Here is a 111,243-nt window from a genome sequence, read left to right as displayed (position 1 = left end):
TCGGTAGCGGCCAGAGTTGTAGATCACGATGAGGTCGATGCCAGCGGCCTCTTCGCACTTGGCGGAGATGCCGGTGCCGGCACCGCCCCCGATGATGGGCACACGGCGGCGGACCATGTCCTGGAACTTCGCCATCAGGGCTTGGCGTTCGAAGCGCGGCATGAATATCTCCTTGAAATGGAATCCGGGGTTGTCTGGGTGAACGGTCAGGAGCCGTCGCGTGGGCGCGTGCGCAACGCCGCCACCGCGCCGGCAATGCCGCTGCGGAACGAGAGCACACAGACCATGAAGATCACGCCGGTGACCAGCGTGACCCAGCCGCCAAACGCGTCGAGGTAGTACTGCAGGCCCACCACCAGCGCTGCGCCGATGGCGGGGCCGAAGACCGTGTGCATGCCGCCGAGCAGGGCCATCAGCACCACGTCGCCCGAGAGGTGCCAGTGCACGTCGGACAGCGCGGCGAGCTGGAACACCAGCGCCTTCATGGATCCCGCCAGGCCCGAGAGCGCGGCCGAGAGCACGAACAGCATGAGCTTGTAGCGCTCCACCGGGTAGCCGAGCGAGCGGGCGCGCGGCTCGTGTTCGCGGATGGCTACCACCACGTGGCCGAAGGGCGAGCGCACCACGCGGTGGATGAGCCACAGGCCTGCCAGCGTCACGAACAGCACCAGGTGGTACATGGCGAAGTCGCTTCGCAGGTCGATGAAGCCCAGCAGCGTGCCGCGCGGAATCTGCTGCATGCCGTCTTCCGCGCCAGTGAAGGGCAGTTGCAGGAAGATGAAATACACCATCTGCGCCAGCGCCAGCGTGATCATGGCGAGGTAGATGCCCTGGCGGTGGATGGCCAGGCCACCCACCACGGCACCCAGCACGGCCGCTGCGGCGGTGCCCATGAGCAAGGCCAGTTCGGGCGGCAGGCCCCAGTGCTTGGCAGCCAGGCCGGTGACGTAGGCCGCGCTGCCGAAGAAGGCCGCATGGCCGAAGGACATCATGCCGCCGAAGCCCAGCAGCAGGCTGTAGGCGCAGGCGAACAGCGCCATGCACAGCAGCTTCATCACGAACACCGGGTAGACCACCTGCGGCGCCCACGGCACCACCAGCAGCGCCAACACCACCACGGCCATGAAGACCTTCTGCCAGGTCGGCATCGTCGTGTTCATGCTGCACCTTCTTTCCCGAACAAGCCTCGGGGGCGAAACAAAAGCACCAGCGCCATCACCACGAAGATCACCGTGGTGGAGGCTTCGGAATAGAACACCTTGGTGAGCCCTTCGATCACCCCGATGCCCAGGGCGGTGACGATGGAGCCCAGCACCGAGCCCATGCCACCGATGACCACGATGGCGAAGACGATGATGACCAGGTTGGAACCCATGCCCGAGTTCACATGCAGGATGGGTGCGGCCAGCACGCCGGTGAACGCCGCCAGCGCAATGCCACCGGCGTAGGTGAAGGTCAGCAGAAGCGGCACATTGACGCCGAACGATTGCGTGAGCTGCGGCTTCTCGGTGGCGGCGCGCAGGCGTGCGCCCAGCGAGGTTCGCTCGATCAACCACCAAGTGACGAAACACGCCGCCAGCGCAGCAAAGATGACCCAGGCACGGTAGATGGGCAGCACCATGAAGCCGAGATTGAACACACCCTTGAGGTTCTCGGGCACGGGATACGGCTGGCCCGAGGTGCCAAACGCCACGCGGAAACCGCCTTCGAGCACCAGCACCAGGCCGAAGGTGAGCAGCAGGCCGTAGATCGGGTCCAGGCCGTACAGGCGGCGCAGCAGGCCACGTTCGAACACACCCCCCAGCGTGCCCACGATCAGTGGCACCAGCACGAGCGCCGCCCAGTAACCCAGGCCTGCGTAGCGCTGCAGCATCCAGGCGCCGAACGCGCCCACCATGAAGAACGCGCCGTGCGCGAAATTGACGATGCGCAGCAGGCCGAAGATGACCGCCAGCCCCAGGCTGAGCACGGCGTAGAAGCAACCGTTGACCAGGCCCAGCATGAGCTGCCCCGCCAGCACGGGCAGGGGAAGACCGAATACCTCAAACATCTCGTGTCCCTATGATGCGCAAGCCATGCCGTCCAAACATCCCGATCTCTCCCGTGAAACCCTGGTGCTGGGTGATGACACCGCGCAGACGGTGGTGCGTGCCGAACAATGCGATGCGCTGGCCGCGCGCCACATTGCCCATGTGTCGGTGCTGGACGCTGCCGCGCCCTACACCGTGGTGCGAACGAACCTGAGCGGTGCATTCATGCAGGTGTGCCTCGGCGGCGAGGGCCAGACGCTGCTGGACGGTCGCTGGTACACCCACAAGCCCGGCAGCGTGACCTTTGCGCCCGCGCACGTGCTGCACGCTTTCCATTGCGTGCCGGGCAAGCGCTGGCAACTGGCCTGGGTGCGCTTCAAACCCGACTCGGTGCGCTCGGTGGATGGCGCCATGGCGCCCACCATGACCGCGTTCGACGGCCGCGTGCTGCAGAACGCCATCCTGGGCCTGTCTGCCGAGATGGAAGGCGCGGCCGACCCTGGCACCTGTGTGGTGTGGGTCGACGTGATCGAGCGTTACGTGGCGCGCATTCTTGAACCCTTGCAGCGCGAACCGCGCCTGGTGCCGGTGTGGAACGCGGTGAAGAACGACCTGGCGCGCGACTGGACGCTGGCCGATCTGGCCGCACTGGCCAACACCAGTGAGGAGCATCTGCGACGCCTGTGCCAGAAGAACCTGGGCCGCAGTCCCGGCAAGCAGCTCGCCACGCTGCGCATTGCGCACGCCGCGCACCTGCTGGCCACCACCACCGAGAAGATCGAGGCCATTGCGCACGGCGTGGGCTATGTGAACCCCTTCGCGTTCTCCAACACCTTCAAGCGGTTGACGGGGTTTCGTCCCTCTGACTACAGGATGCGGCATCTCTAGACCCCTATCCGGGCGGTGATGGCTTCGAAGTTGCGCAGCAGCGTGGCCGCATCGAACGTGTCGGTGATGCGGCCCGACTCCATCAGGCAGTGCCGGTCGGCCAGTTCGGCGGCAAAGTGCACGTTCTGCTCCACCAGCACGATGGTGTAGCCGCGGCCTTTCAGCTGGCGGATCAGTTCACCGATGCGGTCGACGATGACGGGGGCGAGGCCCTCGGTGGGCTCATCGAGCAACAGCACGCGCGCCCCGGTTCGCAGGATGCGCGCAATCGCCAGCATCTGCTGCTCACCACCCGAGAGGTGCGTGCCCGCCGAGCCCGCGCGCTGCGCCAGGTTGGGGAACAGCTCGAACAGTTCGGCCTCGCTCATGCCGCCTTCGGCCACCACGGGCGGCAGGCGCAGGTTTTCGCGCACGGTGAGCGATGCGTAGATGCCCCGATCGTCCGGGCAGAAGGCGATGCCCATCCGCCCGATGTGGTGCGGCGCCAGGCCAATGAGTTCCTTGCCCTTGAAGCGGATGGACCCCTGGCGCTTGTCCATCATGCCCATGATGGACTTCAGCAGCGTGGACTTGCCCGCGCCGTTGCGGCCCAGCAGCGTGATCAGCTCGCCTTCGCGAACCTCCAGGCTGGCACCGTGCAGGGCCTGGCTGGGGCCGTACCAGGCGCGCAGGTCTTGTACCTGAAGCAGGGAGTCAGCCATGGTGGGACTCCCCCGCCACGGCGTTGTGTTTGCGTTGTCCTGCGTGGCCATGGCCCAGGTAGGCCTCCACCACGCGCGGGTCTTTCGATACGGTGGCGTAGTCGCCCTCGGCCAGTACCTCGCCGCGCGCCAGCACGGTGATGCGGTCGCACAGGTCGGCCACCACCGACAGGTTGTGCTCCACCATGAGCACGGTGCGCCCGCGCGCCGCCTGGCGAATGAGCGCGGCGGCCTGGGCGATGTCTTCAGCACCCATGCCCGCCATGGGTTCGTCCAGCAGCAGCACACGGGGCTCCAGCGCCAGCGTGGTGGCCAGCTCCAGCGCGCGCTTGCGGCCGTAGGGCAGCTCGCCGGCCAGGTGGTCGGCCCACTCGGCCAGGCCGGCCTCGGCCAGCAGTTCGCGGGTGCGTTCGTCGTAGGTCGCCAGCGCCTTGTCGCTGCGCCACCAGTCCATGGAATGCCCCCGGCGGCGCTGCACCGCCAGGCGCACGTTTTCAAACACGCTCAACTGCCCGAACACCGCCGAGATCTGGAACGAACGCACCAGCCCCAGGCGCGCCACCGCATCGGCCGGCGTGCGCGTGATGTCGTTGCCCTGGAAGCGGATGCGCCCGGCGGTCGCGTCGATGAAACGGGTGAGCAGGTTGAAGCAGGTCGTCTTGCCGGCGCCGTTGGGACCGATCAGCGCATGGATGCTGCCCTCCTGCACCGACAGGCTCACGTTGGAGACCGCGTGAAACCCGTGGAAGGTGCGGGAGAGCCCCTGCGTTTCGAGGATGAAAGACATGTGAGTACCAGACAGTCGAGGGCCGCAGCGCACGGCCGCTCCGAAGCGGCCGGCCGCCCCCCAGTGGGGGGTATGCGGCTACACGCAGTGAGCAAGCAACGGGGGGCGTCTATTTACTTCTTGACCAGGTAGCAGGTGCTTTGCGATAGCGGCATGAACGCCTGGTCCGCCGGAATCGTCTTCACGGCCTTCAGGTAATCCCACGGACCCTTGGACTCGGCCGGCGTCTTCACCTGCCAGAGGTACATGTCGTGCACCATGCGGCCGTCTTCGCGGATCTTGCCGGCCTTGGTGAACATGTCGCTGATGGGCATCTCGCGCATCTTGGCCGACACCGCATCCGGGTCGTCCGTGCCCGCAGCCTGCACGGCTTTCAGGTAGTGCATGGTCGACGAGTAGTCACCCGCGTGGGCCATGTTCGGCATCTGGCCGCCCACGCGCTGCTGGAAACGGCGTGCGAACGCGCGCGATTCGTCGTTCATGTCCCAGTACCAGGCGTTGGTGAGCTGCAGGCCCTGCGCCGTGGGCAGGCCGAGGGCGTGCACGTCCTGGATCCACAGCAGCAGCGCGGCCAGCTTCTGGTTCTTGGTGAGGCCGAACTCATTGGCCGCCTTGATGGCGTTGATGGTGTCGTTGCCGGTGGAAGCCAGGCCGATGATCTTGGCCTTGGATGCCTGTGCCTGCAGCACGTACGAAGAGAAGTCGGTGGTGCCCAGCGGGTGGCGCGCGGCGCCCACCACACGACCCTTGGCGTTGCGCACCACGTCGCCCACCTGCTGCTCCAGGCCGATGCCGAAAGCGAAGTCCACGGTGAGGAAGAACCAGGTGTCTCCCCCACCTTCCACGACCGCCTTGCCCGTGCCGTTGGCCAGCGAATAGGCGTCGTAGGCATAGTGCACCGTGTAGGGGGAGCACTGTGCGTTGGTCACGCCCACGTTGGACGCGTTGTTCACGATGGCGTGGCGCTTCTTCTCCTTGGCCACACCGGCCACCGCCAGGGCCACGCCCGAGTTGGCCAGGTCGTTGATCATGTCCACGCCGCCGTCGTACCACTCACGCGCCTTGGCCGCGCCCACGTCCGCCTTGTTCTGGTGGTCGGCAAAGACCACCTCGATGTCCTTGCCGAACATCTTGCCGCCGAAGTCTTCCACGGCCATCTTCACAGCCTCGACCGCGCCCTTGCCCGAGATGTCGGCGTACACGCCGGAAATGTCCGTCAACACGCCGATGCGCAGCACGTCGTTGGAAAGTCTGCCTTGCTGTTGCGCTTGCGCCTGAGCCACGCCCACGCTGGCCGCGGCGACAACCGTTGCGGCTGCCCACAGTTTCAGTTCCATGCTTTTTGTCTCCTGATTGGTTGTAGCCCCGAACCGGGTGTTCGAGTGGGGCCAATGCTAGGAGAGCAGGAAAAGGGAAACCATGGGCGGGAGGCACAGGGGGATACTTGAAAACCACATCTCGCGCATCGGATCGTCCCCGCTGGTCTTTGTCGGGGATATACATTCCAGACACATTGCTTGCGCAGAATGTCCGTTCCGGCACTGACCCGCCCTCCAGGGGCGGTTGGCTTCCAGCACCCCCTCCCCGCCTCGCGCCGAATTCCATGCCACAGACTCCCGTTTCAGCCGATGTTCCGCGCCAGCCAGGCTCTGCGCTCCAGACGAGGTCTTCCCTGACCATGGAACGTGACCGCGCCTTGCGCTGGTCCTGGATGCTCATCGGGGCGGCCACCGCCCTCGCACTGGCCGGCTGCGGTGAGAAGAAAGCGCCCGCCGCTGCCCCGGCCGCAGCCTCGGTCGGCTACCTCGCGGTGGTGCTGCAGACGCAGGGCCTCGACACCGAGCTGAGCGGGCGCACCCGCGCATCACAGAGCGCGGAAGTGCGGCCGCAGGTCTCGGGCATTCTCCAGAAGCGCCTGTTCACCGAGGGCGCCACGGTCAAGGCCGGCCAGCCGCTCTACCAGATCGATGCGCGCACCCTGCAGGCGACGACGCAGAGCGCCGAGGCGGCGCTGGCCAGGGCGCGTGCAACCGCGCAGACGGCGCGCACCAACGCCGAACGCAATGCCGAGCTGGTGAAGATCGACGCGATCAGCCGCCAGGTGTTCGACGAAAGCCAGGCCCAGGTCGCCCAGTCGGCGGCCGACGTGGCCGTGGCGCAGGCCGCTCTGGAGAGCGCCCGCATCAACCTGCAGTACAGCCGCATCCTGGCGCCCATCAGCGGGCAGACCGACCTGTCGGCGGTGCTGCCAGGCTCGCTGGTCACCGCCAACCAGACCCAGGCGCTCACCACCATCAGCCAGCTCGATCCCATCCTCGTCGACATCACGCAGTCCAGCGCCGAATTGCTCGAGCTGCGGCGGCAGTGGCAGGCCGGCGCGTTCGGCAAGGTCGAGCCGCGCGGCGCCCCGGTGCGCCTGGCGCTGGAGGACGGCAGCCTGTACCCGCAAACCGGAACCCTGCAGTTCACGGGCGCCTCCGTGAGCCAGACCACCGGGGCCATCACGTTGCGTGCGGTGTTTCCCAATCCGGACCAGGTGCTGATGCCTGGCATGTACGTGAGGGCACGCCTGTCCACCGGCGAGTCCAGCGAGGCCATCGTGCTGCCGCAGCAGGCGGTGCAGCGCGATCCGGCCGGCAAGCCCAGCGTGCAGGTCATCAACACCGACAACAAGATCGAGAAGCGACCGATCCGGCTGGGCCAGGCCCTGGGCACCCGGTGGCTGGTGCTTGAGGGCCTGAAGGCCGGCGAACGCGTGATGGTGGACGGTTTCCAGAAGGCCCGCGTCGGCCAGGTGGTGACGCCGGTTGCCATGCGCATGGAAGGCAACCGCGTGGTGGAGGTCAGCCCGGCCTCACCGCCCAGCGGACAGGCGCCCGCCTCCGCCCCACCCAAGCCCTGAGCACGCCATGGCCTACTTCTTCATCCACCGCCCGGTCTTCGCCTGGGTGCTGTCCATCGTGATCATGCTCGCGGGGGCGCTGTCGATCTTCACGCTCCCGCTGGAACAGTACCCGGACATCGCACCGCCTCGCGTGTCGATCAACGCCACCTACACGGGCGCCTCGGCCGAGACCGTGGCCGACTCGGTGACGCAGGTGATCGAGCAGCAGCTCAAGGGCATCGACAACGTGCTCTACATGAGCTCGACCAGCGATTCGGCCGGCCGCTCGCGCACGCAACTCACGTTCGCACCCGGCACCGACATCGACGTGGCCCAGGTGCAGGTGCAGAACAAGCTGCAGACCGCGATGAACCGGTTGCCCGAGGCGGTCAAGAGCCGGGGCGTGTTCGTGAACAAGGGTGGGCAGGACAACCTGATGACCTACGTGTTCACCTCGCCCGATCCCTCGGTGACCCAGGTGGCGATCGGCGACTACATCACCAGCAACGTGGTCGACGTGATCTCGCGCATCGATGGCGTGGGCGACGTGAACGTGTTCGGCACCAGCTACGCGATGCGCATCTGGATGGACCCGGGCAAGCTGGAGCAGTTCGCGCTGATGCCGTCGGACATCGTCGCCGCGCTGAACGCGCAGAACGCCCAGGTGTCTGCCGGCCAACTGGGTGCGCTGCCGGCGGTGAAGGACCAGATGCTCAACGCCACCATCACGGCGCGCACCAAGCTCAAGACCGTGGACGAGTTTCGCGGCGTCGTGCTCAAGGCGGCTGCCGACGGCTCGCTGGTCACCGTGGGCGATGTGGCCCGCGTGGAGCTGGATGCCGACAACCTGACGGTGAAATCCCGTCTGAACAACCAGCCGGGTGCCGGCCTGGGCGTGGTGCTGGCCGACGGCGCAAACGCCATGGCCGTGGCCACAGCCGTCAACGCCAAGATGGCCGAGCTGGCGCCCTTCTTCCCCGACGGTATCACCGGCGTGATCAGCTCGGACTCCACGCCCTATGTGCGAGCCTCCATCAAGGAAGTGGCCATCACGCTGGCCGAGGCCATGCTGCTGGTGGTGATCGTGATGTACGTGTTCCTGCAGAACCTTCGCGCCACGCTGATCCCGGCGATTGCGGTGCCGGTGGTGCTGCTGGGCACCTTCGGCGTGCTGTCGGTGATGGGCTATTCCATCAACATGCTGACCATGTTCGCCATGGTGCTGGCCATCGGCCTGCTGGTGGACGATGCCATCGTGGTGGTGGAGAACGTGGAGCGGGTGATGCACCAGGAGGGCCTGCCCGCGAAGGAGGCGACGATCAAGTCCATGGCCGAGATCACGCCGGCGCTGGTCGGCATCGGCCTCACGCTCTCGGCCGTGTTCATCCCCATGGCGTTCTTCTCCGGGTCGGTGGGTGTGATCTACCGGCAGTTCTCCGTGGCCATCGTATCGGCCATGGCCTTCTCAGTGCTGGTCGCACTCACGCTCACGCCGGCCCTCTGCGCCACCATCCTCAAACCCACCCAGCACCTGCACGAGGGCGCGCCGGTCCGCCGGGGTCTGCTGGGCTGGGCAGATCGCTTCTTCCGCGGCTTCAACAAGGGCTTCGACCGCAACGCCGCGCGCTACCAGGGCATCGTCGGCAAGCTGCTGGTGCGCAGCAAGCGCGTGCTGCTGGTGTTCGCCCTGCTCATCGGCGGCGTGGTGTTCCTGTTTCAGAAGCTGCCCACCTCCTTCCTGCCGATCGAGGACCAGGGCTTCATCACGGCCAGCGTGACCATGCCCGCCGGCTCGTCCGACGCGCAGCTCGAAGTCGTGCTGCAGGACATCACCCGCTATTTCATGGCCCAGCCCGATGTGCTGCGCGTCAACTCGCTCGCCGGCAACAGCGGCAACCAGAGCGCGGGCACGATTTTCGTGCGCCTCAAGCCCTGGGACGAGCGCCCGAATGTCGAACAGGGCGCCGATGCCATCGCGCGCAAGGCCACGCGCGATCTCTCCCGCATCCGCTCGGCGCGCATCTTCGTGTCCCTGCCGCCCGCGGTGCGGGGCCTGGGATCGGACGCCGGCGTGAACTTCATGCTCAAGGACATCAACGGCCTGGGCAACGACGCGCTTCGCGCGGCCAAGGACCGCGTGATCGAGCTGGCCGGCCAGCGCCCCGAACTGACCAACATGCGCACCACCGACTTCGACGTGACCTCCGAACTCAAGGTGGTGATCGACGACCGCAAGGCCGCTGCGCTGGGCCTGGCCACCAGCGACATCAACAACGTGCTCTCCAGCGCGGTCGGCGGCACCTACGTGAACGACTTCGTGCACAACGGCCGCGTCAAGCGCGTGTATGTGCAGGGCGATGCGCCGTTCCGCATGCTGCCGCAGGACATCGGCCAGTGGACGGTGCGCAACCGAACGGGCGAGATGGTGCCGCTCTCGGCTTTCACCTCCACCACCTGGACCAGCAGCGCGCCGCAGCTGCTGCGCTACAACGGCTCCCCGTCGATGGAGATGGTCGCGAACACCGCTGCCGGCGTGAGTTCGGGCGACGCGATGCGCGCGGTCGAAGCGATCATGGCCCAGATGCCCGTGGGCATCGGCTACGAATGGACGGGCGCTTCCCTGCAGGAGCGCCAGTCCGGCGCGCAGGCGCCGCTGCTCTACGCCATTTCCATCCTGTTCGTGTTCCTCTGTCTGGCGGCGCTCTACGAAAGCTGGAGCGTGCCGTTCTCCGTCATTCTGGCGGTGCCACTGGGCGTGGTCGGTGCCCTGCTTGCCACCTATTTCAGGGGCATGTCCAACGACGTGTACTTCCAGGTCGGCCTGCTCACCACGGTGGGGCTGGCGTCGAAGAACGCGATCCTGATCGTGGAGTTCGCGGTGCAGCTCATGGACCAGGGCAGAAGCCTGTTCGACGCCACGCTGGAGGCCGTGCGGCGCCGGCTGCGACCCATCCTGATGACCTCGCTGGCCTTCGGCTTCGGTGTGCTGCCGCTGGCGCTGGGCAGTGGCCCCGGCGCTGCCAGCCGGCAGGCCATCGGCACGGCTGTGCTCGGCGGCACCGTGCTCTCCACCCTGCTGGGGCTCTTCTTCGTGCCGGTCTTTTTCCTGCTGGTGCGCGGCTGGGTGCTCCGGGGAAGGTCGAAAAAGGAGGCCGCCGCCGGGCCCGGCCACGCGCCCGCGCTGTCGCCGCAAGGAGAGTCCTGATGCGCCGAGCAAACACCGCCTTGCGGCGCAGCCTCATCCCAGGCGGCATGAGCCTGCTGTTGGCGGCCTGCGTGCAGTTGCCACCGGCGATGCCCGACGTGCAGGGCGTGGTGCCGCCCACGCTGGGCCAGCCCATGGCCGTTGCCGATGCCAGCCCGGTGGCGGTGCAGACCGCCGCGCGGCTGGCGTGGGTCCAGCACCCGGGCCTGCGCCAGTCGATCGGCCAGGCGCTTACGCACAACCGCGACCTGCGCGTGGCCTTGTCCAACATCGAACGGGCGCGCGCGCAATACGGCATCACCAGTGCGGCGCAATTGCCCACGGTGGCCGCTGCCGCGCAGGGCAGCCGCAGTCGCACCTCGGCGGACCTCTCCAGCACGGGCGCGGCCGTTACCTCCACCCAGTACAGCGCGCAACTCGCCGTCACCAGTTTCGAACTCGACCTGTGGGGCCGTGTGCGCAACCTCAACGATGCGGCGTTGCAGCAGTTCCTTCAATCCGAAGCCAACCAGATCAACGTGCGCATCACGCTGGTGGCCGATGTCACCTACGCCTGGCTCAACCTGGCCGCCAACCAGGCGCGCCTGGCCCTCGCCCGCGACACCCTGGCCAGCCGGGAAAAGGCCTACGAGCTCACCCAGCGCATCCAGCAACTGGGCGGCACGTCCGGTCTGGTGCTGGCGCAGAACCGCATCACGGTTGAAACGGCCCGCGGCGATGTCGCCGCCTTCAGCGCCCAGGTGGCCAAGGACCGCAACGCCCTGGAGGCCCTGGTGGGCAGCGGCCTGGATCCCGCCTGGCTGCCCACCGCCGACACCCTGCGCGGCGACCCGGCCACGGCACCTGCGGCCCTGATGGTGCTGCCCGCGGAACTGCCATCGAGCCTGCTGCTCGAGCGCCCCGACGTGCGCATCTCGGAATACAACCTGCAGGCCCTGTCGGCCAACGTGGCGGCGGCGCGCGCGGCGCTGTTCCCCACCATCAGCCTGAGCACCAGCATTGGACTGGGCAGCCGGGAACTGGACAGCCTGTTCGGCAGCGGCAACAGCACCTGGAGCTTCGTGCCCCAGATCCGCTGGCCGATCTTCGACGGTGGTGGTGCGCGCGCGGCCGTGGATGTGGCGCAGGCCAACCGCGACATCGCCATTTCCCAGTACGAAAAGGCCATCCAGACCGCCTTCCGCGAGGTCTCGGACGCGCTCGCCGAACGCGCGCAGTGGCAGGAGCGCCTCTCGGCCCAGCAGGCCGTGGTGGATGCCAACGCACGGGCGTTCGAGCTGTCCGAGGCGCGCTTCACCTCCGGCGTGGACAACTACCTCACGGTGCTCGATGCGCAGCGCAGCCTGTACGCGGCCCAGCAGGCGCTGATCGGCCTGCGACAGTCCGAGCAGGCCAACCGCGTGGCGCTGTGGAAGGTGATGGGCGGGCAACTCACGCCACCGGCCGCACCCGGTTCATAAGCTCCGCAAGGCGTTTCACGAACCGGATCCGGGGTTTCGTCGCATCGGGATGTCCAGCGCCGGTCGCGCCATGCACAGTCCGGCCTCGAACTTCCCCTGCCACCCATCCACCCCAGGAAACGCCACCATGCTGCTGCAACTCGTCGTCAACCATCCCCAGGCCGTGGTCCCGATCCTGCGTGGTACGCCGGTTTGGGTCTGGGGCACTTTTTCGGGTCTGCTCGCGCTGGGCGCCAGCCAGTTGCGCGACCGCACGGCCAGCATGGCGCGGGTGTCGCTGATGCCGTTGGCGATGACCGCCTTGTCGGTGTGGGGCACCTTTTCTGCGCTGGCTCGATCGCCCCATCTGGCCATGGCCATCCTGGTCTGGCTCGTTGCCGCGGTCCTCGCGTTCGCCCTGGCTGCGCGCGGCCGACCGGTTGGCCACTACGATGCCGCGCGGCGGTTGTATGCGCTGCCAGGCAGCGTGGTCCCCCTGCTGCTGATCGTGGGCATTTTCCTGGTGAAGTACGTGGTGGGGGTGGACCTTGCCATGGCGCCGCAACTGGTCCAGAACGCACCGTACGTGCTCTGCATCGCGGCGCTGTACGGTGCGTTCACGGGTGTTTTCATCGGCCGCGCCTCACGCCTGTGGCGCCTTGCGCGTCGGCCTGCCCTGGCGGTGTAACGGTTTCGGCCGTGGTCAGTGCAAGCCTTTGCTCTCCACCACCGCTCTCAACTCGGCCGTCGCATCGGCCATCTGCCCGATGCGACGCTGCATGTCCTGGTGAAGCGCGCGCATCAGGCGCCCCAGGCTGATCCGCAGCTGCGCCATGTCTTCGTCGTCGGCAGTGCGTTCGACCGACACGAACTTTTCCAGCTCCACCAGGGCGTTGAGCGTGGTGGAAAGCGATGCGGCGTGGCTGTCTGCCCGGGCGGCGAGCAGGAGGATGCGGGGGTGAATCGACGCGGTGACCATGTGAGTCTCCCTGGAAACTGGGGTGTGCAACCACCGCCGCCACCGGTGCGATGCGCAACGGTGGCGGCGGCCCGAACGGGTTGGTCTACCGGGTGCTCCCTGCGGATTCCGGCGGGCCTCGCGGCCCCCCGCCCGAGCCGCCAAAAAGGGGGCACGAGCGAAGAAGCCGCAGACTCTGCGGATCAGAAACCCTGCGGCTTTCGCTGCAGGGAGCACTAGCGGGAGACCAATCCCGATCACGCCTTTTTCGCGTGACCGGCGCAGTATAGCGACGGGGTCTCGGTTTCCGGGGAGCGTTCTGGCTCGTGGTCAGCAACAATACCAGTACCCCCTATCCGTATTGATCACCCCATGGACATCAAGGAAGACGATCTCACCGGTCCGGAAATTCTGGATCTGCTCAACGAGCACCTGCGGAACATGTACGAGTGGTCGCCACCCGAGAGCGTGCATGCGCTGGATGTGTCCCGACTCAGAAGCCCCGACATCACGTTCTGGACAGCGTGGCAGAACGGACTGCTGATGGGTTGTGGCGCGCTGAAGGCGATGGGGCCGACCCAGGGTGAAGTGAAGTCGATGAGGACACCCACCGCGCGGCGTGGCCAGGGCGCGGGCCGCCGGATGCTGGAGCACATCGTGGCCGTGGCCCACAGTCGCGGCTACGAAGGCCTGAGCCTGGAAACCGGCAGCCAGTCCGGGTTCGAAGCCGCGCGCACGCTCTACGAAAGCTTCGGCTTCGAGCGCTGCGGGCCATTCGGCGACTACGTCGAGGACCCCAACAGCGTGTTCATGCGTTTGCGCCTGCGCTGAGCACGAAGTTTGGCCTGCAGGGCGCGTGGCCTGGGGCCGGGATTCAGAAAACGCGTCATCGCGATGCGAAAGTGTCCCTGTCCAACGCCACCCGCTGCCTGGTTGCCCTCGCCTCGTCTTCATCCAGAAACCGCGTAGAAGGCAGCCTATGAACAACCGCATCCAGATCGATGAGGCCGGCACGGATACCAGCCTGAATCCAGCGCACGTCGTTGGGAGCCCCTCGGGTGTACTTCGAGATCGCTGCGTCGTTCGCATCCAGAAAGAACGCCTTGATGCCATTCCTCGAGATCAGCCTCATCCGGTCTTCCCATCCATCTGGCAGCGTCAGCAGCCTGGGTGAGACGGGGTCGATGAAGGCGTCGTTTTGAAGCTGGTCGCCTCCCCGCGCGCGCATGTCGGGCACCGCACTGGCATGCGCGATGAGTTCCGCTCCCTGAGCCTGGAAATAGCTGTTGCCCAGCCAGCGGTGGTCCTGGCCTCCGGTGTTGATGACCCAGCGGATGGGTTGGTCCGCGAGGCGGCGGGCCGCCTGATCGATGTCGCGGGCGCTGAGGTGGGTCGCTCCACTGTCGATCAGCACGGCGCCACCAGGCGTGAGCACCAGGCCGATGTTGGCATTCAGGGCTTCATTCAGGGGCGTGCGCCCGCCGATGTCGCCCACGTGGACGTAGACGCCTTCGGTCAGTTTTTCAAAGCGAACTTCAACCGCCCCCGAAGTAATGTGCAGAAAGGCGATGAGCATGGCGACGAAGGTTTTTGACATGGCTCGGGGTTGGAGGTGCATTCAGGGCAGGTCGCGTTTGGGTACCACGGGCATACCGGCCTCACGCCAGCCTTCAATGCCGCCACGCAGGTAGCGCGCATCGACGCCAGACGCGCGCAGATGCAGTGCGGTGTCGCGGCTGACCTCGTGGCCGTGGACGCAGTAAACCGTGACGGGGCGATCGCGGGGAATGGAGGCCGCCCATTGCGCCACGGCGGCGGGGTCGTGCCAGGTGGCGCCGGGCAACTGGGTCGTTGCTTGCTCGAAGGCGCCGACGCGCCGCACGTCCAGCACCAGGCTGCCCGCCACATCGGCGTGTTCCACCACCAGCGCCTCGTTGGCGGGTTCAAGGGTATGGGTTTCCATGAAGATGGCCTCAGCGCAGTAGGGTAAAAGCCAGCCCGACCGCCGCGCATGCGCCGAGCAAGGGAAGCACGCCGACCTTGAAGCGGAACAGCGCCACCGCAGCGGCCAACGTGATCGCAGCCGAGACGGCATCGAACGCACCATCGAAGCCTTGCGGCCACCACACGTGGTATGCAAAGAAGAGAGCGAGGTTGAGGATGACGCCGACCACAGCGGCGGTGATGGCGGACAACGGTGCGGTGAAGCCGAGCTTGCCGTGGGTGGCTTCCACCAGCGGGCCCCCCGCGAGGATGAGCACGAAGGACGGCAGGAAGGTGAAGAAGGTGACCACGGTGGCGGCGATCACTGCGCCGAGGAACAAGGCGTCCGGCCCCAGCACGGCGTGGTTCCAGCCGCCCACATAGCCCACGAAGGCCACCACCATGATCAGCGGGCCGGGTGTGGTTTCACCCAGGGCCAGGCCATCGATCATCTGCGGGCCGCTGAGCCACTGGAAGGTTTCCACAGCGCCCTGGTACACGTAGGGCAGCACCGCGTAGGCACCGCCGAAGGTCAGCAGCGCGGCCTTGGTGAAGAACCAGCCCATCTGGGTCAGGGTGGCTTCCCAACCCTGCCAGGCCACCAGCACACCCATGGCCAGCAGCCAGAGCGCGAGCCCCACGGCCAGCACCCGCGCCAGCCGGCCATACGAGAAACGCGCGTGCGTCGGGGTGGGCGTGTCGTCGTCGATCAGCGCAGGGCCATAGCCCTTGACGGCACTGTGCCCACCACCCAATGTGAACACCTGTGGCCAGCGCCTGGACCCCAGCCAGCCGATGAGCCCGGCGGCCGCCACGATGGCAGGAAACGGCGTGTCGAACGCGAAGATGGCGACGAAGGAAGCGGCAGCAATGCCCCACATCCAGGCGTTCCTGAGCGCTCGCGTGCCGATGCGGTGGGCCGCGTGCAGCACCAGCGCGGTGACAGCGGGCTTGATGCCGTAGAACAGGCCCGCGACCACGGGCACATCGCCAAAGGCCAGGTAAATCCACGACAGCGCGATGAGGATGAACAGGGACGGCAACACGAACAAGGCGCCCGCCACGATGCCACCCCAGCTGCGGTGCATCAGCCAGCCGATGTAGGTGGCAAGCTGCTGCGCCTCGGGGCCGGGCAACAGCATGCAGTAATTGAGCGCGTGCAGGAAACGGTTCTCGCTGATCCAGCGACGGCGCTCGACCAGCTCGGTGTGCATGATCGCGATCTGCCCGGCCGGCCCACCGAAACTGATGAAGCCGAGCTTGAGCCAGAAGCGCAGCGCCTCGGCGAAAGACACGGGGTCGGGTCGGTTCATGGTCGTGCCGGCTGAGCGGGGTTGGCGAACAGGGCGTCGAACACGGTGCAGGCCGCGTCCAGCAAGGTGCCGTCCTCGAGGTGCAAGGCGCGCAGCCCGGCCAGCACGGCCTCGAGGCCGCTGGCTTCGGGCGTTGGCATGCCACCTGCGTCCAGGAAATGCACGGCCGCGCCCAATCGACTGAGGCGGGTGTCCTGCTCCAGCCCGAAACTGGCCAGCAACACCTCGAACGTGACGCGCGCGCCGACGTGGCTGAAACGCGCTCCGTCGAAATCGAAGCCCACTGCACCACGAGGGAGGGCCTTGACCTCGTCCAGCCAGATGAACTGCGCCTGCGGATCGATGAAACGTCGAATCAGCCAGGCGCTCGCGAGCCGGTCCACCCAGGGTCGAGCGCGGGTGGCCCAGCGTCTTCCCTGGAATTTGCGTGCGTCCAGCCTGGGGATACCGTGGTCAGCCACCGCGCGCGGCTCGCTGTGCGAGAAGCGCGCGTCCAGCGCCGCCCGCGCATCGACCAGCGCCGCATCGGCCTGCAGCGTGGCTTCGCCGGGGTAGTAGTCAATGGATTGAATGTCGCGCTGCGCCTGTTCGATGGCGCGCCACTGGCGCCGCGCTTCCGTTTCACCGGCGGCTGGCAAAACGGCCAGCCACTCGTCCAGCGTGTTGCGCCATTGCGCATAGGCCGCGCTGCGATCGAACAGGGCCAGCACCTCGTCGCGTTGGGCATCGTCGATGGGTGTCAGCCACATCACTTGGGCCGCGCCGCCGTGCTGGCGCACCTCGTCGACCACAGGCTGAAAGCTTTCCTGCTGCTCCTGCGGAAGCAGGTAGGCACCATCTCGCAAGAGCGGGCAGCCCAATGCCTTGAGCGCGCGCCAGACGCGCAGCCGAACCGCCGTGGGCTGGGTGGGCAGGGTGAGAAACAGGACGGACCACATGATTTGAAATATAGCCTACAAATCTTGCAGCAACTATTTCAACAAATCAAACAGGGTCATGCGCTTCGATAGACTTGCCCGCAACCGGATCCCGGCGAAACATGCCTTCACCATCGACCACCGCGTTGCGGCATCACCACCACTTCCATCATGGCAATGGGGCGGCCGAGCGTGGCACACGGGCGGTAATGTGGATCACCGCCGCAGCGATGCTGGTCGAGATCGTCACGGGCTGGTGGTTCAACTCCATGGCCTTGCTGGCCGACGGCTGGCACATGAGCTCGCATTTCGTCGCTCTCGGTGTGAGCGCCCTGGCGTATGCCGCCTCCCGGCGCTACGCCGAGGACCACCGCTTTGCCTTCGGCACCTGGAAGATCGAAGTGCTGGGCGGATTTGCCAGCGCCCTTTTCCTCTTGGGCGTGGCGGCATTCATGGTGGTGGCGTCGGTGGAACGGATTCTTCAACCTCAGACCATCCGCTACCAGGAAGCCCTGGCCGTGGCCGTGTTGGGTCTGCTGGTTAATGTGGTGTGCGCGCTGATCCTGGGCAAGGCACATCACCATGACCACGGTCACAGCCACGGAACACAGGGTCACCATGACGCGCCCGCACACGACGACCTGAATCTGCGGGCCGCCTACCTGCATGTGGTGGCCGACGCGACCACTTCAGTGCTGGCGATTGCGGCGCTGGTGGGCGGATGGTGGCTGGGCTGGTCCTGGCTGGACCCGGTGATGGGCATCGTGGGCGCAGGTCTGGTGGCCTACTGGGCCAGGGGCCTGATCGTCGAGACCAGCAAGGTGTTGCTCGACCGGGAAATGGACCACCCGGTGGTGGAGGAGATTCGCGAAGTGGTCGAAGGGGCCGGACCGAAGGGTACTGTGACACTCACAGACCTGCACGTCTGGCGCGTGGGCCGTGAGGCCTATGCCTGCGCCATCGTGGTGGTCACCACCCTGCCCGATCTCACGCCCGCCCGCTTGCGCGACTTGCTGGGTGTGCATGAAGAAGTGGTCCATGCCACGATCGAAATTCACCTCGAACCCGAACCTGATCCCGCCAGGCTATGAAGTCAGTGCCCCGCAGTGGGCCAGTGAGGGTGCTGGTCATCGACCACAAAGGCGTGCGCATGACGCATTCGGCCGCCGGTACCCACGGTCCCCTGGATGTGAAGGTGCCCGGCTGGCAGATCCGGATGGTCGTGCTCGATCACATCCGGGTCTTCGGCTGGCCAAACCCGCGACGCGAAACAGGCGCCCAGTGCACCTGCAACGCCCAGCACCGCGAAGGTCGCCGGCATGCCGTAGCGAACGCCGGCCCAACCTGCCAGGGGATAGAACAACAACCAGCAGGCATGCGACAAAGCGAACTGCGCCGCAAACAACGCTGGGCGATCCTCCGGATTGGACGACCGCCGCAGCAACCGCCCGGCGGGCGTCTGGGCAGTCGAGTAGCCCAGACCGAGCACGAACCACAGGGCCATGAGGGAGGCTTGCCCCACCACCACCCAGCGGCCCATGAGCAGCCCCATAACCATCAAGCCAACGCCGCCGAGCATCGCCGTGCGATCGGGCAGCTTCTCCAGCAGTTGTGGCAACGCCAGTGCAGCCACCAAGGAGCCAGCGCCGAAACTGCCCAACGCCAGAGCGACCGCGCTCTGGCTCAGTCCCATGCCGGCCTGAACGATGACCACCGTGTTGACGAACACCATGGAGCCCGCCGCCGCCACGGCCGCGCTGACGGCCAGCAGTCCGCGCAGACGCGGCGTGGCCAGGTAGATGCGCAGCCCGCGCGTCGTTCGCTCGTAGATACAGCGACGCTGCGGCGCCGGATGCGCGGGCAACGTCACCGAGACCACCAGCGCCGCAGAGGCCAGGAAGCCCACCACCGTGCCCGCAAACAGATCGTAAAAACCGATCACCTTGAGCAGGGCGGCCGCCAGCATGGGACTGACCAAACTCTCCAGGTCGTAGGCCAGCCGGGAAAGCGACAGGGCCTTGGTGTATTCCTTCTCCTGCGGCAGCACATCTGGAATGGTGGCCTGAAAGGTAGGTGTAAAGGCGGCTGAGGCCGACTGCAGCACAAAGATCAGCACGTACACCTCCCAGATCTGGGAAACGAACGGCAGCAACAGCGCCACGGCCGCGCGAACCAGATCCAGAGCGACCAGCATGGTGCGCCGGGGCAGGCGATCCGCAAACGCCGCAGCCACCGGCGCCACACCCACGTACGCGATCATCTTGATGGCAAGCGCTGTGCCCAGCACCATGCCCGCGTTGTCCCCGGCCAGCTCGAAAGCCAGCAAGCCCAGCGCGATCGTGGCCAGCCCGGTCCCGATCAAGGCAATCACCTGCGCAGCGAACAGGTGGCGGTAGGTGCGGTGGCCAAGGATGTCCAGCATGGCGTCCTGCCTGATTAAAGGTAGCGGCTGATCTCCCTGAACTCGTCCAGCGAATGCCGATGCCCCTTGACGGCAGGACCCACGAGGTCTTCAAGACAGTGATCGATGTGGTCCTGAATAAGCGCCTTTTTGGCCTGTTGAATGGCTTTTTCCACCGCCTGCAGTTGCTGCGCAATGTCCAGACATTCCCGCCCCTGCACGACCATTTCGATGGTGCTGGTCAGGTGTCCGCTGGCTCGACGAAGGCGCTTGATGATGGCCGGATGGGAAGCGTGTGTGTGCGGTTGTTTCATGTTTGATCGTATCCCCTCGGGGGGGTTACTATATCGCCCTTGCTCACATCGAACACCAACCTCTGCATGAGCCCTCGTTTTGCTTGCTTGCTGCGCCCCGACCGGGTGGCGATGGGCATACGTTGGCTGGTGCTGATGGTGATCCTTTTCGGAGCCCTCATCTCGTCGGTGGGCAGCATGAACTCCCATGGCATCGCGGCCATCGCGGCAGCGGTCCATGCAGATCCCGTGTTCCAGGACGACACGCACGATCACGCGCACAGTGATGCTCACGAAGATGACGACGGTGATCTGGTGTTGGGGCATGGTGCAAGCTCCGATCATCCCCACCATGGGGCCGACCACTCGCACGACAAAGCCCATGCGCTGCCTGCTGCATGGCGAGCCGCCACACCGCCGCTTCCGGTCTGGTTCGGGGACGTGGGACCATGGATCGAAAGCGTGCAGGCTTCCAGGCTTGAACGCCCTCCCATGGGCTGAGTCCGCCCGCTTGCTCTCGCGCGGCTTCGCGCCGCGCTTCCTTTTTTTTCAGACCATCGGAGTCTCCATGCACAGCCATGTTCACGACTGGCTGCCGCGTTCGCCATGGGCGATCGGGCATCCTCGTCTCTTCTTGCTCTTTGCCCTCTTCATCTGCCTGCTGCTGGGCACGGTGGAGGCCTTTGCCCACGCAGTCACCGAAGGTGACAAGGGCTACATCCAGGAAATCTCGGGGGTGAACCTGCTGCCCTTTGTGTACCTGGGTGCCAAACACATGATGACGGGCTACGACCACATCCTGTTCCTGTTCGGCGTGATCTTCTTTCTCTACCGCATCAAACACATCGGCATCTATGTGAGCTTGTTTGCACTGGGTCACTCCACCACCATGATCCTGGGCGTGTACTTCAACGTCGGGATCAACAGCTACCTGATCGACGCGATCATCGGTTTGTCCGTCGTCTACAAGGCACTGGACAACATCGGCGCGTTCCAGCGCTGGCTCGGGTTCCAGCCCAACACCAAGGTGGCCACGCTGGTGTTCGGCTTGTTCCACGGCTTTGGCCTGGCCACCAAGATCATCGAGTACGAGATCTCGCCCGACGGGCTGGTGCCCAACCTGCTGGCCTTCAACGTAGGTGTGGAAATCGGGCAGTTGCTGGCCCTGGCGGTCATCCTGATCGGCATGAGCTACTGGCGCCGCACGCCAAGCTTCCTTCGCCACGCCTACACAGCCAACGTCGCCATGATGAGCGCGGGCTTCATTCTGGTAGGCATGCAGCTCACCGGCTATTTCGTGTCGTGAACACCCAAGGAACATTCAACATGTACAACAGCGATACCCCCTTGCGCGCCGAGCTGCCTTCTTCAAAACAGCTCTTTCGCTCCACCATCCTCGCCGCCGTCTCTGCGCTGGTGCTGCTGGTCACCGTCGTCCTTCCTGCCGAGTACGGCATCGATCCCACCGGCATCGGTCGCGTTCTGCGCATGACCGAGATGGGCGACATCAAGCAACAGCTGGCGGCGGAGGCTGCGGCCGATGCAGCTGCAACCACTGCAGCACCACCGCAGGCAACGCCAGGCGCGGCCGCGACCACAGCGGTGCAACCCGCAGCGCCCGCTCAGGTAGCGCCCGTGCCACAGGTTGCATGGCGCGACGAAATGCCCTTCACGCTGACACCAGGAGAAGGCACGGAAATCAAGCTGAAGATGGCCGAGGGCGCCAAAGCGCAGTACGCGTGGATCGTCGAAGGGGGCGCGGTCAACTTCGACACCCACGGTGACGCGCCGGGCAAGTCGATCAGCTACGAAAAAGGTCGCGGAGTGGCTTCTGATGAAGGAGTGCTGGAGGCCGCATTCACGGGCAATCACGGCTGGTACTGGCGAAACAGGGGTCAGGCGAACGTGAAGGTCGTTTTGCGCACGAGCGGCGACTACACCGACATCAAACGGATGAAGTAACCGAGAAGCGCTGCGAAATTGGTCGCAGCGCTTGCTCACCTGATTGGTGCCGGCATGTTCTGACAACTCGTTGCCAAGTACTCCACCAACCACTTCATCTGGCCGGCATCGAATTCGTTGGCGCCACCCAGAACCATCGTTCCGCGCAAAGCTGCGGAACCCGGTGCTTGAGCAAACACCATGTGGGAACGCTCGCCGCCTGCCACCACCACGCGAGTCTGCAAGCGGGGCCCCGAGGTGGGCAGCGTTATTTCGCCGCCGTCGAGTCCTCGAGATCGCACGCGCAGCCTGCAGACGTCATCCAGTTCGTAGCGCCAGTGGTGTTCGAGGTAACTATGTTGGCCAATGGTGTTCATGGCGCTCAGCGTGGCGTCTGTGCTCATTCCGTAGGTCAGCACCAACGCCCCGTCTTCGGTTGGGTAGCCGTCCGCGCAGGCGGCCAGCCACACCGCAGTGCCGGCCAGCAGCGCCACGCGCAGCGCTTTCCATCGCCTCATGTGGGGTGCTGCACCTCTTCGGTGCCCTCGGCCACGTCCTTTGGCAAGGGGGTGGCCAGCACCTTGTCGATGGAGCGGCCGTCCATGTCCACGATCTCCAGGCGCCAGCTCTCCCACATCACCATGTCGGTCACCTTGGGCAGGCGGCCGGTGAGCAGCATCATCATGCCGCTGAGGGTGTGGTAGCGGCCGCGCTCTTCGTCGGGCACGGTGATCAGTCCCAGCCGATCCTTGAGTTCGGGCACCGGGATGTGACCATCGAGCAGCCAGCTGCCGTCCTCGCGCTGCATGGCCCAGGAGGTTTCCGGGTCCTTGGGGCTGAACTCGCCGGTGATGGCTTCGATCAGGTCCTGCAAGGTGACGATGCCCTGCACTTCGCCGTACTCGTCGATGACGAAGGCCATGTGCACGTCGGACTGGCGGAAGTTGTCGAGCAGCTCCATGCCGGTGATGGTTTCGGGCACGTACAGCGGGTCCTGCAGCGGCTGGGCGGTCAGCTCGCGGGATTCGCCACGCAGTGCCTGCGAAAGCCACTTGCGGGCGTTGACCACGCCCACCACCTGGTTCATGTTCCCGCGCACCACGGGAAAGCGGGCATGGTCCGAAGACTCCACGCGGGCCATGTTGACCTCGAACGGCTGGTCCAGGTCGAGCGTCACCACGTCGCTGCGCGGCACCATCAGCGAACCGATCTGCCGGTCGTCGAGGCGGAACACGTTGCGCACCATGGTGTGCTCGTGCGATTCGATCACGCCCGCCGTGGTCCCTTCGGCCAGCATGGCGTGGATCTCTTCCTCGGTGACCGAGTTGCCGTTGCTCTCCTTCACGCCCAGCAGCTTGAGCAGTGCGCGGGTGGAGACCGAGAGCAGCAGCACGAAGGGCTTGGTGGCCACCGCCAGCCAGTCGACGGGACGTGCCACCAGGCGCGCCAGCGTCTCCGGGTAGGACTGGCCGAGGCGCTTGGGCACCAGTTCCCCCACCACGATGGAGAAGTAGGTGATGAGCACGACGACCAGGCCGGTGGCGGCGTAGGCGTTGTAGGGCTCTGCCACGCCCAGGCCGGCCAGCCACAGGGCGAATGGCGCCGCCAGCGCGGCCTCGCCGACGATCCCGTTGAGCACACCGATGGAGGTGATGCCGATCTGGATGGTGGAAAGAAAACGGGTGGGGTCTTCGCCCAGCTTCACGGCGGCGGCTGCGGACTTGTCGCCTTCGTCGATGAGTTTCTGCAGACGCACCTTGCGGGCGGAAACCAGCGCCAACTCTGACATGGCAAACAAGCCATTGAGCAGAATCAGCGCGAACAGTATGGCAATTTCCATGGTGGGGCTTCGTGCTCCCGGGTCACTCGTCGCGACCGCCAGCCAGCCCCAGCAGGGACAGCAGGGCCTGGAACACGTTGAACAGGCTCAGGTACACACCCAGCGTGGCGGTGATGTAGTTGGTTTCCTCGCCGTCCTGCACACGCTTGAGGTCGTACAGGATGAAGGCCGAGAAGATGCCGATGGCCAGCACGGAAAGCGTGATCATCAGCGCGCCGGACTGGATGAACACGTTGGCGATGCCCGCCACCAGCAACATGATCATGCCGATGAACAGGAATTTGCCCATGTTGGTGAGGTCGCGCTTGACGATGCTGGAGAGCGAGGCCATGCCGAAGAAGATGGCGGCCGTGCCGCCGAACGCCGTCATGATCAGGCTCGAACCGTTGGAAAAGCCCAGCACCATGGCCAGCAGGCGCGAGAGCATGAGGCCCATGAAGAAGGTGAAGGCCAGCAGCACCGGCACGCCGGCGGCCGAGTTCTTGGTTTTCTCGATGGCGAACATGAAGCCGAAGGCGCCGCCAAGGAAAACGATCAGACCCATGAAGCCGGTGAGCCCGGCGGTGATGCCCGTGGCCACGCCCACCCAGGCGCCTAGCACGGTGGGCAGCATGGACAGGGCCAGCAGCCAGTAGGTGTTGCGAAGCACGCGGTTGCGGGCGGTGGTGTCCAGCGTGGACGAGGGATTCGCGTAGGTATTGAGTGGCGTGTTCATGTGAAGTGTCTGATGGTTGAGTGAATGAAGAAAAGAAAAGAAGACAAGAAGATCAGCGCGCAGCCGCAGCCTTCTGCCGTTTGGCGCGCGCGCGGATGTTGAGCCCCTCGACCACGAGCGAGAACGCCATGGCGGCGTAGATGTAGCCCTTGGGCACTTCCTGGTCGAAGGCTTCGGCGGTGAGCGCCATGCCCACCATGACCAGGAATGCCAGGGCCAGCACCTTCACCGATGGGTGGCGGTCGACGAATTCGCCGATGGGCTTGGCGGCGATCAGCATCACGCCCACGGAAATGACCACGGCGGCCACCATCACGCTGATGTGGTCGACCATGCCCACGGCAGTGATCACCGAGTCGAGCGAGAACACGATGTCGATGATGGCGATCTGGCCGATGATTCCCCAGAACAGACGGGATCCTGTGGCGCGCAGCATTTCGTCGTCGGTGGGTGCGGTGGCGTGGCGTTCCCCCACCTCGACCTCGACGAAGATTTCGTGCGACGCCTTGTACAGCAGGAACAGGCCGCCGAACAGGAGCACGATGTCCCGGCCGCTGATGCCCTGACCCAACACCGTGAAAAGGTCTGCCGTGAGACCCATGATCCAGCTCAAGGTGAACAGCAGCAGCAGCCGCGAGACCATGGCGAAGCCAATGCCCAGCCTTCGCGCCTTGTCGCGCAGGTGGGGCGGCAGGCGGCTCACCAGGATGGAGATGAAGATGATGTTGTCGATGCCCAGAACGATTTCCAGGGCGGTCAGCATCGCAAAAGCGATCCAGACATTGGGGTCGGAAAGGAGTTCCATCATGGTGGAGAAGGCCGGTTTTTGTGCCAGTGAGAGGCACGGAAGACGGTGAGCACCGTCGGAAGCGGGCCCGGCGACATGGCCGGGCAAGCCCTCAGGCGAGGGCGATGAAGCTTCGGGGAGGGCGCTGTGGCCCGTCCAGCGCGGGTGGTGTCCACTCGATGATCAGGTGATCACGAGGGAGATCCCAGGGTGTGGCGACGGTCATTTCACCGATCGCCACGTCAAGGCATTCGGGCAACTCGGGAATCTCGTCCAGCAGGCCATGCACGGCATCGAGTGCGGACATGGTGCCCTTCACCGTCATGTCGAGCGAAGCCTTTGACGCCTCGACCACCACGCCGGCGGTGTTGGGCGAGGATTCCAGCGCGTCGGTGTTGGCGAACGTGAATGCGCTGACGCTGCAGAAGAACTGCAAGGCAAACAGGGCGAGGAGCCAGCGGCGCATGGTGGTGGGATTCTAGCGCTCACCGGGGAGCGTCACCATTCATTCGATCGTCTGCAACACCCGCGCGAGTTCGTGAATGTCCGCTGGCTTGAGCAGGTGGTGGTCGAAACCCGCGGCCATGATGCGCTCCTTGTCGTTCGCCTGGCCCCAGCCCGTGAGCGCGACCAGCACCGCACCCGCCAGGGAATGGGTGGCGCGGATACGGCTGGCCAGTTCGTACCCGTCCATCACGGGCATGCCGATGTCGATGAAGGCGATGGTGGGCGGGTTGGCCGACATGGCTGCTAGCGCTTCACGACCGCCATAGGCCACCGAGGTACTGGCCCCCATCAGGCCGAGCAGGTGCGCCAGCGAGTCGGCGGCGTCGCGGTTGTCGTCCACCACGAAGATGCGGTGGCCACCGGCCACGTCGTGCGTGACAGCGGGCGAAGCGGGTTCGGTTGCTGCCGCGATGGCAGGGGCCAGAGGGAGCTCCACCGTCATGGTGGTGCCGGAACCGGCTCCCCCGCTGGTGGCGTGCACTCGGCCACCGTGCAACTCCACCAGGCTGCGCACCAGCGTGAGCCCGATGCCCAGGCCACCCTGCGCGGCGCGCGATGTGCCGCTGACCTGGACAAACATGTCGAACACGTTGTCCAGCATGTGCGGCGGGATGCCGATGCCGGAATCCGTCACCTGCACCTGCACGGTGCTGTCGTCCGCTCTCATGGCGACCAGGATGCGTCCATTGGGTGGGGTGTACTTGGACGCGTTGTTGAGCAGGTTGGCGAACACCTGGGTCAGGCGGACCACATCGCCATGCACGGTGCACGGCGCGCACTGCAGGTCCAGCATCAGTTCCTGCCCCGCCGCCACAAACAGCGGCTTGCTCACCTCCACCGCGTCCAGCACCACACGATCCAGGGCCACGGTCGCCGGCTGAAGTTCAATCTTGCCGCGCGTGATGCGCGAGACCTCCATGAGATCGTCGATGAGCCGCACCATGTGGGTGAGCTGCCGCTCCATCATGGCGTAGAGCGATTGAGCCTTTTCCGGGCTGGGCCCCATTTTCGAAAGAATGGTCAGGCCGGTGCGCAGAGGAGCGAGCGGGTTGCGCAGTTCGTGTGCCAGCGTGGCGAGAAATTCCGTCTTGCGCTGGTCCGCCTCGTGCAAGCCTTCGAGCGTGGCGCGCAGCTGGTGTTGCCGTTTCCTGGCGGCCAGTGCCGTTCTCACCGAACTCACCAGTGAAGAAGCGCGCATGGGCCGCTCGAGCACGGTGAGGTTGGCCAGTTGCTCTACAGCTTCGGTGATGGCGATCGAATCCACGCCCGAACGGGCCACGACGATGACCGGCAGATCGGACCAGGGAGGTTGCGCCCTCAAGGCGAGCATGACGCGCCCGAAGCCCAGATCGGCGAGCACCTCTTCGGCGATCACCACGGCACCGGCGCCTGCCGTCATTTCGGCCGCCAGAGCCGCGGCGTCTGCACACGATTCCGCCGAAATGCCCGACCGCGCGAGCAAGCGGGTGACCATGACGGCATCCTTCGCCGTGACCATCTTGAGCAGAACGCGCAGCTCGGTGTTCTGCTCTTCGGCGTCAGTCATGGGGCGTTCGTGCCTTCGGGGCTACCGGCGTTGGTCAAAGGAATGGGCACGCCGGTGAGAATGCCGCGGAACTGCCGCAAAGGTGGACCCACTGAAATCCCGTTGGGATCGATGCGGAAGCCGCGGATGCTGCGCTCGTGTTCGCCGCTGCGCTTCTTCACCATCGAGATCGCTTGCCGCACCTCGCCTTCTGCCTCGTAATAGCGCATGAGCACCACGGCATCGGCCAGGTAACTCGCGTCCACGGGCGAACTCATCTGGGTGCCGATGAGGCCGTGCTGGGCACCGATCAGGATGGTCGCCACGTCGGACTGGCCCAGGAAGGTCAGCAGTTCATGCAGTTGCACGACCAGGAAGCGTTCGTCCGGCATGGCGTTGAGATAGCCGTTCAGGCTGTCGATGATCACCACCCTGGCCCCATGCTGCGTGACGGCCTGGCGGATCTCGTGCACGAATTCACCCGGGGAGAGTTCGGCTGGATCGACCTGGCGCACCCGGATCCGGCCCGATTCGATGTGCTTGTCCAGCGGCAGGCCCATGCCTCTCGAACGGGAGCGCAAGGTGCCAATGCTTTCATCAAAGATGAACAACGCGGCGCTTTCTCCACGCTCGGCCGCGGCCACCGCAAACTGCGCGGCCACGCTGGATTTACCGGTACCTGGCGCCCCGACCAGCAAGGTGCTGGTTCCACGCTCGATGCCACCCCCCAGCAATTCGTCGAGCTCTTTCAGGCCACTGGGAAGCTTGAGGTGCTTCACCGCTTCCACATGTTCCGCCGCCACCAGGCGGGGGAACACGACAAGGCCGCCCTTGACGATCTTGTAGTCGTGGTAGCCGCCCCGGAAGGACTGCCCCCGGTACTTGAGCACGATGAGCCGGTTTCGTGTGCTGCCGTAGTCTGGGTGGATCTGCTCCAGCCTCACCACCGCGTGCGAAATGCTCTGCACCTGCAGGTCATGTTCCGTCGCTGTCATGTCGTCCAGCAGCAGCACAGTGCAGTTGCGCCCGGCAAAGAACTGCTTGAGCGCCAGAATCTGGCGGCGGTAGCGCAGCGAATTGCCGGCCAGCAGGCGCAGTTCCGAAAGAGAATCGAACACCACCCGGGTCGGGTTGCTGCGGTTCACCTCTTCGAGAATGCGAGCGGTGGTCTCGCCGAGCTCGACCTCGGAAGGATGGAAGATGGTGTACTGCTCGTCGGGCGATAGCGCATCCTGGCCCGGCAGCATCTCCCTGACGTCAATGCCGTCCAGGGTCCAGCCATGCGACTCCGCCACACCCTGGAGCTCTTCAGCGGTTTCCGAAAGGGTGATGTACAGCACGCGCTCACCCCTGCGCACCCCTTCGGACAGGAATTGCATGGCGAGGGTGGTCTTGCCGGAGCCGGGGTTGCCTTCCACGAGGTACAGACGCCCTCGGGTCAGGCCTCCGCCCAGGACATCATCCAGGCCGGGCACGCCGGTCTTGTGTAGGTGGGTCAGGGTTTCGGTGCTCATTCGTATCCTGATGCGTCAAGGTTCGTTGTTATTGCCATCACGCCAGGAATTCTCCCGTGCGGATCACGGCCCTCTTGTAGGACAAGTGCCCATCCAGCATTTCCAGCCGCTGCATTCAGAAGACTTGTCTAACCCGATTGCTGCAGCTTTTTCCAGCGTGGCTTGCTGTTCTCTTCGGTCGTCTTGGCACGCGGCGTGCCCTGTGTTGGTTCACCGCCAATTGCAACCTGGGAGTTCGTCATGTCCACCACCTCCACGCCGCAGAAGCCGAAGTCCGGAAAAAAAAGCACGCCCAAAGCACCGCGCCGCCAGCCCGTCCGCATGCCGGCCCAGCACCTCGGGCCGACCGACCAGGAGTCGGACCTGGATCTCCAGCCCCGTTTCATGGCCCCGGACTACCAGGGAAGCCAGAAACTGCAAGGCCAGACGGCGCTGATCACGGGTGGCGATTCCGGCATTGGCCGCGCCGTGGCCATTCTGTACGCCCGCGAAGGCGCGGACGTGGCAATCACTTACCTCTCGTCCGAAGACGACGCGGAGGACACCCGCCGCTGCGTGGAGGCCGAGGGGCGGCAGTGCCTGGTGCTGCAGGGCGACGTGAAAGACGCAGCCTGGTGCGAGCAGGCGGTGGCCGAAACCATGAAAGCCTTTGGCCGCCTGGATGTGCTGGTGAACAACGCCGCGTTCCAGAAGCATGAAGCGTCCATCGAGGACATTGACGACGACCGTTTGCGGGAAACCTGGGACACGAACCTGGGGGGCTACTTCCGCATGACCCGGGCGGCCTTGCCACACCTGCAGGAAGGCGCCTGCATCATCAACACCGGTTCGGTCACCGGCTTGCGGGGCAGTGCAGAACTGCTCGACTACGCGGCCACCAAAGGCGCCATCCACGCCTTCACCAAGTCGCTGGCCAGCAACCTGCTGGAGCGTGGCATTCGCGTGAACGCAGTGGCCCCCGGCCCCGTGTGGACTCCCCTGAATCCCAAGGATCTGCCCGCCAGCAAGGTGGCCGAGTTCGGACAGAAAACCGACTTCAAGCGCGCCGCCCAGCCCGAAGAACTGTCACCGGCTTATGTGTTCCTGGCTTCACCCTGCTGCTCGAGCTACATCACCGGCGTCGTGCTCCCTGTGACGGGCAGCGTGGACGCGATCTGATCGGCTCAAAAAAACCGGGGGCGGGCCAGAAGCCCGCCCTCGGTTTGAAACAACATCAGGCGGCTTCAGCTGTTGCCGCCATCCTTGTTCGACTTGCTCGGCGTCGTGGTCCCGCCTTCGTTCTTGCCACCGGCTTGCGGGCTGCGGCTGGAACGCCAGGTGGAGAACTCGTCCGAGAACTTCTTGAAGCGATCCTCGCGCCATTGCTGGTAGTCGTCGTCCAGCGCCCTCATCTGCTCGCGGCGCCACTGGCTGTAGTCGGGATCGAACTGGTCGCGCTGCTGCTGGTCGTAGCCCTGCTGACCGCCATAGCCGTAGCCATAGCCGCCGTAGCCACCCTGGTAGCCCACGCTGCGGCGCTCGTCATCGAACCCGCCGCTGAAACGACCTTGCCGGTCGCGGTCGTACTGGTCGCGCGAATCCTGGTCGTAGCGTTGCTCGCTGTCGCGCATGCCGTACTGGCTGTAGCGGTTGTCCTGACCATGGCGCTGATTCTGGCTACCACGCCCGCCCCAGGGGCTGGGCGATTCGTCGTCCCGGTAGGCACCCAGGTTGTCTTGCCGCCGGCGCCAGTCGTCGTCGCTGCTGCCCAGTTGCGCATGGTCGCGCCCGCGTCCGAAGTCGCCCTGGGGCTGGCGCGAAGACTCGTTCCAGCCGTACTGGCGGCCGGTGGGGCTGTAGCCCTCTTGCTGCCCGCCGCCTTGCTGGCGATTGCGTTTGTCGTGTTGGCCCATCAGAAATCTCCTTGCAATGGTGAATGGATGCAGACACTGCCGCCACATCGACGTGGCTGCCGCAGCATCTGCTTCCATGTGGCAAGGCGCGTACCCGATGGACACCAGCGACCCTGTCCGTCACCCTCACAACCTGGAGAAATCCGGCTTGCGCCGTTCCATGAACGCACCAAACGCCTCGCGCGCGGCAGGCTCGCGCAGCATGCGGCCAAAGCTCGCACCTTCCTCGTCCATCACGGCGAGCACCTGCGGAGCCTGGTTCTTCTTCATGAGGCGCTTGGTTTCCACCAGCGAACTGATGGGTTTGGCGGCGAGCTTGCGTGCCACGGTCTGCGCGTAGCCGGCGGCTTCGGTCGGCGGCAGCACGCGGTTGACCAGGCCGACTTCGAGGGCGGCCTCGGCCATGAAGGGTTCGCCCAGCAGCAGCGCCTCGGCGGCGCGGTGGTAGCCCAGCATCTGCGGCACCAGCAGGCTGGACGCGGCCTCGGGGCACAGGCCGAGGTTGACGAAGGGCATGGAGAAGGCGGCGTTGTCGCCGGCGTACACCAGGTCGCAATGGAACAGCAAGGTGGTGCCGATGCCCACGGCCGGGCCACACACGGCGGCAATCAGCGGCTTGGGAAACTCGGCGATGCCGCGCAGGAAGCGGAACACCGGCGAGTCGCGCCCGGCGGGTGGGTTGTTGAGGAAATCGGCGATGTCGTTGCCGGCGGAAAAGATGGTCTCGCTGCCCTGGATCAACACACAGCGCGCGCTGGCGTCGTCGCGCGCGGCCTGCAGGGCGTCTGCCATGGCGCCGTACATGGCGGCGGTGATGGAGTTCTTCTTGTCGGGACGGTTGAAGGTGATGGTGCAGACGCCGGCTTCGGTGTGGACGAGGATGTCGCTCATGGGTGCCTCGGGTTGTGCAGGGATGGGACCCGGAAATTACCACGAACGGGCGTGCTTTTTTCAGGCGATGGCCCTCTACACTTGCCAACTCATGCGGCTCCGATCCACCTCTTTCCTCGTCCAAAGCCTGGCCTGTGCGATGGCCTTGCTGCTGCTGGCAGCGCCCGCGCTGGCGCAGGCGCCTTCATCCACCACAGGGGCCGAACGTCCCCGCATCGGCCTGGTGCTCTCGGGCGGCGGTGCTCGCGGCTTCGCGCACGTGGGCGTCATCAAGGCGCTGGAGGCCGCCCGCGTGCCGGTGGACGTGATCGTGGGCACCTCCATGGGCGCGATCGTGGGCGGCCTGTACGCCAGTGGCATGAGCGCGGACGAACTGGAACGCGAGATCCAGTCGGTGGAATGGGGCGATCTGTTTGACCGCCGCGAGCCGCGCCAGTTGCTCTCGCAGCGCCGCAAGGAGGAAGACTTCGAGCTCTCGCCCGTGCTGACGCTGGGTTTCCGCAATGGCCAGTTCATCCTGCCCAGCGGCGCGGTGTCGTCGCGCTCGCTGGAGATGCTGCTGCGGCGCTACACGTTGTCCACGCGGCACCTGGCCACCTTCGACGGCCTGCCCACGCCCTTTCGCGCCGTGGCCACCGACATGGAGAACGGCCAACCGGTGGTGCTGGACCATGGCGACCTCGCAGCCGCGTTGCGCGCGAGCATGTCGGTGCCCGGCGTGTTCGCGCCACTCGACCTGGACGGCCGACTGCTGGGCGACGGCGGACTGGTGAACAACCTGCCGGTGGACGTGGCGCGGCGCATGGGCGTGGATGTGGTGATCGCGGTGGACATCGGTACGCCGCTGGGTGGGCGCGCCTCCCTGGGCACATTGTTCGGCGTGACCATGCAGATGGTGCACATCCTGACCGAGCAGAACGTGCGGGCCAGCATCGCCACGCTCACGCCGAACGACCTGCTGCTGCAGCCACCCCTGGGCCAACTGACCTCTGCGGATTTCGGCAAGGTGGCCGAGCTCGTGAAGCTGGGCAACGACTACGGCAAGACGGTGGGCGAGGCCCTGGCGCGCTTCAGCGCGGACGCACCTAGCTACCGGCAATGGGCCCAGGAGCGACAGGCACGGGCGACGGCCAACACCGCGCGCATCGGTGCGGTGGCTTCGGTGAAGTTCGAAGGCGTGAACGAGGCACACGCCGCACGCCTGGCTACCGCACTGGACACCGCCGAAGGCCAGCGCCTGGACGTGCCCCGGCTCGAGCGCGACCTGCAGAAGCTGGCGGCCACGGGCGACTACGAACGGGTGGACTACAGCCTGACACGGCGCGACGACGGCGCCGAAGACCTCACGCTGCGGCTGACCGAGAACACCTGGGGACCCAACTACCTGCGTGTGGGGCTGGACCTGCGCACCGACTTCCAGGGCCAGGGCGCGTTCAACCTGCGCCTGAGCCACAACCGCCACTGGCTCAACGAGAGCGGTGCCGAGTGGCGCAACCGCATCCAGCTGGGCGAGACCCTGGGCCTGTACTCGGAGCTGTTCCAGCCCCTGACGCTGAGAAGCGACCGCTTCGTATCGGGCTATGTGGACGCCAACCTGCGGCGCGTGGAACTGTACGACGACCTGGGACGATCGGTCGCGCTGGTGCGACGGCAGGGCATCCAGGCCGGCCTGGACCTGGGCTGGCCCATGGGCCTGCTGGGCAACGTGGGCGACATGCGCGTGGGCTTGGTGGCGGCGCACCGCAAGGTCACGCCCGAACTCATTGCCGGTGTGTTGCCGCAGGACCTGGTAGGCACGCTGAGCTGGAACGAGGTAGGCGTGCGCGGCGCCGTCATTGCCGACCAGCTGGACTACGCCAACTTCCCCTCGAACGGCTACCGCGCCAAGGGCGAAGTGGTGCTGGGACGGCGCACCTACCACGGTGTGGCCACCGGCAGCGACAGCTTCACACGCCTGGAAGGCACCGCCACCGGTGTGAAGACCTGGGGCGTGCACACGCTCAACGCCGGCGCGCGCCTGGCCTACGCGAGTCAGATCCCACTGGGCGCTGTGGACGAATACGCGCTGGGCGGTTTCCAGCAACTCTCAGGCTACCGAGTGGGACAAGTGGCGGGCAACTACCTGGTGTTCGGCCGTCTCACCTATTACCAGCGCCTGCCCTACAGCGCGGGCGTGGCGCGCGCGCTTTTCGTGGGCGGCTCGCTGGAAGCCGGCAACGCCTGGACGAACCGCAGCGACATCACACTGCGCGGCATGCGCGCGGGCAGCAGCCTCTTCGTGGGCGCAGACACCGGCATCGGGCCGCTGTACCTCAGCATCGTGAGCGCACCGCGCGGCTACACCGGGCTGTACCTGTTCCTCGGCCGACCGTAGCCGGCGAGACGTGCCTCATCCAGAAATGCCGTGGAACCGGCTTTGCCGGGCCACAGGCATTGCCCCCCGGGGGGTGACGCCGCAGGCGGCGCGGGGGGAGATCCTCACACCCGTTCGAAGATGCCGGCGGCGCCCTGCCCCATGCCCACGCACATCGTGACCATGCCGTACTTCTTGTTGTGCCGCTTGAGGGCGTGCACCACGGTGGCAGAACGGATGGCGCCGGTGGCACCCAGGGGGTGGCCCAGCGCAATGGCGCCACCCATGGGGTTGACCTTGCTCGGGTCCAGGCCCAGGGTGTTGATGACGGCGAGCGACTGCGCGGCAAAGGCCTCGTTGAGTTCGATCCAGTCGATCTGGTCCTGCGTCAGGCCGGCGGACTTCAGCGCGGCGGGAATCGCCTCGATCGGGCCGATGCCCATGAGGTGCGGCGGCACGCCGCGCGAGGCGTAGCTGACGAAACGCGCCAGCGGTGTGAGGCCGAAGCGCTGGATGGCGGCCTCGCTTGCGAGGATGAGCGCACCCGCACCGTCGCTGGTCTGCGAGCTGTTGCCCGCCGTGACCGAGCCGCGCGCGGCGAACACGGTGCGCAGTTTGGCGAGGCCTTCGATCGACGTGTCGGGTCGCGCACCTTCGTCCAGATTCACCGTGCGGGTGCTCGTCGTGACTTCGGCACTCTCCAGGTCCACGCTGCGCTCGGTCACTTCCACCGGCGTGATCTCGTCGGTGAACTCGCCGTTCTTCATGGCCAGCACGGCGCGCTGGTGAGACTGAAGCGCAAAGGCGTCCTGATCCTCGCGCGAGACCTTCCACTTCTGCGCCACCTTCTCGGCCGTAAGGCCCATGCCGTAAGCGATGCCGTAGCTCTCCACGTCGTCGGTGTTGGTGAAGATGGTGGGCGAGAGGCTGGGGGAGTTGCCCATCATGGGCACCATGCTCATGCTCTCGGTGCCGGCGGCGATCATCACGTCGGCCTCGCCCACACGGATGCGGTCGGCCGCCATCTGCACGGCCGAGAGGCCGGAAGCGCAGAAGCGGTTGACGGTGATGCCACCCACGCTGTTGGGCAGGCCCGCCAGGATGGCGCCGATGCGCGCCACGTTCAGACCTTGTTGCGCCTCGGGAATGGCGCAGCCGCAGATCACGTCTTCGATGGCCTTGGGGTCCAGGCCCGGGGCCTGCGCGAGCGCGGAACGCAGCGCGAGGGCGAGCATGTCGTCCGGGCGCAGGTGCTTGAAGGAACCCTTGTGCGAACGGCCGATGGGGGTGCGGGTGGCGGCGACGATGTAGGCGTCTTGAATCTGTTTCATGTTGACTCCAAAAGTGTCTTTTCCAGAACACCGCGGAACCGGCTTTGCCGGGCCGCTGGTGTTGCCCCCTTGAGGGGGTCGCGCAAAGCGCGGCAGGGGTGGGTCAATTTCTCACAGGCTTGCCGGTGTTGAGCATGCCCAGGATGCGTTCCTGCGTCTTGGGGTGCACGATCAGCGAGCAGAAGGCCTGGCGCTCCAGCGTCATCAGGTAGTCCTCGTTCACCAGCGTGCCGGGCTCGACGTCGCCGCCGGTGACCACGTTGGCGATCAGCGAGGCGATGTGGAAGTCGTGCTGGCTGATGAAGCCGCCGTCGCGCATATTGACCAGGCTGCCCAGGATGGTGGCCTTGCCATCGCGGCCGGCCACCGGGAACAGGCGCTTGTGCGGCGCGCGGTAGCCGCCGTTGAACAGGCCCTTGGCCTCGTTGATGGCAACGTACAGCAGCTCGTCCTTGTGCGGAACGATCACATCCGAGTGCAGCACGTAGCCCAGCTTGCGCGACTCGATCGCGCTGGTGCCCACCTTGGCCATCGCGGCGGCGGTGAAGCCTTCGGTGAGGAAAGGCAGCAGGTCCTTGCCTGTCGAGGTCTCGGCGTTCTCGGCCGCGCGGCGCGCGATGTACGTGAGGCCACCGGCACCAGGCACCAGGCCCACGCCCACTTCCACCAGGCCGATGTAGCTCTCCATGTGCACCACGCGGCGCGCGCTGTACACGGCCAGTTCGCACCCGCCGCCCAGCGCCAGGCCACGCACGGCAGACACCACGGGCACGTTGGCATAGCGCAGGCGCAGCATGGTCTGCTGCATGAAGCCTTCGGCGTCTTCAATGGCGCTCACGCCCACGGCCATGAAGGCCGGCAGCATGGCCTGCAGATCGGCGCCGGCGCTGAAGGGTTCGTCGCCCGACCAGATCACCAGACCCTGATACTCCTTCTCGGCCAGGTCCACGGCGGCCATCAGGCCTTCGCACACCTCGGGGCTGATGGCGTGCATCTTGGTCTTGATGCTGGCGATCAGCACGTGTTCGTCCAGCGTCCAGATGCGGATCGCATCGTTCTCTTCGATCGTGTTGCCGGCGGTCTCGAACTTCGGGCCGGCTTCGCCCAGCAGCAGCTCGGGAAAATGCTGGCGCTGGTACACGGGCAGTTGCAGGCGGCCTTCGAACTCGCCCTTGGTGGGGTTCCAAGATCCCTGCGCCGTGTGCACACCGCCCGCATCGGCCACCGGTCCCTTGAACACCCAATCGGGCAGTGGCGCATTGGAGAGCGCCTTGCCGGCATCGATGTCCTCCTGGATCATCTTCGCCACCTCAAGCCAGCCGGCTTCCTGCCAGAGCTCGAACGGGCCCTGCTTCATGCCGAAGCCCCAGCGCATGGCCTGGTCGACGTCGCGCGCGGTCTCGGCGATGGTGGCCAGGTGCACCGCAGCGTAATGGAAGCTGTTGCGCAGGATGGCCCAGAGGAACTGGCCCTGCGGGCCTTCGGCGTTGCGCAGCAGTTTCAGGCGCTCGGCGGCCGGGCGCTTGAGCATGCGGCCGTACACCTCGTCGGCCTTCTCGCCGCCGGGCACGTAGTCGCCGCTCTCCAGATCAAAGCGCAGGATGTCGCGACCCACCTTCTTGTAGAAGCCGGCTTTGGCCTTCTGGCCCAGGTTGCCGGCCTCGATCAGCGCCTTGAGCACCGGCGGTGTGCCGAAGCTGCCGTAGAACGGATCGGTCTCCAGACTCAGGTTGTCCTGCAGCGTCTTGACCACGTGGGCCATGGTGTCCAGGCCCACCACATCGGCGGTGCGGAAGGTGCCGCTGCTCGCGCGGCCCAGGCGCTTGCCGGTGAGGTCGTCGACCACGTCGTAGGTGAGGCCGAAGTTCTCCACCTCCTTCATCGTGGCCAGCATGCCGGCGATGCCGATGCGGTTGGCGACGAAATTCGGCGTGTCCTTGGCGCGCACCACGCCTTTGCCCAGGCCGCTGGTGACGAAGGTCTCCAGGTCGTTGAGGATCTGCGGTTCGGTGGTCGGCGTCGCGATCAGTTCCACCAGCGTCATGTAGCGCGGCGGGTTGAAGAAGTGGATACCGCAGAAGCGCGGCTTGATCGCTTCGGGCAGTGCTTCGCTCAATTTGGTGATCGACAGACCCGAGGTGTTGGACGCGACGATCGCGTGCTCCGCAATGAAAGGCGCGATCTTCGTGTACAGGTCGAGCTTCCAGTCCATGCGCTCTGCGATGGCCTCGATGATGAGGTCGCAGTCGCGCAGCTGCTCCATGTGCTCCTCGTAGTTGGCCTGACCGATCAGGTCGGCATCGGCCACCACGCCGAGCGGCGACGGCTTGAGCTTTTTCAGGCCTTCCACCGCGCGGGTGACGATACCGTTCTTCGGGCCTTCCTTGGCGGGCAGGTCAAAAAGAACAACCGGCACCTTGACGTTGACCAGGTGCGCAGCGATCTGCGCACCCATCACGCCCGCGCCGAGCACGGCGACTTTCTTCACTTGAAATCGGTTCATTCTTCGCATTCCTTTTCACGCCACGCAACGCGTGAGGGGTAGTTGTCGAGAGATACCGCGGAACCGGCTTTGCCGGGCCGCAGGTGTCGCCCCCTTGAGGGGGTCGCGCGGAGCGCGGCGGGGGTGTTTTCCTATTCGACCCGCAGCCACACTTGCGTTCGGTAGAACGGGCCGATGTAGCCGCGCATCTCCAGCTTCTTGCCGTCTTCCACCGGCTTGAGGCGGCTGCGGTAGACCTTGCCGTTGTTGGGGTCGACGATGTCGCCGCCGTCGTACACGGTCTTTTCGTCGGCACTCTGCTTGAGGTTGCGCAGGATGGTCATGCCCAGGATGGGCTTGTCCTTGCGCTCGTCGGTGCACTTGTCGCACACCGCATCGGCCTTGGTGGCCGGATCGAGGAATTTCTCGATCTTTCCGCTGTAGACGCCGTTGTTCTCCGTGATCCGGACCAACGACTTCTCCTTCTTGGTGTCGTCGTCGATGGTCTTCCACAGCCCCACGGGCGACATCTGCGCGAACGCAGACAGGGAAGCCAGCGAAAGGGCCACGGCGGTCAGTGCGATCTTGGTCATGCTTGTCTCCTGTGGTGTTGTGAAAAGAAACCTGGGGTTAGGCGAGAGCTGCGTCGGTGTCCATCAAGACCTTGCTGCCGGCACGCGCCGTACGCATCAGCGTCGCGGTCTCGGGGAACAGCTTGGCGAAGTAGAAGCGCGCCGTCTGCAGCTTGGCGGAGTAGAACGGGTCCGTGTTGCCTGCGGCGATCTCGCGCAGCGCGACCTGTGCCATGCGGGCCCAGAAGTAGCCGAACACCAGGTGGCCAGCGACTCGCAGGTAGTCCACCGCAGCCGCGCCCACTTCATCGGCGTTCTGCAGGCCCTTGAAACCGATCTCGGTGGTGAACTTGGTGATCTGGTCGCCCAGCACCGCCAGCGGGTTGATGAACTCGGCCATCTTCTCGTTGACGCCCTCTTCCATCACCAGCGCACCCACGAGCTTGCCGAACTTCTTCAACGTTGCGCCGTTGTTGCCCAGCACCTTGCGACCCAGCAGGTCCAGGCTCTGGATGGTGTTGGTGCCTTCGTAGATCATGTTGATGCGGGCATCGCGCACGAACTGCTCCATGCCCCATTCCTTGATGTAGCCGTGGCCGCCAAAGACCTGCTGACACTGCGTGGCGGCGTTGTAGCCGTTATCGGTCAGGAAAGCCTTGGTGATGGGCGTGAGCAGCGAAAGCATGTCGTCGCTGTCCTTGCGCACCTTCTCGTCCGGGTGGTGGTGGACCTTCTCCAGAAGCACCGAACAGAAGATGGCCAGCGCGCGGCCGCCTTCGGCGTAGGCCTTGGCGGTCAGCAGCATCTTGCGCACGTCCGGGTGCACGATGATCGGATCGGCGGGCTTGTCCTTGGCCTTGGGGCCGGTCAGCGAGCGCATCTGGATGCGGTCTTTGGCATAGGCCAGGGCGTTCTGGTAGGCCACCTCGGTCAGACCGAGCGACTGGTTGCCCACGCCCAGGCGGGCGGCGTTCATCATCACGAACATGGCCTGCATGCCCTTGTTCGGCTGGCCCACGATGGTGCCGACGGCGCCGTCGATCACGATCTGCGCCGTGGCGTTCCCGTGGATGCCCATCTTGTGCTCCAGGCCACCGCAATAAATGCCATTGCGTTCGCCGATGGAGCCGTCGGCCTTGACGTTGAACTTGGGCACGATGAACAGGCTCACGCCCTTGATGCCGGGAGGCGCATCGGGCAGGCGGGCCAGCACCAGGTGGATGATGTTGTCGGCCATGTCGTGTTCACCGGCGCTGATGAAGATCTTGTTGCCGGTGAGCTTGTAGGTGCCGTCGGCCTGCGGCTCGGCCTTGGTGCGCATGAGGCCCAGGTCGGTGCCGCAGTGCGGCTCGGTCAGACACATGGTGCCGGTCCACTCGCCGCTGGTCATCTTCGGCAGATAGGTCTTCTTCTGTTCGTCGGTGCCGTAGGTGTGCAGCGCGGCGTAGGCGCCGTGCGTGAGGCCGGGGTACATGGTCCAGGCCTGGTTGGCCGAGTTCATCATTTCGTAGAAGCACTGGTTCACCACCAGCGGCAGGCCCTGGCCACCGAACTCGGGGTCGCACGACAGCGCGGCCCAGCCACCTTCCACGTAGGTCTTGTAGGCGTCCTTGAAACCGGTCGGCGTCTTGACCTCATGGGTCTTCTGGTCGAGCGTGCAGCCCTCGGTGTCGCCGCTGATGTTGAGCGGGAAGATCACCTGCGAGGCAAACTTGCCAGCCTCTTCCAGCACCGCGTTGATGGTGTCCACATCGGTCTCGGCATGCTGCGGAATGGCCTTGAAATCGTCGGTGACCTTGAGCACTTCGTGCATCACAAACTGCATGTCTCGCAAGGGCGGGTTGTAGATGGGCATGGGGAAACTCCTTTGCTGGGTTTGTGAAATCGTGAAAAGAATCAGCCCTGCGTGCGCGCAGCGGCCGGAGATTTGCGGGCTTTGGCTTCAAACGCAGGCAGGCCACCGTGGCGCTGCACGATGCCTTCGAAGGCCGTGAGGGCGCGTTGCACCGAGCCGGGCGTGCGCAGGAAGCGCGCCTCGTAGTGCAGGGCGAGAATCTGTGCGTGCACCTCGAAGGCCATCTGCGCCGCATCGGTCTGGGCATCAAGGTGGCCTTCCTGGATGGCCATCTCGATGGCGCGGCGCATCGCCGTGAGCCAGGTGTTCACCGAGCTGGCCAGGGCGTCGCGCACCGGGCCGGGGCGGTCGTCGAACTCCACGGCGCCGCTGATGTAGATGCAACCCGAGTCGATTTCGACCGAGGTGCGCTTCATCCAGTTGTCGAACAGCTTGCGCAGGCGCGGCAAGCCACGCGGCGTGTCGAGCGCGGGGTAGAACACCTCTTCCTCGAAGCGCGTGTGGTACTCACGCACCACCGAAATCTGCAACTCTTCGCGCGAGCCGAAATGGGCGAACACCCCGGACTTGCTCATCTGCATGACCTCGGCCAACGCGCCAATGGACAGCCCTTCGAGGCCGATCTGCGTGGCCAGGCCGAGCGCGGCATCCACGATGGCGGCCTTGGTCTGCTGGCCCTTTTGCATGGGTTTCTGGGCCGAGGCGTCGGCGCGCGCGCGGCGGGCTATCGGGGTGACGCTCATGGGTTCGGTCCTCGGGTGGATCGGGTGAAAAAAGATGAGACCGCCCGACAAATCGAACGGTCGTACTATTTTTACCGCAAAACCCCCGCGAGATGCCAACCTGCGGCGTTTGTAGGGACGTTTGTTTAGGGGCTGCGCCCTAAATCACACTCTCGCCATGCTCCAGTCAGAGCTTGCCGTCGGGCAACAGCAGGTTCAGGCTGTGATCGAGGCTCTCGCAGGGTGAGCGCTTGAAGCCGCTGCGTGCGAAGCGTTGCAGGCGTCCAACGCAGAACGCCGTGATGACCGAGGCATCGGCCTGCGCGTCCACCGTGGGCGTGGCGGCACCGGCCACCACCGAGGTCTCGCGCAGGTTCTGGCGCAGCGTGGATTCGATCTTGTCGAAGAACAGGTTCATGCGTTGCTGCAGGCGCTCGTTCTCGAACACCAGGGCGTCGCCGACCATCACGCGCGCCATGCCAGGGTTCTTCTCGCCGAACTGCAGCAGCAGCGTGACCAGCTTGCGCGATCGGGCATTGGCGTCGGGCTCGCGATCGGCGAGCTGGTTGACCAGGCCGAACACCGACTGCTCGATGAACTCGATGAGGCCCTCGAACATCTGGGCCTTGCTGGCAAAGTGGCGGTAGAGGGCGGCCTCGCTCACGTCGAGCCGGGCGGCCAGCGCAGCGGTGGTGATGCGTTCCGCGCCGGGCTGTTCCAGCATGGTCGCCAGTGCCTGCAGGATCTGGACGCGGCGTTCGCCGGGCTTGGGGCGTTTGCGTCCGGCACCATCCGGGTGGGCTGCAGCCTCGATGGCGGTGGCGGCCTCCTGCGCCGCGTCGTCGGCGGGGGACGGGGACTCAGGGACGTTGGAGGTCATGGGTGATCGATCCGTTCGTGATGAGCTGCTGGCCGTGTACCCGGCCCTGGTGTGTCTTCCGTTCGGCGATTCTCGCACACGGTTGCCGGCCCTCGCGGCCAGTGCAGCGGGCCTGTGCGCGGTCAGTGAGTGACCGCCTCGAAGGCCACGCGCACACGCAGTCCCAACCCCATCGCGCCTGCATCGAGTTGCAGATGGGTGTCGTGTGCGCGGGCGATCTCGTCGGCAATGGCCAGGCCCAGGCCATTGCCCTCGCCGGTCGTGCCCGGCACACGGTAGAAGCGCTGCAAGACGCGCAGGCGCTCGTCGGGCGGGATGCCCGGCCCGTCATCTTCCACCTCCATCCAGGCCTGCACGCCGGTAGGGCCGTTGTCCACGCCGCAGCGGAGGGTAACGCGCCCGCCCTGCGGGGTGTACTTGATCGCGTTGTCCACCAGGTTGAGCAGCATCTCGCGCAGCAACCAGGCGTGGCCCAGGGTTTGCGCGGGGCGCGTTTCCAGGCCGAGGTCGATGCGTTTGCTCGCGGCGGCATCGAGGTAGAGGGCCAGCATGTTCTCGCACAGCGCCATCAGGTCGACACGCTGCATGGGCTGGACGTCGGCACTGATGGCGTCGGCGCGCGAGAGCGCGAGCAACTGGTTGGCGAGTTGCGAGGTGCGTCGCGTGGCATCGCGCAGCCGCAGCACCTGGCCGGCGCGCAGGCTGAGCAGGTCGCCACCGTCCATGCTGCGCGCGGCCTGGGCCCAGGCTTCCACCTGCGCCTGAAGACCAGCCAGTGGTGTGCGCAACTGGTGTGCGGCATCGGCCACGAAACGGCGCTGGGCTTCGGTCTGCGCGTTGACAAGAAAAAACAGGCGGTTGAGAGAAACCACCAGCGGGCGAACTTCGGCTGGCACACCGGCGGCATCGATCGGGTTGAGGTCGCGCGGGGATCGGTTCTCCACGGCCTGCTTGAGCTCCATGAGCGGCTGCAAGGCCCGCGCAACGCCCAGGGATATGACCGCTGCTGCGACCGCGAACAGAATCAGGTTGGGCAGCAACACCCGCAGCAGCACGTTGCTGAACCATTGCTGGCGCGCGTCGGAGCCGTCGGCCAGCATCACGATGAGATCACCCGCTTCGGTGCGCACGCGCTGCGCCACCACGCGGTATGTGACACCGGCCTCGACCACGCTGAGAAACTCCGCATTTCGTGTGCTGGGGAGCACCGTGGGCAACCAGCGCTCGCCCAGCAATGGGCTGCCCAGGTCGTTGAACACAGCAAAGGCAGCGAAGCCGTGCTGCTCCGACAGGAACTCGGCCACGGCCGGCGCCAGCAGCAAGGTCAGCCCTGGCGAATTCAACAGATCGGCCGCGCGCTGCAGGGGCTCATCGAGGTTCACGTGCTCTTCGGAATCCGGGCTCCTCACGACCACGGAGTCCGCGAGCAAGGGCACCAGCCTCAGCAGCCGCTGGTCCTGCTGCAGGGCCGCCGTGCCCGCGCTCTGGTAGTGAAAGAAGACGCTGACCGAGACAATCAGGCCAACCGTGATCAGCAACAGCACCAGCAGGCGCCGCTGCAGGCCCCAGATCATGCCGCGCGGTGCGACGTCTTCAGGCGGTGATTGCATGGCCCGGGTGCTCGGCCAGCTCGAGCCGGTAGCCGAACCCCCGGATGGCGCGCAAGCAGATACCCGCGGGCTCGAGCTTGGCGCGCAGGCGCGAGACGTAGACCTCGATCGCGTTGGGTGTGATTTCCTTGTCCCAGCCGGTCAGCACCTGCAAGAGCTTGTCTTTGGCTGCTGGCTTGGGCACCTGCATGAGCAGGTATTCCAGCACGGTCCACTCGCGCGGCCCCAGTTCCATGGGCTGCCCGGCGAGCGTCACGCGCCGGTGCGCGGTGTCCATTTCAAGCGGGCCGAAGCCCAGCACCGCCGAATTGGCGGCCTGCGAGCGGCGCAACAAGGCGCGAAGCCGGGCCAGCAACTCCGGCAGCTCAAAGGGCTTGACCATGTAGTCGTCGGCACCGAGGTCCAGACCCTGTACACGGTCGTGCAGGGCATCGCGCGCGGTGAGGATCAGCACCGGCATCTGCAGGCCGCCGATGCGCAAACGACGTGTGAGCTCCAGGCCGTCGATGCCAGGCAGGCCGATGTCGACGATGGCCAGGTCAAAGGTGTCGCTATCCAAAGCCTCGGTGGCGCGCTCGGCACTGCCCACCCAGTCCACGGTATAGCCGGCGTCGCACAGCCCCAGCTTGATGCCGCTGGCCACCATGACGTCGTCTTCGACCAGGAGCAGTCGCATGGATCAATGAGACTTGATCATCGTCCCGAAAGGCTCGTTGCCCAAAACCTCCAGCAGAAGCGCATGCGGCACCCGGCCATCGATGATGTGCACCGCATTCACGCCGCTCTTCGCGGCATCCAGTGCGCCGGCAATCTTGGGGATCATGCCGCCGGAGATGGTGCCGTCTTCCACCAGTTCGTCGATGCGGCGCGGCGTGAGCTCGGTGAGCAACTGGCCATCCTTGTCGAGCACACCGCGAATGTTGGTGAGCATGAGCAGCTTTTCAGCCTGCAAAACCGTGGCCAGCTTGGCGGCCACCACGTCGGCGTTGATGTTGTAGCTCTCGTTCTGTTCTCCGAAGCCAATGGGGCTGACCACCGGGATGAACTGGTCGTCCTGCAGGGCCTTCACCACGCCCGGATCGATGCTGACGATGTCGCCGACCTGGCCCACGTCGTGTTCGAGCTTCGGGTCCTTGTGGTCGGCCATGCGCAGCTTCTGCGCCCGGATCATCGCGCCGTCGCGCCCGGTCAGCCCCACGGCCTTGCCGCCGGCCTGGTTGATCAGGCCCACGATGTCCTGCTGCACCTCGCCGGCCAGCACCCACTCCACCACCTCCATGGTCTCGGGGTCGGTCACGCGCATGCCCTGGATGAACTGGCCCTGCTTGCCCAGGCGCTTGAGCAGCGTCTCGATCTGCGGGCCACCCCCATGCACCACCACCGGGTTGATGCCGACCAGCTTGAGCAACACCACGTCTTCGGCAAAGTCCTGCTGCAAGGCCGGGTCGGTCATGGCGTTGCCGCCGTACTTGATGACCATGGTCTTGCCGTGGTACTTGCGGATGTACGGCAGCGCCTGCGCAAGGATCTCGGCCTTGTCGCGCGGAGGAATGGAGGTGATGTCGGCGGGCGTGGTCATGCGGGGTCCTGCAAAGGCGGGCAAAAGCGAAATTCTAGGCGCCCGCCCCGCAGACCCGGTCAGAAGTGAATTCCGCGCATCATCTGCTGCATCGCCACGGCTTCAGGGGAAAGTTGTGGCTTCGCACCCTTCTCGCCCTTGGCCGCTGACGAGTCGGGGAACATGCGGAAGCTGGTGTTCATCACGATCTGTGCCACGCGCGGCACCATGGCGTGCATCATCTGCCCCGTCACGCCCAGGCGGGTGGCGATGCGCACCGGTTTGAAGATGCAGGCCTGCGCGATCATGTCGGCCGCTTCTTCGGGCGCCAGCGTGGGCACGTTCTGGTAGATCTTGGTGGGCGCGATCATGGGCGTGCGCACCAGCGGCATGTTGATGGTGGTGAAGCTGATGCCCTGGTCGGCAAACTCGCTGCTCGCGCAACGCGTCCACGCATCGAGCGCGGCCTTGCTGGCCACATACGCCGAAAAGCGCGGCGCATTGGTGAGCACGCCGATGGAGCTGATGTTGACCACATGGCCCTTGCGCCTGGCGACCATGCCGGGCAACAGGCCCATGGTGACGCGCAGGCAGCCGAAGTAGTTGAGCTGCATGGTGCGCTCGAAATCGTGGAAGCGGTCGTAGCTGCCCTCGATGGCGCGGCGGATCGAACGGCCTGCGTTGTTGATGAGGAAATCCACACCGCCATGGTTCTGCACCAGCAACTGCACGAAGCGGTCGGCGTCGGCCATGTCGGCGATGTCGGCCGGGTAGGCGATGAACTGGTAGCCCTTGTCCTTCGCCTCCTTGCAGGCCTCGTCCAGCTTGTCCTGGTCGCGCCCGCAAATGATGGTGATGGCACCGGCCTCGGCAAACTTGTGCGCCGCCGCCAGGCCAATGCCCGAGCTGCCCCCGGTGACCAGCACCACCTTGCCGCCCACGGTGCCCTTGAGGCTGCGATCGATGTGCAGGTCGGGGTCGAGGTGGCGCTCCCAGTAGTCCCACAGCCGCCACGCGTAGTCCTTCAGGTTGGGGCATTCGATGCCACTGCCCTTGAGCGCGGCGAGCGTGTCGCGGCAGTCGAAGCGCGTGGGGTAGTTGACGAAGGTCATCATGTCCTCGGGCAGGCCGAGGTCCTGCATGACGGCCTTGTAGACGCGGCGCACCGGTGCCAGCGCCATCAGTCCCTTCTTCACGCTCTTGGGAATGAAACCCATCAGCGCGGCGTTGACGAACAGGTTCATCTTGGGCGCGTGGGCCGCCTTGCTCAGGATGTCGAGCACGTCGCCCACGCGGTAGCCCATGGGGTCCACCAGGTGGAAGCAGGCACCGCTGCTGCGCTTCTGGTGGCTGATGTAGTCCAGCGCGTCGACCACGAAATCGACCGGCACGATGTTGATGCGACCACCCTCCAGGCCCACGCTGGGCATCCAGGGCGGCAGGATCTGGCGCATGCGCTGGATCAGCTTGAAGAAGTAGTAGGGCCCGTCGATCTTGTCCATCTCGCCGGTGCGGGAGTCGCCCACCACGGCTGCGGGCCGGTACACGGTCCAGGGCACCTTGCATTCTTCGCGCACGATTTTCTCGCTCTCGTGCTTGGTCATGAAGTAAGGGTGCTCGTAGTTCTCGGCCTCGTCGAACATGTCTTCACGGAACACGCCTTCGTAGAGACCGGCGGCGGCGATGGAGGACACGTGGTGGAAATGACCGGCACCGATGGCCTTGGCGAATTCCACCGTGTTGCGCGTGCCGTCCACGTTCACCGCGATCTGGCTTTCCTCGTCGGCCTCCAGGTCGTACACGGCCGCGAGGTGGTGGAAATGGTCGATCTGGCCCTTGAGTGCCTTGGTGTCCTCAGCGGACACACCCAGCTTCTTGCTGGTGAGATCGCCGAACACCGGCACCGCACGGGAGGCGCCCACGCCCCAGTACTCGCGCAACCCCGCCACCTTGCCTTCGCTTTCCTTGCGGATCAGGAAGTGCACCACCGACCCCTTGCGCTGCAGCAGCCTGGCCACGAGGCGCTTGCCAATGAAGCCGGTGGCACCGGTGACGAAATAATGCATGGGGGATCTCCTGAGGCGTTGATGGTTCGAAACGAAAGGCAAGACAGCAGCCTGCCATTCTTCACCATGAGCACCCGCACCGCCTTCCGCAAAAACCCGCGTGAGGCGCGGCCCACAGGGAGAACGTTTAGTCGCGCGCCCCTACACAGGCGCACCAGGCCGACCGTACATTGGCCGAACGCTGTGGCATCGCCACTCCCCATCACCCTCTTTCTCCAGGAGCCTCCATGGTCAAGAAAATCCAGAAAACCGGCAGCAGCAACAAAGCCTCTTCCTCCGCAGCCGGCTCGCCCCTCTCGGGCGCCATCAAGGATTCCGCGCAACAGATCTGGCTGGCCGGCCTGGGCGCATTCTCCAAGGCCCAGGAAGAAGGCGGCAAGGCCTTTGAATCGCTGGTGAAGGAAGGCATGTCGATCCAGCGCAAAACGCAAGCCGTGGCCGAAGAGCGCATTTCCGAAGCCACCAACCGCGTCACCAGCATGGCCACCGACATTTCGTCCAAGGCCGCCGGCCAGTGGGACAAGCTGGAAAACATCTTCGAAGAGCGCGTGGCCAAGGCGCTGAACAAGCTGGGCGTGCCTTCGGCGCGCGACGTGGAGGCGCTGATCGAGCGCATCGACGCACTCAACCAGCATGTGCAACGCCTCAGCACCAAGGCACCCGCCAAGACCGCCGCCCGCAAAGCCGCTCCGGCGAAGAAGGCGCCCGCCAAGGCCGCACGCAAGACCAGCCGCAGCACCAAGGCGGCCTGACCCGGAAGCTGCAGTTGATGAAACACAGGAAAGGGGCGCATGACGCCCCTTTTTTGCGCCCGCTCCGGATGCTGCAACGCAGCAAGTCATCGGCCTTTCGCCGTCTACACTCGATCGCATGACCATGTCCCGATCCTCGGGCCGCAAGGCCGCAACCAGCCCACGCACACGGAAAGCGGGCCGCCCTCGCATCGCGCTTGCGCTGGCCGGTGGCGGGCCGCTCGGTGCGATCTACGAGATCGGCGCGCTGTGCGCACTGGACGATGGACTGCTGGGGCTCGACCTCAACGATTGCGATCACTACGTTGGCGTTTCCGCAGGTGGCTTCATTGCAGCGGGCCTGGCCAATGGCATCCGGCCGCGCCAGCTCTGCGAAGCCTTCATCGAGGACCGGCAGAGCGAAGACAACTTCGATCCATCCTGGCTGCTCAAACCCGCGTGGAGTGAGTTCGGCTCGCGGCTGCGCCGCCTGCCCGGCTTGCTGCGAGACGCCACCTGGGACTGGGCGGTGCAGGGCAAATCCTTCACCAACGCCTTCGAGCGCATGGGCGCAGCACTTCCCACCGGCGTGCTGGACAACGAAGGCATTCACCGGCAGATCGAACGCCTTTTCAGCCAGCCTGGCCGAAGCAACGACTTCCGTGAGTTGCGCACCCGCCTCACGCTGGTGGCCACGCAGCTCGACACCGGCGAGGCTGCGCCTTTTGGTCGGCCCGGCTGGGACCATGTGCCGATCTCACGAGCCATCCAGGCCAGTGCGGCATTGCCCGGGCTGTTCCCGCCTGTGGAGATTCGAGGCCAGCACTACGTGGATGGCGCACTCAAGAAAACACTGCATGCCACGGTGGCCCTGGACGAAGGCGCCGAGCTCCTGCTGTGCCTGAACCCACTGGTGCCGTTCCACACCAGCCCGAGCCTGCGCGACGGGCGGCGCATTCCTTCGCTGGTCGATGGCGGCTTTCCCGCGGTGATGAGCCAGACCTTCCGCTCGATGATCCATTCGCGCCTGGCACTGGGTTTCAAGCACTACGAACGGGCCTACCCGGACAGCGACATCGTGCTGCTCGAACCCGACCAGCGCGATGCCACGCTGTTCTTCGCCAACACGTTCAGCTACCGCCAGCGCCGCGAGATCGCCGAGCACGCTTACCAGGAAACCCGGCGCATGCTGCTGGAACGCCAGCAAGAGTTGGCGCCGCTACTGGCCCGCCATGAGATGGCGCTGGATGTGCAAGCGCTGCAGGACCCCGAGCGCCATCTGCTGCACAACCGGGCCGCGCCCGCACACAGTGCGCTGGCGAACCGCCTGCACACCACGCTGGACCAGCTGCAGCAACAACTGGAACGTGCTGCACGCCCTGTGCCTGGCCCGGCCCGCAGCCGCTGAGCGCAGCGAATGGCCAAGAAAGCCCCACGACGCACCGCCGAGCGCATCCTGGAGGTGACGCTGGAGCTGTTCAACCGCTTTGGCGAACCCAATGTGTCGACCACGCTGATCTCGGCCGAACTCGGCATCAGCCCGGGCAACCTGTACTACCACTACCCGGCCAAGGACGAGTTGATCAACTCGCTTTTCGAACGCTACGAGCGCGCGCTGGGCGAACTGCTGGGCGCAAGCGTTGGCGTGCGCAACGTCGAGGACGCCTGGTTCTTCCAGCACTCCCTGTTCGAATTGATCTGGCAATACCGCTTCCTGTACCGCGACCTCAACGACCTCCTGTCCAAGAACCGACTGCTGGAGACGCGCTTCCAGGCCGTGCTGAAGAACAAGACACGTGCGGTGCGCCACGTGCTCGACGGCATGAGCCGCCATGGTGCCGTGAACATCGACAGCCGCGACGTCGAGCCCACCGCCACCAGCATGGTGGTGGTGCTCACTTACTGGCTGAGCTTTGAGTATGTGCGCGACCCACGCCACGCACTCGAACCCGAAAATGCGCAGCAGGCCCTGTTGCGTGGCGCATGGCACGTGCTCAACCTGCTCTCGCCTTACCTGGAAGTGGCGCAGCGGCAGCACCTGCAACAGATCACCGGAGCCTATGGCTCCCCGCCCTGAGCCGGAACCATGAGGAGACCCCATGACCGAATGGACCGCCTACGTTTCCCCGGGTGACAAGCCGTTCGACACCGAGCGCCTCCAGGCGCTCTGGAGCCGGCTGCACAAGGGCGACGCAGAGCCCTGGCCGACCGACCCGGCACTGCAGCATGCCTGGGTGCTGTTTCACAACGGCGCGTTCCAGCATGCCGTGCAGGCGGGCCTCGCACTGGACGATGCCGGCCTGAACGTGACCAACAAGGCCACCGCCATCTACGCCAACTACGTGGAGCGACGTGAAGCCAACCGCGAGACACTGCTGCTGGAGACCGCCGCGCGTGCCGAGAAGCTGCAGCGTCACCAGCCCGACAACCCCGGCGCATGGTACTGGCAGGCCTACGCGCTGGGCCGCTACAGCCAGGGCATCAGCGTCGCCAAGGCTCTCACGCAGGGCTTGGGAGTGCGCATCAAGACCGCGCTGGAAACCACGATCAAGCTTTGCCCGCAGCATGCGGACGCGCATCTGGCGCTGGCCACGTTCCACGCGGAGGTGATCGACAAGGTGGGGCACCTCATTGGCGGCATGACTTATGGCGCGGACAGGGCCACCGGTCTCGCCCTGTTTGAAACGGCCATGGCCCTCAATCCCGATTCGGCGGTGACGCTGACCGAGTACGCCAACGGGCTGGTGATGCTCGAGGGCGAAAAGCGCCTGACGGACGCCACCGCCCTGCTGGACCGCGCCGCGGCGATGGAGCCGCTGGACGCGATGGAGCGGCTTTACGTGGCGTCGGCCAGGGTCGCGCTCGAGGGTTGACCGGCCAGGCCGTCGACGGCCTGGAACATCGACTGGCGCGCCTGCGCCACGATTCGAGCCTTCCACTCGTCGGTGTCGGTGTAGAACGCCGCCAGGATGCGCTGCTTGATGGCAGCGCGAAGCTCGGGCGATGCCTCGGGGTGCATGTGCTGCCAGTGGTCGGCGCGCAACGAATCGATCACCTCGGTGATGGGGACCGTGCCGTACTCCATGGCGATGCCGGTGTACTCGGCCTGCGGGCATTCTTCATACGCCGCGCTCCACATCAATCCGGTCAACAGGGCCGATGTCGAAGACCCGTCGTAGATGGACGTCACCGGCGTCTTGCCGCCACCGTCCCACCAGGCGCGTGCGCGCGCCAGCGCTTCCTTGTCGTCGCGGCAGGCGCAGATGCGCTCGCCCACGCCGCTCTCGCCGAGCCCGGTGTGCAGATCGATCCAGGCGAGATGCTTTGCCCGGCGCCCATGCTGGCGCAGCACCTGGCGCAAGGTCTGATTGCTCCAGGTGGGTGAGGTGCCGCCGAAGAAAAGGCCATCGGCATGCGAATGCTGACCCTGCGACACCGCCGCCTGGTAGCGCTGGAGGCCATGGGTGTCTATGTAGGCCTGGATGGCCGCCTGGTTCTCCGCGCTGGGTGGCCACTGCTCGGGCAGCAGCAGGTGATGAATCTCCGCGTAGGCCGCGTTGACCGGTAGGGGTTGGTTGAAGTCCTGGAAATTGCGGTTCAGGTCCACGTTTTCATTCGTGACACGGCGCACCCACGAAAAGCCATGCGGATTGAGCGCATGGATGTAGAGCACGGCCACGCCGGCGCTTCGTGCGTGTTCGCGCCACTCCGCATCGTGCGTGGCGAACACCTGCACGCCGGTGCCGCAATACCCTTCGACACCGTGGCAGGCACTGCTGACGATCAGCAGGCGCTCGGCATCGGGCGAGCCATCCAGCGCCACATCCATCGCCAGCGTTTCGCCATCGCGGCCTGGCAACGGGTGGTTGTGGCTGGTGATGGCCATGCCGGCGGCTGCGGCGCCTTCCAGGAACTTGACCCGGGCGGCGGCATAAGAGGTGGAGAAAGCAGCTTGTGGAGAAATCATGCCGCTGCTCCGGTGCGCGGCTGGCCCAGCCATTTTTCAGCCAGCCTCACCCAGTAGGTAGCGCCCAGCGGAATCAGGTCGTCGTTGAAGTCGTAGCTGGGGTTGTGCAGCATGCACGGACCGCCGCCATGGCCCATCTCGCGGTGCGCGCCGTCGCCGTTGGCGATGAAGGCGTAGCAGCCCGGCCGGGCCTGCAGCATGTAGGCGAAGTCTTCGGCGCCCATGGTGGGCTCCTGTTCCACCACACGATCAGGGCCAACGATCTCGGCCATGACTTCGCGCGCGAACGCGGTTTCGGCGGCGTGGTTGATGGTGGGTGGGTAGTTGCGCTTGAACTTGAACTCGACCGTCGCGCCGAAGGCGGCGCAGGTATGTTCGGCGATTTCCTGCATGCGGCGCTCGATCAGGTCGAGCACCTCGTAGGTGAAGGTGCGCACCGTGCCCTGGATCTCGCAGCTGTCGGGCACCACGTTGGTGGCTTCACCGGTGTGGATCATGGTGACCGAGACCACGCCCGCGTCCACCGGCTTCTTGTTGCGCGAGATGATGGTCTGGAAGGCCATGACCATCTGGCAGGCCACCGGCACGGGGTCGATGCCGTTGTGGGGCAGCGCGGCGTGTGCGCCCTTGCCGCGAATGACGATGTGGAACTCGTTGCTCGAGGCCATGACCGGGCCGGCACTGGCAGCGAAGGTACCAACCGCCATGCCAGGCCAGTTGTGCATGCCGAATGCCGCTTCCACCGGGAATTTCTCGAACAGGCCGTCCTTGATCATCTCGCGCGCACCTCCACCACCCTCTTCGGCAGGCTGGAAGATCAGGTAGACCGTCCCGTCGAAATTGCGGTGTTTCGCGAAATGCTGTGCGGCGGCGAGCAGCATGGCGGTGTGCCCGTCGTGACCGCAGGCGTGCATCTTGCCGGCATGCTGGCTGGCGTGGCTGAAGGTGTTGTACTCCTGCATGGGCAGGGCGTCCATGTCGGCTCTCAGGCCGATCGCGCGACCGCAGGCACCCCCATCGCGGCCATGCACGATGCCCACCACGCCGGTGGTGCCCATGCCCCGGTGCACGGGGATGCCCCAGTCGGTGAGTTTCTGAGCCACCACATCGGCGGTGCGCACCTCTTCGAAGCACAGCTCGGGGTGGGCGTGGATGTCGCGGCGCACGGCGGCGATGCCAGCGGCCTGGGTCAGTATGGAATCGATCAGTTTCATGAGCACCTCTGAGCGCGCCCGGGCCGGGCACTGCGAATGTCAAAGGGCTCATGGTAGCGAAGACAGCCTGGCTCAACCGCCACAGGCGCGACAACCAACCGGGCGCAAGGGCCTTCAGCGGCGGATGCGCCCGTCTTCGGTGAGCAACGTGAGTTCGACGAACTTCGAACCGGTGTGCTTGTTGGGACCGAAGTCCACCGGGAAACCGCCCATGTCCAGGCCACGCATGCTCTGGATGGCAGAAATGAAACCGTCGCGCGTGAGGTTGCGCCCGGCACGATTGACCGCTTCGGTGAACACCTTGGCCGCCACGAAGCCTTCCATGCCCGAGTAGTTCGCGGCACGCCCCTGCTTGGCCCGAACGGCCGCCAGGTACTCGCCCGAGATGCCGGTGACCGGCGTGTACGGGAACGGCATCACCTGGCTCACCACGACGCCCTTGGCGTCGGGTCCGAGCTCGTCGAGCAAAGCCTGCGTGCCCACGAAAGACACGTTGTAGAAGTTGCCCACAAAGCCGCGCTTGCGTGCCTCCCGGATAAAGGCAGCACAGGACTTGTAGGCACTGATCTGCACGATCGCCTCGGGTCGCTGCGCCATGATGTCGTTGACCGCCTTGACCACGTCGACGGTGTTGCGCTCGACGGTGCCAAGGGCAGAAGGCTCCAGGCTCAACGCCTTGAGCGCGCGGTTCACACCTTCCAGGCCAGCTTTTCCGTAGGCATCGTTCTGGTAGAAGACAGCGATCTTCTTGATGCCGGTGGACGTGGTCTGGCGCACGATGGCAGCGGTCTCGTCGTAGTAGGACGCGCGAACATGGATCGCATAGCGGTTGAACGGATCGCGCAGCACTTCGGCGCCGGTGAAAGGCGCAAAGAACGGCACCTTGGCCTCGGTGGCCAACGGCAGTGCCACCACGCTGGTGGGCGTGCCGATGTAACCGAACAGCGCGAACACGCCTTCGCCAATCAGTTGCTTCGTGTTGGCCGCGCAGCGCTCGGGCTCATAACCATCGTCCAGTCGCCGCAACTCGATGCGCCGGCCATTGACGCCGCCCTTCTGGTTCAACGCCTCGAAATAGAGCTGCGCACCCAGATGGAACTGCAGACCCAGCTGTTCCGCAGCGCCGCTGAAGGGCGCGGACTGTCCAAGCAGGATGCGGTTATCGCTCACGCCTGCCGACTGCGCGTGAGCAGAGGTGGTCACGCTGGCCAATGCGTGCAGGCCGGCGAACTGGCCTGCGTATCCGAGTAGGTCTCTGCGTCGCATCGTCGGGTCGCTCCGTGTTGTCATGGGGTGTCGGGCAGCGTATGCGATTTCCTTCCTATCGGCAAAGGTATTTGTTCTCACAAAACACGCGAGTGCCTACGCTCATCCCCGCCAGGAATCCGTCCGTCGCCTGGGTCCGTTTTCGGTGTCCGTATCATCTGCTTCAGACCCCACTCAGGATCCCGAAACCATGAACCCCGCCATCGCCGACGAACCCGCTCTTCAAGTGCGCGGCGCCTGTCCGCACGATTGCCCGGACACCTGCGCCTTCATCACCTCGATCGAGCACGGCGTGGCCGTGCGCGTGCAGGGCAATCCGGCTCATCGGCACACCGATGGCGCGCTGTGCACCAAGGTGTCCCGCTACACCGAGCGCACCTACCACCCCGAGCGATTGACCGAACCGCTGCGCCGCACCGGCCCCAAGGGCAGCGGATTGTTCGAACCGGTGGACTGGGACACCGCACTGGACGACATCGCCGCGCGATTGCAGGCGATTGCACGGCGGGAGCCTGAGGCCATCGTGCCCTACAGCTACGCAGGCACCATGGGGCAGGTGCAGGGCGAGGCCATGGCCGGCCGCTTCTTCCACCGGCTCGGTGCCTCGTTCCTGGACCGCACCATCTGCTCCTCCGCGGGCGGCGAGGCCCTGGTGCAGACGCTGGGCGCCAAGGTGGGCATGAAGGTCGAGCACTTCGCGCAATCAAAACTCATCGTCATCTGGGGCAGCAACTCCATCGGCAGCAACCTTCACTTCTGGCGCCTGGCGCAGCAGGCCAAACGCGAAGGCGCCCGGCTGGTCTGCATCGACCCTCGCCGCACCGAGACCGCCGACAAGTGCCACGAGCACATCGCGCTGCGCCCGGGCACCGACGCAGCGCTGGCGCTGGCGCTCATGCACCAGCTCATCACCCACGACTGGCTCGACCACGACTACATCGAACGCCATACCCTGGGCTGGGAAGGCCTGCGCGAACGCGCCCTGCAATGGCCACCCGAGCGCGCGGCCGAGGTCTGTGGCGTACCAGTGCAGCAGATCGTGGACCTGGCACGCGACTATGGCACCACCAAGCCCGCGGCCATCCGCCTGAACTACGGCATGCAGCGGGTGCGCGGCGGTGGCAACGCGGTGCGCGCCATTGCCTGCCTTCCTGCGCTGGTGGGTGCCTGGCGCAACCCCGCCGGTGGCGTGTTGCTGTCCGCATCCGGCCACTTCCCGGTGGACCGCGCGGCGCTGCAGCGCCCCGACCTGCTGGCCGGCCGCCACCCGCGCACCATCAACATGAGCACCATCGGTGACGATCTGCTGCGCGAATCCTCGCCGGCCTTCGGTCCAAAGATCGAGGCGCTCATCGTCTACAACAGCAACCCCGTGGCGGTGGCTCCCGAGTCGAGCAAGGTGGTGCAGGGTTTCCAGCGCGAAGACGTGTTCACCGTGGTGCTGGAGCACTTCCAGACCGACACCGCCGACCACGCCGACTACATCCTGCCGGCCACCACGCAACTCGAACACTGGGACATCCACACCAGCTACGGCCACACCGACGTGCTGCTCAACCGGCCCGCGATTGCCCCGGTGGGCCAGGCCCGCACCAACACCGACATCTTCCGTGCGCTGGCCGCTCGCATGGGGTTCGACGACCCCTGCTTCGCCGACGACGACCTCACGCTGTGCCGCGCCGCCTTCGGTGCCGAGGTGGATTTCGAGCAGTTGCTCGCCCAGGGCTTTGCCACGCTGGCGCTGTCCGAAGCGCCGTTCGCCAACGGCGGCTTTCCCACATCTTCAGGCCGTTGCGAATTCCACAGCACCCGGCTGGCCGCACAGGGCCAGGATGGCCTGCCCGACCACCTGCCCAATTTCGAGACCCCAGGCAGTTCCGAGCACTATCCGCTGGCCATGATCTCGCCGCCCGCGCGCAACTTCCTCAACTCCAGCTTCGTCAACGTGCAGAGCCTGCGCGACATCGAAGGAGAGCCCCTGCTGGAGATTCACGCCGACGATGCCGCGCCGCGCGGCATCCAGAGCGGCCAGATGGTGCGGGTGTTCAACGACCGCGGCGAGTACCGCTGCAAGGCCAGCGTGTCGCGCCGGGCCCGGCCCGGTGTGGTCAACGGCCTGGGCATCTGGTGGCGAAAACTGGGCGTCGATGGCACCAACGTCAACCAGGTCACCAGCCAGCGGCTCACCGACATGGGTCGTGGACCGGTGTTCTACGACTGCCTGGTCGAAGTGGCGCCCCTGCCCGAGGCCGCCTGATGGGTGCTCGTCTGGCGCTGTTGCTGCTGGCCCTGGCCGGCGCGGGCTGCGCCAGCACCACGGGCGTGGGTTACTACTGGCAGTCGGTCACCGGCCACCTGCGCCTGATGCAGGCCGCGCGGCCGGTGGAGCAATGGCTGAGCGACGCACAGACCCCGACGGTCCTCAAGGAACGCCTGGCGCTGGCACAGCGCATCCGCGCCTTTGCCGTGAGCGAGCTGGCCCTGCCCGACAACGCCAGCTACCACCGCTACGCCGACCTGCAACGCCGTGCGGCGGTCTACAACGTGGTCGCCGCGCCCGCCCTTTCGCTGACCTTGCAGACCTGGTGCTTCCCGGTGGCCGGCTGCGTGGGCTATCGTGGCTATTTCAGCGAAGAAGACGCCCAGGCCTTCGGTCGAAGCCTGGATCCTTCGCTGGAAGTGAACGTGTACCCGGTGCCTGCGTACTCCACGCTGGGCTGGATGAACTGGGCCGGTGGCGACCCGTTGCTCAATACCTTCATCGGCTACCCCGAGGGCGAACTCGCGCGTCTCGTGTTCCACGAGCTCGCCCACCAGGTGGTCTACGTGCGCAACGACACGGTGTTCAACGAGTCCTTCGCCACCGCCGTCGAGCGCCTGGGCGGCACCCGCTGGCTGCAGACGCAGGCCGGTGCGCAGGCACAGGCCGACTACGCGCGCTTCGACGAGCGCCGCCGCGCCTTCCGGGCCCTGACCGGTACCGTGCGCCTGCGCCTGCAGACGCTCTACCGCGACGCCACCCTGGACGACGCCACCAAGCTCCAGCGCAAGGCCGTCGTCATGGCGGATTTCCGCCGCGACTACGCGGGACTGCGCAGCCAGTGGGACGGCTTTGCCAGCTACGACAGCTTCGTGGCGCGCGCCAACAACGCCAGCTTCGCTGCGCAGGCCGCCTACGACGAACTGGTGCCGGGGTTCATCGCGCTGTTCGAGCGCGAGGGCCGCGATTTCGCCCGGTTCTATGATGCGGTCCGGGCGCTGGCCAAACAGCCCAAAGAAGAACGGCAGAGAACCTTGCACGGCCTGGCCGGCACCGCCGTGGCGGGCGGGACAGCCGAACGACGCTGAATCACGAGGACGGACATCCATGGCAGACATCCACATCGAGCGCGATCACCAACTGGGCTTGAGCGGCGCGCGCAAGCTGGCCTGGCGGTGGGCCGAGCAGGCGGAAAACGAATTCGACATGAGTTGCACCTACGAAGAGGGCGACGATTGCGACAAGGTGCAGTTCACGCGCTCAGGCGTGAGCGGCACGCTCAAGGTCTCGGCCGAACGCTTCGAGCTCGACGCCAAGCTGGGTTTCCTGCTCGGCGCGTTCAAGGAGCGCATCGAGGGCGAGATCGTGAAGAACCTGGACGACCTGCTCGCCAAGAAGAAACCTGCAGCCAAAAAGAAAAAAGCCGGCTGAGCCGGCATTCGGTTTTTCCAGAGCACCCGCGGAACCGGCTTTGCCGGGCCGCTGGGTGCGCCCCCTGCAAGGGGGTGACGCCGCAGGCGGCGCGGGGGTTAGCTCAATTCTTCGATCAGATCGACGTACTGCTGCATGGCGCCGTCCTTGTCCGTGCCCTTCAGGCCGTTCCAGGCATCCCACTTCGCGCGGCCGACCATGTCACCGAAGCCGGGCTTTTTCTCCGCGTTGTCGCCCGTGGTGGCCTGCTTGTACAGCGCATAGATCTTCAGCAGCGTGGCGTTGTCCGGCCGCTCGCTCAGGTTCTTGGAATTCGCCACGGCGGCTTCGAAACGAGATTTGAGATCGGCCATGAAGGTTGCTCCTGTTGGGACATGAAACGCCCGGCTCGAGGTGGCCGGGCTTAGGGGTGTCCCGCTATCTTACGGTTTGCGCTGTCTGCACAATAGGGCCACAACCCCAAGACCCGCGGCACCGGCTGGCATCGACCCGGTTCACGCACCCGAGGAGCATCCATGGTTCAACGCGTTGCCGCCCGCAGCGGCACTTCTGTGCGCAAGACCGCACCTCGTCCGACCCGTTCGAGCCCCCTGCCTCTGGTCAAGCAGACCCTGGCTACCACCCTGGGCCTGCAAGGCGAACGCATGAGCAAGGTCGACACAGCCTGGCTGCGCATGGACTCGCCGTCCAACCTGATGATGATCGTGGGCGTGTGGATCCTGCGCCCCGGCATCGGCCACGCCGCCCTCAGCGAGCGCGTGCGCGAGCGGCTTTTGCCCTACCGGCGTTTCGTGCAGATTGCCCGTGAAGACGCAGCCGGCGCGCACTGGGCAGACGACACCGACTTTCAACTGGAACGCCATGTGGCCACCCACCAGCTCAAGCGAGGCCGGGGACAGAGCGAACAGGACGCCCTGCAGGAACGGGTGGCCGAGCTCGCCATGCAGCCCCTGGACCACCGTCATCCGCTCTGGCGCTTCGAGCTCATCGAAAAATACGATGGCGGCTCAGCCTTGGTCGCGCGCATCCACCACTGCATCGCCGATGGCATCGCGCTCATCAGCGTGATGATGAGCCTGGTCGACGGCGGCGGCGCGCCCCCGCAGCGCAAGAGCCGCACGCCCGCCAAGCCCGGCCTGGACGGTGCGGAGGACTGGCTGGCCGACACTTTGATCCGCCCTTTTGGCGACATCACGGCGAAAGCGCTGGAGGCAGCGGGTGGCGGTGCCGCGAAATCGCTCTCGATGCTCGCCGCTCCGCAGCAGAGCCTGGGCAACACCCTGGGTGGGGCGATGGACCTGGCGCGCATGGGCGGCCAGCTCGCCAGCGACCTCGCCGCGCTTGCGCTCATGCCGGACGATTCCCCCACCCGCCTCAAAGGCCAGCCCGGCACCGCCAAGCGCGTGGCCTGGTGCCAGCCGATTCCGCTCGACGAGGTGAAGGCCATTGGAAAGGCGCTGAACAGCTCGGTCAACGACGTGCTGCTGGGCTGTGTGGCCGGCGCCATCGGCGCCTACCTGCGAAACCTGGGCGACGACACCCAGGGCAAGGAAATCCGCGCCATGGTGCCGATCAACCTGCGGCCGATGGAGGACGCCTGGAAGCTGGGCAACCGCTTCGGCCTGGTACCCCTGGTGCTGCCCATCGGGCTGGACAATCCAATCGAGCGCGTGTTCACCGTGCGCTCGCGCATGAACAACCTCAAAGGAAGCCTGCAGCCGCTGCTGACCTTCGGGCTGCTGTCCGTGGCCGGGTTGCTGATCAAACCCGCGCAGGACGCCATGCTCAGCCTGTTCGGCCGCAAGACCACGGCGGTCATGACCAACGTGCCGGGGCCGGCCTCCAAATTGAAGGTCTGCGGCTCCACGCTGGAGCAGACCATGTTCTGGGTGCCGCAGACCGGCACCGTGGGCCTGGGCGTCTCGATCCTGAGTTATGGCGGTGGCGTGCAGTTCGGCGTGATTGCCGACACCACCTTGTGCCCTGACCCGCAGAAGATCATCGACCAGTTCGAGCCGGAATTTGCACGGCTCCTGACTTTGACTTTGATGCTGCCCTGGGGGGAGTCGGGCCCCCCACGCTCTGCCGCTGCGCGGGTCGCTGCCCCCCGGGGGGGCTGATCCGGCTTGGGGCGGCCCGGCGCCGGATCGCTTGTTCAGGCCATCGCCAGCCGGCGGTCGGCGATTTCCAGCAAGCCGTCGAAGATCAGGCTTTCCACCAGTTCCACCGGTGTGGACATGCTGGGAGCCATTTTCCAGCCGGCGCCCCCGGTCATGAAGCACACAGGCTCCTGCCCGCAATGTCGGCGCAGGTTGTCGACCATGCGCTCCACGGCACCAGCGATGGCGAAGGTGCCGCCGCTGGTGAGTGCGTCGCTGGTGTTGGTGGGAAAGTCGCACACCTCGCCGGTGGGCACGTGAAGGCCCGCGGTGCCCGACTCGAGCGCGCGCAACATGATGCCGTGGCCCGGCAGGATGATGCCGCCAAGAAACCGCCCCTCGGCGTCGATGGCCTCCACGGTCACCGCCGTGCCGACCATCACCACGATGCAAGGCCGCTGAGGTCCCTTGGCCAGGAGGCGCTGGCGCGCACCGATCATGGCCACCCAGCGGTCCGACCCCAGGCGGGCGGGGTGGTCGTAGCCGTTGGTGAGGCCCGCCTCCGAATTGCTGGAGACCACCCATCGCGGCACCACGTCCCACAACTCCAGTTGTTCCTCGACCCGGCGCTTGACCGCATCGCCCGCCACCACACAGCCCAGCACCTTGTCCGGGGCGGGAAGGTCGTGCCAGTCACCGTCCTGCAGGGATTCGATGTTTTCCAGGAACTGCGCCCCACTGGCCAACAGAGGCGCTCCCACACGGGGAGCTTCATACAGGGCCCACTTGAGACGGGTGTTCCCTACGTCGAGGGCCAGAAAAGTCATGCGCGGATTATGACCACGGGGAAACGACCCATTTGGTGCGGCGCAACAATCATGCGAGTGTCAACTCGCGATCAGATCAGGCCAATCCAGCAGGCTCTTTGCACGGCAGCCAGTTTGTTGTCCGTCTGCAACTTGGCCATGGCATTGGCCAGGTGGTAATTGACCGTGCGCTCGGAGCAATCCATGCGCTGCGCGGTCTCACGCGCGGTGAGACCCTCGAAGGCGAGGTTGAGGCTTTCGAGTTCGCGCGGGCTCAGCGCCACGCGTTGCTCGGCAATGGATCGGCGCAGCATCGGCCACACGTTGAACGCCGACCATGCCAATGCCGCCGCCTCGGAACGATCCGCAAACGCCCGCGGACTGAACATGAAACATTCGAAGGCGCGGCCAGCCGGCAGACTGAAAGCCACGCGCACCAGGGTCTGGTAGCCATGGGCAAGCCACAGGCGACGCCACCGGCTCGATTGTTCAAAAGCGGATTTGGAAATATCCTGCCAGGCAACCAGGGGCGCATCGCTGTCGCGCCAGCCGGCCCCGAAGTCCAGGCTCTCGGCCAGTGCCTGGGCCGGCCCCAGCAGCCGCGGTGGATAGACTGCCAGCACCTCGCGCTCGTCGCGCCCGCCCATGGGGGCCGGACCCATCACGAGTACCGCCTCGACGCCCTGTTCCCGCAAGGCGCATACCCAGTCCGCCAGAATACCGTCCAGCCGGACGCTGTCAAAGTTGACAGGCAAGGTCATGGTTTGCAACGCCTTGTTGCATAGACAATGTTCCTTGGCAGTGCATGCGCTGCCGGGAACTTGGCCTGGTCATCAATGATGGAGGAGTACATATTGCGGTTGGACCGTTTGTGGGTTCATAGCGCCAGAACACGGCTGAAAAGGTGGTTGCTCGATGAAGTCGTGCGCGCACCCTGGGAGCCGATTTTGCACCCATCTCCGACGAGACTGGTCTGGGCAGGAGTCTGCACGACCTTGGGCAATCTGCTGTTCTACTGGATCTGGGGCACATTGTTGCCTCAAGCCTACGAAAGCCTTTCCGCTCGCCTGGTGATGGCGGGTCTGGGTTTTGCGTTCTTCATCCCCTTTGTGCGACTAGACATCAGTTCGCGCCAGAGCGCAATGGTGTTCTCCGCAGTCTGCTGGCTGACGCTGCCGGTGTTCTTCTTCTGGATGTACTGGATGAACAACGGCAATCCCGTGTGGCTGGCCAGCGTGAGCGCGATGCTGCTCATCTACTACCACCTGACCGACTGGCGCCTGGCCACCACCGGTGGCATTGCGGGCCTGGTCCTGAGCTGGTTTGCGTCGCACGACGTTTTCCCGCCCTCCTTCGAGCCCTCCTCGATTCCGATCGAGAACGCCGTGGTCATTGGATTCGCCTGGAGCGTGGCCATCCTGCTGGGATTCTCGAGCGCCAATCTGCGCCGTGCGCGCCTGCTCAATACCCTGAGCACCATGGGCGTGATGGCGCACGAGCTGCGCACGCCGCTGGCCACCGTCAACCTCATGGGCGATGTCCTGCGCAACCTCGTGCAACATGATCTGCCCGATGCCAAGCGCAAAAAGCTCGATGAGCTTGCCACTCGGCTGCAGAACCTCGTGCGCAGCATGAACCGCCAGATCGATACCCAGATCTCCAATGCGCAACTGATGCGACTGCCGCGTGAGCAGTCCGCCATCATGGCGGCCGAGCTCGTTCAGGAGGTGGTGAGTCAGTATCCCTACCGCTCCTCGCGCGAGCGGGATTGTGTGCAGGTGCACATCCAGCACGACTTCTGTTTTCTGGCTTCGCGCCCTTTGTTCGCCCAGGTGCTGACCAATCTGCTGAAGAACGCGCTGCACGCGCTGGCCGCTGCCAGCAACGCACCCAGCCCTGGTGACTTGCGCGTGGACGTCGGCATCCACCACGGCAAGGGAAGGATCGCGGTGTCGGATGACGGCATCGGCATCACGCACGGACAGCAACAGCGGATCTTCGAACCGTTTTTCTCGACCCAGGCTGGCGCTGGCAACGGTCTGGGCCTGACGTTCTGCAAGAACGTGGTGGAGGCAGCCCGTGGCCGTCTCAGCGTGCATTCAGAACCCGGACTCGGTGCGGTCTTCATGATCGACCTGCCACTCAACGAAACCGCCGACCCCACCCAGGCCGCATCAGACTGAAGACAACATGGCACTCACGATCTCACTCTTCCACCGTCCCGGCGGCATTCTGTTCCTGGACGACGACACGGATTACCTGGAGATGCTGGGCATGGTCATCCCGGCCCACTGGCAGGTTGAGCTGTACTCGCGCCCATCCGGTTTCTTCTCGCGCATGCAGAACGAGCCCGCCCGTTGGGAAGCTGACGCCATGACACAGCTGCAGATGATCGAGCGCTGGCGCCAGGGCCAGCCACTGCTGCCCCAGGTGCTGCGCTACTGGGCCATCAACGCTTCACGCTACGAACTGGCCCAGACTTGCGTGGTCGACTACGCCATGCCCGGCACCGACGGGCTCAAGGTGCTCAATACCCTGCTCGACTGGCCTGGCTCCCGCGTGCTGCTCACCGGCCAGGCCGATGAGCAGATCGCGATCCAGGCGTTCAACAACGGCCTGATCGACCAGTTCGTGCCCAAACAGACCACCGACATCACACGCCACCTGCTGGGGGTGTTGCGCAAGCTGTCGCAAACGCCGCACCCCCGTTTGAACACTCTGTGGCGCGCCGCTCTGCGTCCAGCCCAGCAGTCCATGCTGCAGATCCCTTCCGTGGCGCAGGCGCTTCTGGCCTACACCACGCAGCACTGGGTGGAATACGTGGTGCTGGGCGAACCGTTCGGCCTGATCGGCCTGGACTCGGCGGGCCAGTGCCATTGGCTCCAGCTGGAACCCACTTCCAGCCTGCCCGATCTGGCCGAACTGGCCGGGTCGGCCGGACTGGGACTGGACGAGGTGCGCGCCGTGCGCTCCGGCCAGCGGCTCGCCGCGGTCGAACTCCACCAGCAGATGGCGTTGCGCGGCCCCGTTCGCACCGCTGCCACCTTCCCGATCGGAGACGACGACGTGCTCACCGCCGCCGTGTTCTCACTCAAACCCGACGACCTGCCTCAGCCCATCTATGCCTACCGGCACTTTCTGGAGTCCCAGGCCGGGCGCAAGGTGCACGACGCTTAAGCCAGTTCCAGTGCGCCGGCCTGCGCGCGCGCGCGGCGCGCGATCGGCCAGTCCCAGGGCTTCACGAGGGGAGCGATCTCACGCGCCACCTCCTGCACATGGTTGAGCTCCGCATCGGTCAGGGCAGCATGCAGGGTCAGGCGAACCATGGCGCGGTTGCGCGTCGTCGCCGGTGCGCAGAAGACGGCTCCGAACACATTGCGCTCTTCCAGCCGGTCCCTCAGGATGAGCGTGTCAGGTTCGGTGCCCGCCTCAAGCGCAATGATCTGCTCCGTCCCCTGATGCACGGGATAGCCGAGGTCGGTCAGGGCGTTGCGCATTTTTCGCGTGTGCTGGTGCAGCCGCTGCCGCTCGGCATCGCACCCCTTGATCACATTCAGCGTGGCGCTGAGCGCGGCCACCTCGTGCGGGAGCAGGCAGGAGCTGAACATGTTGTGGTAGCTCGTGCTGAGAATGTAGTTGCGCAAGCCCGAGGGAATGTTGAAGTAGCCGGCCCGGCCGGCAAAGGCCTTGGCGAGGCTCGCGGTGATGAAATGCACGCGGTGGCTGAGTCCCAGTTCCATGCAGAGGCCGGCTCCCTGCGGTCCGTGCGTCCCGAGTGAATGGGATTCATCGACCAGGATCATGCAGCCGCCCGCCTCGGCCACATCGACCACATCCACCAGCGGTGCCACAGCGCCCGTTGTGCTGTACACCGAATCGACCACCACCAGGCCAGGACCGTGTTTCTCGATCATCCGCTGGAGGTGCTCGACATCGTTGTGGCGGAACGGATGCGTGGGTGCTCCTGCCCGGCGTGCGCCCTCCCACAGCGAAGTGTGCGCCAACATGTCGATGTAAACCGGCGTCTGAGGGTCCGCGATGCACTGCAGCAGGCCCATGTTGGCGGCATAGCCCGACTGGCACAGGACGCCGTCGTCTTTTCCAATCCATTTGGCCAGCGTCTTCTCGAAAGCTCTCACTGGGTGGGTTTCCAGCAGGAAAGACCCGGACTGGATGACAAACTCGGCGTCTTCGCGCAGGGCCGCCGTCTGGGCCTCGATGATGTCGCGATGCCCGGTGATGCCGAGGTAGTCGTTTCCGTTGAGACGCACCGAATCGGGCCCCGGGTCGCGGCCATGAACCAGCGACCGGCCACCCCACAGATTGTTCCAGCGACTCACGAAATCGCGATCGATGCGAGCACAAAGGTGGGCCGACAGGGCCGGATTGACCGGGGTGCTCTCGCGCGTAAGTTCAATGGTTCCCATGGAGTTCTCCTAACGGATAGAAAACCCCATTGAAAAAAGAAATTCGTGAAAAATTGCACAGCCCCTGTCAGGGTTGACAGGGGCTGTGCATCTTTCTTCTCAAGTTTCGGTCGTTTGAGCCGACAAGCGGCGATGCAAATTCGCCACAAGCGTGATTTTCGTCACTTTCAGTTTTGCCGCCACGGCAGCCCACGAAAGCGCCAACCGCCCTTGCGGCCCCGTTGGGCATGGGCATCCGGATCGCCTTCGAAGCCCTCCAGGATGTTGTAGGCCTCCAGTCCGAGTTCGCTGGCCCGTTTGGCCGCGGCGATCGAGCGAACGCCGCTGCGGCACAGGAAAACCAGCTTCTTCCCACCTGAAGCGTCCCGGACCTGGCCGTCGAAATCCGGGTTCAGGCCCATCCCGGGCCACTGTTTCCAGGCCACCGGCACGGCGCCCGGCACGAAACCCACCCATTCACGCTCGGCGTCGGTGCGCACATCGACCAACACCGCCTCGCCCGCCTGCACCCACTTCCAGGCCAGTTCAGGCGACACGTCGCCTGCATAGCTGCCCAGGTGAGCCCCCGCAGCCGGGCTGGGTCGCATCTGAAGCACGCCGTCGGCGTCGTGGCGCAATCCCGAGTTCAGGTTGGCGGGCACGGCTTCGTCAATCCGGCGCGGTCTGGGCAGTTGCAGCGAGTTCATGAGGTCCACGAACTCGGCCTCGGACTTGCCCGCGACCCGCACGTTGCCGGTCTTCTCCTGCCCGATGCTCGAATGGCTGCGTCCCTGGTAGTCGTGGCCGGGCCAGACGGTGGTGTCATCGGGCAAAGCGAACAACACCTGCGTCAGGCTACGGTACAGATCACTGGCACTGCCAGACTGGAAGTCGGTCCGGCCGCAACCGTTGATGAGCAAGGTGTCACCGGTGAACACGTGCTCGCGCCACAAAAAGCTCATGCTGCCTGCGGTATGACCTGGCGTGTGCAGCGCGCGCAGGGTTTCGGCACCGAATTTCAGGGTGTCTGCGTGCTGGAGCTGCACGCCGGCGGTGCCGATGCCGCAGCCCTGCGGCGCAGCGGTGCGCGCACCGACCAGTTCCGCCAGGCGCCCAGCGCTGGTGATGTGGTCGGCGTGGGCGTGGGTTTCCACTGTCCACATCAGCTTGAGCCCGTATTCCTGCAGCGTCGCCAGGTCGCGCTCGAGCTGCTCGTCAACGGGGTCGATGATCACCGCCTCACGGCTGAGCTGGTCGAACAGCACATAGGTGTAGGTACTCGACGCAGCGTCGAACAACTGAATGGGTTTCATGGTGCGCCCCGGAAATCAGGCAAAGCCACAAAGCATAGCGGCAACCTCCAGGGGTTGGGAGCGAGGCATCGGCGGCGACACACGCGCCCGGAAATGCCCGCATGCAATATCAGATAGACCAATTCTTTCCAATCGATCCGGGTATCCCCGTACGAATTCGTTCGATTGCTCTGTCAATTTACCGCCGGTCGGTGAAAACCCTGCGCAATACAGCGGCGTGCAGGCGGTATTATCAGCGGCTCATCAACCCGTACTGGAGACTATCGATGTCAGAGAAAAAAACGGTCACTTCGCGTCGAGGCATGCTCAAGGGCGCCGCCGTCGCGGCCGGCGCCATGTCCGTGCCGATGGTTGCCATGGCGCAGACCACCACGTTCCGCTTTCAAAGCACCTGGCCTGCGAAGGACATCTTCCACGAGTACGCCAACGACTTTGCCAAGAAGGTCAACGACATGGCCGGCGGGCGTCTGAAGATCGAGGTGTTGCCTGCTGGCTCCGTGGTGCCAGCCTTCCAGTTGCTCGACGCGGTGGCCAAGGGCACGCTGGATGGTGGCCACGGCGTGGTCGCCTACTGGTACGGCAAGAACTCGGCCCTGGCCCTGTGGGGCTCCGGTCCTGGCTACGGCATGGATGCCAACATGGTCCTGGCCTGGCACAAGTACGGCGGCGGCAAGGCGCTGATGGACGAAATCTACAAGAGCCTGAACCTGGATGTGGCGTCTTACCTGTACGGCCCCATGCCCACACAGCCGCTGGGCTGGTTCAAGAAGCCGGTGACCAAGGTGGCCGACATGAAGGGCCTGAAGTTCCGCACCGTGGGCCTGGCGGTGGACGTGTTCACCGACATGGGTACGGCCGTGAACCCTCTGCCTGGCGGCGAGATCGTGCCCGCGCTGGACCGCGGCCTGATCGATGCGGCGGAATTCAACAATGCCTCCAGCGACCGCGTGCTGGGCTTCCCCGATGTGGCCAAGAACTGCATGCTGCAAAGCTTCCACCAGTCGGGCGAACAGTTCGAAATCCTGTTCAACAAGGCCAAGCTCGCCGCGCTGCCGGCCGAACTCAAGTCCGTCATCGACTACGCTGTGGAAGCCGCCAGCGCCGACATGAGCTGGAAGGCGATCGACCGCAACTCGCAGGACTACCTCGAGCTCAAGAAGGCCGGCGTGAAGTTCTACAAGACGCCCGACCCCATCCTGCGTGCGCAGCTCGCCTCGTGGGACAAGACGATCGCCAAGAAGGCAGGCGAGAACCCCCTGTTCAAGAAGGTCCTCGACTCGCAGAAGGCTTTCGCGCAACGTGCCTGCCAATGGCAAAACGACTACTCTGTCGACTTCAAGATGGCGTACAACCACTACTTCGGCAAGAAGAGCTGATCCACCCAAACCGGGAAAGGGGCATGGCGCCGGCGCGATGCCCCTTTTTTGTTGCCCGTTTCATTCCGCGCCGGCTGAGGAATCTCGATGCAATCCATCTTGTGGACCGTTGATCGCCTGTCGACATTCATCGGCAAGGTCTTCGCCTGGTGCGCACTCCTGCTCACGCTGCTGATCAGTTGGGAAGTGTTTTCGCGCTACGCCCTGAACAATCCCCACGCCTGGGTGCTGGACGCCCAGATCATGCTGTACGGCACCCTGTTCATGACGGCGGGTGCCTACACGCTGGCCAAGAACGGGCACGTCCGCGGCGACGTGCTCTATGGCTTTTTCCAGCCCCGCACCCAGGCCACCGTGGACCTTGTGCTCTACATCGTGTTCTTCCTCCCGGGCATCGTCGCGCTCACCTGGGCCGGGTGGATCTACGCTGGCGAATCGCTTGCCATCCGCGAGCAGACTTTCTCTGCCGATCCCCTGCCGCTGTATCCCTTCAAATATGTGATCCCGCTGGCCGGCTTCACGCTGCTGCTGCAGGGCTTCGTAGAGATCGTGCGCTGTGTCCAGTGCATCCAGACCGGCGCCTGGCCAGCGCGTGAAGACGACGTGCAGGAAGTGGACGTCGACAAACTCAAGGAAATGGTGAACGTGAAAGACGAAGACATCGCAGCGCTCGACGCCGTCGTGGTGGCCCAGGAGAAGCGCTCATGAAAGTCCGCAAGGAACTCTGGTTTGGCCTGACTTTCATGGCCATCGTCGTGGTGCTGGCGGGCAGCGTGCTGGTGCGCGCCGAGACCATCACCCAAGGCCACCTGGGCCTGTTGATGCTCTCGCTGGTGGTTGTGGCCATCATGCTGGGCTTTCCCACCGCGTTCACGCTGATGGGCATGGGCATGCTGTTCACCTGGATGGCCTACGACCGGGACATCACGCGCACCCTCGACCTCATGGTGCAGTCGGCCTACAAAACCATGGCGAACGACGTGCTCATCGCAGTGCCGCTGTTCGTGTTCATGGGCTACCTGGTGGAGCGCGCCAACCTGATCGAGTCGCTCTTCAAGAGCATGCACCTGGCTCTGGCCCGGTTGCCCGGCGCCCTGGCTGTCGCCACGCTGGTGACCTGCACCATTTTTGCCACCGCCACAGGCATCGTGGGTGCTGTGGTCACGCTGATGGGCCTGCTCGCCTTGCCCGCCATGCTGCGCGCCGGCTACAGCGTGCCACTGGCGGCCGGTTCGATCACGGCCGGGGGTTGCCTGGGCATCCTGCTGCCACCCTCTGTGTTGCTGATCGTCTACGGCGCCACGGCTGGCGTGTCGGTGGTGCAGTTGTATGCAGGCGCCTTCTTCCCTGGCCTGATGCTGTCGGCGCTGTACGTGCTGTACGTGATCATCGTGGCCAAGCTCAAGCCCCAATGGGCGCCGCCGCTCAGCGCGGAAGAGCGCCGCGTCAAGCTGCCGCCGCTGACGCAACGCCTGACGGACGACCCCACTGCGCACGCCGTGCTGCGACTGCTCAAGGGTCGCCGCAACGCCGACGTGCCGATATCGCACCTGCTCAAGCAGATCGGGCTGGCCGCTTTGCCGGCGCTGCTCTTCGCGGCCATCATGATCCCGAGCTATCAAGCGGTGACGACGGTGAAGGCCGCAGACGTCTACGACATCGAGGAAATCGGTGCCAGCCGCTCCAGTGGTTCGACAGAGGTGGGTGGCCTGGCAGAGCCTCCGTCCGAGTCGGGTGGCCTGGCCGAGCCGCCTGCCGATGCCCTGGCAGAACCACCGGCCGATCCCGACGAACCCGCCGCATCGGGTGACCTGCAGGCGCCACCGGGTACCGAAGCGGCGGCGGAACCTGCCGCCAGCGAGCCGGCCGCTGCAGCGGAATCGGCAGAAGCTACCGCCGGTGAAGAGGCCGCTACAACGCAGCCAGCCCCCACCTGGTGGTGGGTGGTCTTCGCCATCTTTGGTGCCCTGGTCACCTTGTTCTACCTGTTCCTCAGCTTTGCGCGTCTCGAGATCTTCAAGATGCTGCTGGCCTCGTTCTTTCCGTTGATGCTGCTCATCCTGAGCGTGCTGGGATCGATCGTGATGGGGCTGGCCACACCCACCGAGGCCGCGGCCATGGGGGCGCTGGGGGGCATGCTGCTCGCTGCGGCCTACCGGCGACTCAACATGTCGGTGCTCAAGGAATCGGTCTACCTGACCGCCAAGACCTCGGCCATGGTGTGCTGGCTCTTCGTGGGCTCGGCGATCTTCTCGGCCGCTTTCGCGCTGCTGGGCGGACAGGCCCTGGTGGAGGAATGGGTGCTGGGCATGAACCTCACCAAGATCGAGTTCCTGGTGATGTCCCAGATCATCATCTTCCTGCTGGGCTGGCCGCTGGAATGGACCGAGATCATCGTGATCTTCATGCCGATCTTCATCCCGCTGCTGTCGCACTTCGATGTGGACCCGCTGTTCTTCGGCTTGCTGGTGGCGCTGAACCTGCAGACCGCGTTCCTGAGCCCACCCGTGGCCATGGCCGCCTTCTACCTGAAGGGTGTTGCTCCGCCGCATGTCACGCTGAACCAGATCTTCCTGGGCATGCTGCCCTTCATGGGCATCCAGATCCTGGCCATCGTGCTGCTCTACATGTTCCCGCAGATCGGACTGTGGCTGCCGCAACTGCTCTACAAGTAAATCCGGCCACTGGCGGAAAACCCTCCAGGGGCGCTCAGGCGCCCCTTTTTTCGTCCGAAAGGGGTAACATGGCGCCTTCATTGACGTTTACGTAAACGTCAATCGAACCTGATGCACCCGCTCCCCACAACCGACCGACGCCCATGCCCAGCTTGAACGACGTCCATCTGCCCTTTCCCCGTGCGGCCCTGCTCGCGGGCAAGGGCAGCGCATGGCAGGCGTGGCAAGTGCCACACGGCAAGGCCAAGGGGGTTTCGCTCAAGGCCTTCAAGACCAACGCCAAGCCGTTCTCCAGTGGCACCAAGTCCCGGGACCAGGAAACCGTGGGTCAGCTCGCCGAGGAACTCGACGTACTGCAGAACCTGTTCTACGCGGACCGTCGCTTCAAGCTGCTGGTGGTGCTGCAAGGCACCGACACCTCGGGCAAGGACGGCACGGTGCGCGGCGTGTTCTCGCGCACCAGCCCTTTGGGCGTGCACACCGTGGGCTGGAAGGCGCCCACCGAGATCGAGCGCGATCACGACTACCTCTGGCGCATCCACCAGAAGATGCCCGGTGCCGGCGAGATGACGGTGTTCAACCGCAGCCACTACGAGGACGTGCTGGTGCCCACGGTGAACGGCTGGATCACGCCCGAGCAGACGCAGCAGCGCTACGAGCACATCAAGGATTTCGAGCGCCTGCTGGCCGAGACCGGCACCGTCATCCTCAAGTTCATGTTGCACATCGGCAAGGACGAGCAACGGCAGCGGCTGCAGGAGCGCGTGGACGACCCCACCAAGCACTGGAAATTCAGCCTGGGCGACCTGGAGGTGCGCAAGCAGTGGGACGACTACCAGGCGGCCTACGAATCCCTGCTCAACGCCACCAGCACGCCATGGGCCCCCTGGACCATCGTGCCTGCCGACTCCAAGACGCACCGCAACCTGATGATCGCCACCGTGGTGCGCGACACACTCAAGGCATTGAAACTGCGCTATCCCCCCGAAGACCCGGCGCTGAACGGGCTTCGCATTGATTGAGAGACCACATGAGCAACCTCGCCGCCGAATTCCAGGCCCTGGCCAATTACCGCCCCACGCACAAGGTGCGTTTCGTCACCGCTGCGAGCCTGTTCGACGGGCACGACGCCGCCATCAACATCATGCGCCGCATCCTGCAAGGCATGGGTGCGGAGGTGATCCACCTGGGACACAACCGCTCGGTGGATGAGGTGGTGACCGCCGCACTGCAGGAAGACGCGCAGGGTATCGCGATCAGCTCCTACCAGGGCGGCCACGTGGAGTACTTCAAGTACATGGTCGATCTGCTCAAGAGCCGCGGCGGCGAACACATCCAGGTGTTCGGCGGCGGCGGCGGCGTGATCGTGCCGGCCGAAATCCGTGAGCTGCAGGACTACGGCGTGACGCGCATCTACAGCCCGGAAGACGGCCAGAAGATGGGCCTGGCCGGGATGATCGGCGAGATGGTGATGCGCTGCGACCAGGACCTCAGCCCCTACGCGCCCAAGGCACTGGCCGCCATCGAGGGCCAGGGCGAGATGAACTGGCGCGCGCTGGCGCAGCTCATCACCGTGCTCGAGAACGGCAGCGCGGACGCGGCGCTGGTGTCGGCCCTGCGCGAACAGGCCAAAACGAAGAAGGTGCCGGTGCTCGGCATCACCGGCACGGGTGGCGCGGGCAAGTCATCCCTCACCGATGAACTCATCCGCCGCCTGCGGCTGGACCAGGACGACCGGCTGCGCGTGGCGGTGATCTCCATCGATCCGTCGCGCCGCAAGAGCGGTGGCGCGCTGCTGGGCGACCGCATCCGAATGAATGCGATCAACCCCTGGCGCGAAGGACAGCGGGTCTACATGCGCAGCCTGGCCACGCGCGACTTCGGCAGCGAGATCAGCGCCGCCCTGCCCGACGTGATCGCGGCCTGCAAATGCGCCGGCTTCGACCTGATCGTGGTGGAAACCTCCGGCATCGGCCAGGGCGATGCGGCCATCGTGCCGCACGTGGACGTGCCCATGTACGTCATGACGCCCGAGTTCGGCGCGGCCAGCCAGCTCGAGAAGATCGACATGCTCGACTTCGCGGCCTTCGTCGCCATCAACAAGTTCGACCGCAAGGGCGCGCTCGACGCCCTGCGCGATGTGGCCAAGCAGGTGCAGCGCAACCAGGAAGCCTGGAGCACCCCGCCCGACCAGATGCCGGTGTTCGGCACCATGGCCGCACGCTTCAACGACGACGGCGTGACCGCGCTCTACCAGGCCCTCAAGCTCAAGCTGGGTGAACTCGGCCTGCCGCTGCAGGAAGGCCGCCTGCCCACCGTGAAGGTGCGCCACAGCACCAACCAGACGCCCATCGTGCCGCCCGCGCGCACGCGCTACCTGGCCGAGATCAGCGACACGGTGCGCGGCTACAAGCAGAAAGCCGTCGAGCAGGCGCGCCTCGCGCGCGAGATCCAGCAGCTCACCGAAACCGCGCGCATGCTGCGGGTGGAGAAGCCCGAACGCGCGCGCGCCGCCGAAGCGGTGATCGACCTCGCCCAGGTGCGCGAGCTCGACCAGGACCCCGCCGCGCGCAAGCTGCTCGCCCAGTGGCCCGACATGCAGAAGGCCTACGCGGGCGACGAGTACGTGGTGAAGATCCGCGACAAGGAAATCCGCACCGCGCTGACCACGAAGAGCCTCTCGGGCACGGTCATCCGCAAGGTGGCCCTGCCCAAGTACGAAGACCATGGCGAGATCCTGAAATGGCTGATGCTGGACAACGTGCCGGGCAGCTTCCCGTACACCGCCGGCACCTTCGCCTTCAAGCGCGAGGGCGAAGACCCCACCCGCATGTTCGCGGGCGAAGGCGACGCCTTCCGCACCAACCGCCGCTTCAAGCTGCTCTCCGAAGGCATGGCGGCCAAGCGCCTGTCCACCGCATTCGACTCGGTCACGCTCTACGGCAACGACCCCGACCCGCGCCCGGACATCTACGGCAAGGTCGGCAACTCCGGAGTGTCCATCGCCACGCTGGACGACATGAAGGTGCTCTACGGTGGCTTCGACCTCTGCCACCCGGCGACCTCCGTCTCCATGACGATCAACGGCCCGGCGCCCAGCATCCTCGCGATGTTCATGAACACCGCGATCGACCAGAACCTGGAGAAGTTCAAGGCCGAGAACGGCCGCGAGCCCACCGACACCGAGGCCGCCAAGATCCGCGAATGGGTGCTGGCCAACGTGCGCGGCACGGTGCAGGCCGACATCCTGAAGGAAGACCAGGGACAGAACACCTGCATCTTCAGCACCGAGTTCTCACTGAAGGTGATGGGCGACATCGCCGAGTACTTCGTGCACCACGACGTGCGCAACTTCTACTCGGTGTCCATCAGCGGGTACCACATTGCAGAAGCAGGCGCCAACCCGATCAGCCAGCTCGCGTTCACGCTCTCCAACGGCTTCACCTTCGTGGAGGCGTACCTGGCGCGCGGCATGCACATCGACGACTTCGCGCCCAACCTGAGTTTCTTCTTCAGCAACGGCATGGACCCGGAGTACACCGTGCTCGGCCGCGTGGCACGCCGCATCTGGTCGGTCGCACTGCGCGACCGCTACGGCGCGAACGAACGCAGCCAGAAGCTGAAATACCACGTACAGACCAGCGGCCGTTCGCTGCACGCGCAGGAGATCCAGTTCAACGACATCCGCACCACGTTGCAGGCGCTGATCGCCATCTACGACAACTGCAACAGCCTGCACACGAACGCGTTCGACGAAGCCATCACCACGCCCACCGAAGACTCCGTGCGCCGGGCCATGGCGATCCAGCTCATCATCAACCGCGAGTGGGGCCTGGCGAAAAACGAGAACCCCAACCAGGGCGCATTCATCATCGACGAGCTCACCGAGCTGGTGGAAGAGGCCGTGCTGCAGGAGTTCGAGAAGATCGCCGAACGCGGTGGCGTGCTGGGCGCGATGGAAACCGGCTACCAGCGCGGCAAGATCCAGGACGAGTCCATGCACTACGAGATGCTCAAGCACACGGGCGAATACCCGATCGTGGGCGTGAACACCTTCCGCAACCCGCATGGCGATCCCACGCCCGAGACGCTGGAGCTCGCGCGCTCGACCGACGACGAGAAGCAGAACCAGTTGCAGCGGCTGGCCGATTTCCACGCCCGCCACGCCGCCGAATCGCCGGCCATGCTGCAGCGCCTGCGCCAGGCCGTGATCGAGAACGGCAACGTGTTCGAGGTGCTGATGGACGCCGTGCGCGTGTGCTCGCTCGGCCAGATCACCAGCGCCCTTTTCGAGGTCGGCGGGCAGTACCGGCGCAATATGTAGGGCCTGTTCAGGCCGGCTGCGTCAGCGGCAGGTTGAGCAGCAGGTTCTGCGGCTTGAGCTTGAGCAACCCGCCGGCCGTCATCGCCAGGCCCAGGTACACCGGCTTGCCGCGCACGTCGGCCTGCATGTGTTGCGGGTCGACGAACGTCAGGCGAAACAGGCTGATAAGCCGCTGCTGACGCTCCGGCTCCACTTCGTGACCGAGGTAAAGGTCGTTGAGCAGCGCGCTCGATTCCGCGTCCAGCCCCAGGTGCCAGCGCCACGACGGGTCTTCGACCCGCGCTTCGGGCTGGATCTTCACCGCCACCCCGTGGAAGTGCCGCACCCACAGTTCCAGCACGGCGGCCAGGGCCTTGAGCCCGGAGCGTGCGCGGGTCATGGTGAGCGTGAGGCCGTGCGGCAACTCGTTCTGGACTTCATGGGTGAGGTCCAGAACGAAGTTGAAACGTCCGGCCCCTTGGCGGCTGCGCAGGTAGCGCTCAGCGCTGTCTTCACCCAGCACCTCGATCTGCGTCTGCGGCAGGGCAGCCCCCCCCTGCAGCAGCAGACGGCCCACCTCGCCCAGCCCGCCGGTCTCGTTGAGCATGTCCAGCACCTCGCTGTCGCCGCTGAGCACCCGCCCGTCCTGAACGCTCACGCGCTGGCGCCGGAACAGCAGTTCGGCCGCGCGCCAGCGCCAGGGGTCAGTCTCGTTGGCCAGCAGGTGAGCCACCATGGCCTGCACCATGAGATCCAGGAACAGCGGCGGCACCTGGATCGCGCCCTCCCGGAAGAAACCGGCATACGCCGCCTCCAGCGAGCCGGCACCGATGACCGCGTCGCGCCATCCCAGGAACAGGCGGTGGTTGGCGCGGACATCCTCATCCGCCATCGCATCCACCTCATGTGCCGGCACCGCCCGATCGGGCTCCCGCATCAAGCTGGCGTGCAGCGCCTTTTCGGCGTCGCAGGATTCCTCGACCAGCGCCAGTTCAGGCCTCGACAACCAGAACCGCCAGTAGTCGGCGGTGGGCACGAGCCAGCCACGGGCGTTGCGAACGAGATGATCGTGGCCGCAGGAGGACCAGAAAACGGATGGATCGGACATGGTCGGATTGTCGTTCACACCCCCGAGGTGCCCGTGTTCCACCACAATGGCGCCATGCAACAAGACATCAGCCTCATCGGTGTGCCCACCGACATCGGCGCTGGCGCTCGCGGCGCTTCCATGGGCCCCGAGGCCTTGCGCGTGGCCAACTTGGCCAGCGTGCTCGAAGGCCAGGGCTTGCGCGTGGTCGACCGGGGCAACCTCGCCGGACCCTCCAACCCCTGGCAACCCCCCACCGAGGGTTACCGGCACCTGGAAGAGGTGGTCGCATGGAACGAGAACCTGCATGAGGCGGTGCACGCCGAACTGGTGCTGGGCCGCTTGCCCATCGTGCTGGGCGGAGACCATTGCCTGGGCCTGGGCTCCATCAGCGCCGTGGCGCGGCACTGCCGCGCATCGGGCAAGAACCTGCGCGTGCTCTGGCTCGACGCCCACGCCGACTTCAACACCGCCGACCTCACCCCCAGCGGCAACATCCATGGCATGCCGGTGGCGCTGCTCTGCGGCTACGGCCCGGCGCGCCTGACCGGCATCGGAGGTCACACGCCCGCCATCGAAGCCAGCCAGGTGCGGCAGATCGGCATCCGCAGCGTGGACGCAGGCGAGAAGCGCCTGGTGCATCAGGCCGGGCTGGAGGTGTTCGACATGCGCTACATCGACGAGATGGGCATGCGCCACACCATGCAGCAGGCCCTCCAGGAGGTGGATGAGAACACCCACCTGCACGTGAGCTTCGATGTGGACTTCCTCGACCCCGAGATCGCACCCGGCGTGGGCACCACCGTGCTCGGCGGCCCGACCTACCGGGAAGCGCAGCTCTGCATGGAGATGATCGCCGACACGGGTCGGCTGGCCTCACTGGACGTGATGGAGCTCAACCCCGCGCTGGACGTCCGCAACCGAACCGCCGAACTGGCCGTCGACCTGATCGAAAGTCTGTTTGGAAAATCCACTCTGATGAGGAAGTGATCCCGCCCTCATCATGTCTGCGGCCTTCTCGGCCATCATGATCACCGGCGCATTCGTATTGCCGCCGACCACCTCGGGCATCACCGACGCATCCACCACCCGCAGGCCCGCCACGCCGTGGACGCGCAGGCTTGCGTCCACCACATCCATCGGCCCAGGGCCCATGCGGCAGGTGCCCACCGGGTGGTAGATGGTGTCGGCGTGGTTGCGAATGAACTGCTCGATCTGTGCATCGCTCTGTGCCTGGGCGGACGAGGCCGACTCGGTGCCGCCGTGACGCGCGAGCGCAGGTTGCTGCAGCAGGCTGCGCATGAGCTTGAAGCCGCGCAGCAGGCGCGCCATGTCGTCCGGGTCCTGCAGGAACGCGGGGTCGATGAGTGGCGCAGCCTGGGGATCGGCACTGGAAAGGCGCAGCGTGCCGCGGCTCCTCGGGCGCAACAGGCACACATGGCAGGAGTAGCCATGCCCGAACACCGTCTTGCGACCGTGGTCCACCAGCTTGCCCACCACGAAGTGCAGTTGCAGATCGGGAATGGGTTCGTCTGCAGAGCTCTTGATGAAGCCGCCGGCCTCGGCGAAGTTGGTGGTGAGCATGCCGCTGCGCTGGCGCCGCCACTCGAAGATGCCGCGCACCATGCGCGCCACGCCGCCGAGCGAAAGGCCGAACAGGTCCGTCGCCTTCGGCGCGTTGACCACCAGCACCACGTCGACGTGGTCGTGCAGGTTCTGGCCCACGCCCGGCAGATCGCGCACCGGGCGAATGCCGTGCTCGGCCAGGTGATCGGCCGAGCCGATGCCCGAGAGCATGAGCAACTGGGGTGAACCGAAGGCACCGGCGCTCAGCACCACCTCGCCGCCTTCGCGCAGCCGCAGGATCTGCAGCGGACCACGCCCACCGTTGCCCCGGTACTCCACGCCCACCGCACGCGGAGGGTTTTCTTCTTCGTCCATCACCACGCGGGTGGTGAGGGCGTTGGTGATGACCTGGAGGTTGCTTCGCCCGAGGTTCGGCGTGAGGTAGGCCTTGGCCGCGCTGTAGCGCTCGCCGTTCTTGTGCGTGACCTGGTAGACACCCACACCCTCTTGCTGCGGGCCATTGAAGTCGGTGTTGTGCGGATAGCCGGCCTGCACGCCTGCTTCGACGAACGAGGGCAGGAAGGCATTGGGGCTTCGCAGGTCCATCACGTTGAGAGGGCCCCCCTGGCCATGCAATGCATCGGCGCCGCGCTCGTTGTGCTCCGCGCGCTTGAAATACGGCAGCACGTCGGCAAACGACCAGCCGGGGTTGCCCTGTGCGGCCCAGCGGTCGTAATCGCTGGCGTGGCCGCGCGCGTAGATCATGGCATTGATGGAGCTGGAGCCACCCAGCACCTTGCCGCGCGGCTGGTAGCCGCGCCGGCCATTCAGGCCGGGTTGCGGCACCGTGCCATAGCCCCAGCCGTTGAGCTCGAATCGGGCCATGGCGGCCAGGCCGGCAGGGCAGTGAATGAGCACGCTGCGGTCGCTCGGGCCGGCTTCGATGAGGGCAACGCGAACCGCCGGGTCTTCGCTCAGGCGGGAGGCCAGCACGCAGCCGGCAGATCCGCCGCCGACGATGATGTAGTCGAACATGGGTGTCTCCGAGTGGGCCGCGCGCCCAAGCGGGTGCGCGACAATCTGTGGGGCAAGTTAGCACAGGCGGAATGCCGCCAGTAGGCAGTCCCGCCTAGGAAAGACACCCCGGTGACGCCGGGAAAACCCCAAACACAACCCGCATTCAATCTCAGGAGTTGGCATTCATGAACACGATCCAGACCGTCGGCATCATCGGCTCGGGCACCATGGGCAATGGCATCGCGCAGGCCTGCGCCACCCGGGGCATCCGCGTCGTGATGGTCGACATCGCTCAGGCCGCCGTTGACAAGGGCCTGGCCACCGTGGCCGGCAGCCTGGACCGGCTGATCAAGAAAGAGAAGATCAGCATCGCCGACAAGGACGCCGCACTCGCGCTCATCCAGGGTTCGACGAACTACGACGACCTCAAGGGCGCGCAACTCGTCATCGAGGCCGCCACCGAGAACGAAGGCCTGAAGGTCAAGATCCTGCAGCAGCTCGACAACCTGCTCGCGCCGGAGGTGATCGTGGCGACCAACACCAGCTCGATCAGCATCACCAAGCTGGCCGCGGCCACGCAGCGGCCCGACCGCTTCATCGGCATGCACTTCTTCAACCCGGTGCCCATGATGGCGCTGGTGGAGATCATCCGTGGCCTGCAGACCAGCGACGCCACGCACGACACCGTGAAGGCGCTGGCCGAGGCGCTGGGCAAGTCGCCCATCACGGTGAAGAACGCGCCCGGCTTCGTGGTCAACCGCATCCTGGTGCCGATGATCAACGAGGCCTTCTTCGTGCTGGCCGAAGGCATCGCTAGCGCTGAGGACATCGACGCCGGCATGAAGCTCGGCACCAACCAGCCCATCGGCCCGCTGGCCCTGGCCGACATGATCGGGCTCGATGTGTGCCTGGCGGTGATGAACGTCTACATGGCCGAGTTCAATGACAGCAAGTACCGCCCCGCCCCGCTGCTGAAGGAAATGGTGGCTGCGGGCTGGCTCGGCCGCAAGACCGGCCGGGGCGTTTACACGTATTGAGCCTGTGCCAGCAACGGCATTGATGCGGACGTAACATCGGCCCTCGATCTCCAAGGACCCATCCGCATGAGCGCTTCTTTCGACTTCGACCTTTTCGTCATCGGTGGTGGCAGCGGTGGCGTGCGTGCCGCACGCATAGCCGCACAGCGTGGTGCGCGCGTGGCGCTGGCCGAGGTGCTGGGCAACGACGGCCTGGGTGGCACCTGCGTGAACGTGGGTTGCATCCCGAAGAAGCTGTACAGCTTTGCGGCGCACTACGGCGAGGCCTTCGGGGAGTCGCACGGCTTCGGATGGGAAGGCGACAGGCCCACGTTCAACTGGGCCACGCTCAAGGCCAACCGCGCGCGCGAGATCACTCGCCTCAACGGCATCTACGGCAACCTGCTGCGCGGCTCGGGCGTAACGGTGTTCGAGGCCTTCGCGCGCGTCACCGGTGCGCACGGCATCGCACTGTCCACCCTGAATGCGGACGGCTCGCCCGGCCACCAGGAGTTCACCGCGAAACACATCCTGATCGCCACCGGGGGCACGCCGCACGTGCCTCACTTCGTCGGGCGCGAGCACGTCATCACCTCCAACGAGATCTTCGACCTGGAACCCTTTCCGCAACGCCTGGTGGTGGTGGGTGGCGGCTACATCGCCAGCGAGTTTGCTTCCATCTTCAACGGCCTGGGATCGAAGGTCACGCAGCTCTACCGCGGTGATCAGATCCTGCGTGGCTTCGACGACGAGATCCGCCATTTCGTGGCGGCCGAGATGGTCAAGGCTGGTGTGGACCTGCACCTCAATGCCGGGGTGGTGGACATCCGCCAGACCGACCAAGGCCTGCGTGTGGAATGCGAGGGCGGCGCGCGGGTGATGGCCGATGCCGTCCTGTACGCCACCGGCCGCGTGCCCAACGTGGCCGACCTGGGGCTGGATGCCGTGGGCGTGGCCCTGGGCGCCAAAGGTGAGGTCATCGTCAACGAGCACTACCAGACCAACGTGCCTTCGATCTTCGCCCTGGGCGACGTCACCAACCGCCTGCAGCTCACGCCCGTTGCGCTGGGCGAGGCCATGGTGGTGGTGGACCAGCTCTTCGGCCCCGCCGCCGGCAAGGCGCCCCGCAGCATGGCCTACGAATTCGTGCCCACCGCCGTGTTCACGCACCCTTCCATCGGCACAGTGGGCTACAGCGAAGAGAAGGCGCGCGAGAAGTTTGGCGAGGTGACCATCTTTCGCAGCGAGTTCAAGGCGCTCAAGCACACGCTGTCGGGCAGCACCGAGCGCACGCTGATGAAGCTGGTGGTGGACACGAAGAGCGACCGTGTGGTGGGCCTGCACATGGTGGGCGCCGAAGCCGGCGAGATCGTGCAGGGTTTCGCTGTGGCCCTGAAGGCGGGAGCCACCAAGGCGGTGTTCGACAGCACGATCGGCATTCACCCGACGGCCGCGGAAGAGTTCGTCACGATGAGGGAACCCCGAGCAGCGCCACAATAGCGCCATGCACAAGACGCCCGACTTCACCGCCCCCCTCGTCTTCACCGATCCCGCCGAGGCCCTGGCCCAGGTGCAGCGGATCTATCAGGACAACGTGGAATTCCTGCGCCAGGCCATGCGCGAGTACGTGGGCGGCGGCGATTTCTCCAGCACCCATGTGCGCGCCTGCTACCCCTACGTGCGCCTGCACACGCACACCAACACACGCCGGGGCGCTGCGCCTGACAGCCCGGCCATCAAGAAGCTGAGCTACGGCTTTGTGGCCGGTCCCGGCCGCTTCGAGACCACGCTCACCCGCCCCGACCTGTACGGCGACTATTACCTGCAGCAATTCAGCCTGCTGCTGGCCAACCATGGCGGCGAACTGGAAGTGGGTACCAGCACCCAGCCCATCCCCATCCACTTCTCGTTCGCCGAGCACGACCACGTGGAAGGCGCCATGGACGTGGCGCGCCGCGCCCTCATGCGCGATGTGTTCGACCTGCCCGACCTCACCGCCATGGACGACGGCATTGCCAACGGTACGCACGTGCCCAAGGCGGGCGAAGCGCATCCGCTGTCGCTGTTCACCGCGCCGCGCGTGGACTACTCGCTGCAGCGCCTGCGCCACTACACCGGCACGGCGCCCGAATGGTTCCAGAACTTCGTCATGTTCACGAACTACCAGTTCTACATCGACGAGTTCATCAAGCTGGGTCACGCCGAGATGGCCAACCCCGAGAGCGAGTACGTCGCCTTCGTGGAGCCCGGCAACGTGGTGATGCGCCGCACCGGCCTGGCCGCCGAGCCCATCGACGCGCTGGGCCACGCACCACCGCGCCTGCCGCAGATGCCGGCCTACCACCTCATGCGCCCCGACCGCAGCGGCATCACCATGGTCAACATCGGCGTGGGCCCGGCCAACGCCAAGACCATCACCGATCACATCGCCGTGCTGCGCCCACACGCCTGGCTCATGCTCGGCCACTGCGCCGGCCTGCGCACCGCGCAGCAACTGGGCGACTACGTGCTGGCCCACGCCTACGTGCGCGAAGACCACGTGCTCGATGAAGAACTGCCGCTGTGGGTGCCGATCCCCGCGCTGGCCGAGATCCAGCTCGCGCTGGAAGGCGCCGTGGCCGACGTCACCGGCGTGCCACCGGCCGAGCTCAAGCGCATCATGCGCACCGGCACCGTGGCCAGCACCGATAACCGCAACTGGGAACTGCTGCCCGACAACATGCCGCAGCGCCGCTTCTCCCAATCGCGCGCGGTGGCGCTGGACATGGAAAGCGCCACCATCGCTGCCAACGGATTCCGCTTCCGCGTGCCCTACGGCACCCTGCTCTGCGTGAGCGACAAGCCCCTGCACGGCGAGATCAAGCTGCCCGGCATGGCCAACCACTTCTACCGCGAACGCGTGGACCAGCACCTGCGCATCGGCATCCGCGCCATCGACATCCTGCGCGAAGGCGGCACCGACCAGCTGCACAGCCGCAAGCTGCGCAGCTTTGCGGAAGTGGCGTTCCAGTAGACGCCGGCGAATCAGGTCAGCTTGACCGCACGCCCGATGTAAAGGATGGGACCCGTAGGCCGCCCGGTGGGCGAGCCGGCGTAGGGTTCCAGGGTGATCTCGAACAACTGGTTGGGCACCAGCGGGGGCAACTGATCGAGCTTGACTTCCAGTGGCTGGCCAGGCTGCACCAGGCCCAGCGACACCGGCGCGTTCCAGTCGTCGGCCTTGGTCCAGAACTGCAGCGAGCGCTGCTCGGGCACGGCCGTGGTGCCGAGCGGCACCAGGCGCAGCGTGTCGCGCCCGCTGGTCTGCACCACCCAGCCCGGGGCGGTGCCGTTGGGCGCGACCAGCACCACCATGTACTGCGGCGCAGCAGGCGCGAACAGGCGGGTGGACGGCAGCAGCACCGCCACCGAAGCGGCCACGAAACCGGTGGCCGCCACGGCACGCCAGAAATTGACGCTGCGCCACCAGTTTTGCCAGGCGCTGACGGGCGCGGCCTTTCGTGCAGGGGCTCGCGGCAGCGCGTTCTCGATGCGCGTCCACAGCGCCGCCGTCGGCTCCACCGGCTCCACCAGCGCGGTCAGCGGCAGCAGTCGCGATTCCCAGGCATCGACCGCGTGGCGCAGTAGGGCGTCGTTCGGCAACCGGCCCTGCACCTCACGGCGGCGCTGAGCCGAAAGCGTGCCCAGCACATAGGCCGAGGCCAGCGCGTCGATGTTGTCTTCAGGCGTGCTCATGCCAGGCACTCCCGCAGCGAGGCCAGGCCTCGGCGAATCCAGGCCTTCACCGAACCCAGCGGCGCGCCCAGGCGCTCGGCAATCTCGGGATGGGTGCAGCCGTCGAGGTAGGCGTAGAGCACGCAGTTGCGCTTGGGCGTGTCCAGGCGGGCCAGGCAGTCGTCGAGGCGGCCGAGGTCGGCGCGCAGTGCGAAGGCCTCGGCCATGTCGGGCGCAGCAGAAGGATCGGCTGCGTGGAGCGCCTCCATCTCGTCTTCGTCGGCGGACACGGTGCGCGAACCGGCACGCACCACATCGAGCGCGCGGTGGCGCACGATGCCGACCATCCAGCCCCGGCCCGCACCGCGGCTGGCGTCGAAGCTGGCGGCCCGGGTCCAGATGTTCATGAAAGCGTCGTGCAACACGTCTTCGGCGGTGGCGCGGTCGCGCACGATGCGCAAGGCCACGCCCAACAGGTAGCGGCCCTCGCGCTCGTAGAGGCGGCGCAGGGCCGCACGATCGCCCCGCGCACAGGCGGCCAGGGCGGCATCGTGATCGAACGGTTCGGAATCGGTGGGTGGCAAGGGCGTTCAGGCCAGCTGGGCGGAAGAAACGGGGCCCGGCGCGTTGCGGCGCCAGGCCCCGGTACTGCCGGCCATACTAGCCGAATACCGCTCAGGAAGCCTTGTAGAAGATGTAGTCGGCCTGGTATTGCACGATCTGCTTGGCGCCCACATTGGCGGCACCACAGGCCGTGGCCGGGGCGATGCCGCCCTTGGTGGCCACGCGCTGGGTGTAGGTCACGCCGCTCATGGCGCCCATGCCCATGGCCGGGTTGGCCTTCACGAGCTGCAGCGGGATGTTGGCTTCACCGGCGGGCGCCACGGCGACCTGCGTGGCAGTGAACTTGGAGCCGTCGTTCGCTTCCCAGGTGGCGGGCGGGCCGTAGTACTTGCCGACCTGCTTGCCGCTGCGGTCCATCAGCTTGGCATCGGGGCCACCGAACACCCATTCGAACTGACCAGGCATGTTGGCCTTGACCTTGCATTCGTAGGTGATCTGGCCGACGCCCACGGTTTCCATGGCCACGCGGTTGCCCGCAGGCACCTTCACGGCGTCGGGCAGGCCGGCCTGCGAAAACGCCATCGCCGGGGTGCCCGTGGTGGGGCTGCCCATCGAGGGGGTGTTCACAGCGGAACTGTTCATATTGGAGCCGCCCATATTGGAGGCACAGGCGGTCAGGGCGAGGGCCGCAGCAGCGGCCAGGGTAGATTTGACGATCATGGAATACTCCTCGATGGTGGGTTATGGGCAGCGGCGCAAAAACAGCGCCACTGCTTCCACTACGCACCAGGGAGGCGAATGGATGCAGCCGGATGGAAAAAAATTCGGCCGCCGCGTCAGGCCGTGCGCGGCCGCACCTTCGACGCGGCCAGCTTGGCCTGAACGCGCGCCTTCTCCACGTCGGCATCAAAGGCCAGGGCCACGCCCATGCGCCGTTTGGCGAAGCTCTCGGGCTTGCCGAACAGGCGGATCTCGGTCTGCGGCACGCGCAGCGCTTCGTCCACCCCTTCGAAGGCGATGCCCCGGGCTTCCACACCACCATAGATGACGGCGCTGGCGCCCGGACTCTTGAGCGCGGTGGAGACCGGCAGGCCCAGGATGGCGCGGGCGTGCAGCTCGAATTCGTTCTGCCACTGCGTGATCATGGTCACCATGCCGGTGTCGTGCGGGCGCGGACTCACCTCGCTGAACCACACCCGGTCGCCCTTGACGAACAGTTCCACGCCGAAGAGGCCCTGGCCGCCCAGGTCGTCGGTCACGGCCTTGGCGATGTCGCGCGACTTCTGCAGCGCGGCCGGCGTCATGGGGTGCGGCTGCCAGCTCTCCACATAGTCGCCACTCACCTGCACGTGGCCGATGGGATCGCAGAAATGCGTTTCCACGTTGCCGCTGGCGTCCAGCGCGCGCACGGTGAGCTGCGTGATCTCGTAGTCAAAGTCGATGAAGCCTTCCACGATGATGCGGCCCGGGCCGACGCGTCCGCCCGACATGGCGTAGTCCCAGGCGGTCTTCACATCGGCGGGACCATCGATCTTGCTCTGGCCCTTGCCACTGCTGCTCATCACCGGCTTGACGATGCAGGGGTAGCCGATGCCTCCGTCGATGGCCGCCTGAAGTTCCTCCAGCGAGTCGCAGAACTGGTAGGGGCTGGTCGGCAGCCCCAGCGTTTCAGCGGCCAGGCGGCGGATGCCTTCCCGGTCCATGGTCAGGCGGGCGGCGCGGGCCGTGGGAATGACGCGCACCACGCCAGCGGCCTCAAGTTCTTCCAGCGTGGGCGTGGCGATGGCTTCGATTTCAGGCACCACCAGGTGCGGGCGCTCAGCCTCGATCAACGCCTTCAGCTGCGCCGGGTCGCTCATGGTGATCGTGCGCGCGTGGTGCGCCACCTGTTGGCCCGGCGCGTGCTCGTAGCGGTCCACCGCGATGGTCTCCACGCCCAGGCGCTGAAGCGCGATCAGCACTTCCTTGCCGAGTTCGCCCGAGCCAAGCAGCATGACGCGGGTGGCGGAGGGAGAGAGCGGGGTTCCGAGCGTGGTCATGGGATTGTTTCTCGCAGGTCGTTTACAAAGCGTCGCCCATGGCCTCGCCCATCTTCACGGCGGCTTCGGGTGCCCAGTCGGGGTTGAAGGCAATGGTGTCGCGCGGCCAGAGCAGCACCACGGTGGAACCCAAGAGGAAGCGACCCATTTCTTCGCCCTGTTGCAGGCGCACCGGCGCATCGCCGTAGCTCCATTCGCGCACCTCACGCGGGCGCGGCGGGTTCACCACACCATGCCAGGTGGTGGCCATGCTGCCGACGATGGTGGCGCCCACCAGCACCTGCACGAAGGGCAGCGTCGTCTCACCCACCTGCATGTCGAACACGCACACCACGCGCTCGTTGCGAGCGAACAGTCCCGGCACGCCTTGTGCCGTGGCCGGGTTCACGGAAAACAGGTCGCCGGGCACGTGGATCATGCGGCGAAGCGTGGCCTGCATCGGCATGTGGATGCGGTGGTAGTCCTTGGGGCTGAGGTAGATGGTGGCGAAGGCGCCATCATCGAATTGCGCGGCCAGTTCGGCGTCCCCCCCCACCAGGGCGCGGGTGCTGTAGGTGTGGCCCTTGGCCTGGTAGATCTGGTCCCGCGCAATGGCGCCGAACTGGCTGATGGCGCCGTCCACCGGGCAGACAAAGGCCGCATTCGCCAGGGGGCGCGCATCGGCGCTCAGCGCGCGGGTGAAGAATTCGTTGAAGCTGCCGTAGGCCTTCGGGTCCGGGTTGGCGGCTTCGGCCATGTTGACGCGGTACTTGCGGATGAAGCGCCGGATGATCCACTGCGTGAGGCCGCCCCAGCGGCCATTGGCCACCCAGCCTCCAAACACGGTAAGAGCCCGTTTCGGGAACAGGTATTGCAACGCAACGGAGAGGGGCATGGTCGATGAGGGAATGAGGCCTGGCCCCGGTTGGACAGCCCCGCATTGTAGGGTGGCACTCGAAGCAGTGTCTGGCCCGAGCGGGCACAATGCCGGCACATGAATCGCACCTTGTTCGAATGCCGCCACCTGGTCAAACGCTACGGCGAAAGCACGGTGGTGGACGACCTGAGTTTCTCCATCGAACCCGGCGAATGCCTGGGCGTGATCGGCCCCAACGGCGCAGGCAAGACCACCACCATCCGCATGTGCCTGGGCCTGACAACGCCCGACGCCGGCAGCATCACCGCCTTCGGGCAGGACATGCCGCGCGACGCGCTGGCCATCAAGGCGCAACTGGGCGTGGTGAGCCAGATGGACACGCTCGACCCCGACTTCTCCTGCGCCGAGAACCTGCTGGTCTATGGCCGCTACTTCCGCCTGCCCAAGGCTGCGATCCAGGCGCGCATTCCGCAGTTGCTGGAATTCGCCGCGCTCTCGCACAAGGCCGACGCGAAACCCGGTGAACTCTCGGGCGGCATGAAGCGGCGCCTGTCGCTGGCGCGCGCGCTGGTGAACGACCCGCGCCTGCTCATGCTCGACGAACCCACCACCGGCCTGGACCCGCAGGCGCGCCACCTCATGTGGGAACGCCTGCAACTGCTGTTGCAACAAGGCAAGAGCATCCTGCTGACCACGCACTTCATGGACGAGGCCGAGCGCCTGTGCTCACGCCTGCTGGTGCTGGACCATGGCCGCAAGATTGCCGAAGGCCGGCCGCGCGAGTTGATCGCCCAGCACCTGGAACCCGACGTGGTGGAGGTCTATGGCAACGGCGCCCTCGCGCTGGCCCAGGCGGAAGAACACGCTGCGCTGCGCGCGCTGGCGGCCCGCGTGGAGGTGAGCGGCGAGACCGTGTTCTTCTACACCGCGCAGGCCATGCCGCTGCTGGCCGCCCTGGGTGAGCAGCATCACCATTTGCGCGCCCTGCACCGCCCGGCCAACCTGGAGGACCTGTTCCTCAAGCTCACCGGGCGACAGATCCGCGAGGACGGCTGAACCATGAACACCACCACCCTTCCCCGCTCGCCCTCTCCGTGGGCACCGCCGCGCCTGTCCATGCGCTGGTGGCCTGTTTTTCTTCGCAACCTGCTGGTCTGGCGCAAGCTCGCCATTCCCAGCCTGGTGGGCAACATCGCCGAGCCGCTGATGTGGCTGATCGCCTTCGGCTACGGCATGGGCGCGCTGGTCGGGCAGGTGAGCATGAGCACACCACAGGGCACCGTGGCCGTTCCTTACATCCTGTTCCTGGCCAGCGGCAGCATCTGCATGAGCGCCATGAACGCCGCGACCTTCGAGGCCTTGTACTCGGCGTTCTCGCGCATGCACGTCCAGAAAACCTGGGACGGCATCATGAACGCGCCCGTGAGCCTGGACGACGTGGTGTTGGCGGAAATGCTGTGGGCGGCCTTCAAGGCCCTGTTCTCGGTGACGGCCATCATGGTGGTGATGCTCGGGCTGGGCATCAGCCACTCGCCCAAGCTGCTGCTGGCCTTGCCGGTGCTGCTGGGGGCGGGCATCACGTTCTCGTGCATTGCCCTGGTGTTCAACGCCCTGGCCAAGGGCTACGACTTCTTCACCTACTACTTCACGCTGTTCCTCACGCCCATGATGTTCCTGTCAGGGGTGTTCTTCCCACGGGAGCAATTGCCGGCGGTGGTGCGCCACGTATCGGACTGGCTGCCCCTGACCAGCGCGGTGGAACTGGTGCGGCCCCTGTTCATGGACCAGTGGCCTGCACACGGCTGGCTGCACGCCGGTGTGCTGCTGGCCTACACCGTGGGGGCGTTCTGGCTGGCCCTTGCGCTCACGCGCAAAAGGTTCGCTAGATGAAGGGCCCCCACGCTCCGCCGCTTCGCGGGTCGCTGCCCCCCGAGGGGGCTGGCCTTGCTTGGGGCGGCCCGGCACTGCGGCCGTCGGCTCAGTGAATGGCTTGCAGGGCAGGTTGGGCTTCGCAGTACAGCTCGCTGCCGGTGTCGATGAAGTCTTCGGCTTCGATCACGGCGTCGTAGGCCCGCGCGGCGGCGTCGAAGATCTTGGGGATCAGGGGCTTGTCCAGCGGACGGCAGACGCGGGCACGCAGGCCGCGCAGGTTGGCGCTGGTTTCCATGGCGCTGATCACGGCTTCCGGATCGAGCATCAGGACGAAGGGGTTGAGGCGGGTGGCGGTGGTGGACATGGCGGCTTCCTGAAGATGAATGGGGCGGGATTCGATGAAACAAACTGTATTCCCCACCCCCGCCAACGTTAAGTCGGCGCAGCCCCATTCACGCTGTAGGAACTTCGCTGACACCGCGTGCGCTTGCCCTACGCACGGTTCGTGACATCGATCACGGACCGTGCCGCAGAGCCTCCACACTCGCCCGCACGACCGACTGCACACTGCCGCTTTCCTTGTACCGGGTGCGCAGGAAGGTGGCGTGGTTGCCCACGCGCGCGGCCGTGCGCTCGATCTCGTCGAGCGCGGCCATGGAGTTCAGCGCCTGCCCGTGGTGCCCCAGATGCCGCAGCGTGGCCAGGATGTCTTCGCGGATGCTGATCTGCTCGCGCGTCTTGGGGTTGACCATCATGCCGTCCAGGCCGAAGCGGCAGGCCTGGAAGCGGTTGTAGGTGTAGACGAGGTAGTCGTCCTCTTCGGGGGGCAGTTCGCGGCGTTCCAGCAGGTGGCGGCACAGCGCCTGCAGGTAGCAGGCCAGGCCGGCGGCGCGCTCCACCGTCAGCGGCGTGTCGCACACGCGCAGTTCGATGGTGCCGTACTCGGGCTTGGGGCGGATGTCCCAGTAGAAGTCCTTCATGGACTTGACCACGCCCGTGCTCTCCATCTTGGTGAAGTAGACGTTGGCGAATTCCTCCCAGCTCAGCACGAAGGGTGCGCGGCCGCTGAGGGGAAAGGCGAACACCGAGTTCAGGCGCGCCGAATCGAACAGCGTGTCCACGCCCTGCGAGAACGGCGAAGACGCCGACAGCGCAATGAAGTGCGGCACGTAGCGGTTGAGCGAGTGCAACAGAAACAGCGCTTCGTCCGCACTGGAACAGCCGATGTGCACGTGCTGGCCGAACACGGTGAACTGCTTGGCGAGGTAGCCGTAAAGGCCGGAGAGTTCCTGGAAGCGCGGCTTGGAGAAGATGCGCTGCTCGAACCAGCGCTGGAAGGGGTGCGTGCCGCCGCCCGCGATCTCGATGTTGAGGCGGTCGCCCGCGGTCACCAGCGTGTCGCGGATCTGCTGGAGTTGCGCCAGCAGCGGACCGTGTTCGCGTTGCACGTCGGTGGCGATCTCGATCATGCTCTGCGTCATCTCGGGCGTGACCACACCCGGAAACGGCTTGCGGCGCAGCAGCTCCAGCAGGTCGTTGGCGCTGCTGGAGAGATCGAGGTCGTAGGTGTTGACGAGCTGCAGTTCGAGTTCGACGCCCATGGTGAGCGAGTCGGAGGATTTGAATGTCTCGAGTGGCATGGGGTCTCCTATTCCTTGGTCACGTGGGTTTCATGCGCGGCCATGAGCGCGCGCTGCGTGACGAGTGGGCCCAGCAGCTCCTGCATCAACATCATGCCGGCCATGATCGAGAGCACCTCCACCGCAGGCCCGAAGCCGTAGAGCCGGCTCTGTTCCAGCAGGAGGATGGCGAAAGCCGACATCGGCGTGAGCGCAAGGCCCGTGAGCACCCCCTTGCGTTCGGTAATGCCAGAGAGGCGCGCGGCCACCAGGTTGCAGCCCACCTTGGAAGCCGTGCGCACGCCGATCAGCAGCAGGCCCAGCAGCATGCCGGTGCCCACGTCGACCCAGTTCAGCAACGATGCGATGTAGACGAACAGGAAGATCGAGAGCAGGTCGCCTGCGGTGCCGAAATCGCGCTGGGCGTTGGTGAGGTGAACGCGGCGCTCGCGCGCCACGATGCCGAAGGTGAGCGCAGCCAGCAGCGGTGAGAGCTTGAGGCCGTAGGCGGCCGTGGTCAGCAGCAGGACCGACAGTGCGAACACCACCGTGACGCCGCGCTCGTGGGTGGTGCGCCGGCTCAGCAACCAGGGCACGGCCACGCCCAGCAGGCCGCCCACCGCCACCGAAGTGCCCACCACGTGGATGCTGCCGAAGGCCGCGAGCACCAGATCGCCGGAGTTGTTGAGGTACCAGTAACCCACCACCATTTTCAGCAACAACACCGAGATCATGCAGTTGATGGCGCACAGGTGCAGCACGCGCTCGGTCACCTGGCCGGCGCTGCGCAGCTCGTTGGCCACGCGCAGCACGCCTGCGGGTGAAGCCGAGACCGACAGGGCCGCAATGATGAGGCGCATGTCGGTTTCGAGTGCGAACCAGCCACCCACCCAATAGATCGCCGCGAAGGTGACCAGGGACTCCACCACACCAAGCACCAGCACCCAGGGGTTGTGGCGAAACCAGCGAAGGTTGATGCGATAGCCGAGTTCGAACAGCACCAGCGAGAGTGCCACGTTGGCCAGAAAGTCCAGGCCCGGCACGGCGATGGTGAGACCGGGCAGGTTGACCAGGCTGCACACCAGGCCCACGGCCACATAACTGGTGACGCGCGGCAGGTGCCAGGTCTCGTGCACGCGTTCGGCCACGAACCAGGCCAGCAGCAGCACCAGCGGCCAGGCAATGGATTGCAACAGAAAATCAAAATCGGTGACCATGGGCGGTACTCCTGAAAGGGGCCTGTGGGATGGGCTCCCGGCGGGTGCGAAGCACCGCAGGAAAGGTGGCACGCGGTGCCACCGCAAAAGTCAAACCGTGAAGCGCAGCGAGAGTTCCTGGAGGTTCAGCTCATCGAGCACCTGCTGCAGCCGTTGCCGGGCCCGCTCGCGGGTACCGGTCCGGTCCTGGGCCATTCTACGGGCCAGGATCAATTCGTTCTTGAGGGAGTGTTCCCACCCCACAAGCTCGGTCACGGTGACACTGTAACCGTGGGCTTCCAGCTGAAGACAGCGCAGCACGTTGGTGATCTGGCTGCCGAACTCGCGCGTGTGCAAGGGGTGGCGCCAGAGCTCGGCCAGCGGCGTGCGCGACAGGCTCAGGGCTTTGTGCTTCTTCATCACGCCAGCCACCTCGGCCTGGCAACACGGCACCAGCACCAGGTGGCTGGCCTCCTTGGACAGGCCGAAGGCAATGGCGTCGTCGGTGGCGGTGTCGCAGGCGTGCAGCGCGGTCACCACATCGATGCGCGCCGGAAGGTCCGGGTGGTTCAGCGCCTGCTGCACCGTGGTGGCCAGGAAGTCCATGCGCTCGAAGCCCAGCCGTGCAGCCAGAGCACGCGATTTCTCCACCAGCTCGGCGCGCGTTTCCACGCCGGTCACACGGCCCGCCGTCTTGTCCTTGAAGAACAGGTCGTAGAGGATGAAGCCCAGATACGACTTCCCTGCGCCGTGGTCGGCCAGGGTCACGTCACCACGCGCGGCCAGCACCTCGGCCAGCAGCGGCTCGATGAACTGCACGAGGTGGTACACCTGTTTGAGCTTGCGGCGCGTGTCCTGGTTGAGCTTGCCCTCGCGGGTGAGGATGTGCAGTTCCTGCAGCAAGGGCACGGACTGGCCCGGCCGCAGTTCGGGCAACTGCTCCTGCAGCGTGGGTGCTGTCCGCGCATTCGCCTTGTGTTTCGACATGCGCCGATCATAGGGGAGCGACAATCGCGCATGACCTCCGAGAACAACAGCAAGCACCCCTACAGCCAGCTCACACCCGATGTGGTGCAGGATGCGCTTGCGCAGGTGGGGCTCTGGGGCGATGGGCGCATCAGCGCCCTCAACAGCTTCGAGAACCGCGTCTACCAGATCCACCTGGAGTCACCCGTGGACGGCCACGAGCAGGTGGTGGCCAAGTTCTACCGTCCAGGCCGCTGGAGCGATGCGCAGATCGCCGAGGAGCACGCCTTCGCCGAAGAGCTCGTGGCGGCCGAGATTCCTGCCGTGCCACCCCTGCGGCTGAACGGCCAGACGCTGCACCACTTCGGCGGTTTCGCTTTCTCGGTGAGCCCACGCCGTGGCGGGCGCCGGCCCGAGCTGGACGACTTCGACGTGCTCGAGTGGATCGGCCGCTTCCTGGCGCGCATCCACAGCGTGGGCGCGGCCCGGCCGTTCGCCGAGCGCCCAGCACTCAACGCCGCAAGCTTCGCGCACGAACCTCGAGACTGGTTGCTGGACCATGCTGCGATTGCGCCCGAGGTGCGCACCGCCTGGACGGCCGCGCTGGAAGAAGCCCTGGCCCTGATCGAGGCCCACCCTGCGCTGCGCCCCGGTGCACCGCTGGAGGAAGACGGCATCGGGCTGATCCGCCTGCACGGCGACTGCCACCCAGGCAACATCCTGTGGACCCCGGAAGGCCAGCCGGGCGCCGGCCCGCACTTCGTGGACCTGGACGACGCCCGCACCGGACCCGCCGTGCAGGACCTCTGGATGCTGCTCTCGGGCGACCGCCGGCAGCAGACGCAGCAACTCGGCGCGCTGATCGACGGCTACGAGCAGTTCCGCCGCTTCGACCGGCGTGAACTGGCGCTGATCGAGCCGCTGCGCACGCTGCGCCTGATCCACTACAGCGCCTGGATCGCGCGCCGCTGGGACGACCCCGCTTTCCCCATCAATTTCCCCTGGTTCGGCACGCGGGATTACTGGCAGGGCCAGGTCGACATGCTGGTGGAGCAGATCGAGGAAATGCAAGGCTCGCCTTTGGTGGCCTGAAGACCCGTCTGTTTGTGTGGTTGCTATCAATTCAATTGTGCGCAATATAATTGTTCGTCACAATCCATCCCCATGAACACGCCACGCATCTCCTCCGACCAGGCCCTGCAGCTGGACCACCAGCTCTGCTTCGCGCTGTACTCGGCCTCGCTGGCCATGACCAAGCTCTACAAGCCGCTGCTCGAAGACCTGGGCCTGACGTACCCGCAATACCTCGCCATGCTGGTGCTTTGGGAAACAGACGGCGTGACGGTCTCTGAACTGGGCGAGCGCCTGCACCTCGATTCGGGCACGCTCACCCCCCTGCTCAAGCGCCTCGAAGCCGCCGATCTCGTGAGCCGCCTGCGCGACGTGCAGGACGAACGCCGCGTGCTGATCCGCCTCACCGCTGCGGGGCGCAAGCTCAAGGCCCGCGCCGCACGCCTTCCTGGCTGCGTGCTGCAGGCCACCCAATGTGATCTTTCTGAAGTGCTGGACCTCACCCGACAGGTGCAGGCCTTGCGCGACCGCCTCACCGCCTGACCACCCCCTTTTCAAACCCGCCTGTTCGCAGGTCATTCAACCCAAGGAGCCACACCATGCCCACTTCCCTCGACAAAGTCCTCTACACCGCCCGCGCCCACACCACCGGCGGCCGCGATGGCGCTTCGCGCACCGACGATGGCCTGCTCGATGTGAAGCTTTCCCCACCCAAGGCCATGGGTGGTGCCGGCAACGCCACCAACCCCGAGCAACTGTTCGCTGCGGGCTATTCGGCCTGCTTCATGGGCGCGCTCAAGCACGTGGCGGGCATGAAGAAGGTAGCCGTGCCGGCCGATGCGTCGATCGACGCTGAAGTCGACATCGGTCCCATCCCCGCAGGTTTCGGCATTGCCGCCCGCCTGGCCGTGAGCCTGCCGGGCGTGGATCGCGCCGTGGCGCAAGACCTGGTGGACACGGCGCACAAGGTCTGCCCGTATTCGAACGCCACCCGCGGCAACATTGATGTGACGATCACGTTGAAGTAAGCCCACCCCTGCGGCGCTTCGCGCCACCCCCTCAAAGGGGGCAATGCCTGCGGGCCGGCAAAGCCGGACCCGCGGCATTCTCGACCGGTCACTTCTTGCTGGCTACGGCGCGACTTCGCCGCCCGCCTGCTTCTGCTTCGGATCGTTCGGGTCGTAGATCACCGAACTGGTGCCCACGCCCACACCCACGCGGGCCCTGCTGTTGCCGATCGGGGTGCTGGCGCCCACGCCGGCACCGGCGCTGACCTGGCCGCGCTGGTTCACGCCCACGCCCACACCGACCGGGCCCACGCCGGTGCTCACCCCCGCACTGACGCCACCTGTGCCCGCACCGATGCCGATGGAGAACGGGCCGATGGGCACCCCGATGCCCACACCGGCGCCGACAGAGCCGCAGCCCGCCAGCAAGGCACCCAGAGCGAGGGTCAGGCCGACGAGGGGTCGGGACACACGGGGATGTAGCGTCTGTTGAAGGGTGTTCATGGTGGCGGTACTCAAAAATCAACAAGGCGCGCCATGCGGTTGCCTGCGCGGAACCCCATTGTGAGCGCCAGACGCGCCAAAAGTGCCGTGCGTTACCGCACGTTGCGAAACCTCAGGCTCACGCCGCCGGCGGGGACAGGCGCTCCATGAGGTCTGCCAGCCAGTCGGCGCGCGGCGTGGCAGCCGATGCAGACCGCACCAACCAGCCGCCGTCCGTCGCTTTCTGCAACTCGGCCAGCCCCTCCTGCCAAAGCAACCAGGCCAGCCATGCGCAGGAAACAGCCGACGGCTGCTCCCCCACGGGTGATGACAACAGGCCCGTGAGCGCCAACGCGTCGGGCAGCTTCACCCCCTCGGGTTGCAGTTCACCCCCCAGGGCATGTGCCAGGACCGGCAGCGCGGCCGCCCCTTCGATGCGGGGGCCGAATTCCTTCAACCAATGGTGCAGGTGGGCAGCAATGGCCGCGCCGCGCTGCGCCTCGGCCTGCATGAGGTCCGCGTGGTGCCAGCGATGCCAGTCCACGGTGGGCTCTTCGACACCCGTGAGCAGCGCAGCCTGCGCATACCGGTACAGTGCCTGTTCGTGACCGTCGGGCTGCACGGCGGCGCAGAGCATCAACAAGGCCGCCAGTCGATTCGAGCGAAGCTGGCTCTGCTGGGCCAGCAGCTTGTCGCGCATGAGGCCATCGCGCTCGCTGCGCAGTTGGGCCAGGTCGAGCGCGTTCTTCAGGTCGGCGCGCAGGCTTTCGATTTCCCAGGGCTTGTTGATGTAGCGGTAGATCTCGCCAGCGTTGATGGCCTCCACCGCATCTCCGATATCGGAGTACGCCGTGGTCAACATGCGCACGACGCCCGGGTAGTACTCCCGCGCGTGGCGCAACAACTCGTTGCCGTGTTCACCCGGCATGCGCTGGTCGCACACCAGCACCGCCACCTCTGCGCCGTGCGCCTTCAACATGACGCGCCCCTCCTCCACCGAACCCGCCGTGATCACCGGCGCCAGAGGGCTGACCAGACGTTCAAAGTACTTCAGCGCCATGGCCTCGTCGTCCACATAAAGAATCTTCACAGGCTTCATCGGGCTTCCTTGTCCAGGTCTGATTGTTCTTGGGCAGATGGGAAATACAGGGTCACGGCTGTGCCTTGACCGAGGTCGGAGCGCACGTCGATGACCCCTCCGAGCGAGGTCATGACACGCTGGCAGAACAGCACACCCATGCCGCTGCCGCCGGAATCCGCACGGGTCGTCACAGGCTCCACGGTGAGGCGACGCAGCACGTCAGGCGGAATGCCCGGGCCGTTGTCGCTCACGCGGATACACGCCTGAACCGGCAGGCCTGGCGCGGGCGAGGCGCGATGCAACGCAATGGACACGCCCGGCTGCAACGGGGGGTTGGACCTCATCGCCAGCAAGGCGTTCTTCAACAGGGTGCAAAGAACCAGGTAAAGCAGGTCACGCCGTCCAGGCAAGGTGAAATCGGCGCTGACGTCGGTCGAGAGCCAGGGTGCCTCACCATCCTCGAAGGGATACTCTTCTTCCACTGAACGCACCAGATCACTGGCCAGCAAGCTCACCGATGCGTCACCCCGGCTGGCATCGCGCGCGCTCTGTACGAACGTGGAAACCAGCGATTGTGCGTAGGCAGCGCGGCGCTGGGCCGCTTCAATCATGAAAAGCACGTCGCCCGGCTTCTGTTGCTCGATGTGGGCCACACCTTCCTCGCCTTCGGGCGCGTCGCGGTGGCGCTCGCGCATGGCCGTCAGATAACCCCGCACGGTCGCCAGCGGCGATGTGACTTCATGCGCCAGGAAGCCCAGCGTTTCGCGCAGCGCAGATGCCCGCCGCTCGATCAGGTGCTGTTGTCGAGCACGTTCCACGCTGGCCGCGAGCGATTCCTGCAAGACCTGCCGCGTCAGCGACTCATCCAGCGGCTTTTCCAGGATGCTTTCCACTTGCCCCAGATTGATGGCCGACATCGCCACATCTTTGTCGGCGTAAGCCGACATCAGCACGCGTGCCACGTGAGGGTACAAGCGCCGGACCGTGCTCAGCAGCGCAACGCCATCGCGCCCAGGCATGGAGTAGTCGGTGATCAGCACGGCCACGTCTCGGCCGCGTTCGGCCAGCAAAGCCAGCGCCTCGGCGGCTCCGCCCGCGGTGAGCACCACGAATTCACCACCGTACAACCGTGCGAACCACTTGCAGGCCTGTGGCTCGTCGTCCACCATGAGCACCGCATGCGGTCCCTGAGGTGTCACCGTCATTCCCTTGTCTTCTTTTTCGTTCATTGCGGTCTCGGCAAATCAAAGGTGAACTCGGTCCAGGCCCCCGTCTCACTTTCCACCGCCAGGGTTCCACCATGGCGCTGGACGATGCCGTAACTCACGCTGAGCCCCAGCCCAAGGCCCGCGCCCACGTCGCGCGTGGTGAAGAAGGGTTCGAACACCCGCTCGCGGTTTTCTTCCGCGATGCCATGGCCGTTGTCGCGCACCGAAATGCACAACCGTTGGCCGTTCTGGGCCACCCGCACGTCGATACGGGGTGCTTCACGTTTGGCCGCCAACACCGCATGCGCAGCATTGCTGAAGAGATTGATCAGAACACCGATGATGGCCGGCTCATCGCCGATCACATGGGTGTCCTGCGGCATGTCCACTTTGACCTCAATGCCCTTGAGTTCGTGACCCGCCAGGCGCAACGCGGAGCGCACCGCGTTTTCCAGCAGGAACAGACGCTGACTGTCCTGGCCTGGCTTCTGGTAGGCAAAGGTCTTGAGGTCAGAGACGATGTTCTGAATGCGCTGCATCCCTTCGCGCGCGTCAACCAGACTCTCCTTGAGCAGGGCATCGCCCTCGACGGCAGGCGAGGTCAACCCCATGTTGATGGCCATGAGGCTGTAGTTGACCGGATTGTTCAGTTCGTGCAGGAGGCCTGCTGACAGCGTTCCGATGGCCGCCATCTTCTCGCGTTGCAACAATTGGCCCTTGACTTCGGCCAGCGTCCGATTGGTCTCCATCAGCGCGGTGTTTTTTTCCGCCACCTGCTTTTGAAGGTTGAAGAGGTTGAAGCGGCCCCGTTCATTGAAATACGTGCAAAACGAACTGATCGTGGCAGAGAACAGGATGAACAGTGAGATACCGACAAAGCGGTAGACGTCCTGCAAGCCTTCCGGATGGAGAAAACAGGCGAGCGCGTACACCGCATAGGTGAACAGGCCAAAAGCCAGGCTCTCGAAGAACGCGAGGGGCAGGATGATGCCGGTGGCGTAGAGGGCCAGGTGCAGGCCGACGAAATAGATCGACCCCACACCGTCCATGGCCCAGATCATCCACGCGATCATGACCTGTGGCAGTGCAAGCCACAGCAGGGTGAGCGGTCGCACCCATTTCAACCCGTTGGACGAGTACAGCAATCTGAGAATGATCAGCGTGAGCGCCACCACAATGAAGCGAGCCGGCGCGAGCAGCCCGAACGAGTCGCGGTACAGCGCGAAATCCAGCCCCAGACCAAAAAGCACCAGCACCATCGAAACAACGGCGCCGGCCTTGCTGTAGGTCAACCTGAACTCGCCAAGTTCCTGGTGATAGAGAGACAAGCGGGGTGAATTCATCGACAAAACAACCTCACAAGTCCGGAACACGAAACTCGGCGAAGACGTTCACGCCAGTGACGTCGGTGAAGAGACGGGTACCTTCTCTCGGTTCGGGCAACACGGCTTCGAGGCCGGCCTCGTCCCGATAAATCAGGTGCCACTCAAGAAGATGCTCCATCACGTTTTTCTGCGGATTGATCGAGTGAACGTTGGTCACCATCACCGAGCCTCCCGGACGGGTGCGCACCACAAAGTAATCCAGCAGACGCGAGCACACCTTGTCAGACAAGTAGTCGAACAAGCCCGCACAGTACACAAAATCGAACACACCGCTGTCCAGGCTGTCTTCGCGCTTGGATGCGCGTTTGAGCAGCTGGTGCACGGACTCCTGAACGTACTCCACTTCCACAGACTTGCCCCCGCGCAGCGCAGCGTCGGCAATGCATGCGCGGGTGTATTCGAGCGTGGGCTCGCTGAAATCCAGCAAGGTGAATTCCAGGCTGCTGGCGTTGGGGTCGGACGCGATGAAGCGCTGAATCTCGATGGCAGGGCCACATGCCACATTCAGCACCCGAACTTTTCTCCCCTCACTCCTGGCCACTGCAGCCGCTCGACCCAGGTATTCCACGAGGATGTCGATGCGATTGCGGTGGGCTTGCGCCACGGCGGCCTTGAGGAAAAAGGCGTTGATGATCTGGAAGTAGGTGCTGTTCCCCTGGCGCGGGTCGGCCAGTATCTGGTTGACCATCTCGTAGTCACCCGCGTAGCCCAGTGGCTTGGCAAAGGTGCGATAGACGAACGGCGCCCGAAGCAACAGCGGATGCAGCGAGGTTTGTGCAAAGTTCCGGTGCGCGACGGAATCATCTTGCGGAACACGCGAGCCTTCGTCCTCCAACCAGATGAAATACTCCGCTCCCTTCTTCATGATCGGCTCGGCCAGTTCATCGAACACATCGGAGCGGATGCGGCCGTCGGACTCGCGTGGCAGCATGGAGGAAAGATCGGCCTGATCGGCCCAGCGCGCCGTCTCGGCCAGAAAGGCCCGGAACTCGCTGATGGCGACCTGGTAGCTCTGCTTGACCTTGAAACGCGTCTCCCAATCGGCAACGAAGCGTTCGGCTTCGCTGCGCACCTGGCTCACGTTGCCGCGGATGGCGTTGAGATCGGACCACTCATCGATCAGCGCCACCGATACCACGGCCATCAGCCCGGTGTTGAGAAGGCTCACCACCACCGCCTTGCCCTTGTAGATGTTGGCATCGCCCGACCGGATGGTGAGCTCGCTGAGCACCTCGCTCACCTGGACGATCGAATACGGGTTGTAGATCTCCATGACCAGCGAGCGACGCTGCAAGCTGGTCATGGTCCCGCGCGCACTTTCTCCCTGGCTGTTGCGAAAGGTGACGACGTGATCGAATGGGCGCTGTAGGTACACGGTGAGGCCGATGAGTCGATGGGCGGAGCAGGTGCGGTGCACTGCCCCTTGGAGGGCTCCCCACGTGGAGTGTAGTCAACTGTTCGGCCGATCCCCGGAGCAGGTTCTTTCCTTCAGATCAGCAAGGCATTGACCCGTTTCACGTAGGCCGCCGGATCGTCGGGCAATCCGCCTTCGGCCAGCAGCGCCTGATCGAACAGGATGTGGGCGAGGTCGTCGAAATGCTCGCTCGCCTCCAGCTTTTTCACCAGCGCGTGGTCGGCGTTCACCTCCAGGATGGGCTTGACCTGCGGCGCGGGTTGCCCCGCCTGCTTGAGCATGCGCGCGAGCTGCGTGGAGTAGTCGCCATCTTCCACCACCAGACAGGCCGGCGAGTCGACCAGGCGCGAAGTCACGCGCACGTCCTTGGCCTTGTCCTTGAGACTTTCCTTCAGGCGGTCGAGCACCGGCTTGAACACCTCGGCCGCGGCCTCGGCGGCCTTCTTCTCTTCCTCATCCTGCAGCGAGCCCAGGTCCACCGCGCCCTTGGCCACGCTCTGCAGCGGCGTGCCATCGAACTCGGTGAGGAAGGACAACGCCCACTCGTCCACGCGGTCGGTCATCAGCAGCACCTCGATGCCCTTCTTGCGGAACACCTCGAGCTGCGGGCTGTTCTTCGCTGCGGCCAGGTTGTCGGCGGTGATGTAGTAGATCGCCTGCTGGCCTTCCTTCATGCGGGTCTTGTAGTCGGCCAGCGACGTGGCTTCGGCCTCCGAGGTGCTGGCAAAGCGCAACAGCTTGGCCAGCTTGTCGCGGTTGGCAAAGTCCTCGCCGAGGCCTTCCTTGAGCACGCTGCCGAATTCGGCGTAGAAGCGGGTGTACTTCTCGCCGTCCTTGCTCAGGTCGTCCAGCATGGCCAGCACGCGGCGCGTGTTGCCTTCACGGATCGCCTTCACGTCACGGCTTTCCTGCAGCAGTTCTCGGCTCACGTTGAGCGGCAGGTCGGCCGAATCGACCACACCCTTGACCCAGCGCAGGTAGGCCGGCATGAGCGCTTCGGCCTCGTCCATGATGAACACGCGCTTCACATACAGCTTGATGCCGGCCTTGCGGTCGCGGTTCCACAGGTCCTGCGGCGCCTTGCCCGGGATGTAGAGCAGTTGTGTGTACTCCGTGCTGCCCTCCACGCGGTTGTGGCTCCAGGCCAGTGGGGCCTGGGTGTCGTAGCTCAGGTTCTTGTAGAACTCGGTGTACTGCTCGTCGCTGATGTCCTTCTTGCTGCGGGCCCACAGCGCGTTGGCCGAGTTCACGGCGTCCCATTCGCCTTCGCGCACGTACTCGCTCTTCTCGGCGTCCCACTCCTCCTTCTCCATCAGGATGGGCAGGCTGATGTGATCGGAGTACTTGCCGATGATGGATTTGAGACGCCAGTGGTCGAGGTAGTCGCTCGCATCTTCGCGAAGATGCAGGATGACGCTGGTGCCGCGCGCCGCGCGCTCGATGGCCTCGACCTCGAAGTCGCCGGTGCCGCCGCTGGTCCAGCGCACGCCTTCGGCCGCCGGCAGGCCGGCGCGGCGCGACTCGACGGTGATCTTGTCGGCCACGATGAAGCCGGAATAGAAGCCCACGCCGAACTGGCCGATGAGCTGGGCGTCCTGCTTCTGGTCGCCCGAGAGGCGGCTCATGAAGTCCTTGGTGCCGCTCTTGGCGATGGTGCCCAGGTGCTCGATGGCCTCCTGCTCGCTCATGCCGATGCCGTTGTCGGTGATGGTGATGGTGCGGGCCTCGCGGTCGAAGCCCACGCGCACGTCCAGATTCGGCGCGTCCTCGAACAACGCCGCGTTGTTCAGGGCTTCAAAGCGCAGCTTGTCGCACGCGTCCGACGCGTTGGACACCAGCTCGCGCAGGAAGATGTCGGGGTTGGAGTACAGCGAATGCGTGACGAGGTGCAGCAGCTGCGCCACCTCGGCCTGGAAGGACAGGGTTTGTTTGCTCATGGGAGTCTGCAAGGATGAAAGACGGGGGTCGGAACCGCCGACGCTGGCGCGGCGAGAAGCGGAATTATGGGCGGACGCCCGGAATTCAATCGTCCGCCGGGGGCGGAACGGGCGCGAGCCACTGCACCATCTGCTCGGCCACGGTCTGGCTGGAGAGCAGGTCCAGGTGCCCGGTGCGGTAGAAGGTGCGCTGGCTGTCACGTGCAAACACCAGGCGCCGCCGGGGGTCGTCGTGCTGGCCCAGCGCGCTGCGCAGCGGCACCAGGCCGTCGCCCAGCAGCCGCTCGGCCAGCACACTGCGCTGCGGCGCCAGCGTGCCGGCCGCCGTGAAGCAGGCCACGCCCTCGGGCAACGGCAAGGGTTCGCGGTGGTCGTCGGCCGAGCGGAAGCGGTCGCGGCCCTGCCAGTCGGCTTCGCGCACGTGGCCATGGCGCAGGTCGGTGATGCCGGCGCTGCGCAACTGGCCGAGCCGGCCGAACGGGGCGGAAAAGGGCGACGCGGCGAGCAGCACGTCGATGCCATGGCCGGTGCGCTCCAGCGGCGCGCCGTGGTGCGGCGTGCCCAGGAACACCAGGTGGCGCAGCCGCGCGGGCCAGCGCAGGCCCGCTACCTGCGCCTCGAAACAGGCGGCGCGTGCCACCAGCCCGCCCATGCTGTGGCCCAGCAGGGTGATGGTCTGCAGCGGCACGGGCCATTGCGCGGCGAGCGCTTCAAGCTGGCGCGCCAGCTCGCGCCCATTCACCGAGATGTGCAGGCCGCTGTTGTAGCGCAGGTAGACCGGCGTGCAGCCCAGCCGGCTGGCGAGCCAGGCACCGTGGTCGTGGCCGCCGCGATGCCATTGCGCGTCGTTCATGCACAGGCCATGCACCAGCACCAGCAAGTGCGGCGTGGCACCGCCCAGGCATTCGCGCAGTTGCGGTGCGCGGTCCAGCGGCAAGCGTTCGCCCTGGTACCGGAGCTCCATGGCCTGGGTCAGGGGATTGCCGCTGGCCTGCAGGCGGTCACCCAGCACGCCGTTGAGCGCGGCGATCACGGCTTCGCGGGCGGGCGATGGCGCGGGATGCAGGGCGGGCTCGTCGACCAGTGGCAGCAGCGTGGCCAGCGCACCGTCGAGCCCATGGCCCACGAAACCGGTCACGCCGCGGATGCCCTGGTAGATCTGGCCGGTGAGCCCACCGGCGCGGTCCGGCAGGCGGCCCGCCGGCAGCCCGATGCGCTCGCGCACCGACTGGTGCACGCCTTCGGCGATGCCGATCACCCCTGTGGTGGCTTCGGTGGCCAGTTGCACCGCCGCCCGCAGGTCGGTGGGCCGCAGGTGGCGCAGCAGCGCAAGCTGGGTGGACGTGGGTCTGGAGAGGGTCATGGGCCATTCTGGACCGGATCCCTGCCCGCGAACCATCAAAACCTCTCACCAGGCCCCAGATAACGCCACTGCCCCACCGGCAGGTTGCCCAGCAGCACCCCCCCGATGCGGATGCGCTTCAGGCCCACGACGTGCAGGCCCACCTGTTCGCACATGCGGCGGATCTGCCGCTTCTTGCCCTCGGTGAGCACGAAGCGCAGTTGCTCGGGGTTCTGCCAGTCCACCTGCGCGGGTTTGAGCGCCTGGCCGTCCAGGCTCAGGCCGTGACGCAGCAGGGCCAGCTGCTCCGGTGGGAAGACGCCCTGCACGTTCTGCGCCACCAAGCCAGCGCCTTGCGGGCCGTTGGGCGCGTACTGCACGCGCACCAGGTATTCCTTCTCCACACCGCTGTGCTCGCCGATCAGCGTGCGCGCCACGCGACCGTCCTGGGTCAGCACGAGCAGGCCGGTGGAGTCGATGTCGAGCCGACCGGCCGGCGCCAGGCCGCGCGTGTGCTCGGGGGCAAAGCGGCGGCCATCGCCCGGCATGCGGGCATCGCCACGCCACTGGCTGGGCGCGCCGATCAGCGTGGCAGCGGCCTCGTGGCCGTCTTCGGGCTGGCCGCTCACGTAACCCACGGGCTTGTGCAGCAGGATGGTGACCTGCCCGCTCTGCTGGTGGCGGGCCTGGGGCGCCACCTCGATGTGTGCATCTGCGGGAACCGGCTGGCCCATCACCGCCGGCTGGCCATTCACCTTCACCCAGCCGCGCGCGATCCACTCGTCGGCTTCGCGGCGCGAGCACAGGCCGAGGTCGGCCATGCGTTTGTTGAGGCGGATTTCGCCGCGCACGTTGCCCACGCGGGCGAGATCTGGGCGATGGGGCTGCGGCTGCGGCCTGGGCGGGGCGGCAGGCGGGCGTGGCCGCTCGATGCCCTGGCTCTCGGGCCGGGCGCGCTTCGAGGCAACGCCGGGCAGAGGTTCGCGCGGTGGCTTCGGCGCCGAGGCCGAAACGCTCTTGGCGCGCGCCGGGCCCGGTGGGCGCACCGGCGCACGGCGTGGCGCGAAGGGATCGGTCGGTTTGCTGGGCGCACCCGGTTTCAGTTTGAGCGTTCGGGCGGGTTTGTCGGTCGTCATGCGGCGATCATCCCTCATCGAGCGTGCCAGACCTCAACGCAGTCAAGTCCAGCACGCGCAAACCACCGTACTCGACCCGGATCCACCCCTTCGCCGCCAGCGTGGTCAGCGCCTCGTTGACCCGCTGGCGCGAGAGGCCCACCAGATAAGCCAGTTCCTGCTGGGTGATGCGCAGCACGCCGCCCACGTTGGGCGAGAGCAGCGGGTGGAACAGCGCGGCGAGGTTGCGCGCGACGCGCAGGTCGGGGTTGTTGAGGCGGTCGATCTCGCGCGCCGCGATGAACTGGCCCAGTCGCTCGTTGAGCTGGTGCATCACGAAGCGGTTGAAGCCGATGGAGTGGTCCAGCAGCCAGTCGAATGTCTCCACGGGCAGGCCGGCCACCCGGCTCTTGCGCAAGGCCAGGATGTTGTAGCGGTACTGCTCGTGCTTGAGTACCGTGCCCTCGCCGAACCAGCCCCCGGGCGCCACGCCGGTGAAGGTGATCACCGGGCCTTGCGAATCGTCGTTGCTCATCTTGAGCAGGCCATCGACCAGGCCGAACCAGTAGGTGACGGGCCGCCCGAAACGGCAGATGTAGTCGCCAGCCTCGGCATCGCCGACCACGAGCGAGGCCACCGCGCGATCGCGTTCCAGTTCCGTCAAGCGCTGCAGCCAGGGAATTTCGGCCAGCTCGGATTCGGTCGGTGGCCGCGCGCGATCGCGCAGCACATTGCCGGAACGGTGAGGCGTGAAAGGACTCATGGCGGACTCCCGGTGAAGGCATCGACGGGCTAGGGAAAGTCCTAGGAGGGGAGACCCGGGATTGTCGTCGAACCGACAACATGACGTCAAACGAAGGCCTACCATCCGCGAAACAGTGAACGGTCCGTCCTAGTGCATCGCACAGCGCGCCGACCTCTCACCCGGCACAGGAGACACGCATGCAATTCACGTTCCCCCAGCTCTTGCTGGACCACGCCAGGCAGCGACCGCAGGCGGCCGCCATGCGCGAGAAGGAATACGGCATCTGGCAGACCACCACGTGGGCGCAGATGGCCACCCTGGTGGAAGCCCTGGCCTGCGGCCTGCACCAGGCCGGGCTGCAGCGCGGCGAGCACCTGGTGGTGATCGGTGCCAACCGCCCCCGCCTCTCCGCCACCATGCTGGCCGCGCAGTCGCTGGGCGCCATTCCCGTGCCGCTGTACCAGGACGCGGTGGGCACCGAATGCATCTTCCCGATCAACAACGCCGAGGTGCGCTTCGTGGTGGTGGAAGACCAGGAGCAGGTCGACAAGATGCTGGAGATCCGCGAGAGCTGCCCGCAACTCTCGAACATCTACTACGACGACCCGCGCGGCCTGCGCAACTACGACCAGCCTGGCCTCACCAGCATGGAAGCGCTGGTGGGCGCCGGCCAGGCGCACGCGAAGGCGCATCCCGAGCTGTTCCGCGATCAGGTCGCGCTTGGCCAGCCGGGCGACGTGGCGGCGATGTTCTTCACCAGCGGCACCACCGGCAACCCCAAGGGCGTGGTGCACACGCACCTCACGCTGATCGATCGCGCCAGCGTGGGCGCGAAATTCGACAAGCTCACCGCCGACGAGGAGGTGCTGGCCTACCTGCCGCCGGCCTGGGTCGGGCAGAACATCTTCAGCTACGCGCAGTGGCTGGCCTGTGGATTCGTCGTGAACTGCCCCGAGTCCGCGGCAACGGTGACGATCGACTTGAAGGAGGTCGGGCCGACCTACTACTTCGCGCCGCCGCGCGTGTTCGAAGGCCTGCTCACCAGCGTCATGATCCGCATGGAAGACGCGGGCGCCATCAAGCGGGGTTTGTTCCATCACTTCATGAACCTGGCGCGCCGCGTCGGCCCCGACCGCATGGACGGCAAGCCGGTGGGCCTGCTGGACCGCCTCTGGTACGCCGTGGGCGACGCGCTGGTGTATGGCCCGCTGCGCAACAACCTCGGCATGAGCCGGGTGCGCGTGGCCTACACCGCCGGTGAAGCCATCGGCCCGGACCTTTTCAGTTTCTACCGTTCGATCGGCATCAACCTGAAGCAGCTCTACGGTTCCACCGAGACCGCCGTGTTCGTCTGCCTGCAGCCGGACAACCAGGCGCGCGCCGACACCGTGGGCGTGCCATGCGACGGCGTGGAGATCAAGCTGTCGGAGAGCGGCGAGATCCTGGTGAAGTCCCCCGGGCTGCTCAAGGGCTACTACAAGAACCCTCAGGCCACGGCCGAGGTGCTCACGCCCGATGGCTGGTACCACACCAGCGACGCGGGCTTCATCGACGCCTCGGGCCACCTGAAGATCATCGATCGCGTGAAAGACGTGGGGCGCCTGAAGGGCGGCGCTTTCAATGGCGCCATGTTCGCGCCCAAGTACGTGGAGAACAAGCTGAAGTTCTTCTCGCACATCAAGGAGGCCGTGGCGTACGGCGACCAGCGTGAGAAGGTCTGCGTGCTGATCAACATCGACTTCGACGCCGTGGGCAACTGGGCCGAACGGCGCAACCTGCCCTACGCGGGCTACACCGACCTGGCGCAGAAGCCGGAGGTGTACGAACTGATTCGCGAGTGCGTGGAAAAGGTGAACGCCGACCTGAGCCGCGACGAGATGCTCGCGGGCAGCCAGATCAGCCGCTTCCTGGTGCTGCACAAGGAGCTCGACGCCGACGACGGCGAGCTCACGCGCACCAACAAGGTCCGGCGCGGCTTCATTGCCGACCGTTACAACGTGCTGGTCGACGCGCTCTATGGCGACAAGACCGAGCAGTACATCGAGACCCAGGTGAAGTTCGAGGACGGACGCACCGGCTCGGTCAGCGCCACCCTGAAGATCCAGGACGCCAAGGTGTTCTCCCCCGTGAAGGCCGCGGCATGACCCAGAAAAAGATCGGCGAGGTCATCCTCGACGTGCACCACATCAGCCTGCGCTTTGGCGGCGTGAAGGCACTGAGTGACATTTCCTTCAACGTGAAGGAGCACGAGGTGCGCGCCATCATCGGCCCCAACGGCGCGGGCAAGAGTTCCATGCTCAACTGCATCAACGGCGTGTACCAGCCGCAGGAGGGCTCCATCAGCTTCCGGGGCCAGACCTTCAAGCACATGAACAGCCGCCAGGTGGCGGAGATGGGCATCGCGCGCACCTTCCAGAACCTGGCGCTCTTCAAGGGCATGAGCGTGATCGACAACCTCATGACCGGGCGCAACCTGCGCATCAAGAGCGGGCTGCTTTCGCAGGCCTTCCGCAATCCCTTCGGCATTGGCGGTGCGCAGAAGGAAGAAGAAATCCACCGCGAATTCGTCGAACACATCATCGACTTCCTGGAAATCCAGGCGCACCGCAAGACGCCGGTGGGCCAGCTTCCCTACGGCCTGCAGAAGCGCGTGGACCTGGGCAGAGCCCTTGCCATGGAGCCGCAGGTGCTGCTGCTCGACGAACCGATGGCGGGCATGAACATGGAGGAGAAGCAGGACATGAGCCGTTTCATCCTCGACGTGAACGACGAGTTCGGCACCACCATCGTGCTCATCGAGCACGACATGGGCGTGGTGATGGACATCTCCGACCGCGTGGTGGTGCTCGACTACGGCAAGAAGATCGGCGACGGCACCCCCGAAGAGGTGCGCAACAACGAGGAGGTGATCAGCGCCTACCTCGGTACGAGTCACTGAACGAGGCACCCCATGGCATTTTTTCTGGAAACCCTCTTCGGCGGCCTCATGGTGGGCATGCTGTATTCGCTCGTGGCCCTGGGCTTCGTGCTGATCTTCAAGGCCTCCGGTGTCTTCAATTTCGCGCAAGGCGCCATGGTGCTGTTCGCCGCACTGGCGATGGCGCGCTTCTCGGAATGGGTTCCGCAGTGGCTGGGCATCGAGAGCAAGCTGGTGGCCAACGTGGCGGCCTTCGTCATCGCGGGCCTGCTCATGTTTGCCATGGCCTGGTTGATCGAACGGCTGGTGCTGCGCCATCTGGTCAACCAGGAAGGCGCCACCCTGCTCATGGCTACGCTGGGCATCACCTATTTCATCGACGGCCTGGGCCAGACGCTCTTTGGCAGCAACATCTACAAGATCGACATCGGCATGCCCAAGGACCCGGTGTTTGTGCTGGATTCGGTGTTCGAGGGCGGCCTTCTGCTCAATCAGGAGGACATCATCGCGGCGGTCATCGCAGCGGCCATGGTGATCGTGCTCAGCCTGTTCTTCCAGAAAACGTCCACCGGCCGCGCGCTGCGCGCGGTGGCCGACGACCACCAGGCCGCGCAATCCATCGGCATCCCGCTCAACCGCATCTGGGTCATCGTGTGGTGCGTGGCCGGGCTGGTGGCGCTGGTGGCCGGCATGATCTGGGGCTCCAAGCTGGGCGTGCAGTTCTCGCTGACCACGATCGCGTTGCGCGCCTTGCCGGTGGTGATCCTGGGCGGCCTCACCTCGGTGCCGGGCGCCATCATCGGCGGACTGATCATCGGCGTGGGCGAGAAGCTCTCCGAGGTGTACCTGGGCCCCTATGTGGGCGGCGGCATCGAGATCTGGTTCGCCTACGTGCTCGCCCTTGTCTTCCTTCTCTTCCGCCCGCAAGGTTTGTTCGGCGAGAAGATCATCGATCGCGTTTGAGGACCTGACCCATGTTCTACAGAGAAAACGGTCAGTTCAAGACCTCCTACAGCGCCGACCAGCAGATCTTCCCGATCGCGCAGGACCGGTGGTTCGTTGTGGCGCTGGTGCTGCTGGCGTTCATCGCAGTGCCCATGCTGGCCAGCGATTACCTGATGCGCGCGATCCTGATCCCGTTCCTGATCTTCTCGCTCGCCGCGGTGGGCGTGAACATTCTGGTGGGCTACTGCGGCCAGATTTCGCTGGGTTCGGGCGCGTTCATGGCCGTGGGTGCCTACGGCGCCTACAACTTCTTCGTGCGCGTGCCCGGCATGCCGCTCATTCCCGCGCTGATCCTGGGCGGACTGTGCGCCACGTTCTTCGGCATCCTGTTCGGTCTGCCGAGCCTTCGGGTGCGCGGTCTCTACCTGGCGGTGGCTACGCTGGCCGCGCAGTTCTTTGCCGACTGGATGTTCCTGCGCATCAAGTGGTTCACGCTGGACACGCCTTCGGGCTCGGTGGCGGTGTCCAACCTGCAAGTGTTCGGCATGCCACTGGAGAGCGCGGCCAGCAAGTATGTGTTCTGTCTGGCGCTGCTGACGGTGATCGCGCTGCTGGCCAAGAACCTGGTGCGCAGCGCCATCGGGCGCGAGTGGATGGCCATTCGCGACATGGACGTGGCTGCGGCGGTGATCGGCATCCGGCCGATGTACGCCAAGCTGAGCGCGTTTGCGGTGAGCAGCTTCATCATCGGCGTGGCCGGTGCGCTGTGGGCCTTCATCTACCTCGGTGCCTGGGAGCCCTCGGCCTTCTCGGTGGACTACTCCTTCCGACTGCTCTTCATGGTCATCATCGGTGGCCTGGGATCCATCATGGGCAGCTTCTTCGGCGCGGCTTTCATCGTCGTGTTGCCCATTGCGCTGAGCCAGTTCCTGCCGTTCGCGGCCGGCCTGTTCGGCATCTCCATCTCCACCACCGCTGTCTCGCATGCCGAGCTGATGATCTTCGGTGGGTTGATCGTGTGGTTCCTGATCGTGGAACCACATGGACTGGCGCGGCTGTGGTCCATCGGGAAACAGAAGTTGCGCCTGTGGCCATTCCCTCACTGACCGTGTGGGCGAGTGCTCGCAATTACCGATGTTTTCCGATGTGTTTGCGCGTTTACTGACAGAGCGTTTTCCAACCCCTGAAACCTAGTAGGAGACAAAGATGAAACTTCGCAAGATCGTGGTCGCGGCCACCGTGGCCCTGGCCGGCACCGCTTCGCTGGTATCGACCGCCGCGCTGGCGCAAGCCAAGGAGCAGTACCTGCCCGTGCTGTCGTATCGCACCGGTGCCTACGCGCCCAATGGCACGCCAACGGCCAACGGCATCGTGGACTACTACAAGCTGGTCAATGCGCGCGGCGGCATCAACGGCGTCAAGCTGCTGGTGGAAGAGTGCGAAACCATGTACGACACGGCGCGCAGCGTGGAGTGCTACGAGCGCCTCAAAGGCAAGAACGGCGGCGCGGCCCTGATCCACCCCTGGTCCACCGGCGCCACCTTCGCGTTGACCGAGAAGGCGCCGGTCGACAAGATTCCGCTGATCACCACCGGTTATGGCCGCAGCAATGGCTTGTTCATAGTGCCCCACTTCGTTAAGTGCTTGAAAACATTGAGATCTGGTTCTCGGAAAAAACCTGACACGGGCGATCTGTTCGGGCGACGGCGTCGATCACCCGTTGGTCCTGCAGATCGCTCGCGCGAATCTGATACGGCGCGCGTGGAACGACTTGCTCTGCGGGCAGCAATCCTTCCTTGATGAGGCGTCGGATTCGGTGGTTGTTGACGCCCAGCTTAGCGGCCGCCTCTGACATGGTCAGCCACGCGCCTTGCTTGTGCGCCGACCGGTACGCACGGATGTCGTTGACCATGCGCACGGAGCTCACGCGGTGCGCAGTCCAGGTCTTGCCCTGACCGGTGGGCAGGCCCATACGGTTGAGTGTCGCGGCGATGTGTTCGTCGGACCACTTGGTCGCCATGCTGCGCATCACGGCCAACGCCTCCTCTGGCGTGCGGCAGCCGTGCTCGCCGGAGCGCGGCTTGATGACCTTCACCTGAGAATGCTGTCCACCGCGCCAGTGGATCGTCAGCACAACCTCGCGGGCTGCGTCATCGACGTCGGCGACGATGTCCTTGACGAGAGAACGTAGCAACTGCTGTCGCGAGCGCATCGTCACGCCCGGCGCGTTCCACGCACCGGCAAGATCCTCAGCCAAGCCAGACAAGTCGGGCTTGGTCGTTGCCTGCTTCTGTTCGACCGCGTTCAAGCGCTGCTCACAGGCGAGCACTCGTTGCAACGCGGTTTCCCAGGACTTCTCGAGCTGCGCGGCGATCAACCGGTTAGCCGGATCGC

General features: G+C 65.6%; 100 protein-coding genes and 3 pseudogenes (1 of these 103 only partly in view). 41 read left to right on the top strand and 62 right to left on the bottom strand.

Annotated elements, in window-relative coordinates:
- The 3 genes in view from ACTIF6_RS00515 to ACTIF6_RS00505 are tightly spaced (at most 44 nt apart) and all read right to left on the bottom strand, a layout consistent with a single transcriptional unit that may run on beyond the window.
- Positions 1–162: the 5' end (the start) of a phosphoenolpyruvate hydrolase family protein gene (locus tag ACTIF6_RS00515; protein ID WP_439586043.1), read on the bottom strand. The gene continues 669 nt to the left of window position 1, outside the view; only the first 162 of its 831 coding nucleotides appear in the window; the start codon lies at positions 160–162; its stop codon lies beyond the left edge, outside the window.
- A 44-nt stretch (positions 163–206) separates the two neighbouring features.
- Positions 207–1,160 carry a branched-chain amino acid ABC transporter permease gene (locus ACTIF6_RS00510; protein WP_439586042.1) on the bottom strand — a complete coding sequence of 318 codons (954 nt, stop codon included), beginning with the start codon at positions 1,158–1,160 and terminating at the stop codon, positions 207–209.
- The gene (locus ACTIF6_RS00505; protein WP_439586041.1) at positions 1,157–2,050 is read right to left on the bottom strand and encodes a branched-chain amino acid ABC transporter permease; all 894 of its coding nucleotides are present in this window, start codon (positions 2,048–2,050) and stop codon (positions 1,157–1,159) included. Before ACTIF6_RS00505 ends, ACTIF6_RS00510 begins: the two co-directional genes overlap by 4 nt.
- Positions 2,051–2,075: 25 nt before the next feature.
- On the opposite strand from ACTIF6_RS00505, the gene ACTIF6_RS00500 reads away from it, so the two are divergent.
- Positions 2,076–2,918, top strand: a complete 843-nt coding sequence (locus ACTIF6_RS00500) for an AraC family transcriptional regulator (protein WP_439586040.1) — start codon at positions 2,076–2,078, stop codon at positions 2,916–2,918.
- Here the strand turns inward: ACTIF6_RS00500 and ACTIF6_RS00495 are convergent.
- The 3 genes from ACTIF6_RS00495 to ACTIF6_RS00485 form a co-directional block, all read right to left on the bottom strand.
- On the bottom strand, positions 2,915–3,619 hold the full coding sequence (locus ACTIF6_RS00495; protein WP_439586039.1) for an ABC transporter ATP-binding protein: 705 nt from the start codon (positions 3,617–3,619) through the stop codon (positions 2,915–2,917). The two genes, ACTIF6_RS00500 and ACTIF6_RS00495, sit on opposite strands and share 4 nt — an antisense overlap.
- The gene (locus ACTIF6_RS00490) at positions 3,612–4,406 is read right to left on the bottom strand and encodes an ABC transporter ATP-binding protein (protein ID WP_439586038.1); all 795 of its coding nucleotides are present in this window, start codon (positions 4,404–4,406) and stop codon (positions 3,612–3,614) included. Before ACTIF6_RS00490 ends, ACTIF6_RS00495 begins: the two co-directional genes overlap by 8 nt.
- A 113-nt stretch (positions 4,407–4,519) precedes the next feature.
- Complete coding sequence (locus ACTIF6_RS00485; protein ID WP_439586037.1) at positions 4,520–5,743, bottom strand: ABC transporter substrate-binding protein; 1,224 nt, start codon at positions 5,741–5,743, stop codon at positions 4,520–4,522.
- Positions 5,744–6,084: 341 nt separating this feature from the next.
- Here ACTIF6_RS00485 and ACTIF6_RS00480 point away from each other — a divergent pair, with 341 nt between their 5' ends.
- The 4 genes from ACTIF6_RS00480 (at position 6,085) to ACTIF6_RS00465 (ending at position 12,622) form a co-directional block, all read left to right on the top strand.
- Positions 6,085–7,308, top strand: coding sequence for an efflux RND transporter periplasmic adaptor subunit (locus ACTIF6_RS00480; protein WP_439586036.1), 1,224 nt, complete (start codon positions 6,085–6,087; stop codon positions 7,306–7,308).
- Between the two features lie 7 nt (positions 7,309–7,315).
- Positions 7,316–10,495, top strand: coding sequence for an efflux RND transporter permease subunit (locus ACTIF6_RS00475; protein WP_439586035.1), 3,180 nt, complete (start codon positions 7,316–7,318; stop codon positions 10,493–10,495).
- Positions 10,495–11,955, top strand: coding sequence for an efflux transporter outer membrane subunit (locus tag ACTIF6_RS00470; protein WP_439586034.1), 1,461 nt, complete (start codon positions 10,495–10,497; stop codon positions 11,953–11,955). The genes ACTIF6_RS00475 and ACTIF6_RS00470 overlap by 1 nt, the downstream gene beginning before the upstream one ends.
- A 127-nt stretch (positions 11,956–12,082) precedes the next feature.
- The gene (locus ACTIF6_RS00465) at positions 12,083–12,622 is read left to right on the top strand and encodes a DUF6622 family protein (RefSeq protein WP_439586033.1); all 540 of its coding nucleotides are present in this window, start codon (positions 12,083–12,085) and stop codon (positions 12,620–12,622) included.
- 15 nt (positions 12,623–12,637) lie between these two features.
- On the opposite strand, the gene ACTIF6_RS00460 is transcribed toward ACTIF6_RS00465, so the two are convergent.
- Positions 12,638–12,913 (bottom strand): hypothetical protein, encoded by a 276-nt coding sequence (locus ACTIF6_RS00460; RefSeq protein WP_439586032.1) that lies wholly within the window; start codon positions 12,911–12,913, stop codon positions 12,638–12,640.
- A 351-nt stretch (positions 12,914–13,264) separates the two neighbouring features.
- On the opposite strand from ACTIF6_RS00460, the gene ACTIF6_RS00455 reads away from it, so the two are divergent.
- Entirely contained in the window at positions 13,265–13,723 is a 459-nt protein-coding gene (locus ACTIF6_RS00455) for a GNAT family N-acetyltransferase (protein WP_439586031.1), read from the top strand.
- Positions 13,724–13,778: 55 nt separating this feature from the next.
- Here ACTIF6_RS00455 and ACTIF6_RS00450 read toward each other — a convergent pair whose 3' ends face one another.
- Genes ACTIF6_RS00450 through ACTIF6_RS00435 form a run of 4 tightly spaced genes read right to left on the bottom strand, consistent with a single transcriptional unit; the run spans position 13,779 to position 17,126 of the window.
- On the bottom strand, positions 13,779–14,489 hold the full coding sequence (locus ACTIF6_RS00450) for a DUF6036 family nucleotidyltransferase (RefSeq protein ID WP_439586030.1): 711 nt from the start codon (positions 14,487–14,489) through the stop codon (positions 13,779–13,781).
- A 21-nt stretch (positions 14,490–14,510) separates the two neighbouring features.
- Positions 14,511–14,855 carry a rhodanese-like domain-containing protein gene (locus ACTIF6_RS00445; protein ID WP_439586029.1) on the bottom strand — a complete coding sequence of 115 codons (345 nt, stop codon included), beginning with the start codon at positions 14,853–14,855 and terminating at the stop codon, positions 14,511–14,513.
- 10 nt (positions 14,856–14,865) lie between these two features.
- Positions 14,866–16,188 (bottom strand): chromate efflux transporter, encoded by a 1,323-nt coding sequence (chrA, locus tag ACTIF6_RS00440; protein ID WP_439586028.1) that lies wholly within the window; start codon positions 16,186–16,188, stop codon positions 14,866–14,868.
- Complete coding sequence (locus ACTIF6_RS00435) at positions 16,185–17,126, bottom strand: chromate resistance protein ChrB domain-containing protein (RefSeq protein ID WP_439586027.1); 942 nt, start codon at positions 17,124–17,126, stop codon at positions 16,185–16,187. The genes chrA and ACTIF6_RS00435 overlap by 4 nt, the downstream gene beginning before the upstream one ends.
- Before the next feature lie 101 nt (positions 17,127–17,227).
- On the opposite strand from ACTIF6_RS00435, the gene dmeF reads away from it, so the two are divergent.
- Complete coding sequence (dmeF, locus tag ACTIF6_RS00430) at positions 17,228–18,196, top strand: CDF family Co(II)/Ni(II) efflux transporter DmeF (protein WP_439586026.1); 969 nt, start codon at positions 17,228–17,230, stop codon at positions 18,194–18,196.
- Between the two features lie 2 nt (positions 18,197–18,198).
- Here the strand turns inward: dmeF and ACTIF6_RS00425 are convergent, their stop codons facing one another.
- Positions 18,199–19,527 (bottom strand): MFS transporter, encoded by a 1,329-nt coding sequence (locus ACTIF6_RS00425; RefSeq protein ID WP_439586025.1) that lies wholly within the window; start codon positions 19,525–19,527, stop codon positions 18,199–18,201.
- A gap of 14 nt (positions 19,528–19,541) precedes the next feature.
- Entirely contained in the window at positions 19,542–19,820 is a 279-nt protein-coding gene (locus tag ACTIF6_RS00420; protein ID WP_439586024.1) for a metal-sensing transcriptional repressor, read from the bottom strand.
- An 87-nt stretch (positions 19,821–19,907) separates the two neighbouring features.
- On the opposite strand from ACTIF6_RS00420, the gene ACTIF6_RS00415 reads away from it, so the two are divergent.
- The 3 genes from ACTIF6_RS00415 (at position 19,908) to ACTIF6_RS00405 (ending at position 21,761) form a co-directional block, all read left to right on the top strand.
- Positions 19,908–20,300 (top strand): hypothetical protein, encoded by a 393-nt coding sequence (locus tag ACTIF6_RS00415; RefSeq protein ID WP_439586023.1) that lies wholly within the window; start codon positions 19,908–19,910, stop codon positions 20,298–20,300.
- 67 nt (positions 20,301–20,367) lie between these two features.
- On the top strand, positions 20,368–21,105 hold the full coding sequence (locus tag ACTIF6_RS00410; protein WP_439586022.1) for a HupE/UreJ family protein: 738 nt from the start codon (positions 20,368–20,370) through the stop codon (positions 21,103–21,105).
- Positions 21,106–21,146: 41 nt separating this feature from the next.
- Complete coding sequence (locus ACTIF6_RS00405; RefSeq protein ID WP_439586021.1) at positions 21,147–21,761, top strand: transmembrane anchor protein; 615 nt, start codon at positions 21,147–21,149, stop codon at positions 21,759–21,761.
- Positions 21,762–21,796: 35 nt separating this feature from the next.
- On the opposite strand, the gene ACTIF6_RS00400 is transcribed toward ACTIF6_RS00405, so the two are convergent.
- The 7 genes from ACTIF6_RS00400 to ACTIF6_RS00370 all read right to left on the bottom strand — a co-directional run bounded on the left by ACTIF6_RS00400 (position 21,797) and on the right by ACTIF6_RS00370 (position 28,628).
- Positions 21,797–22,258: a hypothetical protein gene (locus ACTIF6_RS00400; RefSeq protein WP_439586020.1), complete on the bottom strand. Its 462-nt coding sequence runs from the start codon at positions 22,256–22,258 to the stop codon at positions 21,797–21,799.
- On the bottom strand, positions 22,255–23,580 hold the full coding sequence (locus ACTIF6_RS00395) for a hemolysin family protein (protein WP_439586019.1): 1,326 nt from the start codon (positions 23,578–23,580) through the stop codon (positions 22,255–22,257). Before ACTIF6_RS00395 ends, ACTIF6_RS00400 begins: the two co-directional genes overlap by 4 nt.
- 22 nt (positions 23,581–23,602) lie before the next feature.
- Positions 23,603–24,295, bottom strand: coding sequence for a Bax inhibitor-1 family protein (locus ACTIF6_RS00390; protein WP_439586018.1), 693 nt, complete (start codon positions 24,293–24,295; stop codon positions 23,603–23,605).
- A gap of 52 nt (positions 24,296–24,347) precedes the next feature.
- On the bottom strand, positions 24,348–25,103 hold the full coding sequence (locus ACTIF6_RS00385; protein ID WP_439586017.1) for a TerC family protein: 756 nt from the start codon (positions 25,101–25,103) through the stop codon (positions 24,348–24,350).
- Between the two features lie 91 nt (positions 25,104–25,194).
- A complete protein-coding gene (locus ACTIF6_RS00380) occupies positions 25,195–25,548 on the bottom strand; it encodes a hypothetical protein (RefSeq protein ID WP_439586016.1) in 354 nt (117 codons plus the stop codon).
- 39 nt (positions 25,549–25,587) lie between these two features.
- The gene (locus ACTIF6_RS00375; RefSeq protein WP_439586015.1) at positions 25,588–27,135 is read right to left on the bottom strand and encodes a hybrid sensor histidine kinase/response regulator; all 1,548 of its coding nucleotides are present in this window, start codon (positions 27,133–27,135) and stop codon (positions 25,588–25,590) included.
- Complete coding sequence (locus ACTIF6_RS00370) at positions 27,132–28,628, bottom strand: ATPase domain-containing protein (RefSeq protein WP_439586014.1); 1,497 nt, start codon at positions 28,626–28,628, stop codon at positions 27,132–27,134. Before ACTIF6_RS00370 ends, ACTIF6_RS00375 begins: the two co-directional genes overlap by 4 nt.
- A gap of 240 nt (positions 28,629–28,868) precedes the next feature.
- Here ACTIF6_RS00370 and ACTIF6_RS00365 point away from each other — a divergent pair, with 240 nt between their 5' ends.
- The gene (locus ACTIF6_RS00365) at positions 28,869–29,786 is read left to right on the top strand and encodes an SDR family oxidoreductase (protein ID WP_439586013.1); all 918 of its coding nucleotides are present in this window, start codon (positions 28,869–28,871) and stop codon (positions 29,784–29,786) included.
- Between the two features lie 65 nt (positions 29,787–29,851).
- Here the strand turns inward: ACTIF6_RS00365 and ACTIF6_RS00360 are convergent, their stop codons facing one another.
- Both ACTIF6_RS00360 and ACTIF6_RS00355 read right to left on the bottom strand, forming a co-directional pair.
- The gene (locus ACTIF6_RS00360) at positions 29,852–30,520 is read right to left on the bottom strand and encodes a hypothetical protein (protein WP_439586012.1); all 669 of its coding nucleotides are present in this window, start codon (positions 30,518–30,520) and stop codon (positions 29,852–29,854) included.
- 126 nt (positions 30,521–30,646) lie between these two features.
- Positions 30,647–31,411 carry an enoyl-CoA hydratase gene (locus ACTIF6_RS00355; protein WP_439586011.1) on the bottom strand — a complete coding sequence of 255 codons (765 nt, stop codon included), beginning with the start codon at positions 31,409–31,411 and terminating at the stop codon, positions 30,647–30,649.
- Positions 31,412–31,502: 91 nt separating this feature from the next.
- Between ACTIF6_RS00355 and ACTIF6_RS00350 the strand changes: the two genes are divergently transcribed.
- Complete coding sequence (locus ACTIF6_RS00350) at positions 31,503–33,785, top strand: patatin-like phospholipase family protein (protein WP_439586010.1); 2,283 nt, start codon at positions 31,503–31,505, stop codon at positions 33,783–33,785.
- Between the two features lie 104 nt (positions 33,786–33,889).
- Here ACTIF6_RS00350 and ACTIF6_RS00345 read toward each other — a convergent pair whose 3' ends face one another.
- The 10 genes from ACTIF6_RS00345 to ACTIF6_RS00300 all read right to left on the bottom strand — a co-directional run bounded on the left by ACTIF6_RS00345 (position 33,890) and on the right by ACTIF6_RS00300 (position 46,840).
- Positions 33,890–35,095, bottom strand: a complete 1,206-nt coding sequence (locus ACTIF6_RS00345; RefSeq protein WP_439586009.1) for an acetyl-CoA C-acyltransferase — start codon at positions 35,093–35,095, stop codon at positions 33,890–33,892.
- A gap of 103 nt (positions 35,096–35,198) precedes the next feature.
- Positions 35,199–37,598 carry a 3-hydroxyacyl-CoA dehydrogenase NAD-binding domain-containing protein gene (locus tag ACTIF6_RS00340; RefSeq protein ID WP_439586008.1) on the bottom strand — a complete coding sequence of 800 codons (2,400 nt, stop codon included), beginning with the start codon at positions 37,596–37,598 and terminating at the stop codon, positions 35,199–35,201.
- A gap of 131 nt (positions 37,599–37,729) precedes the next feature.
- Complete coding sequence (locus ACTIF6_RS00335) at positions 37,730–38,170, bottom strand: DUF2147 domain-containing protein (protein ID WP_439586007.1); 441 nt, start codon at positions 38,168–38,170, stop codon at positions 37,730–37,732.
- A gap of 37 nt (positions 38,171–38,207) precedes the next feature.
- Entirely contained in the window at positions 38,208–40,004 is a 1,797-nt protein-coding gene (locus tag ACTIF6_RS00330; protein WP_439586006.1) for an acyl-CoA dehydrogenase C-terminal domain-containing protein, read from the bottom strand.
- Positions 40,005–40,045: 41 nt separating this feature from the next.
- Positions 40,046–40,747, bottom strand: a complete 702-nt coding sequence (locus tag ACTIF6_RS00325) for a TetR/AcrR family transcriptional regulator (RefSeq protein WP_439586005.1) — start codon at positions 40,745–40,747, stop codon at positions 40,046–40,048.
- 166 nt (positions 40,748–40,913) lie between these two features.
- A complete protein-coding gene (slmA, locus tag ACTIF6_RS00320) occupies positions 40,914–41,606 on the bottom strand; it encodes a nucleoid occlusion factor SlmA (RefSeq protein ID WP_439586004.1) in 693 nt (230 codons plus the stop codon).
- 122 nt (positions 41,607–41,728) lie between these two features.
- Complete coding sequence (locus ACTIF6_RS00315; protein WP_439586003.1) at positions 41,729–43,216, bottom strand: ATP-binding protein; 1,488 nt, start codon at positions 43,214–43,216, stop codon at positions 41,729–41,731.
- A complete protein-coding gene (locus ACTIF6_RS00310; protein WP_439586002.1) occupies positions 43,200–43,892 on the bottom strand; it encodes a response regulator in 693 nt (230 codons plus the stop codon). The genes ACTIF6_RS00315 and ACTIF6_RS00310 overlap by 17 nt, the downstream gene beginning before the upstream one ends.
- Before the next feature lie 3 nt (positions 43,893–43,895).
- Positions 43,896–44,795: an acetylglutamate kinase gene (argB, locus tag ACTIF6_RS00305; RefSeq protein WP_439586001.1), complete on the bottom strand. Its 900-nt coding sequence runs from the start codon at positions 44,793–44,795 to the stop codon at positions 43,896–43,898.
- A gap of 59 nt (positions 44,796–44,854) precedes the next feature.
- A complete protein-coding gene (locus ACTIF6_RS00300; protein ID WP_439586000.1) occupies positions 44,855–46,840 on the bottom strand; it encodes an SDR family oxidoreductase in 1,986 nt (661 codons plus the stop codon).
- Positions 46,841–47,067: 227 nt separating this feature from the next.
- On the opposite strand from ACTIF6_RS00300, the gene ACTIF6_RS00295 reads away from it, so the two are divergent.
- The 4 genes from ACTIF6_RS00295 (at position 47,068) to ACTIF6_RS00280 (ending at position 50,444) form a co-directional block, all read left to right on the top strand.
- Positions 47,068–47,592 carry a phasin family protein gene (locus ACTIF6_RS00295; RefSeq protein ID WP_439585999.1) on the top strand — a complete coding sequence of 175 codons (525 nt, stop codon included), beginning with the start codon at positions 47,068–47,070 and terminating at the stop codon, positions 47,590–47,592.
- Between the two features lie 124 nt (positions 47,593–47,716).
- A complete protein-coding gene (locus tag ACTIF6_RS00290; RefSeq protein WP_439585998.1) occupies positions 47,717–48,979 on the top strand; it encodes a patatin-like phospholipase family protein in 1,263 nt (420 codons plus the stop codon).
- Positions 48,980–48,988: 9 nt separating this feature from the next.
- Entirely contained in the window at positions 48,989–49,648 is a 660-nt protein-coding gene (locus ACTIF6_RS00285) for a TetR/AcrR family transcriptional regulator (RefSeq protein WP_439585997.1), read from the top strand.
- A 22-nt stretch (positions 49,649–49,670) separates the two neighbouring features.
- Positions 49,671–50,444, top strand: coding sequence for a hypothetical protein (locus tag ACTIF6_RS00280; protein ID WP_439585996.1), 774 nt, complete (start codon positions 49,671–49,673; stop codon positions 50,442–50,444).
- Here ACTIF6_RS00280 and ACTIF6_RS00275 read toward each other — a convergent pair.
- The 3 genes from ACTIF6_RS00275 to ACTIF6_RS00265 all read right to left on the bottom strand — a co-directional run bounded on the left by ACTIF6_RS00275 (position 50,408) and on the right by ACTIF6_RS00265 (position 54,018).
- Positions 50,408–51,538, bottom strand: a complete 1,131-nt coding sequence (locus tag ACTIF6_RS00275; RefSeq protein WP_439585995.1) for a M14 family metallopeptidase — start codon at positions 51,536–51,538, stop codon at positions 50,408–50,410. The two genes, ACTIF6_RS00280 and ACTIF6_RS00275, sit on opposite strands and share 37 nt — an antisense overlap.
- Entirely contained in the window at positions 51,535–52,752 is a 1,218-nt protein-coding gene (locus ACTIF6_RS00270) for a M20 aminoacylase family protein (RefSeq protein WP_439585994.1), read from the bottom strand. The genes ACTIF6_RS00275 and ACTIF6_RS00270 overlap by 4 nt, the downstream gene beginning before the upstream one ends.
- A 114-nt stretch (positions 52,753–52,866) precedes the next feature.
- Complete coding sequence (locus ACTIF6_RS00265) at positions 52,867–54,018, bottom strand: ABC transporter substrate-binding protein (RefSeq protein ID WP_439585993.1); 1,152 nt, start codon at positions 54,016–54,018, stop codon at positions 52,867–52,869.
- Positions 54,019–54,208: 190 nt separating this feature from the next.
- On the opposite strand from ACTIF6_RS00265, the gene ACTIF6_RS00260 reads away from it, so the two are divergent.
- Genes ACTIF6_RS00260 through ACTIF6_RS00250 form a run of 3 tightly spaced genes read left to right on the top strand, consistent with a single transcriptional unit; the run spans position 54,209 to position 57,709 of the window.
- Entirely contained in the window at positions 54,209–56,275 is a 2,067-nt protein-coding gene (locus tag ACTIF6_RS00260) for a molybdopterin-containing oxidoreductase family protein (protein ID WP_439585992.1), read from the top strand.
- Positions 56,275–57,366 (top strand): aminopeptidase, encoded by a 1,092-nt coding sequence (locus ACTIF6_RS00255; protein ID WP_439585991.1) that lies wholly within the window; start codon positions 56,275–56,277, stop codon positions 57,364–57,366. The genes ACTIF6_RS00260 and ACTIF6_RS00255 overlap by 1 nt, the downstream gene beginning before the upstream one ends.
- A 19-nt stretch (positions 57,367–57,385) precedes the next feature.
- Complete coding sequence (locus ACTIF6_RS00250) at positions 57,386–57,709, top strand: polyhydroxyalkanoic acid system family protein (RefSeq protein ID WP_439585990.1); 324 nt, start codon at positions 57,386–57,388, stop codon at positions 57,707–57,709.
- A 98-nt stretch (positions 57,710–57,807) separates the two neighbouring features.
- On the opposite strand, the gene ACTIF6_RS00245 is transcribed toward ACTIF6_RS00250, so the two are convergent.
- Positions 57,808–58,062 carry an acyl-CoA-binding protein gene (locus ACTIF6_RS00245; protein ID WP_439585989.1) on the bottom strand — a complete coding sequence of 85 codons (255 nt, stop codon included), beginning with the start codon at positions 58,060–58,062 and terminating at the stop codon, positions 57,808–57,810.
- Between the two features lie 162 nt (positions 58,063–58,224).
- Here ACTIF6_RS00245 and ACTIF6_RS00240 point away from each other — a divergent pair, with 162 nt between their 5' ends.
- Positions 58,225–59,829, top strand: coding sequence for a wax ester/triacylglycerol synthase family O-acyltransferase (locus ACTIF6_RS00240; protein ID WP_439585988.1), 1,605 nt, complete (start codon positions 58,225–58,227; stop codon positions 59,827–59,829).
- A 35-nt stretch (positions 59,830–59,864) separates the two neighbouring features.
- Here the strand turns inward: ACTIF6_RS00240 and ACTIF6_RS00235 are convergent, their stop codons facing one another.
- Complete coding sequence (locus ACTIF6_RS00235) at positions 59,865–60,635, bottom strand: type III pantothenate kinase (protein WP_439585987.1); 771 nt, start codon at positions 60,633–60,635, stop codon at positions 59,865–59,867.
- Between the two features lie 71 nt (positions 60,636–60,706).
- A complete protein-coding gene (locus tag ACTIF6_RS00230; RefSeq protein WP_439585986.1) occupies positions 60,707–61,375 on the bottom strand; it encodes a helix-turn-helix domain-containing protein in 669 nt (222 codons plus the stop codon).
- Positions 61,376–61,609: 234 nt separating this feature from the next.
- Between ACTIF6_RS00230 and ACTIF6_RS00225 the strand changes: the two genes are divergently transcribed.
- Entirely contained in the window at positions 61,610–62,797 is a 1,188-nt protein-coding gene (locus ACTIF6_RS00225; protein WP_439585985.1) for a sensor histidine kinase, read from the top strand.
- A gap of 7 nt (positions 62,798–62,804) precedes the next feature.
- Entirely contained in the window at positions 62,805–63,791 is a 987-nt protein-coding gene (locus tag ACTIF6_RS00220; protein ID WP_439585984.1) for a response regulator, read from the top strand.
- Here the strand turns inward: ACTIF6_RS00220 and cqsA are convergent.
- The 3 genes and pseudogenes from cqsA to ACTIF6_RS00205 form a co-directional block, all read right to left on the bottom strand.
- Complete coding sequence (gene cqsA, locus ACTIF6_RS00215; protein WP_439585983.1) at positions 63,788–65,041, bottom strand: alpha-hydroxyketone-type quorum-sensing autoinducer synthase; 1,254 nt, start codon at positions 65,039–65,041, stop codon at positions 63,788–63,790. The genes ACTIF6_RS00220 and cqsA overlap by 4 nt on opposite strands.
- 167 nt (positions 65,042–65,208) lie before the next feature.
- On the bottom strand, positions 65,209–65,628 hold the full coding sequence (locus ACTIF6_RS00210; protein ID WP_439586515.1) for a rhodanese-like domain-containing protein: 420 nt from the start codon (positions 65,626–65,628) through the stop codon (positions 65,209–65,211).
- Positions 65,629–65,832: 204 nt separating this feature from the next.
- Positions 65,833–66,183, bottom strand: a pseudogene (locus tag ACTIF6_RS00205) (MBL fold metallo-hydrolase); the annotation flags it as partial.
- Positions 66,184–66,599: 416 nt separating this feature from the next.
- Here ACTIF6_RS00205 and ACTIF6_RS00200 point away from each other — a divergent pair.
- The 5 genes from ACTIF6_RS00200 to icmF all read left to right on the top strand — a co-directional run bounded on the left by ACTIF6_RS00200 (position 66,600) and on the right by icmF (position 74,708).
- Positions 66,600–67,709 carry a TRAP transporter substrate-binding protein gene (locus ACTIF6_RS00200; protein ID WP_439585982.1) on the top strand — a complete coding sequence of 370 codons (1,110 nt, stop codon included), beginning with the start codon at positions 66,600–66,602 and terminating at the stop codon, positions 67,707–67,709.
- 87 nt (positions 67,710–67,796) lie between these two features.
- Positions 67,797–68,417 (top strand): TRAP transporter small permease subunit, encoded by a 621-nt coding sequence (locus ACTIF6_RS00195; protein WP_439585981.1) that lies wholly within the window; start codon positions 67,797–67,799, stop codon positions 68,415–68,417.
- Positions 68,414–70,384, top strand: coding sequence for a TRAP transporter large permease (locus tag ACTIF6_RS00190; protein ID WP_439585980.1), 1,971 nt, complete (start codon positions 68,414–68,416; stop codon positions 70,382–70,384). Before ACTIF6_RS00195 ends, ACTIF6_RS00190 begins: the two co-directional genes overlap by 4 nt.
- A 143-nt stretch (positions 70,385–70,527) precedes the next feature.
- Positions 70,528–71,406, top strand: coding sequence for a PPK2 family polyphosphate kinase (locus tag ACTIF6_RS00185; RefSeq protein WP_439585979.1), 879 nt, complete (start codon positions 70,528–70,530; stop codon positions 71,404–71,406).
- An 8-nt stretch (positions 71,407–71,414) separates the two neighbouring features.
- Positions 71,415–74,708 carry a fused isobutyryl-CoA mutase/GTPase IcmF gene (gene icmF / locus ACTIF6_RS00180; protein WP_439585978.1) on the top strand — a complete coding sequence of 1,098 codons (3,294 nt, stop codon included), beginning with the start codon at positions 71,415–71,417 and terminating at the stop codon, positions 74,706–74,708.
- Between the two features lie 7 nt (positions 74,709–74,715).
- On the opposite strand, the gene ACTIF6_RS00175 is transcribed toward icmF, so the two are convergent.
- Positions 74,716–75,795: a DUF6352 family protein gene (locus ACTIF6_RS00175; RefSeq protein ID WP_439585977.1), complete on the bottom strand. Its 1,080-nt coding sequence runs from the start codon at positions 75,793–75,795 to the stop codon at positions 74,716–74,718.
- Positions 75,796–75,849: 54 nt separating this feature from the next.
- On the opposite strand from ACTIF6_RS00175, the gene rocF reads away from it, so the two are divergent.
- Positions 75,850–76,764 (top strand): arginase, encoded by a 915-nt coding sequence (gene rocF / locus ACTIF6_RS00170; protein WP_439585976.1) that lies wholly within the window; start codon positions 75,850–75,852, stop codon positions 76,762–76,764.
- Here rocF and ACTIF6_RS00165 read toward each other — a convergent pair.
- Positions 76,762–78,375: pseudogene (locus ACTIF6_RS00165) on the bottom strand (GMC family oxidoreductase); the annotation flags it as partial. The gene rocF and the pseudogene ACTIF6_RS00165 sit on opposite strands and share 3 nt — an antisense overlap.
- Before the next feature lie 167 nt (positions 78,376–78,542).
- Here ACTIF6_RS00165 and ACTIF6_RS00160 point away from each other — a divergent pair.
- The 3 genes from ACTIF6_RS00160 (at position 78,543) to ACTIF6_RS00150 (ending at position 82,386) form a co-directional block, all read left to right on the top strand.
- The gene (locus tag ACTIF6_RS00160) at positions 78,543–79,394 is read left to right on the top strand and encodes a 3-hydroxybutyryl-CoA dehydrogenase (RefSeq protein ID WP_439585975.1); all 852 of its coding nucleotides are present in this window, start codon (positions 78,543–78,545) and stop codon (positions 79,392–79,394) included.
- A gap of 66 nt (positions 79,395–79,460) precedes the next feature.
- Positions 79,461–80,873 (top strand): glutathione-disulfide reductase, encoded by a 1,413-nt coding sequence (gene gorA, locus ACTIF6_RS00155; protein WP_439585974.1) that lies wholly within the window; start codon positions 79,461–79,463, stop codon positions 80,871–80,873.
- A gap of 4 nt (positions 80,874–80,877) precedes the next feature.
- Complete coding sequence (locus tag ACTIF6_RS00150) at positions 80,878–82,386, top strand: AMP nucleosidase (protein ID WP_439585973.1); 1,509 nt, start codon at positions 80,878–80,880, stop codon at positions 82,384–82,386.
- A gap of 11 nt (positions 82,387–82,397) precedes the next feature.
- Here the strand turns inward: ACTIF6_RS00150 and ACTIF6_RS00145 are convergent, their stop codons facing one another.
- The 5 genes from ACTIF6_RS00145 to asd all read right to left on the bottom strand — a co-directional run bounded on the left by ACTIF6_RS00145 (position 82,398) and on the right by asd (position 86,564).
- Positions 82,398–83,108, bottom strand: coding sequence for an anti-sigma factor (locus tag ACTIF6_RS00145; RefSeq protein ID WP_439585972.1), 711 nt, complete (start codon positions 83,106–83,108; stop codon positions 82,398–82,400).
- A complete protein-coding gene (locus tag ACTIF6_RS00140; RefSeq protein ID WP_439585971.1) occupies positions 83,105–83,671 on the bottom strand; it encodes a sigma-70 family RNA polymerase sigma factor in 567 nt (188 codons plus the stop codon). Before ACTIF6_RS00140 ends, ACTIF6_RS00145 begins: the two co-directional genes overlap by 4 nt.
- A 91-nt stretch (positions 83,672–83,762) precedes the next feature.
- Positions 83,763–84,371 (bottom strand): DUF3455 domain-containing protein, encoded by a 609-nt coding sequence (locus ACTIF6_RS00135; protein ID WP_439585970.1) that lies wholly within the window; start codon positions 84,369–84,371, stop codon positions 83,763–83,765.
- Between the two features lie 116 nt (positions 84,372–84,487).
- Entirely contained in the window at positions 84,488–85,690 is a 1,203-nt protein-coding gene (purT, locus tag ACTIF6_RS00130; protein WP_439585969.1) for a formate-dependent phosphoribosylglycinamide formyltransferase, read from the bottom strand.
- 22 nt (positions 85,691–85,712) lie between these two features.
- Entirely contained in the window at positions 85,713–86,564 is an 852-nt protein-coding gene (gene asd / locus ACTIF6_RS00125) for an archaetidylserine decarboxylase (RefSeq protein WP_439585968.1), read from the bottom strand.
- Positions 86,565–86,663: 99 nt separating this feature from the next.
- Here asd and ACTIF6_RS00120 point away from each other — a divergent pair, with 99 nt between their 5' ends.
- Together ACTIF6_RS00120 and ACTIF6_RS00115 are read left to right on the top strand one after the other, a co-directional pair.
- Positions 86,664–87,602, top strand: a complete 939-nt coding sequence (locus ACTIF6_RS00120; RefSeq protein WP_439585967.1) for an ATP-binding cassette domain-containing protein — start codon at positions 86,664–86,666, stop codon at positions 87,600–87,602.
- A 3-nt stretch (positions 87,603–87,605) separates the two neighbouring features.
- A complete protein-coding gene (locus ACTIF6_RS00115; protein WP_439585966.1) occupies positions 87,606–88,436 on the top strand; it encodes an ABC transporter permease in 831 nt (276 codons plus the stop codon).
- A gap of 88 nt (positions 88,437–88,524) precedes the next feature.
- Here ACTIF6_RS00115 and ACTIF6_RS00110 read toward each other — a convergent pair whose 3' ends face one another.
- From ACTIF6_RS00110 to ACTIF6_RS00095, 4 genes are all read right to left on the bottom strand, one after another.
- On the bottom strand, positions 88,525–88,782 hold the full coding sequence (locus ACTIF6_RS00110; RefSeq protein WP_439585965.1) for a hypothetical protein: 258 nt from the start codon (positions 88,780–88,782) through the stop codon (positions 88,525–88,527).
- A 151-nt stretch (positions 88,783–88,933) separates the two neighbouring features.
- The gene (locus ACTIF6_RS00105) at positions 88,934–90,058 is read right to left on the bottom strand and encodes a YbdK family carboxylate-amine ligase (protein ID WP_439585964.1); all 1,125 of its coding nucleotides are present in this window, start codon (positions 90,056–90,058) and stop codon (positions 88,934–88,936) included.
- An 8-nt stretch (positions 90,059–90,066) separates the two neighbouring features.
- Positions 90,067–91,254 carry a cation:proton antiporter gene (locus ACTIF6_RS00100; protein WP_439585963.1) on the bottom strand — a complete coding sequence of 396 codons (1,188 nt, stop codon included), beginning with the start codon at positions 91,252–91,254 and terminating at the stop codon, positions 90,067–90,069.
- Between the two features lie 90 nt (positions 91,255–91,344).
- Positions 91,345–92,220, bottom strand: a complete 876-nt coding sequence (locus ACTIF6_RS00095; RefSeq protein ID WP_439585962.1) for a class I SAM-dependent methyltransferase — start codon at positions 92,218–92,220, stop codon at positions 91,345–91,347.
- Between the two features lie 30 nt (positions 92,221–92,250).
- Between ACTIF6_RS00095 and ACTIF6_RS00090 the strand changes: the two genes are divergently transcribed.
- The 3 genes from ACTIF6_RS00090 to ACTIF6_RS00080 all read left to right on the top strand — a co-directional run bounded on the left by ACTIF6_RS00090 (position 92,251) and on the right by ACTIF6_RS00080 (position 94,298).
- The gene (locus ACTIF6_RS00090; protein ID WP_439585961.1) at positions 92,251–93,291 is read left to right on the top strand and encodes a serine/threonine protein kinase; all 1,041 of its coding nucleotides are present in this window, start codon (positions 92,251–92,253) and stop codon (positions 93,289–93,291) included.
- Positions 93,292–93,363: 72 nt separating this feature from the next.
- Positions 93,364–93,813 carry a MarR family winged helix-turn-helix transcriptional regulator gene (locus ACTIF6_RS00085; protein ID WP_439585960.1) on the top strand — a complete coding sequence of 150 codons (450 nt, stop codon included), beginning with the start codon at positions 93,364–93,366 and terminating at the stop codon, positions 93,811–93,813.
- A 56-nt stretch (positions 93,814–93,869) separates the two neighbouring features.
- A complete protein-coding gene (locus tag ACTIF6_RS00080) occupies positions 93,870–94,298 on the top strand; it encodes an organic hydroperoxide resistance protein (protein WP_439585959.1) in 429 nt (142 codons plus the stop codon).
- Positions 94,299–94,400: 102 nt separating this feature from the next.
- Here ACTIF6_RS00080 and ACTIF6_RS00075 read toward each other — a convergent pair whose 3' ends face one another.
- The 9 genes from ACTIF6_RS00075 to ACTIF6_RS00035 all read right to left on the bottom strand — a co-directional run bounded on the left by ACTIF6_RS00075 (position 94,401) and on the right by ACTIF6_RS00035 (position 105,005).
- Entirely contained in the window at positions 94,401–94,781 is a 381-nt protein-coding gene (locus ACTIF6_RS00075) for a hypothetical protein (RefSeq protein ID WP_439585958.1), read from the bottom strand.
- Positions 94,782–94,899: 118 nt separating this feature from the next.
- On the bottom strand, positions 94,900–95,859 hold the full coding sequence (locus tag ACTIF6_RS00070) for a response regulator (protein WP_439585957.1): 960 nt from the start codon (positions 95,857–95,859) through the stop codon (positions 94,900–94,902).
- Positions 95,856–97,070, bottom strand: a complete 1,215-nt coding sequence (locus ACTIF6_RS00065) for an ATP-binding protein (protein WP_439585956.1) — start codon at positions 97,068–97,070, stop codon at positions 95,856–95,858. The genes ACTIF6_RS00070 and ACTIF6_RS00065 overlap by 4 nt, the downstream gene beginning before the upstream one ends.
- Complete coding sequence (locus tag ACTIF6_RS00060; RefSeq protein WP_439585955.1) at positions 97,067–98,392, bottom strand: sensor histidine kinase; 1,326 nt, start codon at positions 98,390–98,392, stop codon at positions 97,067–97,069. The genes ACTIF6_RS00065 and ACTIF6_RS00060 overlap by 4 nt, the downstream gene beginning before the upstream one ends.
- A gap of 13 nt (positions 98,393–98,405) precedes the next feature.
- A complete protein-coding gene (locus ACTIF6_RS00055; protein ID WP_439586514.1) occupies positions 98,406–99,809 on the bottom strand; it encodes a class I SAM-dependent methyltransferase in 1,404 nt (467 codons plus the stop codon).
- A gap of 113 nt (positions 99,810–99,922) precedes the next feature.
- Positions 99,923–101,785, bottom strand: a complete 1,863-nt coding sequence (htpG, locus tag ACTIF6_RS00050) for a molecular chaperone HtpG (RefSeq protein WP_439585954.1) — start codon at positions 101,783–101,785, stop codon at positions 99,923–99,925.
- An 85-nt stretch (positions 101,786–101,870) separates the two neighbouring features.
- The gene (locus ACTIF6_RS00045) at positions 101,871–103,148 is read right to left on the bottom strand and encodes a PGAP1-like alpha/beta domain-containing protein (protein WP_439585953.1); all 1,278 of its coding nucleotides are present in this window, start codon (positions 103,146–103,148) and stop codon (positions 101,871–101,873) included.
- A gap of 35 nt (positions 103,149–103,183) precedes the next feature.
- Entirely contained in the window at positions 103,184–104,104 is a 921-nt protein-coding gene (locus ACTIF6_RS00040) for a pseudouridine synthase (protein ID WP_439586513.1), read from the bottom strand.
- A 166-nt stretch (positions 104,105–104,270) separates the two neighbouring features.
- Positions 104,271–105,005: a Crp/Fnr family transcriptional regulator gene (locus tag ACTIF6_RS00035; RefSeq protein ID WP_439585952.1), complete on the bottom strand. Its 735-nt coding sequence runs from the start codon at positions 105,003–105,005 to the stop codon at positions 104,271–104,273.
- 179 nt (positions 105,006–105,184) lie between these two features.
- Between ACTIF6_RS00035 and ACTIF6_RS00030 the strand changes: the two genes are divergently transcribed.
- The 5 genes and pseudogenes from ACTIF6_RS00030 to ACTIF6_RS00010 form a co-directional block, all read left to right on the top strand.
- Positions 105,185–107,131 (top strand): AMP-dependent synthetase/ligase, encoded by a 1,947-nt coding sequence (locus tag ACTIF6_RS00030; RefSeq protein WP_439585951.1) that lies wholly within the window; start codon positions 105,185–105,187, stop codon positions 107,129–107,131.
- Positions 107,128–107,925, top strand: coding sequence for an ABC transporter ATP-binding protein (locus tag ACTIF6_RS00025; RefSeq protein ID WP_439585950.1), 798 nt, complete (start codon positions 107,128–107,130; stop codon positions 107,923–107,925). Before ACTIF6_RS00030 ends, ACTIF6_RS00025 begins: the two co-directional genes overlap by 4 nt.
- Positions 107,926–107,937: 12 nt before the next feature.
- Entirely contained in the window at positions 107,938–108,867 is a 930-nt protein-coding gene (locus ACTIF6_RS00020) for a branched-chain amino acid ABC transporter permease (RefSeq protein WP_439585949.1), read from the top strand.
- A gap of 11 nt (positions 108,868–108,878) precedes the next feature.
- The gene (locus tag ACTIF6_RS00015) at positions 108,879–109,955 is read left to right on the top strand and encodes a branched-chain amino acid ABC transporter permease (RefSeq protein ID WP_439585948.1); all 1,077 of its coding nucleotides are present in this window, start codon (positions 108,879–108,881) and stop codon (positions 109,953–109,955) included.
- Positions 109,956–110,055: 100 nt separating this feature from the next.
- Positions 110,056–110,457, top strand: a pseudogene (locus ACTIF6_RS00010) (ABC transporter substrate-binding protein); the annotation flags it as partial.
- Positions 110,458–110,485: 28 nt separating this feature from the next.
- Here the strand turns inward: ACTIF6_RS00010 and ACTIF6_RS00005 are convergent.
- A partial coding sequence (locus ACTIF6_RS00005) for a helix-turn-helix domain-containing protein (RefSeq protein WP_439585947.1) occupies positions 110,486–111,243 on the bottom strand: 758 nt, incomplete at its 5' end.

Origin of the sequence: Hydrogenophaga sp., assembly GCF_051860785.1 — a bacterium.
Taxonomy (GTDB): domain Bacteria; phylum Pseudomonadota; class Gammaproteobacteria; order Burkholderiales; family Burkholderiaceae_C; genus Hydrogenophaga.
The sequence above is the reverse complement of the archived record's forward strand: the minus strand, read 5'-3'. Positions and strand labels throughout refer to the sequence as shown.

What these genes read in the sequence shown, in the direction of transcription:
- ACTIF6_RS00510 (WP_439586042.1), bottom strand. Translation starts at nt 1,160, where the DNA reads ATGAACACGACGATGCCGACCTGGCAGAAGGTCTTCATGGCCGTGGTG.
- ACTIF6_RS00505 (WP_439586041.1), bottom strand. Translation starts at nt 2,050, where the DNA reads ATGTTTGAGGTATTCGGTCTTCCCCTGCCCGTGCTGGCGGGGCAGCTC.
- ACTIF6_RS00500 (WP_439586040.1), top strand. Translation starts at nt 2,076, where the DNA reads ATGCCGTCCAAACATCCCGATCTCTCCCGTGAAACCCTGGTGCTGGGT.
- ACTIF6_RS00495 (WP_439586039.1), bottom strand. Translation starts at nt 3,619, where the DNA reads ATGGCTGACTCCCTGCTTCAGGTACAAGACCTGCGCGCCTGGTACGGC.
- ACTIF6_RS00490 (WP_439586038.1), bottom strand. Translation starts at nt 4,406, where the DNA reads ATGTCTTTCATCCTCGAAACGCAGGGGCTCTCCCGCACCTTCCACGGG.
- ACTIF6_RS00485 (WP_439586037.1), bottom strand. Translation starts at nt 5,743, where the DNA reads ATGGAACTGAAACTGTGGGCAGCCGCAACGGTTGTCGCCGCGGCCAGC.
- ACTIF6_RS00480 (WP_439586036.1), top strand. Translation starts at nt 6,085, where the DNA reads ATGGAACGTGACCGCGCCTTGCGCTGGTCCTGGATGCTCATCGGGGCG.
- ACTIF6_RS00475 (WP_439586035.1), top strand. Translation starts at nt 7,316, where the DNA reads ATGGCCTACTTCTTCATCCACCGCCCGGTCTTCGCCTGGGTGCTGTCC.
- ACTIF6_RS00470 (WP_439586034.1), top strand. Translation starts at nt 10,495, where the DNA reads ATGCGCCGAGCAAACACCGCCTTGCGGCGCAGCCTCATCCCAGGCGGC.
- ACTIF6_RS00465 (WP_439586033.1), top strand. Translation starts at nt 12,083, where the DNA reads ATGCTGCTGCAACTCGTCGTCAACCATCCCCAGGCCGTGGTCCCGATC.
- ACTIF6_RS00460 (WP_439586032.1), bottom strand. Translation starts at nt 12,913, where the DNA reads ATGGTCACCGCGTCGATTCACCCCCGCATCCTCCTGCTCGCCGCCCGG.
- ACTIF6_RS00455 (WP_439586031.1), top strand. Translation starts at nt 13,265, where the DNA reads ATGGACATCAAGGAAGACGATCTCACCGGTCCGGAAATTCTGGATCTG.
- ACTIF6_RS00450 (WP_439586030.1), bottom strand. Translation starts at nt 14,489, where the DNA reads ATGTCAAAAACCTTCGTCGCCATGCTCATCGCCTTTCTGCACATTACT.
- ACTIF6_RS00445 (WP_439586029.1), bottom strand. Translation starts at nt 14,855, where the DNA reads ATGGAAACCCATACCCTTGAACCCGCCAACGAGGCGCTGGTGGTGGAA.
- chrA (WP_439586028.1), bottom strand. Translation starts at nt 16,188, where the DNA reads ATGAACCGACCCGACCCCGTGTCTTTCGCCGAGGCGCTGCGCTTCTGG.
- ACTIF6_RS00435 (WP_439586027.1), bottom strand. Translation starts at nt 17,126, where the DNA reads ATGTGGTCCGTCCTGTTTCTCACCCTGCCCACCCAGCCCACGGCGGTT.
- dmeF (WP_439586026.1), top strand. Translation starts at nt 17,228, where the DNA reads ATGCCTTCACCATCGACCACCGCGTTGCGGCATCACCACCACTTCCAT.
- ACTIF6_RS00425 (WP_439586025.1), bottom strand. Translation starts at nt 19,527, where the DNA reads ATGCTGGACATCCTTGGCCACCGCACCTACCGCCACCTGTTCGCTGCG.
- ACTIF6_RS00420 (WP_439586024.1), bottom strand. Translation starts at nt 19,820, where the DNA reads ATGAAACAACCGCACACACACGCTTCCCATCCGGCCATCATCAAGCGC.
- ACTIF6_RS00410 (WP_439586022.1), top strand. Translation starts at nt 20,368, where the DNA reads ATGCACAGCCATGTTCACGACTGGCTGCCGCGTTCGCCATGGGCGATC.
- ACTIF6_RS00400 (WP_439586020.1), bottom strand. Translation starts at nt 22,258, where the DNA reads ATGAGGCGATGGAAAGCGCTGCGCGTGGCGCTGCTGGCCGGCACTGCG.
- ACTIF6_RS00395 (WP_439586019.1), bottom strand. Translation starts at nt 23,580, where the DNA reads ATGGAAATTGCCATACTGTTCGCGCTGATTCTGCTCAATGGCTTGTTT.
- ACTIF6_RS00390 (WP_439586018.1), bottom strand. Translation starts at nt 24,295, where the DNA reads ATGAACACGCCACTCAATACCTACGCGAATCCCTCGTCCACGCTGGAC.
- ACTIF6_RS00385 (WP_439586017.1), bottom strand. Translation starts at nt 25,103, where the DNA reads ATGATGGAACTCCTTTCCGACCCCAATGTCTGGATCGCTTTTGCGATG.
- ACTIF6_RS00380 (WP_439586016.1), bottom strand. Translation starts at nt 25,548, where the DNA reads ATGCGCCGCTGGCTCCTCGCCCTGTTTGCCTTGCAGTTCTTCTGCAGC.
- ACTIF6_RS00375 (WP_439586015.1), bottom strand. Translation starts at nt 27,135, where the DNA reads ATGACTGACGCCGAAGAGCAGAACACCGAGCTGCGCGTTCTGCTCAAG.
- ACTIF6_RS00370 (WP_439586014.1), bottom strand. Translation starts at nt 28,628, where the DNA reads ATGAGCACCGAAACCCTGACCCACCTACACAAGACCGGCGTGCCCGGC.
- ACTIF6_RS00365 (WP_439586013.1), top strand. Translation starts at nt 28,869, where the DNA reads ATGTCCACCACCTCCACGCCGCAGAAGCCGAAGTCCGGAAAAAAAAGC.
- ACTIF6_RS00360 (WP_439586012.1), bottom strand. Translation starts at nt 30,520, where the DNA reads ATGGGCCAACACGACAAACGCAATCGCCAGCAAGGCGGCGGGCAGCAA.
- ACTIF6_RS00355 (WP_439586011.1), bottom strand. Translation starts at nt 31,411, where the DNA reads ATGAGCGACATCCTCGTCCACACCGAAGCCGGCGTCTGCACCATCACC.
- ACTIF6_RS00350 (WP_439586010.1), top strand. Translation starts at nt 31,503, where the DNA reads ATGCGGCTCCGATCCACCTCTTTCCTCGTCCAAAGCCTGGCCTGTGCG.
- ACTIF6_RS00345 (WP_439586009.1), bottom strand. Translation starts at nt 35,095, where the DNA reads ATGAAACAGATTCAAGACGCCTACATCGTCGCCGCCACCCGCACCCCC.
- ACTIF6_RS00340 (WP_439586008.1), bottom strand. Translation starts at nt 37,598, where the DNA reads ATGAACCGATTTCAAGTGAAGAAAGTCGCCGTGCTCGGCGCGGGCGTG.
- ACTIF6_RS00335 (WP_439586007.1), bottom strand. Translation starts at nt 38,170, where the DNA reads ATGACCAAGATCGCACTGACCGCCGTGGCCCTTTCGCTGGCTTCCCTG.
- ACTIF6_RS00330 (WP_439586006.1), bottom strand. Translation starts at nt 40,004, where the DNA reads ATGCCCATCTACAACCCGCCCTTGCGAGACATGCAGTTTGTGATGCAC.
- ACTIF6_RS00325 (WP_439586005.1), bottom strand. Translation starts at nt 40,747, where the DNA reads ATGAGCGTCACCCCGATAGCCCGCCGCGCGCGCGCCGACGCCTCGGCC.
- slmA (WP_439586004.1), bottom strand. Translation starts at nt 41,606, where the DNA reads ATGACCTCCAACGTCCCTGAGTCCCCGTCCCCCGCCGACGACGCGGCG.
- ACTIF6_RS00315 (WP_439586003.1), bottom strand. Translation starts at nt 43,216, where the DNA reads ATGCAATCACCGCCTGAAGACGTCGCACCGCGCGGCATGATCTGGGGC.
- ACTIF6_RS00310 (WP_439586002.1), bottom strand. Translation starts at nt 43,892, where the DNA reads ATGCGACTGCTCCTGGTCGAAGACGACGTCATGGTGGCCAGCGGCATC.
- argB (WP_439586001.1), bottom strand. Translation starts at nt 44,795, where the DNA reads ATGACCACGCCCGCCGACATCACCTCCATTCCTCCGCGCGACAAGGCC.
- ACTIF6_RS00300 (WP_439586000.1), bottom strand. Translation starts at nt 46,840, where the DNA reads ATGCATTATTTCGTCACCGGTGCCACCGGCTTCATTGGCAAGCGCCTC.
- ACTIF6_RS00295 (WP_439585999.1), top strand. Translation starts at nt 47,068, where the DNA reads ATGGTCAAGAAAATCCAGAAAACCGGCAGCAGCAACAAAGCCTCTTCC.
- ACTIF6_RS00290 (WP_439585998.1), top strand. Translation starts at nt 47,717, where the DNA reads ATGTCCCGATCCTCGGGCCGCAAGGCCGCAACCAGCCCACGCACACGG.
- ACTIF6_RS00285 (WP_439585997.1), top strand. Translation starts at nt 48,989, where the DNA reads ATGGCCAAGAAAGCCCCACGACGCACCGCCGAGCGCATCCTGGAGGTG.
- ACTIF6_RS00280 (WP_439585996.1), top strand. Translation starts at nt 49,671, where the DNA reads ATGACCGAATGGACCGCCTACGTTTCCCCGGGTGACAAGCCGTTCGAC.
- ACTIF6_RS00275 (WP_439585995.1), bottom strand. Translation starts at nt 51,538, where the DNA reads ATGATTTCTCCACAAGCTGCTTTCTCCACCTCTTATGCCGCCGCCCGG.
- ACTIF6_RS00270 (WP_439585994.1), bottom strand. Translation starts at nt 52,752, where the DNA reads ATGAAACTGATCGATTCCATACTGACCCAGGCCGCTGGCATCGCCGCC.
- ACTIF6_RS00265 (WP_439585993.1), bottom strand. Translation starts at nt 54,018, where the DNA reads ATGCGACGCAGAGACCTACTCGGATACGCAGGCCAGTTCGCCGGCCTG.
- ACTIF6_RS00260 (WP_439585992.1), top strand. Translation starts at nt 54,209, where the DNA reads ATGAACCCCGCCATCGCCGACGAACCCGCTCTTCAAGTGCGCGGCGCC.
- ACTIF6_RS00255 (WP_439585991.1), top strand. Translation starts at nt 56,275, where the DNA reads ATGGGTGCTCGTCTGGCGCTGTTGCTGCTGGCCCTGGCCGGCGCGGGC.
- ACTIF6_RS00250 (WP_439585990.1), top strand. Translation starts at nt 57,386, where the DNA reads ATGGCAGACATCCACATCGAGCGCGATCACCAACTGGGCTTGAGCGGC.
- ACTIF6_RS00245 (WP_439585989.1), bottom strand. Translation starts at nt 58,062, where the DNA reads ATGGCCGATCTCAAATCTCGTTTCGAAGCCGCCGTGGCGAATTCCAAG.
- ACTIF6_RS00240 (WP_439585988.1), top strand. Translation starts at nt 58,225, where the DNA reads ATGGTTCAACGCGTTGCCGCCCGCAGCGGCACTTCTGTGCGCAAGACC.
- ACTIF6_RS00235 (WP_439585987.1), bottom strand. Translation starts at nt 60,635, where the DNA reads ATGACTTTTCTGGCCCTCGACGTAGGGAACACCCGTCTCAAGTGGGCC.
- ACTIF6_RS00230 (WP_439585986.1), bottom strand. Translation starts at nt 61,375, where the DNA reads ATGACCTTGCCTGTCAACTTTGACAGCGTCCGGCTGGACGGTATTCTG.
- ACTIF6_RS00220 (WP_439585984.1), top strand. Translation starts at nt 62,805, where the DNA reads ATGGCACTCACGATCTCACTCTTCCACCGTCCCGGCGGCATTCTGTTC.
- cqsA (WP_439585983.1), bottom strand. Translation starts at nt 65,041, where the DNA reads ATGGGAACCATTGAACTTACGCGCGAGAGCACCCCGGTCAATCCGGCC.
- ACTIF6_RS00210 (WP_439586515.1), bottom strand. Translation starts at nt 65,628, where the DNA reads ATGCGACCCAGCCCGGCTGCGGGGGCTCACCTGGGCAGCTATGCAGGC.
- ACTIF6_RS00200 (WP_439585982.1), top strand. Translation starts at nt 66,600, where the DNA reads ATGTCAGAGAAAAAAACGGTCACTTCGCGTCGAGGCATGCTCAAGGGC.
- ACTIF6_RS00195 (WP_439585981.1), top strand. Translation starts at nt 67,797, where the DNA reads ATGCAATCCATCTTGTGGACCGTTGATCGCCTGTCGACATTCATCGGC.
- ACTIF6_RS00190 (WP_439585980.1), top strand. Translation starts at nt 68,414, where the DNA reads ATGAAAGTCCGCAAGGAACTCTGGTTTGGCCTGACTTTCATGGCCATC.
- ACTIF6_RS00185 (WP_439585979.1), top strand. Translation starts at nt 70,528, where the DNA reads ATGCCCAGCTTGAACGACGTCCATCTGCCCTTTCCCCGTGCGGCCCTG.
- icmF (WP_439585978.1), top strand. Translation starts at nt 71,415, where the DNA reads ATGAGCAACCTCGCCGCCGAATTCCAGGCCCTGGCCAATTACCGCCCC.
- ACTIF6_RS00175 (WP_439585977.1), bottom strand. Translation starts at nt 75,795, where the DNA reads ATGTCCGATCCATCCGTTTTCTGGTCCTCCTGCGGCCACGATCATCTC.
- rocF (WP_439585976.1), top strand. Translation starts at nt 75,850, where the DNA reads ATGCAACAAGACATCAGCCTCATCGGTGTGCCCACCGACATCGGCGCT.
- ACTIF6_RS00160 (WP_439585975.1), top strand. Translation starts at nt 78,543, where the DNA reads ATGAACACGATCCAGACCGTCGGCATCATCGGCTCGGGCACCATGGGC.
- gorA (WP_439585974.1), top strand. Translation starts at nt 79,461, where the DNA reads ATGAGCGCTTCTTTCGACTTCGACCTTTTCGTCATCGGTGGTGGCAGC.
- ACTIF6_RS00150 (WP_439585973.1), top strand. Translation starts at nt 80,878, where the DNA reads ATGCACAAGACGCCCGACTTCACCGCCCCCCTCGTCTTCACCGATCCC.
- ACTIF6_RS00145 (WP_439585972.1), bottom strand. Translation starts at nt 83,108, where the DNA reads ATGAGCACGCCTGAAGACAACATCGACGCGCTGGCCTCGGCCTATGTG.
- ACTIF6_RS00135 (WP_439585970.1), bottom strand. Translation starts at nt 84,371, where the DNA reads ATGATCGTCAAATCTACCCTGGCCGCTGCTGCGGCCCTCGCCCTGACC.
- purT (WP_439585969.1), bottom strand. Translation starts at nt 85,690, where the DNA reads ATGACCACGCTCGGAACCCCGCTCTCTCCCTCCGCCACCCGCGTCATG.
- asd (WP_439585968.1), bottom strand. Translation starts at nt 86,564, where the DNA reads ATGCCCCTCTCCGTTGCGTTGCAATACCTGTTCCCGAAACGGGCTCTT.
- ACTIF6_RS00120 (WP_439585967.1), top strand. Translation starts at nt 86,664, where the DNA reads ATGAATCGCACCTTGTTCGAATGCCGCCACCTGGTCAAACGCTACGGC.
- ACTIF6_RS00115 (WP_439585966.1), top strand. Translation starts at nt 87,606, where the DNA reads ATGAACACCACCACCCTTCCCCGCTCGCCCTCTCCGTGGGCACCGCCG.
- ACTIF6_RS00110 (WP_439585965.1), bottom strand. Translation starts at nt 88,782, where the DNA reads ATGTCCACCACCGCCACCCGCCTCAACCCCTTCGTCCTGATGCTCGAT.
- ACTIF6_RS00105 (WP_439585964.1), bottom strand. Translation starts at nt 90,058, where the DNA reads ATGCCACTCGAGACATTCAAATCCTCCGACTCGCTCACCATGGGCGTC.
- ACTIF6_RS00100 (WP_439585963.1), bottom strand. Translation starts at nt 91,254, where the DNA reads ATGGTCACCGATTTTGATTTTCTGTTGCAATCCATTGCCTGGCCGCTG.
- ACTIF6_RS00095 (WP_439585962.1), bottom strand. Translation starts at nt 92,220, where the DNA reads ATGTCGAAACACAAGGCGAATGCGCGGACAGCACCCACGCTGCAGGAG.
- ACTIF6_RS00090 (WP_439585961.1), top strand. Translation starts at nt 92,251, where the DNA reads ATGACCTCCGAGAACAACAGCAAGCACCCCTACAGCCAGCTCACACCC.
- ACTIF6_RS00085 (WP_439585960.1), top strand. Translation starts at nt 93,364, where the DNA reads ATGAACACGCCACGCATCTCCTCCGACCAGGCCCTGCAGCTGGACCAC.
- ACTIF6_RS00080 (WP_439585959.1), top strand. Translation starts at nt 93,870, where the DNA reads ATGCCCACTTCCCTCGACAAAGTCCTCTACACCGCCCGCGCCCACACC.
- ACTIF6_RS00075 (WP_439585958.1), bottom strand. Translation starts at nt 94,781, where the DNA reads ATGAACACCCTTCAACAGACGCTACATCCCCGTGTGTCCCGACCCCTC.
- ACTIF6_RS00070 (WP_439585957.1), bottom strand. Translation starts at nt 95,859, where the DNA reads ATGAAGCCTGTGAAGATTCTTTATGTGGACGACGAGGCCATGGCGCTG.
- ACTIF6_RS00065 (WP_439585956.1), bottom strand. Translation starts at nt 97,070, where the DNA reads ATGAACGAAAAAGAAGACAAGGGAATGACGGTGACACCTCAGGGACCG.
- ACTIF6_RS00060 (WP_439585955.1), bottom strand. Translation starts at nt 98,392, where the DNA reads ATGAATTCACCCCGCTTGTCTCTCTATCACCAGGAACTTGGCGAGTTC.
- htpG (WP_439585954.1), bottom strand. Translation starts at nt 101,785, where the DNA reads ATGAGCAAACAAACCCTGTCCTTCCAGGCCGAGGTGGCGCAGCTGCTG.
- ACTIF6_RS00045 (WP_439585953.1), bottom strand. Translation starts at nt 103,148, where the DNA reads ATGACCCTCTCCAGACCCACGTCCACCCAGCTTGCGCTGCTGCGCCAC.
- ACTIF6_RS00035 (WP_439585952.1), bottom strand. Translation starts at nt 105,005, where the DNA reads ATGAGTCCTTTCACGCCTCACCGTTCCGGCAATGTGCTGCGCGATCGC.
- ACTIF6_RS00030 (WP_439585951.1), top strand. Translation starts at nt 105,185, where the DNA reads ATGCAATTCACGTTCCCCCAGCTCTTGCTGGACCACGCCAGGCAGCGA.
- ACTIF6_RS00025 (WP_439585950.1), top strand. Translation starts at nt 107,128, where the DNA reads ATGACCCAGAAAAAGATCGGCGAGGTCATCCTCGACGTGCACCACATC.
- ACTIF6_RS00020 (WP_439585949.1), top strand. Translation starts at nt 107,938, where the DNA reads ATGGCATTTTTTCTGGAAACCCTCTTCGGCGGCCTCATGGTGGGCATG.
- ACTIF6_RS00015 (WP_439585948.1), top strand. Translation starts at nt 108,879, where the DNA reads ATGTTCTACAGAGAAAACGGTCAGTTCAAGACCTCCTACAGCGCCGAC.